Source organism: Streptomyces sp. NBC_00271, assembly GCF_036178845.1.
GTDB lineage: Bacteria > Actinomycetota > Actinomycetes > Streptomycetales > Streptomycetaceae > Streptomyces.
Genome location: NZ_CP108070.1, coordinates 3,093,351 through 3,208,693, shown reverse-complemented (window position 1 = coordinate 3,208,693; position 115,343 = coordinate 3,093,351). Strand labels below are relative to the sequence as shown.

The window sequence follows — 115,343 nt, the reverse complement described above, 5'->3', positions numbered from 1 at the left end:
CGAAGCGGACGACGACTTCCAGGGTCTCGACCCCCACCGCGCCACCCTGCGCCCCAAGCTCTACTGGTTCAACGCGCTCCTCACGGTCACGCTGCTCACCGCCATGATCATGGAGTGGCTGCCGATCCCGGTCCTCTTCCTGCTCGGCGCCGCACTCGCGCTCACCGTCAACTTCCCCCACATGCCCGACCAGAAGGCCCGCCTCGGCGCCCATGCCGAGAACGTCCTCAACGTCTCCGGCATGGTCTTCGCCGCCGCCGTCTTCACCGGCGTCCTCCAGGGCACCGGCATGGTCGACCACATGTCCAAGTGGCTGGTCTCCAACATCCCCGACGGGATGGGCCCGCACATGGCCCTCGTCACCGGTGTCCTCAGCATCCCGCTCACCTACTTCATGTCGAACGACGGCTTCTACTTCGGCGTCCTCCCGGTCCTCGCCGAAGCGGGCCAGGCACACGGAGTCTCGTCCCTGGAGATCGCCCGCGCCTCGCTCGTCGGCCAGCCGCTGCACATGTCCAGCCCGCTGGTGCCCGCCGTATACGTCCTTGTCGGCATGGCGAAGGTCGAGTTCGGAGACCACACGAGGTTCGTGGTGAAGTGGGCGGCACTGACTTCGCTGGTGGTGTTGGGGGCGGGGATTCTGTTCGGCATCATCTGACGGACGGATGACGACTGACAGTTTCCGTTATCTGTTACCTGTCATCTGAAATCCGTCATCTGTTATCTGTCGGTCGATATCGGCCAGTCGATACCCGTCATCTGGCACCTGTTCTCTGCAATCCGTCATCTGTTATCCGTCATCGGATGGAGGGGTGTCCCCGTGGGGCCCGGTCGGAACCGCGGCTGGCTGCTGCGTCTCGTCATCGCCTTCGGCTTCGCGCAGGGGGCGGTGTCGATGGCCCGGCCCGCCGTCTCCTACCGGGCCCTTGCCCTGGGCGCCGACGAACGCGCCATCGGTGTCATCGCCGGCGTGTACGCCCTGTTGCCCCTCTTCGCCGCCGTACCGCTGGGCCGCCGTACCGACCACGGGCGTTGTGCCCCGCTGCTGCCCGTCGGAGTCGTCCTCATCGCGGGCGGTTGCGCGCTCAGCGGTACGGCGGACTCGCTGGGGGCGATGGCTGCCTGGAGCGGGGTGATGGGCCTGGGTCATCTCTGCTTCGTCATCGGTGCCCAGTCGATCGTGGCCCGGCAGTCCGCGCCGCACGAACAGGACCGCAACTTCGGCCATTTCACCATCGGCGCCTCCCTGGGGCAGCTGGTCGGGCCGATCGTTGCGGGCCTTTTGATCGGGGGTCCGGACAGGGCGGGCAGCAGCGCGCAGGCCCTGCTCGTGGCGGGTGCGCTCGCCGCGGTGTCGTTCACCTCGCTCTGGCGCATCGAGCACCGTACGCCCGCCGAGTCCCGTACGGCTCAGGGCGACCGTGTGCCCGTGCACCGCATTCTGCGTGCCCGGGGCGTACCCGCAGGAATCCTCATCAGCCTTTCCGTGCTGTCCGCGACGGACATCCTGACCGCGTATCTGCCCGTCGTCGGCGAGCACCGGGGCATCGCGCCGTCCGTGATCGGTCTGCTGCTCAGTCTGCGCGCGGCGGCGACCATCGCCTGCCGACTGGTCATGACGCCGATGCTGCGAGTGCTGGGCCGCGCGGCGCTGCTCACCGCGACCTGTCTGGTGGCCGGTGTGCTGTGCGCGGGCCTCGCGTTGCCCGTGCCGGTGTGGGCGCTGGCCGCGATGCTGCTGGTCCTCGGCTTCTGTCTGGGTGTCGGCCAGCCGCTGTCCATGACGACGGTCGTACAGGCCGCCCCGGACGAGGCCCGATCCACGGCCCTGGCCCTGCGGCTGACCGGCAACCGCCTGGGGCAGGTGGCCGCCCCGGCCGCGGCGGGACTGGTCGCCGGGGTCGCCGGTGTGGCCGCGCCGTTCGTGATGCTGGGCGCGCTGCTGGTGCTGTCCTCGGGGGTCGCGCTGCGCTCGCCGAGGAAGGCGCCGGCAGGCCGCGCCGAGCCCGTACGGCCCGCAGTGCCCCTGCGCCGCAAGAGCGACATCTGACCTTCCCGACCGGCCCGAAGAGGGTGCGATGACGTGTCTGTCGGGCCGGTAGGCGATCGTCCGTTTCCGCCGCGCCCGAACAGGGACGGGAACCGCGGCGGGAACCGACACGCCGGATCCCGCCGGGTGTCTTCCCCCGGGTGGTCGCGGTCCGTTAACTTCCGTGACTCATACGTCCCTTGCGGCCCGCTCGGGGCGTCTCGACCGCGGAGCGACAGCGCCCTTTGAGCCCCCGGGGGCACCCTTCATGACACGCGCCATCTCCCTGCACCAGGTCAGCAAGTCGTATACGCGCGGTGTCCGCGTGGTGGAGCGGCTGTCGCTGGACATCCGGCCGGGCGAGTTCCTCGTCCTGCTCGGTCCCTCCGGCTGCGGCAAGTCGACCGTGCTCAGGATGATCGCCGGCCTGGAGAACGCCACCGAGGGCGAGGTACGCCTCGACGGTGAGGACGCGGGCGATCTGCCGCCGTCCGAGCGGGACATGGCGATGGTCTTCCAGAACTTCGCCCTCTACCCGAGCATGACGGGCCGCGACAACATCGGCTTCCCGTTGCGCATCGAGACCCCCGGCGAGGACCCGCGTCCGCGGGTCGACGCCACCGCCCGGATGCTCGGCATCGAGGACCTCCTCGACCGTTTCCCCCACCAACTGTCGGGCGGCGAGCGCCAGCGCGTGGCCATGGGCCGTGCGATCGCCCGCCACCCTTCCGCCTTCCTGATGGACGAGCCGCTCTCCAACCTCGACGCCAAGCTCCGCAACCACCTGCGCGCCGAGATCGCCTCGCTCACCCGGGAGTTGGGCGTCACCACCGTGTACGTCACCCACGACCAGGCCGAGGCGCTGTCGCTCGGCGACCGGGTCGCCATCCTGCGTGGCGGCGTCCTCCAGCAACTGGACACACCCCGTTCGGTCTACGCGCTGCCCGCGAACGTCTTCGTCGCCGCCTTCATCGGCACCCCGCGCATCAATCTGCTGCGCGGCCTGGTGCGGGCCCCGCTCGACGGGGCCATGTCGATCAGCCTCGGAAAGCAGTATCTGCCGTTGCGCGAGCCCTGGTCGGTGGATCAGCGGTTGCTGCGGGTGCAGCAGGGCCGCGAGGTCATCGTCGGGCTGCGTTCCGAGGCCGTCCGCCTGGCCAAGCCGTCGGAGGCCCGGCCGGGCGAGGTGGCGATCAGCGGTCTCGTGGAGCATGTGGAGTTCCAGGGGCACGAGGTGCTCGTCCACTTCAACACCGGCTCGCGGCCCGCGTTCGTCCCGGATCTGGAGGCACCGCGCCCGGTCCGCCCGGTCAGGCGCCGCCGTCGCCAGGGCTCGCTCCTCGACCGTCTCCGGGACCGCCGGGCCGGTCTGCGGGCCGGCCGGGTGGTCGACCTCGACGACCCCGCCGACGTGGGTCCCGCGCGCGACGACGAGATACCGCCGGAGGGCCGGCTCCCCGGCGACCTGGTGGTGCGCACCACCCCCGACTTCGACCTCCGTCACGGCATGCAGGTGCCCCTCCTCGTCGACCTCGCCCATCTGTTCGTCTTCGACCAGCACGGCGAACGCATCTGCCCCGCTCCGGCGCGGCTGCCGGACCTGGACGAGTGAGGTGAGCAGGGTGAGTCGCGGGAAGACGTCTGGCGCCTGAAAACTAACACCGCTAGTTTGTGGGTCGGACGACGCCGCGAGGCGGACGGCACGCCCCCGCCCGGGAGGAACACGATGAAGGCACATGACGGCATGTACATCGACGGTGCCTGGCGCCCCGCCGCCGGGACGGACACCATCGAGGTCGTGAACCCGGTGGACGAACAGGTTCTCGGCCGGGTTCCGGCGGGCACGGCCGAGGACGTCGACACCGCCGTACGGGCCGCCCGCGCCGCCTTCCCCGCCTGGGCCGCGACCCCGCCCGCCGAGCGGGCCGCGCGGCTCGGTGCCCTGCGTGACGTCCTCACCGCACGCAAGGACGAGATCGCCGAGACGGTCACGGCGGAGCTCGGCTCCCCGCTGTCCTTCTCGCAGGCGGTCCACGCGGCCGTACCGATCCTGGTCGCGGGCTCGTACGCCGAACTGGCGGCCACCTACGCCTTCGAGGAGAAGGTCGGCAACTCGACCGTCTACCAGGAGCCGATCGGTGTGGTCGGCGCGATCACGCCCTGGAACTACCCGCTGCACCAGATCGTCGCCAAAGTCGCCCCCGCGCTCGCGGCGGGCTGCACGGTCGTCCTGAAGCCCGCCGAGGACACCCCGCTCACCGCCCAGCTGTTCGCCGAGGCGGTCGCGGAGGCGGCCGTCCCGGCGGGCGTCTTCAACCTCGTCACCGGCCTCGGCCTGGTCGCGGGCCAGGCCCTCGCCGAACACCCGGACGTGGACCTGGTCTCCTTCACGGGCTCCACGGCGGTGGGGCGGCGGATCGGAGCGACGGCCGGTGCGGCCGTCAAGCGGGTCGCCCTCGAACTCGGCGGCAAGTCCGCCAACGTCATCCTGCCGAGCGCCGACCTCGCCAAGGCCGTCAACGTCGGCGTCGCCAACGTGATGTCCAACTCCGGTCAGACGTGCAGCGCCTGGACCCGCATGCTCGTGCACGCCGCGCGGTACGAGGAGGCGGTCGAACTCGCCGCGACCGCCGCGGCGAAGTACGGAGACCGCATCGGCCCGGTCGTCAACGCCAAGCAGCAGGCGAGGGTACGCGGATACATCGACAAGGGCGTCGCCGAGGGCGCCCGGCTCGTCGCGGGCGGCCCGGAATCCCCGCGTGAGCAGGGGTACTTCGTCCAGCCGACCGTCTTCGCGGACGTCACACCGGAGATGACGATCGCGCAGGAGGAGATCTTCGGCCCGGTGCTGTCGATGATCCCGTACGAGGACGAGGAGGACGCCGTCCGGATCGCCAACGGCACGGTGTACGGGCTCGCGGGCGCGGTCTGGGCGGGTGACGAGACCGAGGCGGTCGCCTTCGCGCGACGGCTCGACACCGGGCAGGTCGACATCAACGGTGGCCGGTTCAACCCCAGTGCCCCGTTCGGCGGTTACAAGCAGTCGGGGGTCGGACGGGAACTGGGCGCGCACGGCCTGTCCGAGTACCTCCAGACGAAGTCCCTCCAGTTCTGACCCGTTCCACTCCACTCCACTCCATTCCAGTCAGTCCCAGAGTTCTGGGCCGAGGAGCTTCTACGTGGTTCGCGCTGCCGTACTTCCCGCCGTGGGCGCCCCCCTGGAGATCGCCGAGATCGACCTCCCGGCGCCCGGTCCCGGCCAGGTCCGCGTCCGGCTGGCCGCCGCCGGGGTCTGCCACTCCGACCTCTCGCTGTCCGACGGCACCATGCGGGTGCCCGTCCCCGCCGTCCTCGGCCACGAGGGTGCCGGGACCGTCGTCTCCGTCGGGGAGGGCGTGACGGGTGTCGCGCCCGGCGACGGAGTCGTCCTCAACTGGGCGCCCTCCTGCGGAAGTTGCCACGCCTGCTCGCTGGGGGAGGTGTGGCTGTGCGCCAACGCGCTGACCGGCGCGGGGGACGTGTACGCGCGGCGCGCCTCCGACGGGAGCGACCTCCATCCCGGCCTGAACGTCGCCGCGTTCGCCGAGGAGACCGTCGTGGCCGCCGGCTGCGTACTCCCCGTCCCGGACGGCATCCCCCTCACCGACGCCGCCCTCCTCGGCTGCGCCGTCCTCACCGGTTACGGCGCCGTCCACCACTCGGCGCGGGTCCGTGCCGGTGAGAGCGTCGCCGTGTTCGGGGTGGGCGGGGTCGGGCTCGCGGCGCTCCAGGCGGCGCGGATCGCGGGCGCGTCGCAGGTCATCGCGGTGGACATCTCTGCGGAGAAGGAGTCACTGGCACGCGAGGCCGGTGCCACGCACTACGTCGTCGCCTCCGACACCACCGCCCGCGAGATCCGCTCCCTCACCGGCAAGCAGGGTGTCGACGTCGCCGTCGAGTGTGTGGGCCGTGCCGTGACCATTCGCGCGGCCTGGGACTCCACCCGCCGCGGCGGACGTACGACGGTCGTCGGTATCGGTGGCAAGGACCAGCACGTCACCTTCAACGCGTTGGAGATCTTCCACTGGGGCCGTACGCTGTCCGGCTGCGTGTACGGCAACTCCGACCCCGGGCGGGATCTGCCGGTGCTGGCGGAGCATGTACGGGCGGGGCGTCTGGATCTGGGGATGCTGGTGACCGAGCGAATCGGGCTGGACGGGATCGCGGGGGCGTTCGAGAACATGGTGGCGGGGAAGGGCGGACGAGCGCTGGTGGTGTTCTAGGCCCTGTCGTCACATTCCCGTCTGCCCCGCGACGCCATGCACGCCCTCTCGCCGCACCGGGCACAGACCCAAGTACATCCAGTACGAGGGCCTGTGCCCGGCACGCCGAGAGTACGCACCTGACGCCGCAGGGCCCGCCCTCCGGGCGGACGACGGGAATGTGACGACAGGACCTAGCCCCGGGTGGCTTGGTTGTCCGCGGGTGTGTGGGGGCCGGCCGTGAGGTTCCCCGCGTCGCTGAAAGCCTTGGACCGGGGGCGGGAGCGGGACACCGCGACCCCGGCCAGGCACAGTGCGCCGCCCGCGAGCGTGAGCAGCGCCGGTACCTCGTCGAGGAACAGCCAGGACATCGCGACGACGAGCGCGGGCACCGCGTAGGTCGTCGCGCCCATCCGGCTCGCGGTGGTCCGGGCCAGCGCGTACGCCCAGGTCGTGAACGCCAGCGCGGTCGGGAAGACGCCCAGGTAGAGCACGTTGAGGGTGGCGGTGGCGGGCGCGTCCGCCACGTCGTGGACGAGTTGCCCCGCGAACGGCAGGCACGCCACCGTCCCGACCAGACATCCGAACGTGGTCACCTGGAGGGCGCTCGCCCGCCCGAGCGCCGGCTTCTGCGCGACGACCCCCGCCGCGTAGCCGACGGCGGCGAGCAGACACAGGACCACCCCGAGCACCGAGGACCCGCCCTCGCCGGACATCGACAGCCCCACCGCGACCGCCCCCGCGAACGACACCGCCATGCCCGCGAGCAGCCGCGGCGGCATCGCGTCGCCGAGCAGCCGGGAGCCGAGCAGCGCGATGAGGATGGGGCCGATGTTCACGACCAGTGCCGCCGTGCCGGCGTCCACCTGCTGCTCACCCCAGTTGAGCACCACCATGTAGAAGCCGAACCAGAGCAGGCCGGATATCGCGATCCCGCGCCAGGCCGCGCGCGGCGGCCACCCCTCGCCGCGTACGAGACAGAAGGCGCCCAGCGCGACGGATCCCGCCAGCAGCCGCCCGAGTGCCAGCGCGCCCGGCGAGTACGCCGCGCCCGCGCTGCGGATCGACACGAAGGCGGAGGCCCACAGCACGACCGTGACGGTCGCGGCGCCCGCGGCGAGCAGGTCCGCGCGACGGGCGGACGCGGGGGAGGTGGCGTTCATCATGGTCCCGAGGCTAGGTGGGGTACGGGGCAGGGGGCTCGCGGATTTCGGACGCCGCGGTGGGACATGGCTGCTCAGCGGAGTGCCGTCGCCTCGATGCCCAGGAGTTCCGCGAAGGCGCGCTCGCCGTCGGGCGTGACCTTGACCGCGCGCTCCGAGCCGATCCGTACGCACCAGTGGGCGTCCAGGGCGTGGCGGCACAGGGCCGCGCCGGCGGTACCCGCGAGGTGGGGGCGGCGTTCGGTCCAGTCGAGGCAGCCGCGGGTGAGGGGGCGTCGGCCGGTGCGGTTCAGGTCGATGCCCGCCTCGTCGAACCATCGCAGGCCCGCGTCCGTGAGCGCGAACCCGGTGTCCTGGCGGAGCAGGCCGCGGTGGGTGAGGGCGTCGGTGAGGGTGATGCCGAGGCGGCCCGCGAGGTGGTCGTAGCACGTGCGGGCGCGGGCCATCGCGGAGCCCGTGCCGGCTTCCCGCAGGGTGCGGGGGCGTCGGGTGGTGTCGGGTGCGACCTGGGCGGCGAGGTCCTCGACGAGTTGGGCGACGTGGGGGTTCGCGAGCCGTAGGTAGCGGTGTCGGCCCTGTCGTTCCTCGGTGAGCAGGCCGCCTGCGACGAGCTTGCCCAGGTGTTCGCTGGCCGTCGAGGGGGCGACGTGGGCGTGCCTGGCCAGTTCACCCGCGGTCCAGGCGCGGCCGTCGAGCAGGGTGAGCAGGAAGGTGGCGCGGGTCTCGTCCGCGAACATTGCCGCCAGCGCGGCGAGTCCCGGTGCGACCGGATCCGTCGACCTCGTCATGCCTCTCATCATCCGCCCTCGACCGTTCGGCCCCGGCCGAACGGTCTCCGGGCCTCGGGGGTTCTTCGGCCGCGGGCGGGTGGGGGCTGGTCGCGCAGTTCCCCGCGCCCCTGGGTCGGGGCTCCGCCCCGGATTTCCCGCCTGTTCCGAGTCGCTCGGCCGCGGGCGGGTGGGGGCTGGTCGCGCAGTTCCCCGCGCCCCTGAAGCGGGGGCTTCGCCCCGCATCCCCCGCCCGCCCGACACTCTTCGGCCGGCGGCCAGCCCCCACTCACCCGCAGCCAACAAACCCACCCGTCCGCCTCGGCGCCGTCAGCCGTCGGCCGTCACCCTTGCGAACTGCTCCGTCAGTCCGTCCAGCAATGCCCCGAGCCCCACCTCGAAGGCTCGCTCGTCCACCTTCTCCTGCTGCTCGGCGAGCAGGTGGGCCTGCCCGAGGTGGGGATAGTCGGCGGGGTCGTACGCGCTCTCGTCGTCGACGAAGCCTCCGGCGAAGGACCCGAGGGCGGAGCCCATGATGAAGTAGCGCATCAGGGCGCCGATCGACGTGGCCTGGGCCGGTGGCCAGCCGGCGTCGACCATCGCGCCGAAGACGGCGTCCGCGAGGCGCAGTCCGGCGGGTCGGCGCCCGGGACCGCGGGCGAGGACCGGGACGATGTTCGGGTGGTCGCGCAGCGCCGCCCGGTAGGACACGGCCCAGTCGTGCAGGGCGGTACGCCACTCCCGCCCGTCCTCGAACATCGACAGGTCGACCTGCGCGCTCACGGAGTCCGCGACCGCTTCCAGGATCTGGTCCTTGGTGCGGAAGTGGTTGTAGAGGGAGGGCCCGCTCACACCCAGTTCGGCGGCGAGCCGCCGTGTGGAGACGGCGGCCAGACCCTCCGCGTCCACCAGGGCCCGTGCCGTGTCGACGATCCGGTCGGTGCTCAGGAGGGGCTTGCGCGGTCGGGCCATGGCGCACATAGTAGGGCTGCGGACTTAAACTAGCAGTGCTAATTTAGCTTTTCGAATGTACGGCTTTCAAATGGGGTGACCGTCATGAACCTGGAGCTCAGCGAGGAGCAGACCGCCGTCCGGCAACTCGCCAAGGACTTCGTGGACCGCGAGATCGCCCCTCATGTCGTCGAGTGGGACCGCGCGGAGGAGGTCGACCGCTCGCTCGTGAAGAAGCTCGGCGAGGTCGGCTTCCTCGGGCTCACCGTCGACGAGGAGTACGGCGGCAGCGGCGGCGACCACCTCGCGTACTGCCTCGTGACGGAGGAACTGGGCCGCGGTGACTCCTCCGTACGCGGCATCGTCTCCGTCTCGCTCGGTCTGGTCGCCAAGACGATCGCGTACTGGGGGAGCGAGGAGCAGAAGCGGCAGTGGCTGCCGGGGCTGACCTCCGGCGCGTACGTGGGCTGCTTCGGCCTCACCGAACCCGGCACCGGATCGGACGCGGGCAACCTGACGACGAAGGCCGTACGCGACGGCGACGACTACGTCATCAACGGCACCAAGATGTTCATCACCAACGGGACCTGGGCCGACGTCGTCCTGCTCTTCGCCCGCTCCACCGACGCGCCCGGCCACAAGGGCGTCTCCGCCTTCCTCGTGCCGACCGACACCCCCGGCCTGAGCCGCCGCACCATCCACGGCAAGCTCGGCCTGCGCGGCCAGGCCACCGCCGAACTCGTCCTGGAAGACGTACGCGTACCCGCGAGCGCCATGCTGGCGCCCGAGGGCAAGGGGTTCTCCGTGGCCATGTCCGCCCTGGCCAAGGGGCGGATGTCGGTCGCCGCCGGGTGCGTCGGCATCGCCCAGGCGGCCCTGGACGTCGCCGTGCGGTACGCGACCGAGCGGGAGCAGTTCGGGAAGACCATCGCGCACCACCAGCTCGTCCAGGAACTGATCAGCGACATCGCCGTCGACGTGGACGCGGCACGGCTGCTGACCTGGCGGGTCGCCGATCTCGTCGACCGCGGACTGCCCTTCGCCACGGAGTCGTCGAAGGCCAAGCTCTTCGCCTCCGAGGCCGCCGTGCGCGCCGCGAACAACGCACTCCAGGTCTTCGGCGGCTACGGCTACATCGACGAGTACCCGGCGGGCAAGCTGCTGCGCGACGCCCGCGTGATGACCCTCTACGAAGGCACCAGTCAGATACAGAAGCTGGTCATCGGGCGTGCGCTGACCGGGGTTTCCGCCTTCTGAGGCCGACCGGGGTCTCCGTCCTCTGTCTGAGTACGCCCGCACGCGGCGCTGAGTACGTGGGCGGATGCGGCGCCGGTCGCGTCCGCCGACCCTTGTCCCCATGAGTGAGACACCCGTCAAGCATCAGAACACGGCGGCCTTCTACGGGCAGGCCGTGGCCTCCTTCTCCGTCGCCATGGTGGCGACCGCCGTCGGTATCTACAAGCTGCACGCCGACGCCTGGGTGCGAGCCTTTCTGGCCATCGCCGTCCTCTATCTGGTGACGTCGTCCTTCACGCTGGCCAAGGTGATCCGGGACCGTCAGGACGCGGGCGCTGAGCGGGCACGCTAAGCGCCCGCTCAGCTTCGGCGGTATGGTGTACCTCCTGTCAGCGAGAGGGGCGAACCAGCGATGAGTACGGCGGAGGAGACGGCCGGCGGCGAGATGCAGCCGTGGGCCGAGGTCACCCCGGACGCGGCCCGGCGGCTGCTCGTCGCCGCCGTGGAGGCCTTCGCCGAGCGCGGGTACCACGCGACGACGACCCGGGACATCGCGGGCCGCGCGGGCATGAGCCCCGCCGCGCTGTACATCCACTACAAGACCAAGGAAGAGCTGCTCCACCGCATCAGCCGGATCGGGCACGACAAGGCGCTCGACATCGTGCGCAGCGCGGCGCAGGGCGGCGGCGGCGCCGCCGAGCGGCTCACCGACGCCGTGCGGTCCTTCGTACGGTGGCACGCCGGGCAGCACACCACCGCGCGGGTCGTGCAGTACGAGCTGGAAGCCCTCGGGCCCGAGGCGCGGGCGGAGATCGTCGCGCTGCGACGGCAGACCGACGCGGCCGTGCGCGGCATCATCGCCGACGGCGTGGCGGCGGGCGACTTCGACGTGCCGGACGTGCCGGGCACCACGCTCGCCGTGCTCTCCCTCTGCATCGACGTGGCCCGCTGGTTCAACGTCGACGGGCCCCGTACGCCCGACGAGGTCGGCGCGCTCTACGCCGACCTCGTGCTGCGTATGGTCGGGGCCAAGAAGTAGCGGCCCCGGGGCGGGTGGGGGCGCTCAGAGGTAGTAGCGCGACACCGACTCGGCCACGCACACCGGCTTGTCGCCGCCCTCGCGCTCCACGGTGAAGGCCACGGAGACCTGGACACCGCCGGTCACGTCCTCGACGCCGGTGATCTGCGCGGTGGCGCGCAGCCGTGAGCCGACCGGTACGGGGGCGGGGAAACGGACCTTGTTCGTCCCGTAGTTGACGCCCATCTTCACGCCTTCGACCTTGATCAGCTGCGGGCCGAAGAGCGGGAGCAGCGACAGGGTGAGGTAACCGTGCGCGATCGTCGTGCCGAAGGGGCCGGTCGCGGCCTTCTCGGGGTCGATGTGGATCCACTGGTGGTCGCCGGTCGCCTCCGCGAAGAGGTCGATCCGCTTCTGCTCGATCTCGACCCAGTCGCTGTACCCCAGCTGTTCGCCCACCGCGGCCCGCAGTTCGTCGACCGTCGCGAACGTCCTCGGCTCTGCCATCTTCCCGACCTCCCACGTCTCCATGTCTAAGCAACTGCTTAGCATGGTCGGGTACGGGGCGCATGTCAACGGACCGGACGTGTGACGAAGTAGGTGGGGCGGGTGACGAAGTAGGTAGGGTTGGAGGGGTGCCCCAGATCCCCGAGAAGATCCACGAGCTGACCGTCGGCCAGCTGTCGGCCCGCAGTGGCGCCGCCGTCTCCGCCCTGCACTTCTACGAGTCCAAGGGCCTGATCAGCAGCCGTCGCACCACCGGCAACCAGCGCCGCTACCACCGTGACGCGCTGCGTCGTGTCGCCTTCGTCCGGGCCGCCCAACGCGTCGGCATCCCCCTCGCCACCATCCGCGAGGCGCTCGCCGAACTCCCCGAGGAGCGCACCCCGACGCGCGAGGACTGGGCCCGGCTGTCGGAGGCCTGGCGTTCCGAACTCGACGAGCGGATCAAGCAGTTGAGCCGACTCCGGGATCACCTGACCGACTGCATCGGGTGCGGTTGTCTGTCCCTGGAGAACTGCGTGCTGTCCAACCCGGACGACGTCTTCGGCGAGCGCCAGGCGGGCTCCCGGCTCATGGTGGAGCGCGTCACCGCGCGGCCGAAGCCGCAGCGGTCACAAGGGGCGCAGGAGTCGCAGCGCGCGGCCGAGGAGTGCTGCTGAGGGCACCCCTCGGCCCGCCCCGTGGCCGGGCGGAGGGGTGCCCTTCGGTCTGCCTCCGTGGCCGGGCGGAACCGCGGCTCCCGCGCCGCGACCGCCCGGACCCGTCACTCGTACTCCGTGCCGCCCTTGCGCGTCAGATACGCCGGGCTGACCGCCTTCGCGATGGCCCGGCCGCCGGCCACCGGGCTGTAGCGCTCGACGGCAGGGCGTATCACGACGCCCTCCCGCAGATGCAGGGCGCGCCCGGACACGGTCTCCCGGCCCGAGGCGACCTCCAGGACGCGGCCGATGTCGTACGGGCCCTCGTACAGCCGTGGCACCAGCGGCAGTTCGCCGTCGAGGAGCGCGGCCGCGTCCAGCCAGTGGACCTCGCCGGCGATCTCGGCGGACACGTCGAACACGGCGTAGCCGAGGGACTCGCGGCGGCCGTCGGCGCCGTACGACAGGTCCTGCACGCCCGCCCCGTACACCTCGCCGAAGATGCCGACCCGGCGGGCGCCGAGCCGTTCGGCGAGCCGGGCCGCGGCCGCCGCGACGCCGTGCGCGTGGACGGCACGCCAGTACAGATTGCGGGAATCCTCCTTGAGGGCGAGGGACTTGGCGCCGAAACCCTTGGAGGAGACGTACGCGCGGTCCTGGTCGGCGAGGTAGGTCAGTAGGCAGGCCGAGCCGTGCAGCTTCTCCGTCAGGACGACGTTCTCGCCCGGCGCGAAGATGTCCGGGTACCGCTGGATGTTCTCGATGTCGACCCAGGGCAGCAGATCGGGCGCGGACTCGACGTCGCCGTTCATGGTGGGCGGGATCGGCGGCACCCACTTGACGATGCCGAGCGCCTCGGCGAAGTCGGTGTCGTCCGCGGCGGCCCGCGCCAGGTCGACGTCGGCCAGCGCCTTCGGGCGGCAGACGATGCCCTGCGACAGCTCACCGCGCAGGCGTACGGCCTTGACGTGGTCCGAGCCGGGGCCCGCGAGGCGTCCGGTCAGGCCCAGCTCCTCGATGAGCGTGATGGGCAGCACGGACTGCTCGGGGATGTAGACGGCACTCTCGCCGGTGCGGTAGGCGCCCTTGGCGACGACGGCTCGGTACAGCCCCACCTGGGCCAGTTCGAGCGCGTCAGCGTTCGGATGCTCGTGGACGGTCAGCACTTCGGCGGTGACGCGCAGCGTCGACATCGGGACTCCTCGGATTCCGCGGGTACCTCAACGGGGTTTCATCGAGCCCAACTGTCCCGAGGAGAAAGCGGTGGAGCGAGCGGATTTGCGGCTGCTAGCGTCGGCCCACCGGGTGTCCTCAGTTGCGCCCCCGTCGAGATCAGCGCCCCGAAGGGGCGCGGGGAACTGCGCGCCCAGCCACGGACGATCCCGCAGCCGACGACTCACCCGCAGTTCCCGTAACCCGGTCGGCCCCGAGCCCTACCCCGACCGCCGACCGTCGACCCCTGCACCCGCCCCCCGTTCAACCCGGCGGAGCGCTCACACGGAGACGAGCAACCGCCCGCGCCTGGCCTCCGCCAGCGCCTCGGGCGTGAGGACGGGCCGCGGTACGACGATTCCGCAACCCGTGCAGACGGGACCCGACGACGGTTCGTGGGCCAGGTCGTACTTCCAGGTGAGGCGCTCATCGGTGCAGACCGGGCAGACCGTGCCGGGCTCGCGCTCCAGCGCGGCGATCAGCCGGCGCAGCACCTCGGCCAGTGATTCGTGGGGGTGGATCCGCGGATCGTCGCACCACGCGACGCCGAATCCGCCCCAGGTCAGCCGATGCCAGTCGTCCACGCTGCCCGGCCGGCGCAGTCCGTCGTGCTTCTCCTTCTTGCGGCGCTCGGCGAACTCGACCTCGTAGGCGAGCCAGACGGAGCGGGCCTCCTCCAACTCGTCCAGTGCGGCCACGAGCCGCGCTGGATCGGGGGACCGGTCCTCGGGGCCGAACCCGGCCCGGGAGCAGAGATGGTCCCAGGTCGCCCGATGTCCGTAAGGGGCAAACCTCTCCAGGCACTTGCGCAGTGAATAGCGTCGCAGTGCCAGATCATTCCTCGGATCTCGCACCTGTCTCGCCAGACTCCGAAAACCCGCCATCGCCCTGCACCTCCGTCACACCTGCACCTGTACTTCGGTCACTTCGGCGTTGCCGTCCCAGGGACGTCGCCGAGTAGACGTATCGACACGCGATTCGGCTCCATCCAATTTCCGACGAGCGCCATAAGTCACCGGCCGAACTCCCTCCGGCCTACCTCCCCTCGCTGTCAGTCACCTGTTGAAAAGCCCGTGGGCCGGGATGAGCGGTGTCGCCGGATTCGCATGGCCCGTCGATCTCTAAACGGCTCGTGACCTCTGAACAGCTCAGTGATCGTTGAAAAGTTGACGCATGTTCATCTTCCAACTCGGGGATACCGGCGGTAACGTCCGGCCCACCCCCGTCGGTAGGAGCAGCCATGCCACGACGCACCCCACGCACCGCACCCGACAGACAGAGAACTCCCCGCAGATTCCCCAAGTTCCTGGGGGCGGCATCCATCTGTGCTCTCATAGCCGCCCTGCTGTCCCCGCTGACCCAGGCGACGGCCGCCGACAGCACGACCGCGCTCGCCGCCAACGACTACTGCGGCGGCCAGTGTTCCGACATCCTCCCGCCCGGTCAGAACGGCAACGCCACCCTCGCCCAGATCCTCCTCAACCAGGCCTTCGGCATCCAGCCCGACCACGCCGAGGACCAGCTCGGCCCCTACAACAACCTGGCCTCGGGTGCCGCCACGCTCACCGACGCCAAGATCAACGACTTCTTCAACGACGCGTCCTTCGGGGTCGCCTCCGACCAGGTCGCCTCCACCACCGCGCCCGGCGGCCGCACCGACGTGACGATCGTCCGCGACAAGAAGACCGGTGTGCCGCACATCACCGGCACCACCCGCTACGGCACCGAGTACGGCGCCGGGTACGCCGCCGCCCAGGACCGGCTGTGGCTGATGGACGTCTTCCGGCACGTCGGCCGCGGCCAGCTGACCTCCTTCGCAGGCGGGGCCCCCTCCAACCAGGGTCTGGAGCAGGAGTTCTGGCGCAACGCGCCCTACACCGAGGCCGATCTGCAGACCCAGATCGACAACGCCATCGCGAACAACGGCGCCCGCGGCCAGCAGGCCCTCGCCGACGCCAACGCCTACATCGACGGCATCAACGCCTACATCGACGCCTCCGACAGCGGCCGCTACTTCCCCGGTGAGTACGTCCTGACCGGCCACAAGGACTCCATCACCAACGCCGGCACCATCGACCACTTCAAGATCACCGACCTGGTCGCGCTGGCCTCCGTCATCGGCTCGCTCTTCGGCTCCGGAGGTGGCGGCGAGGTCAACAACGCCCTCTCGCTGCTGGCCGCCCAGTCCAAGTACGGCGTGACCGAGGGCACGAAGGTCTGGGAGTCCTTCCGCGAGCGGAACGACCCCGAGGCGGTGCTCACCGTCCACAACGGCGAGAGCTTCCCGTACGCCTCGAAGCCCGACACCGCGCAGGGCGAGGCCCTGCCGGACGCCGGCTCGGTGGCCCAGGAGCCGCTGGTCTACGACCGCACCGGCAGCGCGGCCACCGCCACCGCCACCAGCGCCTCGGCGACGGCGGCCGCCACCACCCTCACCTCCGCGAAGCGCGGGATGTCCAACGCCCTCGTGGTGAGCGGGAAGTACACCGCCAGCGGCCACCCCATCGCCGTCTTCGGGCCGCAGACCGGCTACTTCGCGCCACAGCTCCTCATGCTCCAGGAGATCCAGGGGCCGGGCCTCAGCGCGCGCGGCGCCTCCTTCGCGGGCCTGAGCATGTACGTCGAACTCGGCCGCGGCCAGGACTACTCCTGGAGCGCGACGACCTCCGGCCAGGACATCATCGACACCTACGCCGTCGAGCTGTGCCAGGACGACTACCACTACCTGTACCACGGCACCTGCACCGCCATGGACAAGGTCGAGCGGACCAACTCCTGGAAGCCCACCACGGCCGACGGCACCGCGGCGGGCTCGTACCGCATGCAGGTCTACCGGACCAAGTACGGTCCCGTGGAGTACCGCGCGACGGTCGGCGGCAAGAAGGTCGCCTACACGACCCTGCGCTCCTCCTACATGCACGAGGCCGACTCGATCATCGGCTTCCAGATGCTCAACGACCCGGACTACGTGAAGAGCCCGGGGACGTTCCAGAGCGCGGTGCAGCACATCAACTACACCTTCAACTGGTTCTACGCCGACTCCTCGCACACCGCGTACTACAACAGCGGTGACAACCCGGTGCGGGCGACCGGCGTCGACGCCGAGTTCCCGGTCTGGGCGCAGGCCGCGTACGAGTGGCAGAACTGGAACCCGACGACGAACACCGCCTCGTACACCCCGCCGTCCGCGCACCCCAACTCCATCGACCAGGACTACTACATCTCCTGGAACAACAAGCAGGCCAAGGACTACACCACGGCCCCCTGGGGCGACGGTTCCGTGCACCGCGGGAACCTCCTGGAGGACCGGGTGAAGAAGCTGGTCGCCGCGGGCGGGGTGACCAGGTCCTCGCTCACCAAGGCGATGGCCGACGCCGCGCTGGCCGATCTGCGGGCCGAGGACGTGCTGCCGAAGCTGCTGAAGGTCATCAACAGTTCGACGGTCACGGACACCACGGCCGCGGCGGCGGTGACCAAGCTGTCCGACTGGGTGACGGCCGGCGCCAAGCGCAAGGAGACCTCGGCCGGTTCGAAGGTCTACGCCAACGCCGACGCCATCCGCATCCTGGACGCCTGGTGGCCGCTGCTGGTGAAGGCCGAGTTCCAACCCGGTCTCGGCACCGACCTGTACACGGCCTTCTCCAACAACCTGCCCATCGACGAGTCCCCGTCGGCCGCGCACGGCCCGACCGGCGCGCACGCCGGAAGCTCCTTCCAGTACGGCTGGTGGAGCTATGTCGACAAGGACATCCGGGCGGTCCTCGGTGAGTCGGTGCAGGGCGGACTGTCGCAGAAGTACTGCGGCGGTGGCAGCCTCAGCGCCTGCCGGGACGCCCTGATCAGCACACTCAAGACGGCGGCGGGCCTGACGGCCGCCCAGGTCTACCCGGGCGACGACCAGTGCTCGGCGGGCGACCAGTGGTGTGCCGACTCGATCGTCCAGCGGACGCTCGGCGGTATCAAGCACGGCAAGATCACCTGGCAGAACCGGCCGACCTACCAGCAGGTGGTGGAGTACACGTCGCACCGGTGACCCCGGAGCGCGTCACGGACTCCCGGCGGCGGGTCATCGAACGCGGCCCGCCGCCAGCACCACCTGGGCCAGCTCCCGGTGGCAGATGTCGCTGTGGGCCCCGCTCGGGGGGCCGCCGCGGTTCACCACCGCGCACGCGTCGACGTTCACGCACCCCGACACCGGAAGCTGCGCGCGCAGCGCGTCGGCGAGCGTGAACGTCTTCGTGCCCTCCACCGCCTGCACCCCGTCGTGTCCCATCGCGCCCCAGCGGGCGCCCAGGAGGTGTCCGGGGTCGAGGTCCAGCCCCAGCACCGAACGGTCGTCGTCCGCCATCCGGGAGGCCAGCGGGTAGATCGTGCCGAGCGCCGTGTCGAAGTGGGAGTAGCAGCACACCAGGGGGCCGTCGACGCGGCTCTGCAGGCCGTGCAGCGCGCCGCTCGCCCGCGGGTCGCCGGGCAGCGACGCCGCGAACGCGTAGTGCGAGAAGGCCCCTTGGAGCAGGGTCACGGACTTCACCGTGCGCACGCCCTCGGGCAGTCCGCGCAGCGCGAAGGAGACCAGCCGTCCGCCGAAGCTGTGTCCGACCAGATGCACCCGCACCCCGGGCGCGGCGGTCGCGAGCTGCCCGAGCGCGCGCCCGAGCCCACGCTCACCCACCGTGCCCGCGCGCCGCTTCATGGCGTAGTAGGTGGCCTGGCGCAGCAGTTCACGCGCCCCGTCCCAGGGCCGCGGCAGCGCGAAGGTCTCGCCGGAGGCCGTCATCCCGGCCAGCGCCTCGGCGAACTCGCCGCACACCGTGGCCGTGTCCCCGAAGAGCATCGCGGAGTCGCCCTGCGGCACGCCCTCCGCGAGCGTGTCCGCGGCGAAGGCGGCCTGCGGTCCCTGTGGCGGTACCTCCACGAGCAGCCGCACCAGGCGTCCGAACTCCTCCAACGAGGCTCCCTCGTCCGGCTGTTGGTCCAGCAGGCGCGCGATCTGCTCGACGACCGTCGCCCGGCCGGGGAACACCTCCAAGAGCGCGTGCCGGGTGTCCTTGTCGAGCGCGGCGCGGGCGGCGGCGGGCACGTCGGCGGGGACGGCGGCGGCCACCGACCGGGGAAAGTCGGGGATCGGTTCGTCCGAGAACCGCATCGAGGGCCACACCACACCGACGTAGCCCAGACGCGCGTGCGGCGCGAGACCCGGCACGGGCGCGAAGAACTGGCTGTAGAGGCGGGTCGCGACGGAACGGTCGTTGTTCCAGCCGTGCGCGAAGACGATCAGATCACGCACTCCGCGCCGGGGCACCTCCGCGAACAGCCGGTCCCTTTCCCGGCCGTCCACGTCCCCGTCCGCGTCGAAGGTCAGCTCCCAGTAGGGAGAAACACTGACTGCCGGATCCGCCATGGCAAGCCCCCTCGTCCCCCGAAGGCGGTGCGATGTGGGCGCATCGTCCTACCGGGGGCGAAGATTGGCCATACGTCACGACTCAACCGCGGAAAAGAAGTTCTTTCCGCTCATCCGTAAAGAAGATATTCCTTCCGGATCTTTTGGAAGGCCTTCAGCTCGTCCTGCCAGGCGGCCACGACCTCGTCGGTCGTCGCCCCCGCGTCGATCATCGTGCGCACCTTGGCGGAGCCGGTCAGCTTGTCGATCCAGTGGTCCGAGCGCCAGGCGAAGCCGCTCCAGACCTTCTTGGCGGTCACCAGGAGGGCGATTCCGGTGCGGACGGGGTCGTACGCGGCCCGGTCGTGCACATGGATCTGCACGCCGCCGATCGTCTTTCCCTGGAACTTGGAGAAGGTCGGAGCGAAGTACGCCTCCCTGAAGCGCACGCCCGGGACCTTGAGCCGGTTCGCCTCCAGAGCCCATCGGCCGTCGATGCCCTCCGCGCCCAGCAGCTCGAACGGACGGGTCGTGCCGCGCCCCTCCGACAGGTTCGTCCCCTCGAAGAGACACGTTCCCGAGTACACCAGGGCGGTGTCGGCCGTCGGCATGTTCGGGCTCGGCGGCACCCAGGGCAGGCCGGAGGCGTCGTAGAAGTCCGACCGCTTCCAGCCCGACATCAGTACGGTGGTCAGGTCCACCGGCGCCGCCAGGAACTCCCCGTTGAACAGCCGCGCGAGCTCCGCCACCGTCATCCCGTGCGCCTGCGCGATGGGCTGCCGCCCGACGAACGTCGCGAACTCCTTGTGCAGCACCGGTCCCTGGGCGGCCCGTCCGGTCACCGGGTTCGGCCGGTCCAGCACCACGAAGCGCTTGCCCGCGAGCCGGGCCGCCTCCATGCAGTCGTACAGCGTCCAGATGTACGTGTAGAAGCGCGCGCCCACGTCCTGGATGTCGAAGACGACGGTGTCCACGCCGGAGGCGGTGAAGACGTCGGCGAGAGGCTTGCCGCTCTTGAGGTACGTGTCGTAGACCGGGAGTCCGGTCGCCGGGTCGTCGTAGCGGCCCTCGGAGCCGCCGGCCTGCGCGGTGCCGCGGAAACCGTGTTCCGGGCCGAAGACGGCGGTCAGCTCCACGTGGGGGTCGGCGTGCATGACGTCGACGATGTGGCGAACGTCTCTGGTGACACCGGTGGGGTTCGTGACGACGCCGACACGCCGGCCGTGGAGGGCGGCGTAACCGGACGCCTGGAGCTGCTCGAAGCCGGTACGGAGGGGGTCGGCATGGGATGTCGTCGTGGTGGGGGTGGTGCCGGTGGTGGGGGTCGCCGCGAAGGCGGCGGTGGCGGTGGCCGTGGCGGTGGCCGTGAGGAGGGCTCGGCGGGAAGGGCGCATGGGGGGACCTCCGTGATCGCGGAAGGCTGGCACCGGCACGTTAGGCGCTCCCGCGGATGGTTCGTAAGCGGCGGGCCGTAAGTGGCTGGTCGCGCCCCGCGGCGGAGCCGCATATGTCAGAGCCCCGCGCCCCTGAAGGGGCGCTCCTGCGGGTCGGAGCTGCCAAAGGGCCCTTCCCCTGCTACATACCGACTGGTTAGTCTGGGGTCGCAGCTGAGCCGTGTTGTGTCGCGTCGTGTCGAAGGAGACCGATGGTGGAAGCCGTGCAAGATGCGGGAGTGGTCGTCACCGGGGCCGGAGGCGGTATCGGGGCCGCGCTGGCCCGTCGTTTCGCCGCCGAGGGGGCCCGGGTCGTCGTCAACGATCTGGACGCCGCCAAGGCGAAGGCCGTGGCCGAGGAGATCGGGGCGATCGCGGTTCCCGGCGACGCGTCCGCGATCGTGGCCGAGGCCCGGGACGCCCTCGGGGGCACCATCGACGTCTACTGCGCCAACGCGGGCCTCCCCTCGGGCGGCAGTGAGTCGGCCGACGAGAAGGTCTGGGCGCTCGCCTGGGACGTCAACGTGATGGCGCACGTCCGGGCGGCCCAGGAGCTGCTGCCGGCCTGGCTGGAGCGCGGCAGCGGCCGGTTCGTCTCCACCGTCTCCGCCGCCGGACTGCTCACCATGATCGGCGCCGCGCCCTACAGCGTCACCAAGCACGGCGCGTACGCCTTCGCCGAGTGGCTGTCGCTGACGTACCGCCACCGCGGCGTGAAGGTGCACGCGATCTGTCCGCAGGGCGTGCGCACCGACATGCTCGACGCCACCGGCAGCGCGGGCGACCTGGTCCTGCAGCCCACCGCCATCGAGCCGGAGGCCGTCGCCGACGCGCTGTTCGCGGGGATCGAGGAGGACCGCTTCCTGATCCTGCCGCACCCCGAGGTCGCCGGGTACTACCAGGTGCGGGCCGCCGAACCGGACCGCTGGCTGACGAACATGAACCACATCCAGCAGAAGTGGGAGGCGACCCGGTGACCACCTACGCCGACCGGCCCTGGGTGGCCCTCCTCAATGACGCCCAGAGCGGCCCGGTGAGCCCGGCCGACTCTCTGGTGCACGCCCTGCGCGGCGCCGTGGCGGACGCTCCGGACCGCGCCGCGCTCGCCTACTTCGACGGGCTGCTGAGCTACCGCGAGGTGGACGAGCTGAGCGACTCGGTCGCCGGGCACCTCGCCGCCCGCGGTCTGGAGCGCGGCGACCGCGTCGCGATCCTGCTCCAGAACTCCCCGCACTTCGTGCTCGCGCTGCTCGGCGCCTGGAAGGCGGGCGCGACCGTCGTGCCGGTCAACCCGATGTACAAGTCGGGCGAGGTCCGCCACGTCCTGCACGACGCGGACGTACGTGCCCTGGTGTGCTCCGACCGCGCGTGGGAGTCGTATCTGCGCGAGACGGCCGCCGACTCGGCCGTGAGCGTCGTCCTCACGGCGTGTGAGTTGGATTTCCAGACGCGGGGCGACGCACGGGTGCTGACCTTGGAGCGGCTGCCGCAGGCCGCGGACGCCGACGATCTGGTGGCGGTCGCCCGGGCGGGCCACAAGGCCCCCGCGGGGCGTGACGCGGAGCCCTCCGACATCGCGCTGATCAGCTACACCTCGGGGACGAGCGGCACCCCCAAGGGGGCCACCAACACGCACGGCAACATCATGTACAACGCCGAGCGGCAGCGGACGGGCCTCGGGCTGCCGGAGGCGCCCGTCTACTTCGCGATGGCGCCCCTGTTCCACATCACCGGGATGGTCTGCCAGCTCGCCGCCTGTCTCGACAGCGTGGGCACGCTCGTCCTCGCCTACCGCTTCGAGGCGGGGGTCGTCCTCGACGCGTTCGCCGAGCACAGGCCGCTGTACACGGTCGGCCCGTCGACCGCGTTCATGGCACTCGCGGCGCATCCGGCGGTCACGCCGGACCACTTCGCCTCCTTCGTGAACATCTCCTCGGGCGGCGCGCCACTGCCGCCGGCCCTGGTGGAGAAGTTCCGGGCCGGATTCGGGCCCTACATCCGCAACGGCTACGGACTCACCGAGTGCACCGCGCCCTGCGCCTCCGTACCGCCGGGCCGGGAGGCTCCCGTCGACCCGGTCTCGGGCACGCTGGCCGTCGGTGTGCCGGGCCCCGACACGGTCGTACGCATCGTCGACGACCAGGGCCAGGAGGTGCCCTTCGGCGAACAGGGCGAGATCCTCGTACGAGGCCCCCAGGTCGTGCCCGGCTACTGGCGCCGCCCCGAAGCCACCGCCGAGACCTTCCCGGACGGTGAGCTGCGCACCGGCGACATCGGATTCATGGACCCCGAGGGCTGGCTCTACGTCGTCGACCGCAAGAAGGACATGATCAACGCGTCCGGCTTCAAGGTGTGGCCCCGCGAGGTCGAGGACGTGCTCTACACGCACCCCTCGGTCCGGGAGGCGGCCGTCGTCGGCATCCCCGACGGCTACCGCGGCGAGACCGTGAAGGCCTACATCAGCCTGCGGCCCGGCGCGGACGAGGACCCCGACGCGCTCGCCGCGTACTGCAAGGAGAGACTGGCCGCCTACAAATATCCGCGGCATGTGGAGATCCTGCCCGAGCTGCCGAAGACGGCGAGTGGCAAGATCCTGCGACGGGAACTGCGTTCCCGTCCCCAGGACTCCCAGTAGACGACGCGTTTCACCGGACAACGCTTGAAAGGCAGGTGGCGGCAGTGCCCAGGACGACGGACGGAGACGGTACGCCCGTCCCGCAGCGGCTCTTGGCCGCCGCCACCAGGCTCTTCGCCGAGCAGGGCTACGACCGCACATCCGTGCAGGAGATCGTGGAGGCGGCGGGCGTCACCAAGGGCGCGCTGTACCACTACTTCGGCTCCAAGGACGACCTCCTGCACGAGGTGTACGCGCGCGTGCTGCGGCTTCAGCAGGAGCGGCTGGACGCGTTCGCCGATGCCGACGCGCCGGTCGAGGAGCGCTTGCGGGGTGCCGCCGCCGACGTCGTCGTCACCACGATCGACAACCTCGACGACGCGGCGATCTTCTTCCGCTCCATGCACCACCTCAGCCCCGAGAAGGACAAGCAGGTGCGCGCCGAGCGCCGCCGCTACCACGAACGCTTCCGCGCGCTCGTGGAGGAGGGCCAGAAGAAGGGCGTCTTCTCCACCGCCACCCCGGCCGACCTGGTCGTCGACTACCACTTCGGCTCGGTGCACCACCTGTCGACCTGGTACCGCCCCGACGGCCCCCTCACCCCCCAGGAGGTCGCCGACCACCTGGCCGACCTGCTGCTGCGGGCGCTACGTCCGTAGTTCTGCCCCAGACCCCGTCCGCGCAGTTCCCCGCGTCCCTGAAGAGGGGCGCGGGGAACTGCGCGATCTTTTGCGGGGGTCTGGGGGCACAGCCCCCGGGGGCCGGGAACGGGTAGGGGCGGCGGGGGCGAAAAAGCCCCTCACCGCCCCACCGGACCGGACGGTCACACGTACTTCTTGATCTCCCGTCGCGCCAGCGACCGCTGGTGCACCTCGTCCGGGCCGTCCGCGAGCTTCAGCGTCCGCGCGCTCGCCCACAGCTCGGCCAGCGGGAAGTCCTGGCTGACACCGCCCGCGCCGTGCAGCTGAACCGCCTTGTCGAGGATGTCGACGACCGTGCGCGGAGTGGCGATCTTGATGGCCTGGATCTCGGTGTGGGCGCCCCTGTTGCCGACGGTGTCCATCATCCAGGCGGTCTTCAGGACCAGCAGACGCAGCTGTTCGACGGCGACGCGCGCGTCCGCGATCCAGTTCTGGACCACGCCCTGCTGGGCGAGCGGCTTGCCGAAGGCCGTACGGGACACGGCCCGGCGGCACATCAGCTCGATCGCCCGCTCGGCCATGCCGATCAGCCGCATGCAGTGGTGGATGCGGCCCGGGCCGAGCCGCGCCTGGGCGATGGCGAAACCGCCGCCCTCCTCGCCGACGAGGTTGCTCACCGGGACGCGGACATGGTCGAAGACGACCTCCGCGTGCCCGCCGTGGGAGTGGTCCTCGTAGCCGTACACCTGCATGGCGCGCCGGACTTCGAGCCCCGGGGTGTCGCGCGGGACCAGGACCATGGACTGCTGGCGGCGGATGTCCGGCCCGTCCGGGTCCGTCTTGCCCATCACGATGAAGATCTTGCAGTCGGGGTTCATCGCCCCGGAGATGTACCACTTGCGGCCGGTGATCACGTACTCGTCACCGTCGCGTTCGATGAGCGTGGTGATGTTGGTGGCGTCGGAGGAGGCCACCTCCGGCTCGGTCATCGCGAACGCCGAGCGGATCTCACCGGCGAGCAGCGGTTCCAGCCACTGCTTCTTCTGCTGCTCGTCGCCGAACTGCGCGAGCACCTCCATATTGCCGGTGTCCGGCGCGGCGCAGTTCAGCGCGGTGGGCGCCAGGTGCGGGCTGCGGCCGGTGATCTCGGCGAGCGGCGCGTACTGGAGGTTGGTCAGCCCGGCGCCGTACTCCGCGTCGGGCAGGAAGAGGTTCCACAGGCCCTGCCTGCGGGCCTCCGCCTTCAACTCCCCGACCACGGCGGGCGTGTCCCACGGCGAGGCCAGCCGGGCGCGCTGCTCCTCCGCCACCGCCTCCGCCGGGTAGACGTACTCGTCCATGAAGGCGAGCAGCTTCCCGCGCAGTTCCTCGGTACGCGCGTCGAATGCGAAGTCCATCTCGGATCAGCCTTCCTGAAGAGTGGTCAGACCGTGCTCGATGAAGAACGGGACCAGTTCACCGATGCGGTCGAAGCCGGCGCCGACCGTCTGGCCGAGCGTGTAGCGGTAGTGGATGCCCTCCAGGATCACGGCGAGCTTGAACCAGGCGAACGCCGTGTACCAGGCGACGTCGGACACATCGCGCCCCGAGCGCGCGGCGTACCGTTCGACGATCTCGGCCGGGTCCGGGTGCCCGGCCGCCGAGGCGGTCGTGCTGATGGGGGAGTCGGGCAGGTCCAGCGGCGCGCTGTACATCACCAGCAGGCCCAGGTCGGTGAGCGGATCGCCGAGCGTGGACATCTCCCAGTCCAGGATCGCCTTGATCCGGTCGTCCTCGCCGATCAGCACGTTGTCGAGCCGGTAGTCGCCGTGCACGACGGAGGGCGCGGGGGAGTGCGGCAGCTCACGGCCGAGGGCGGCGTGCAGTTCGTCGATCCCGGCGAGCTCACGGTTCCTGGAGGCGTCCAGCTGCTTGCCCCAGCGGCGCAGCTGCCGGTCGAGGAAGCCCTCGGGGCGCCCGAAGTCGGCGAGGCCCACGGCGGCGGGGTCGACGGCGTGCAGTTCGACGAGCGTGTCGACGAGCCCGAGCACCGCGTCCCGGGTGCGCTCCGGGCCGAGCGGGGCGAGCTGCTCGGCGGTGCGGTACGGGGTGCCGACCACGAACTCCATGACGTAGAAGGGCGCGCCCAGCACCTCGTCGTCCTCGCACAGCAGGACCGGACGCGGTACGGGGACGGCGGTCGGGTGCAGCGCGCTGATGACGCGGTGCTCGCGCTTCATGTCGTGCGCGGTGGCCAGTACGTGCCCGAGAGGGGGCCGTCGGACGACCCAGCTCGTGGTGCCGTCCGTGACCGCGTACGTGAGGTTCGACCGTCCGCCCTCGATCAGCCGGCCGGTCAGCGGGCCGTGCACCAGACCGGGCCGCTCGCCGTCGAGCAGGCCGCGCAGTCGGTCGAGATCGAGACCTGGCGGGTGGTCGGGACTCATCATTTCTCCTGCACGCCGGGAAACGGGACGTGACCATGATGCCGACCAGTCGGTATGTCGTCCAGCGCCCGGACGAAACGTGATCGGCGTCTCCCTCCGGGAGCCGGGGGAGACGCCGGGGCGTGCTTGTCTCTAGTGGTCGTCCCAGTGGCCGTCGTGCTCGGCGTGGCGGTGGCCGTCGTGCAGGTAGTCGACGTGGTCGCCGTGCGCGACCGCCGGGTGCCCGCAGCCCTCGCCGTGCCGGTGGCCGTGCTCGCCGTGCGCCGTGTGGCCGCTCGGCTCGCACTCGTCCCAGTGTCCGGAGTGCTCCCGGTGCAGATGTCCGTCGTGCGCGTAGTCGACGTGGTCCCCGTGCGGCACGGCGGTGTGCCCGCAGTCCGGGCCGTGGGTGTGCGCGTGGGTCGGATGCTCCAGGTGAAGGGTGGTCATGGTGCTCACCTTCGTGAGTGGCGTGAAATGACGGCTCAGGCTAGCGCCAGAAAGATCCGCATTCGTAGCCATTTGCATCGTTACGCCCCATTTGATCCCGCTCAGAACACCAGTGCCACCGCGCACACGGCCAGGGCGACCGTGCACAGGATCGCCGCCGTCGCGTGCCGCGGTGCGAGCGCGGGCGGACCGTCGGTGCCGGGCGTCGCGAGCACCCGGATGCGCCGGTGCGCGAGCGCCAGGAAGCCCAGCCACAGCGCGCAGCACAGGGCGCAGGCCGCCGCGTCGATCGCCGACGGGCCGCCGTGCAGCGCCGCCTTCGCCGCGAGGACCGCGGCGACGGTGCTCGACAGGGTCGTACGCCGCCACGCGAGCCGCGTGCGCTCCGGCTGCAGCCCCGGGTCCCGCTCGGGGCGGTGCCGGGGGCCGGGCGCGGTCACCCTTCCCAGCCGACGAGGACGACGACGACCATCGCGACGGCCACGATCGCGACGGCGATGCTCAGCAGTGCCGGGAAGCGCGACACGGGAAGGTCCTCCCCGCGGCGCATCGCGCGCTCGCAGCGCACCCAGTGATTGACGGCGCGCAGCGAGCAGAGCACGCCCGCCGCCAGCAGGGCCAGCGCGAGGCCGACCCGCCAGCCCCAGCGCAGGTCCGGCAGGAACTGATCCACGGCGAAGCCGCCGCCGATCAGCGCCAGCGCGGTGCGCAGCCAGGCGAGGAAGGTCCGCTCGTTCGCCAGCGAGAACCGGTAGTCGGGCGTGACGCCCTCCTGCCGGACCTCCTCGGGCGCGAACCACAGCCGGACGTTCCGCACGAATTCGATCACGCCATCGACCCTACCGGGGCCCGTCGGGGGGCTCAGTCGGTGCCCGTCGCCCGGTAGTCCTTCAGGCGCTCGTACGCCGCCAGGCCGTCTGGCACCCACGTCCAGTCCGTCAGGTGCCGCTCCACCTCCTCCTCGGTGAGGAAGTCGTGCCAGGCGACCTCCTCCGTCTGGGGGTTCACCGGGAGCTCGCAGCGGACCTCGTAGACGGCCGACCACCAGCTCTGGCCGGAGCCGTTGTCGTAGAGGAACTTGAAGAGAGGGACGGGCTCGGGGAGCCCGGAGACCCCGAGTTCCTCCTCGGCCTCGCGCAGGGCCGCGCAGTCGTAGGACTCGCCCGCGCCCACGACCCCGCCGACGAACATGTCGTACAGGGAGGGGAAGACGAGCTTGGTGGGCGTGCGGCGGTGGACGAAGAGGCGGCCCCGGGCGTCCCGGGCCTGGATGAACACGCAGCGGTGGCGAAGACCGCGCGCATACGCCTCGCCGCGCGGGGACTGCCCGATGACCACGTCGTTCTCGTCCACGATGTCGAGGATCTCGTCAGCGGCGCTCATGGCCCCATCCAAGCAGCCGCCGGCACCGGGCGCGGTGCGCGCCGTCCCTGCGGCCCGACGCGGCGCCGTCGTACGCCCTCAATGCGGCTGGAGGTCCCGTACCGACTCGGTCTTGGTGGTGCCCGACGGCATCGCGGGGTGCATGCCCAGCAGGACGATTCCCGCCACGATCGCCGCGAGCCCCGCCGCTTCCCAGGTGAGTGCCCCCACGTCCGTGTGCAGCTTGTCCCCGAGGAAGCCCACGCCGCACACGATTCCGGCCAGCGGCTGGGCGGCGGTGAGCGCGGGCAGCGACATCCGCAGCTCCGCCGTCTCGAAGGCGCTCTGCACCAGCACGAGGCCCGTCACCCCGAGCGCGAGCACCCCGTACGGCTGCCAGCCGGTCAGCAGCTCACTGAAGCCGCCGGCTCCGAACCGCTCCCCGCTGACCCGGGTGAGCGCGTCCTGCACGCCGTACAGCATCCCCGCGGCCAGCGCGAGCAGGACGGGCGCCGCGGTCATCCGGGAGCGCTTGGCGTAGGTGGTGAGCAGCAGCGCGAGCCCGATCATGATCCCGATGATCAGCCAGTGCCGCAGCGGATCCGTCACCGAGTCGCCGCCCTTGGGCTTGCCCGCCACGATGAACGCCGTGACCCCGCCCGCGAGCAGGAGGAGCCCCGCCCAGCCCTGGCGGCCCAGCGGGTGCTTGGTCTGGTGGCGGGTGAGCGCGAGCGCGAAGAGCAGATTGGTCGCGAGGAGGGGTTCCACCTGGGAGATCTCGCCCTTGCCCAGGGCGACCGCGCCGAGGACCATGCCGCACACCATGAGCCCGATGCCGCCCAGCCAGCGGGGCACCCGGATGAGGTCGAGCAGCAGGCGCCAGGAGAGGAAGTCGCTCAGCGGGGCGTGTGAGGCGGCGTTCTGCTGGAGCACGAAACCGAAGCCCAGACAGCAGGCCGCGCTCACCGAGAGGATCAGAACGAGAACCGACACGCTGGGTACCTCGATACGTTCGGGTGAGCACGGGTCACGGTCGCGTATTGCCGCCGACTGTAGTGCCATCGACCGGGCCCTGCCCACGGGAGTACCCGGAACCGGGCAGTTGACTCGGTCACTCTTCTTGCCGAAGGATCTGACCGATCAGTAACAACGGCCGGTCGAGCGGCGGCCCCGCCTGTTCGACCGGTACCGATGACTGATGTCTTCCGTACCACTGTCTCATCAACCCACGACGATGCCGCCGGCTCGTGACGAAGCCGACAGAAGCCGACCGGAAACGTCGGCAGGCCGAGAGGACGGGCCCATGGCCTACGACGCAGATGTGATCGTGATCGGAGCGGGCCTCGCGGGGCTCGCCGCGACCGCGGAGCTCGTCGACGCGGGCCGCAAGGTGATCCTCCTCGACCAGGAGCCGGAACAGTCGATCGGCGGCCAGGCCCACTGGTCCTTCGGCGGACTCTTCTTCGTGAACTCGCCCGAGCAGCGCCGGATGCGGATCAAGGACAGTCACGCGCTCGCCCTCCAGGACTGGATGGGCACGGCCGGCTTCGACCGGGCCGAGGACCACTGGCCGCGCCGCTGGGCCGAGGCGTACGTGGACTTCGCGGCCGGTGAGAAGCGGTCCTGGCTGCACCAGCAGGGGGTCCGCTTCTTCCCGGTGGTCGGCTGGGCGGAGCGCGGCGGCTACGACGCCAACGGCCACGGGAACTCCGTGCCGCGCTTCCACATCACGTGGGGGACCGGGCCCGGAGTGGTCGCGCCCTTCGAGCGGCGGGTACGCGCCGGGGTCGCCCGGGGGCTCGTCCAGCTCAAGTTCCGCCACCGGGTGACCGGGCTGTCCCGCAGCGCGGGCACCGTCGACACGGTCACCGGGGAGATCCTGGAGCCGTCCGGCATCGCGCGCGGGCAGGCCAGCAGCCGTACCGTCGCCGGGGCGTTCGAGCTCAAGGCGCAGGCGGTGATCGTCACCTCGGGCGGCATCGGCGGCAACCACGACCTGGTCCGCGCTAACTGGCCCGAGCGGCTCGGCACGCCGCCCGAGAAGATGGTCGCGGGCGTCCCCGCGCACGTCGACGGCAAGATGCTCGCGATAGCCGAGGAGACGGGCGCGCACCTCATCAACCGCGACCGCATGTGGCACTACACCGAGGGCATCCAGAACTGGAACCCCATCTGGGAGAACCACGGCATCCGCATCCTGCCGGGCCCGTCCTCCCTGTGGCTGGACGCCCGCGGGAACCGGCTCCCGGTGCCGCTCTTCCCGGGCTTCGACACCCTCGGCACGCTCGAACACATCATGAAGACCGGATACGAGTACACGTGGTTCGTGCTCGACCAGAAGATCATCGGCAAGGAGTTCGCGCTCTCCGGCTCGGAACAGAACCCGGATCTGACCGGCAAGTCGATCAGGGACGTGATCGGCCGGGCGCGCGCCGACGTACCGGGCCCCGTCAAGGCGTTCATGGACAACGGCGCGGACTTCGTCGTCGAGAAGGATCTGGGCGCCCTGGTGCGCGGCATGAACGCCCTCACCAAGGAGCCGCTGATCGACGAGGCCGCGCTGCGCCGCGAGATCGTCGCGCGCGACCGGGAGATCGCGAACCCCTTCACCAAGGACCTCCAGGTGACGTCGATCCGCGGAGCCCGCAACTATCTCGGGGACAAGCTGATCCGTACGGCCACCCCGCACCGCATCCTGGACCCCAAGGCGGGTCCGCTCATCGCCGTCCGCCTCCACATCCTCACCCGCAAGAGCCTCGGCGGCCTGGAGACCGACCTCTCCTCGCGCGTACTGACCGAGGGCGGCGACCCGCTCTCCGGCGTGTACGCGGCAGGCGAGGCGGCCGGTTTCGGCGGGGGCGGAGTCCACGGCTACCGCTCCCTGGAGGGCACCTTCCTCGGGGGCTGCCTCTTCTCCGGCCGCACAGCGGGCCGAGCGGCCGCCGAGGCGGTGAGCTGACCCTCGGAAAAGTCCCCACATTTTGCTCCGGTGGGCCCGGCTCCGCAGGGGACCGTTCCGTGGTCGGGTTTCAGCCGTGCCCCGGACTGCGGGGAGCCGGGGCCCGGGTGCGGCCCGGCCCCCGCGGGGAGTCGGGCTCGCCCCGGAGAGAGCCGTCCCACCAGCCCGTTCCCGTCCCGAAGAGCGTGCGAGGGAACATCAACTCTGCGCCATTCAAGGGAAGTTGCACCGTGCAGCGGATTGACCGGGCCTTGACGTAAACCCTCAGCCAAGGGTTTGCTTTGCGTGATCACCCCTTGACCAGCCGCGTCTGTGAGGAACCGCCCGCGGTGTCGCCACCCCCGCCACCCCCTCCTCCCCTCGGCCGCGGCCGCAAACGCGCGGTCCACGCCTTCGACGCCGCGCTCGACGACTCCGAACTCGTCGCCGCGCGCGCCTCGTTGGCCCAGGGGCGATGGACCGCGGTCCGCGCACTGCTCGCCGCCACCGGCGACGACTGGGACCGCCGCGGACACCGCGTCACCGTCCTCGCCCAGGAGCCCGCCGCCCTCGCCTGGGCCCGTGACTGGCAGCTCGCGGAACCCGAGTCCGCCGACGCCGCCGTACTCCTCGCCTGCGCCACCGTCCAGCGCGCCCTGCACGGCAAGGACCGCCCGGAGCGGGCCCGCGAGGCCTGCGACGCCGCCGCCGCGCTCGCGCCCGCCGACCCGACCCCCTGGCTCGGCCTGCTGATCCTGGAGCGTGCGCGCGGCACCGAGGGCGACGTGGTCCGGCTCTTCGACGAGGTGCGCCACCGCTACCCCGAGCACCACCACGCCCACCACCTGATGGTCGCCCGGCTCGCCGAGCGCCGCGCCGAGGCCGGTCAGGACCCCCTCCACGAGGTCTACGACTTCGCGAACTGGGCGGCCGAACAGGCGCCCGCCGACTCTCCGCTCGCGATGCTGCCCGTCGTCGCGCACGCCGAGCGCTACCGCGTGCTGGCCGCCGCCGGCAGCGAGTCCACCGACCCCGCCGCCTCCGGGCACTGGGTCGGACGCCGGGCCCGCCAGGTGATGAAGGCCGCCTTCGACTGGTGGCTGGAGTGGGAGCGCGAGGACCACCCCCGCCGCCACCTCGACCTCAACTTCCTCGCCCACGCCAAGTTCTGCGAGGGCCGGGGCGCCGAGGCCGCCGCCCTGTTCCACCGCATCGGCCCGCACGCCACCCCCGAGCCGTGGTCGTACCCGGACCGCGACCCGTACCAAGCCTTCCGTGCCGCCCGCGACAGCGCCCTCGGCACGGTGTGACCCCACCCACAAGAAGTCGAGAAACCCGAAAGGACGGCCCCGCGATGACGACGGGCAGTTCGAGCACCTCGAGCAGTTCGCACACGGGTAGACCCGCCACGGCCGGTGGCGCCATCAGCACCTTCAAGGGCCAGGACCGCGCCCTGCACGCGGGCCGGCTCGGCACGGGAGGTCTGCTGCTCTCCGTCCTCGCGGCGACCGCCCCCCTCATGGTGGTCGCGGGTGTCATGCCCACCACATTCGCGGTGATGGGCATCGTCGGACAGCCGCTGCTCTTCGTCATCCTCGGCGTGGTGCTGGTGCTCTTCAGCGTCGGGTACGCCGAGATGAGCCGCCACGTCCACAACGCGGGCGCCTTCTACGCCTACGTCGCCCGCGGTCTCGGCGGCACCGCGGGCGCCGGCGCCGCCACGGTCGCGCTCGTCGCCTACAGCGCCCTGCAGTTCGGCATCTACGGCGTCTTCGGCTTCGAGGTCTCCGGGCTGTTCGCCACCTACGCCGACGTCGAAGTCGCCTGGTGGATACCGGCGCTGATCGCCGTCCTCGCCGTCGGCGCGCTCTCCTGGCTGAAGATCGACGTCAACGCGCGTGTACTCGGCGTCCTTCTGGTCGTCGAGGTGGCGCTCGTCGTCATCTTCGACATCGCCGCCGTCGCCGACCCCGCCAAGGAGGGCCTCTCCCTGCACGCCTTCAACCCCGACACGCTCACCGGGGCGGGCGTCGGCACCGCGCTGTGCTTCTGCATCGCCGCCTTCACCGGCTTCGAACAGGCACCGGTGTACGCCGAGGAGACCAGCCGCCCGCACATCCTCGTCCCGCGCGTGATGTTCCTGGCGATCGGCTTCGTCGCCGTCTTCTTCGCGCTCAGCTCCTGGGCGCTGACCGTCGCCGCGGGCCCCTCCGGGATCGTCGGGGCGGCGCAGAAGCAGAACGCCGGACTGCTGTTCTTCCTCACCGAGTCACGTCTTGGGGGCACCTTCACCGACGTCCTGCACGTCCTCTTCGTGACCGGCATGTTCGCGGCGCTGCTCAGCTTCCACAACGTCGTCGCGCGGTACGCCTTCGCCATGGGCCGGGAAGGACTGCTGCCCTCCGCCTTCGGCCGGACCACCGGCACCAGCGGCGCGCCCGGCACCGGCTCGCTGCTGCAGACCGGCGTCTCCGCGATCGTGGTGATCGCGTTCGCCGTGACCGACGACAAGCCCACCGGCGACCCGACCGCGCCCGTACTGCACCTGTTCACGTGGGCCGGCAACGTCGGCGCGCTCGGCGTCATCCTGCTGATGGCGGCGGCCTCGCTCTCCGTGATCGTCTTCTTCGCCCGCCGCGGAGCCGCCCGCGCCCAGGCCTGGCGCCTGGCCACCTCGGCGATCGCGGCCGTCGCCCTCCTCGTGATCGCGGGCTACACGGTCAAGGACTTCGACGTCCTGGTCGTCGCCGGTCCCGACTCCGCGCTCAGCTGGCTGCTGCCCGCCCTGATCGCGGCCGCCCTGGTCGTCGGCCTGGTGCAGGGCCTGGTGCTGCGCTCCCGCAAACCCGAGGCGCACGCCCGTATCGGCCTGGGCAACGAGGCGTTCCAGCTGGACAAGGCGGCGGAGTCCACCCCCTGACCTCGATCCGGGGCCCCGATCCGGCGCCCGGATCCGGGGTTCCTGGTCTGAGAAGCGTGTGAGAAGTGGTTACGGAAGTCTGACGAGCACCCGCTGCCGCTGGCCTCAAGGGGGTCGCGGGTGCTCGTATAGGTGGGTGAACCCTGAACAGTCCCCACGGCGGGGACCGGACCGGCCCCGGGAACGCCCGCCGGAGGACCCGGAAGCCTCCGGTGCGCCCATCGGCCGCCGGCTCCTGCTCGGCACGCTCGGACTCGGTGCCTTCGGCGTGCTGGCCGCGCCCACCCTGCAGCGCGGCCTGGAGTCCCTCTTCGCCGACGACCCCACGGGGCTGACCGGCCTGCTCCCCAACGGCGGCGGTTTCCGCTACTACTCGGTGACCTCCTCCGTCCCGCACAAGGACGCGTCGAACTACCGCCTCACCATCGACGGCCTGGTCGACCACCCGCGCAGCTACACGCTGGCCGACCTCAAGGCCCTGCCGCAGACCCGGATCGTGCACGACGTCCAGTGCGTCACGGGCTGGCGGGTGCCCGGCACCCCCTTCGAAGGCGTACGGCTGTCCCATCTCCTGGACGCCGCCGGGGTCCAGACGAAGGGCCGCGCGATCCGCTTCACGTGCTTCGACGGGGCGTACACCGAGAGCCTCACGCTCCAGCAGGCCCGGCGCCCCGACATCCTGGTGGCCCACCGCATGCAGGACAAGCCCCTCGGCCACAACCACGGCGGCCCGGTCCGCCTCTACGTCGCCCCCATGTACTTCTACAAGTCCGCCAAGTGGCTCTCCGGCATCACCGTCACCGAGGACGTCCGTCCCGGGTACTGGGAGGACCGTGGCTACGACGTGGACGCGTGGGTCGGCCGTTCGAACGGACGCGACGATGCACCCACGAGTTGACGACACCCCGACCCTCGCCGCGCCCGCGCCGCGCGTACGGCGCTTCAGCCACGCCGAGCGCTGGGTGCACCGCGTGACCGCCCTGCTGATGGGGATCTGCGTGGCGACGGCGGCGTGCCTGTACCTTCCGATGTTCGCCGAGCTCGTCGGCCGCCGTGAGCTGGTGGTCAGGATCCACGAGTGGGCGGGCCTGATGCTCCCGGTACCGGTCCTGGCGGGCCTGGTCTCCCGCGCCTTCCGCGCGGACCTGGGCCGCCTCAACCGCTGGGGCCCGCACGACCGTACGTGGCTGCGCGCGGCGCTACGACGGGACCGGCGCCCTTCGTCCCGACCCGCGGCCAAGTTCAACGCGGGCCAGAAGACCTACGCCGCCTGGATCACCGGCGCGACCCTGGTCATGCTCGGCACCGGGCTGCTGATGTGGTTCACCCACCTCGCCCCCCTGATGTGGCGGACCTCGGCGACCTTCGTCCACGACTGGCTGGCGCTCACGATCGGTGTCGTCCTCGCGGGCCACATCGGCATGGCCCTCGGCGACCCGGAGGCCCGCCGCGGCCTGCGCACGGGCTCGGTGAGCCGCGAGTGGGCGGAGCGCGAGCATCCCCTCTGGCGGCCCTAGCCCATGTCGGGTGTGTCGGGGGACTGCTGCGGCCCCCGGCACACCGCCTAGCCCTACTGGACCTCGAAGTCCAGCAGTACCTTGCACGAGCGGCTGCGGTCCGCGGCCAGGGTGAACGCCGACTCCGCCGCGGCGAGCGGGACCACCGCGCTGACCAGGGAGTCGAAGCGCGGCTCGGCCGCGAGCAGGACCAGCGCGTCGTCGAACTCCTCGTCGAAGCGGAACGCGCCCCGCAGCTCGATCTCCCGGCTCACCACCAGGTTCCCCGCGAACGGGCTCTGTCCCGGCGGCAGCATGCCGAGCTGGACGACGACCCCGCCGCGCCGCACCAGGCGCAGGCAGGTGTCGAGGCCCGCTGCCACCCCGGACGCCTCGACGGCCACGTCGACCTCCGTCGGCCACCCGGGATCGGCGGGATCGTCGGCCCGTACCACCGCGTCCGCACCCGCCGCGACGGCGTACGACAACGCCTGCGGCAGCAGGTCCGTCACGGTCACCCGGGCCGCGCCCGCGGCCTTCGCGGCGGCCACCACGAGACAGCCGATGGGCCCGGCCCCCGTCACCAGGACATGCCGGTCCTGCACCGCACCGGCCCGTCGGACGGCGTGCAGCGCCACCGAGAGCGGCTCGGCGAGCGCCGCCCGCCGCAGCGGGAGCCCCGCGGGCAGCTCCCTCAACTGCCGGGCGGGCACCACCACTTGGGCGGCGAACCCGCCCTGCACATGCGGGGTGCGCGCCGCGCTGCCCAGGTAGCGGGTGTCCCGGCAGACGTTCGCCCGCCCGTCGGCGCACTCCGGGCACACCCCGCACGGGGTCGCCGGGTGCACCGCCACGGCCGTACCCGGCGCGGGACCGGTGGCCCCGTCGCCGTACGACAGCACCGTCCCCACGACCTCGTGGCCCAGCACCATCGGCTCGCGCAGCCGGAAGTCCCCGACGCCGCCGTGCCGCCAGTAGTGGAGGTCCGACCCGCACACCCCGCCGTACCGGACGGCGACGAGTGCCTCGCCGGGCCCGGCGGAGGGGACCGGCAGTTCGTCGACCCGCAGGTCACCCTGCCCGTGAATCACACAGCCGAGCATCGTCAGGCCCCTTTCACCGCGTTCACCGGGCGGTCCGCTTCACAGCACACTCGTCATACCGCCGTCGACGTACAGCACCTGCCCGCTCACGAAGTCCGCCGCGGGCGAGGCGAGGAAGAGCACCCCGCCGACGAGGTCCTCCGTACGGCCCCACCGGCCGGCCGGGGTGCGCCGCCGCACCCAGGCGCTGAACTCCTCGTCCTCGACGAGGGGCTGGGTCAGCTCCGTCTCGATGTAACCGGGGCCGAGCCCGTTCACCTGCACCCCGTACTGCCCCCAGTCCGCGCACATGCCCTTGGTGAGCATCTTCAGCGCGCCCTTGGTGGCCGCGTACGGGGCGATGCCCGGACGGACGACCTCGCTCTGCAACGAGCAGATGTTGACGATCTTGCCGTGGCCGCGTTCCGTCATCCGTCGCGCCACCTCGCGGCCGACCAGGAACGCGCTGGTCAGGTTGGTGTTCAGGATCCGGTGCCAGTCGGTGTCCGTGAACTCCAGGAGCGGGGCCCGCAGTTGCATGCCCGCGTTGTTGACGAGGATGTCGAGCGGGCCCACCCGGTCCTCGACGTCGGCTATTCCGGCGGCCACCGAGGGGCCGTCCGTGACGTCGAAGACCGCGGTGTGGACGTCGCCGGGCAGCTCCGACGCGGCCTGGGTGAGCCGGTCGGCGTCCCGCCCGTTGAGGACGACCGTGCAGCCCGCCTCCAGGAGCCCGCGGGCGAGCGCGAACCCGATGCCCCGGCTGGAGCCGGTGACCAGGGCCCTGCGACCACTGATGTCGAACAGAGGGTGGCTCATCCCCGTACTCCCGTCTCTCATCCTCGTACCCCTAGATGACCAGCGACAGCAGCAGGACCAGCCCGCCCGCCACCACCGAGATGATCGTCTCCATGACGGACCAGGTCTTGACGGTCTGGCCGACGCTGAGGCCGAAGTACTCCTTGACCAGCCAGAAGCCGGCGTCGTTGACGTGGCTGAAGAACAGCGAGCCGGCGCCGATCGCGAGGACCAGGAGCGAGGTGTGGGCGGTGGACATGTCGGCCGCGAGGGGCGCGACCAGGCCGGCGGCCGAGATGGTGGCGACGGTCGCGGAGCCGGTCGCGAGGCGGATGGCCACCGCGATCAGCCAGGCGAGCAGCAGCGCGGGGATCGACCAGTCGTTGGAGATGTCCAGGATCATCTGGCCCACGCCGGAGTCGATCAGGGTCTGCTTGAAGCCGCCGCCCGCGCCCACGATCAGCAGGATGCCCGCGATGGGGGCGAGGGACTTCTCGACGGTGGTGGAGATGCGGTCCTTGGTGAAACCGGCCGCGCGGCCCAACGTGAACATGCCCACGATCACGGCCGCGAGCAGGGCGATCAGCGGGGAGCCGACGACGTCGAACACGCGCTGCACCACGTGGGTGGGGTCGTCCACGATGATGTCGACCAGCGCCTTGGAGAGCATGAGGACGACCGGCAGCAGCATGGTGGCGAGGGTGGCGCCGAAGCCGGGACGCTTGTCCAGTTCCTCGGAGGCGCGGGTGGGGATCATGCGGTCGGGGGCCGGGACGTCGACCCAGCGGGCCGCGACCTTCGAGAAGAGCGGGCCCGCGATGATCACCGTCGGGATGGCGACCAGGACGCCCAGGGCGAGCGTGATGCCGAGGTTGGCCTTGACCGCGTCGATCGCGACCAGCGGGCCGGGGTGCGGCGGGATCAGGCCGTGCATCACGGACAGACCGGCCAGCGCCGGGATGCCGATGCGCATCAGGGAGTAGTTGCCGCGCTTGGCGACCATCAGTACGACCGGGATCAGCAGCACGATGCCGACCTCGAAGAACAGCGGCAGACCGATCACCGAGGCGATCAGCACCATCGCCCAAGGCATGGCGCGGCCGCCGGCCTTGGCGAGGATGGTGTCGACGATCTGGTCGGCGCCGCCGGAGTCGGCGAGGAGTTTGCCGAGGATCGCGCCGAGCGCGATCAGGACGCCGACGCCGGCGACGGTGGCGCCGAGGCCGGTGGTGAAGCTGGTGATGGTCTTGTCGAGCGGGGCCCCGGCGAAGGCGCCGAGGGCGAGCGAGCCGATGGTCAGGGCCAGGAATGCGTGCAGCTTGAACTGGGTGATGAGCAGGACGATGACGGCGATGCCCGCCAGCACGGCGATGCCCAGCTGAGCATGGCCCGCCGAGGTGATCGGCTCGACGGTGTCCGCTGCCAGCATCTCGACGCTGAGTCTGGTCACGGTGGTCCCTTGCTTGAGAAACGTACGTGGGGAAGGTGTTACAGAGAGGGCTGGGCAAGCCCCTGGAGTGCGGTCACGGCCCGTTCGGTGATCTCCCCGGGGTCGCCGGAGACGTCCACGGAGACACCCGCCTCGTCCGCTTCCAGCGGCTGGAGGGTGGCGAACTGCGAGTCCAGCAGCGCCGTCGGCATGAAGTGCCCCTGACGGTGCGACATCCGGTCCTCGATGAGCGCGCGGTCACCGGTCAGATGGACGAAGACGACCCCGGGCGCCTCGGCCCGCAGTCGGTCGCGGTAACTGCGCTTGAGCGCCGAACTGCTGACCACCCCGCCGAGCCCGTGCCGGTCGTGCGCCCAACGGCCGATGGCGTCCAGCCACGGCCAGCGGTCGTCGTCCGTCAGCGGGGTCCCGGCCGACATCTTGGCGATGTTGGCCTGCGGGTGGAAGTCGTCGCCCTCGGCGTACGGAACGCCGAGCCGGGCCGCAAGCAGGGGACCGATGGTGGTCTTGCCGGTGCCTGCGACGCCCATGACCACGACGACATGGGGGGTGCGCACTTGCTGCATCGTGCTCTCACTGTCTTCGTCGACATCTGATGTCGACGACACTGAAACTCATTAGGTACGACGAATTCAAGAGTGTGTGACATATAAGTCTGACTTTTTGTTCCAGAGCCCCGCCTCGTACGCTGACCCCATGACCACACGGGGCCGGGGGCTGCACGGACAGGTACTGGAATCCCTCGGGCCGGCGATCACGGCGGGCGAGTACCCGCCGGGGAGCGTGCTGCGCACCGACGAACTCGCGCAGCGCTTCGAGGTGTCACGCTCCGTGATGCGCGAGGCGGTCAGGGTGCTGGAGTCCATGTACCTGGTCGAGTCCCGCCGCCGCGTCGGCGTCACGGTCCGCCCCAAGGCGGAATGGAACGTGTTCGACCCTCAGGTCATCCGCTGGCGGCTGGCCGGCGCCGACCGCCCCCACCAGCTGCGTTCGCTCACCGTGCTGCGCTCCGCCGTCGAACCGATCGCCGCGGGCCTGTCCGCCCGGCACGCCACCGCCGCGCAGTGCGCGGAGCTCACCGAGTGCGCCCTCGGCATGGTGGCCAACTCACGCGGCCACAAGCTGGAGGAGTACCTCGTCCACGACATGGCCTTCCACCGGGTGATCCTCAACGCCTCCGGCAACGAGATGTTCGCCCGTCTCGGTGACGTGGTCGCCGAGGTCCTCGCGGGCCGCACCCACCACGAGGTGATGTTCGAGGACCCCGACCCGGCCGCCGTCACCCTGCACGTCCAGGTCGCGGAGGCGGTCCGCGCGGGCGACGCGTCCCGCGCCGAGGAACTCACCCGCAAGATCACGGTCGGCGCGCTCCAGGAACTGGACATCCTCGCGCCGTAGGCGTCCTACCCCAGGAAGTCGCCGTCGACGTACACCCAGGCCCCGTCGACCCGCTCGAACCGGCTCCGCTCGTGCAGCGAACCGCCCCGGTAGGAGGCCCGGAAGGTCACGGTCCCCACGGAGTGGAAGGCCGACCCCTGCCCCGTGTCGAGGATCTCCAGACCCGTCCACCGCATCCCCGGGTCGAAGTCGACCCGCGCCGGCCGTGTCCGCGGATGCCAGGTCCGCAGCAGATACCCCTCGTCCTCCTTGACGAAGGCGCAGTACCGCGACCGCATCAGACGCTCCGCGGTCGGCGCGGGCGCCTCACCGCGGTGGAAGCGCCCACAGCACCGCGCGTACGGCTCGGGCAGCCCGCACGGGCAGCTACGACTGGTCATGACCGCCATTCTCTCCCAGCCCGGAGGGGCCTCTCTCCCGGCCCGGAGGGCCCTACGCCGAGTCGGCGTTGGTCGGCGGGTACGTCGGGCGGGCCGGCATCGGCGCGACCGGTACGGCCAGGGTGGGCAGCGGCGGCAGCTTCGCCGTACGCAGCCAGGCCCCGAACAGGTCGTCCAGCGGCTCGGCCGAGTACCGGGCGGCATGCGCGGTGAACACCGCCGTGGTGACCGCGCCGCCCCGGTGCAGGGCGGCCCAGCCGCGCAGCATACGGAAGAAGGCGTCGTCGCCCATCGCGCAGCGCAGCGCGTGCAGGGTGAGCCCGCCACGCTCGTAGAGCCGGTCGTCGAACATCAGCTTGCGGCCCGGGTCGGACAGCACCAGGTCCTTCGGCTGCCCGGACAGCTTGCGGTGCGCGAGAGCGGCCAACTGCTGGGCCGTACGGCCTCCCGACCGCTCCGACCACAGCCACTCGGCGTACTTCGCGAAGCCCTCGTTCAGCCAGATGTGCCGCCAGTCCGCGATGGAAACGCTGTTGCCGAACCACTGGTGCGCCAGCTCGTGCGCGACCAGCCGCTCCGAACCCCGCGCCCCGTCCACGTGGTTGGCGCCGAACAGCGACAACCCCTGTGCCTCGACGGGGACATCGAGCTCCTCCTCGGTCACCACGACGGCGTACTCGCCGAACGGATACGGCCCGAAGATCTGCTCGAACAGCTCCATCATCGCGGGCTGCCGCGCGAAGTCCCGGGAGAACGCGGCGAGCAGGTGCGCGGGCAGATGCCCCGTCTGCGGTACGCCGCCGAGCCCGGGGTCGCCGAGCAGCACCGTCTGGTACTTCCCGATCGACAGCCCGACCAGATAGCTGGAGGTCGGCGCCGCCTGCTCGTACACCCAGGTCGTCGTCGACGCCTTCGTCGTGCGGGTGAGCAGCCGACCGCCCGCCACCACCGAGTACGACGACGGCGTCGTGATCGAGATCTGGTACGAGGCCTTGTCGGCGGGGCGGTCGTTGCACGGGTACCAGGAGGGCGCGCCGATCGGCTGGCTCGCCACCAACGCCCCGTCCTCCAGCTCCTCCCAGCCGAGCTCGCCCCAGGGACTGGGGACCGGCTTGGGGTTGCCCGACCAGTGCACCTCCACGGTGAACGCGGCCCCGGCCCGTATCGGCTTCGGCGGGCGGATGCGCAACCGGCCGCCCCGGTGCGTGTAGTGCGGTGCCTTGCCGTCCACCCGGACCCGCCCGATCCGGAAGTCGGCCAGGTTCAGCTGGAACTCGGCCAGTGGAGCCCGGCCCGCTATGGCGTTGAGCCGCGCGGTGCCGGACAGCCGGTTGGGGCCGGGGCGGTAGTCCAGCGCGAGCTCATACCGGTGCACCCGGTAACGGGGATCACCGTTGGCCGGGAAGTACGGGTCCGAACCCACTGTCTGCTGAACGCTCACGCTTGCGTCTGCTCCCTGCGCTGTGCTCGTACGACGTGCCGGTGCACCGTCCCCGGACGCCGTACGGGCCGCGCCTAGGAACGCCATGCCTCGATCGGGTTGCCCAGCCAGCGGGTGTCGTCGGGGACGGATTCCGCCGCCATGACGAGCGAGGCGGGTCCCAGCGTGCTGCGCGCCCCGACTGTGCTGCCGGGAAGGACGATTCCGCCCGGGCCCAAGGTGGCGCCCTCACGGAGGACAACAGTATCCGTCCGCAAGATCCGGTCGTGGAAGAGGTGGGTCTGCAGGACACAGCCCCGGTTGACCGTGGTCGCGTCCTCCAGGGTCACCAGGTCCGTCTCGGGTAGCCAGTAACTCTCGATCCATGCGCCCTTGCCGATATGGGCGCCGAGGCCGCGCAGCCACGCCGTCATCAGCGGCGTACCGGGCACGGATCCCGCCAGCCACGGCACCGCGACGACCTCGACGAAGGTGTCCGCAAGCTCGTTGCGCCACACGAAACCGCTCCACAGCGGGTGCTCGCCCGCCCGGTGCCGGCCCACCAGCAGCCACTTCGCCACGATGGACGTCAGGCAGGCCAGCACACCGACGCCCAGGAATACGATTCCGGCCAGCAGCGGCGCCCAGACGCCCAGCGCGCTCAGCGCGGCGATGGTCAGCACCGCCAGCGCCGCCGAGCAGAACACCGGCACGATCCGGCACAGCTCCACGAGGGCCCGCGCCCACAGCAGCCGCGCGGGCGGGTCGTAGGTACGGCTCTGATCGCCGTCCTGCGTCGAGCGCGGCAGCTTCACCGGCGGCAGACCCAGGTACGAGCTGCCCTTCTTCGCCTTCTTCGGGGTCGCCGACAACACCCCGACCAGCCCGCCGTCCGGCACGCTGCGGCCCGGCGCGGTCATCCCGGAGTTGCCCAGGAAGGCCCGGCGGCCGATCTCGGCACGCCCGATCCGCATCCAGCCGCCGCCCAGTTCGTACGGCGCGGTCAGGGTGTCGTCGGCGAGGAAGGCGCCCTCGCCCACAGTGGTGAGACTCGGCAGCGCGAGGACGGTGGAGACCTCGGCACCCCGGCCGATCTTCATGCCGAGCAGCCGCAGCCACACCGGCGTGATCAGTCCCGCGTACAGCGGGAACAGCGTGTCGCGTGAGCGGTCCATCAGCTGCGTGACGGTCCAGGCCTGCCAGCCGATCCGGCTGTGCGTCGGGTACGTGCCTTCGCGCAGGCCCAGGCTGAGCAGACGCACACCGACCAGGAGCAGCAGCGCGTACGCGAGCCCGAAGGCGAGCGTGGCCGGGACCAGCGCGAGCGCCGCGCCGCGCAGGGCCGCACCGAGCCCGGCGTCCGCGCTCACGAACAGATGAGCCACCAGGAGCGCGGCCACGGCGGAAAGAACGGGCAGCGCGGTCAGCGCGAAACCGGTCGCGCCGTACATCGCCCGCCAGTACGTACCCCGGCGCGGACGCTCCTTGGGCCAGGCACGCTTCGCCTTGCCGAGCTTGCCGGCGGGCGCTCCGGCCCAGCGCTGCCCGGTGGGAATCTGCCCGGCGACCGCCGAGCCCGGCGCCACCTCGGCCCGCTTGCCGACGCGCGCGCCCGGGAAGAGGATGCTGCGCGTCCCGACCACCGCACCGGCGCCGACCTTGACCTGACCGATCTCCAGCCGGTCACCGTCCAGCCAGTGCCCCGACAGGTCCACCTCGGACTCGACGGCGGCACCCCGGCCCAGCTTGAGCATGCCGGTCACCGGCGGCAGCGAGTGCAGATCGACGTCCTTGCCGACCTTGGCGCCCAGGGCACGCGCGTACCGCTCCAGCCAGGACCCGGTCAGCGAGGCCGCGCCACTGAACTCGGCCAGCCGCTCGGCGGTCCACAGCCGCAGATGCACGCTTCCGCCGCGCGGGTAGCGCCCGGCCTTCACCCGGCGCAGCAGCAGCCGCGCCCCGCCCGCCGCGATCGCGAGCCGCCCCGGCGGGCTGTAGAGCACGACCGCGCCGGCGCCGACGAGCCACCACGGGGCGCTCGGCGCCCAGGGGTAGGGACCGAACCAATGCAGTACGTTCCCGAGCGCGGCCAGCGCCACGGTCCAGCGCAGCCCCATCAGCGTGAACAGGGGGATCAGCAGGAACAGCTGGGCCACCTTGGCGCGCAGCGGTACCGGGGCGATCACCCGATCGCCGCCGTCGTCCTGCGCGGACTTCTCCAGGTGCCGGGCCAGCTTGCGCAGGACGGGCTGCTGGTAGATGTCGAGCACGGCGGCGCTGGGGTAGCGGGCGCGCAGCCGGGTGGTGAGCTGGGCGGCGGCGAGGCTGCCACCGCCGATCGCGAAGAAGTCGTCGGACCCGCCGCCGACAGGGATGCCGAGGACCTCGCTCCACTGCTCGGCGAGCCAGGCCTCGGTGCCGTAGAGCTGTTCCTTCGCACCGCCGGTCTCCAGGCCCTCCAGGGGCCAGGGAAGCGCGTTGCGGTCGACCTTGCCCGAAGTACGGGTCGGCAGATCCGCGACCGGGGCGAGCAGCGGGACGAGGGCCGCGGGCAGTTCGGCGCGCAGCTTCTCGACGGCGGCTGCCTGGTCCCAGCCCTCCTGGGTGACGACATAGCCGACGAGCAGCTGGTTTCCGCTGCGGGCGGTCCGGACGGCGGCGGCGGCGCCCGCCACACCGGGGAGCGCCTGGAGCGCCGTGTCGACCTCGCCGAGCTCGATGCGGCGCCCGCCGAGCTTGATCTGCTCGTCGGCCCGCCCGAGGAAGATCAGCCCCTCCGGCTCGGCCTTGACGAGGTCACCACTGCGGTACGCCCGCTCCCAGCCGAGCGCCTGAAGCGGCGCGTACTTCTCCGCGTCCTTCTCGGCGTCGAGATACCGGGCGAGACCGACCCCGCCGATCACCAGCTGGCCGCTGTCGCCCATGGCCACGGGCTCGCCGGCCTCGTCGACCACGGCCAGCTCCCAGCCGTTCAGTGGCAGCCCGATCCGGATCGGCTCCTCGCCGGTCATGAGGGAGGCACAGGCGACGACGGTCGCCTCGGTGGGCCCGTAGGTGTTCCACACCTCACGGCCCTCGGTCACCAGCCGCTGGACCAGCTCGGGCGAGCAGGCCTCACCGCCGAAGATCAGCAGCCGTACGTCGGCCAGGGCCTCCGGCTCCCAGAGCGCGGCGAGCGTCGGCACGGTCGAGACGACACTGATCTCCTGCTCGACCAGCCAGGGCCCCAGGTCGGCGCCGCTGCGCACCTGGGAGCGCGGCACGGGCACCAGGCAGGCGCCGTACCGCCAGGCCAGCCACATCTCCTCGCAGGAGGCGTCGAAGGCGACGGACAGGCCCGCCATGACCCGGTCACCGGGCCCGATCGGGTCCTCGGTGAGGAACAGCTCCGCCTCGGCGTCGACGAACGCGGCGGCGCTGCGGTGACTGACGGCCACGCCCTTGGGCTTGCCCGTGGACCCGGAGGTGAAGATGATCCAGGCGTCGTGCTCGACATCGGGGCGTGCGGCGGGCACCTCGGAGGTCCCGTTGACGGTCAGCCGGTGCCCGGCCCCGATGACCGCCCGCACCTCCGCCTCGCCGAAGACCAGCTCGGCCCGCTCGTCGGGGTCCTCGGCGTCCACCGGCACATAGGCGGCGCCCGCGGCCAGTACGGCGAGGATGGCGACGTACAGCTCGTTGGTGCCGGAGGGGACGCGGACGCCGACCCGGTCGCCGAGGCCCACCCCGGCGCCGCTCAGCCGCCGCCGCAGGGCCTCGACCTCGACGGCCAGGGCGCGGTAGGTGAGGACCCGGTGGCCGTCGTCGAGGGCGGGCTCGTCGGGGTGGGCCCGGACGGTGGCGTCGAGGATGTCGACCAGCGTGCGCGGCGAGGCGGCGACGGAGGCGGAGAAGCGCGCCGGGTCGCCGAACTCCGCGCGCACCTCCTCGTCGAACAGCGCGAGTGCGGGGCCTTGCTCGAGGGCTGCCATCGGGTCCTCACGTGTCGTTCCCGGAGCGTCCGGGGAGCTGGTGGGCCCGCAGGTATGCCTGTGGATATTCCGGTCCAGCTCCAAACAAGCCTTGAATTTTAGTACGACGCTAGTCGCGTACCTGGTCATCAGCCATGTGAGGACGCCGTACGAGGGCACCGGAACCACTGATTCCGGTGTGGCGACGGGGCTCTGACATGGGGGTATGTCATCCTGACGAGATCTGCCCCACATCTGTCCGTAACGCGGCGAACACGACGAGTTGAGGCTTGCGATGCGTGCAACGAGTGAGGGCCGCGACCTGGTGGTCGCGGCCCTCACTCCTCTGTGTGTCCGAGGGGGGACTTGAACCCCCACGCCCGATAAAGGGCACTAGCACCTCAAGCTAGCGCGTCTGCCATTCCGCCACCCGGACAAGGTGTTTGTCGCGCGGGGTTTCCCTCGCGGCGACAGAGGAAACATTACCAGGCTTTCGAGGGCCCCCGGTCACACCCCGTCGCCGCGTGAACGGCGTGTGACGGGCCGGGTCCGGCCTTGGGGTGAGGAGGGGGTGGGGGAGAGGATGAGGGGGGACCACCAGCAGTGACAGTGGGAGGAAGCAGCGTGAGCGAGTCGAACACGGCCAGGAGCGTCTCTGGCGAGGACGAGGTCGTGGACCTCTGTCGCGAGCTGATCCAGATCGACACCAGCAACTACGGGGACCACTCCGGGCCGGGTGAGCGCAAGGCCGCGGAGTACGTGGCCGAGAAGCTCGCCGAGGTCGGGCTCGAGCCGCAGATCTTCGAGTCGCACAAGGGACGCGCGTCGACCGTGGCCCGTATCGAGGGCGAGGACCGCTCGCGCCCCGCGCTGCTCATCCACGGCCACACCGACGTCGTACCGGCCAACGCGGCGGACTGGACCCATCACCCCTTCTCCGGCGAGATCGCGGACGGGATGGTGTGGGGCCGCGGCGCGGTCGACATGAAGGACATGGACGCCATGACGCTGGCGGTCGTCCGGGACCGGCTGCGCAGCGGGCGCAGGCCGCCGCGTGACATCGTCCTCGCGTTCCTCGCCGACGAGGAGGCCGGCGGTACGTGGGGCGCGCGGCACCTCGTCGACAAGCACCCCGACCTCTTCGAGGGCGTGACCGAGGCGATCGGCGAGGTCGGCGGGTTCTCCTTCACGGTCAACGAGAAGCTGCGGCTGTACCTCGTCGAGACCGCCCAGAAGGGCATGCACTGGATGAAGCTCACCGTGGACGGCACCGCCGGGCACGGTTCGATGATCCACAAGGACAACGCGATCACCGAGCTGTCCGAGGCCGTCGGACGGCTCGGGCGGCACAAGTTCCCGGTCCGGGTGACGAAGACGCTGCGGCACTTCCTCGACGAGCTCGGCGACGCGCTCGGCACCGAGCTCGACCCGGAGAACATGGACGAGACGCTCGCCAAGCTCGGCGGCATCGCCAAGCTCATCGGCGCCTCCCTGCAGAACACCGCCAACCCGACCCAGCTCGGTGCCGGATACAAGGTCAACGTGATTCCGGGGCAGGCGACCGCGCATGTCGACGGGCGCTACCTGCCGGGGTACGAGGAGGAGTTCCTCGCCGACCTGGACCGGATTCTCGGACCGAGGGTCAAGCGTGAGGACGTGCACGCGGACAAGGCGCTGGAGACCACCTTCGACGGGGCGCTGGTCGACGCCATGCAGACCGCGCTGTCCGCCGAGGACCCGATCGCGCGCGCCGTGCCCTACATGCTCTCGGCCGGCACCGACGCCAAGTCCTTCGCCGACCTCGGCATCCGCTGCTTCGGCTTCGCCCCGCTCAAGCTGCCGCCGGAGCTGGACTTCGCGGGCATGTTCCACGGGGTCGACGAGCGGGTGCCGGTGGATGCGCTGAAGTTCGGCGTCCGCGTACTCGACCGCTTCATCGAGGCGTCATGACGCGATTTCATCGAGGCGTCATGACACGTTGACGCCCGCAATCGCCCGTACGTGCGGAGATCGCCCGGGACGGGTGAATGGGACCATAAGCTCGTAGCTCAAATACTTCTTCCTCGTTACAGGTGATGTGATCCGCTACTTGGGGATCGCATTTGCCTACAAGGAGGAATAATGATCAAGAAGGTCGTCGCTGCTGCGGCTGCCACTGGTGGTCTGGTTCTCGCGGGTGCGGGCCTGGCTGTCGCCGACTCGGGTGCCCAGGGTGCCGCTGTGCACTCCCCGGGCGTCATCTCCGGCAACGTCATCCAGGTGCCGGTTCACGTCCCGGTGAACGTCTGCGGCAACACGGTCTCCGTGATCGGGCTGCTGAACCCCGCCTTCGGCAACACCTGCATCAACAAGTGACGTTGTGCCTCACCCCATGAGGGTCTGAGCCCGTCGGCCCCGGAGCGTGCGCCATGCGCTCCGGGGCCGACCGGCTTTCGGCGCACGCACGGGACGGATGCGTGCGCTTTCCGGAGGGTCCAAGCCAAGGACTAAGGCAGGGAATTCAGCTATGCGACAGGTCACCCGCAAGGGCCTGATGACCGTGGCGGCCGCGACCGGCGTACTCGCCGCGACCGGAGGCTACGCACACGCCGACTCGGGTGCGAGCGGCGCCAGTTCCAACTCGCCCGGCGTGCTGTCGGGCAACACGGTGCAGGCACCGGTGCACGTGCCGATCAACGTCTGCGGCAACACCGTGAACGTCGTCGGGCTGCTCAACCCGGCGATGGGCAACAAGTGCGTCAACGACGGCGGTGGGTCGTCCGCCGGGGGGCACGGGGGCGGCGGTTCGCACTCGGGCGGCGGCTCCCACGCCGGCGGGCACGCGAGTGGCTCGCCGGGCGTCGGCTCCGGCAACCACGTCCAGGTGCCGATCGACGTGCCGGTCAACGTGTGCGGCAACAGCGTGAACGTCGTCGGAGTCGGCAACCCGGCGATGGGCAATGACTGCGCGAACGGACACGGCGGCCACACCCACTATCCGCCCGGCGGCGGCCACCCCGGTCAGCCTGGTCACCCGGGACACCCGGGACACCCTGGTCACCCGGGACACCCTGGTCACCCGGGACACCCTGGTCACCCGGGACAGCCGGGTCAGCCCGGGAACCCGGGACAGCCGGGGCACCCCGGTCAGCCCGGACACCCCGGGAACCCGGGTCAGCCCGGGAATCCCGGACACCCGGGTACGCCCGGGCACCCCGGAACCCCGGGTACGCCGCCCGCCTCGCACCCCAACCACCCGGGGACGCAGAACGTCTCCCAGCCGCAGAGCGCCGCGGCGCAGCTCGCCCACACCGGCAGTGACCTGCCGATCGGCGCGGTGATCCCGGCGGGCGCGGGCGCGCTGCTGGCGGGCGCCGTGCTCTACCGCCGGGCGCGCTCAGGCGCGTAGTCGGCAGGACAGGTCGGCAGGACAGAGAGAAGTGTCCGGGCCTGGAACGGGGGCCGGGGCAGGCGTGATCGCTTCGCCACAGACATCCCCTGTGGCGAAGCGATCGGAGCGGGTCCGCACGTCGGGCGGGGCCCGCTCCGTTTCAGCCGCTTTCGCTCACCACGTGGCACGCACCTGGCGGATGATCCGCCGGCGCAGCCGCACCTTGCGGCTGCCGTCGCGGTGCAAGCTGAGGCGGTCCAACTCCCAGTGTCCGTACTCCGCATGGTCCGTCAGCAGGCGTGTCGTCTCCTTGCGGGACACCCCGCGCGGCACGTACACGTCGACAAATTCGTATTCCGGCATCGCATCTATTGTGCGGGCAGAGGCCCTGTACGGATAGCGTCTGCACTATGTCTGATGCTGTGCAGCCCACCACTGCCGAGGTACGCGCCGCCGCCGAGGCTGTCAAGACCGCACTCGACCGCCACCTGGCCGCGGTCGAGCGCAGGTCGGGCGATGACGACCCGGCCGTATACGAGGCGTTCAACGAGCTGGCCGCCGCGGCCGAAGAGTACGACGAGCTGCTCTACGACCGCTATGACGAGGTCACTCCCTTCGAGATCCCCGGCAGCGACGACACGCTGCCGCCGTACACGGGCCCCGAGGAGCCGAACGCGCTGAGCGTGCTGATCCGCCGGGACTACGCGGTGGTGGAGCCGCAGCGACTGCTGGCACAGGCCCAGCGGGTGGAGGCCGTGGAGGAGAACGGGGCCACCGCGGCCGCGGGCTTCGACGCGGCGTCCGGCACGGTGCACGGGGCGCTGGGGGTCCTGTTCGGCGAGTTCGAGCCGGACGAGATCGCCTCCCGGCACAAGGAGTTCGGCCTGGAGGAGGGCGACTCCACACTCTGGGTCACGGCCGCCGACGAACCGGCCGACCCCGGCGAGTGGCTGGAGACCCCCTTCGAGGCGATCGACCCGCAGCGCGTGGTCTGCCGCTTCGACGTCAGCGCGGTCTTCGACGACGAGTCGGAGGACGACGAGCTGGAGGACGACCTCGCCCCGGACTCCGAACTGGACGAGGACGGGGATCTGGAGCCGCTGGACGCCGATCGCTGAGCACCGCGTCGAAGGAGATCCTGAGCAGGCCGTCGCGGGAGCGCTGAGCACCGCGTCACCGGAAGGTGGCGGTCACCGGAAGCCCGGTGGCCGCCACCTTCCCGCGTACGGGAGCCGTGTCCCTGGCCGGCGGCTCAGCCCGCCGCCGGGACCTGTGCCTTGAGCAGGGCGGGCAGGCGCGTGGTGCGGGGCTTCTGCGGGACCTCGGCCACCGCCCGCTGCAGGGCCTGCTCCACCCCGTGGACCACGGACAGATGGCGCTCGGCCCGGCCGAAGGCCGTGTAGACCCAAGGCCTGGTCAGGGCCGCCGCGGCGTCACCGGGGAGCACCACGACCGCGGCGGGCCAGCGCAGACCGACCGCCTGGTGCGCCGTGAGCGCCCAGCCGTGCCGTACGGACTGCTCCACCCGCTCCTTCGGTACGACGACGGGCAGACCCGAGCACTCCAGGTGCAGCCCGTCGGCATCGGCCTTCACCACGTGCCCCACCGTCGTACGACCCGGAGCGGGGGAGTGGGCGACGCGGTCCCCGGGGTCGAAGCCCCCGAAGCGGCCGGGGCCCGGGTTCAGCCGCTCCTTGAGCGCGCTGTTGAGTGCGCGGGTGCCGACGGCGCCGCCGTGCCCCGGGGTGATCACCTGCGTCTGCTCGGCCGGGATGCCGATGGCGCGCGGCACCGAGTCCGCGACCAGCTGCACGGTCCGGTGCACCGCCTCGCCGGCGTCCCGCACGGGGACGATCACGACTTCCTTGCCGGGCGCCTCGACCTGGTTCAGCTCGCCGATGCCGACCCCGGAGACCAGCTCCCCGACGGGGCCGGGGTCCGGCGTCCGCGAGGCCACCTGCGGGCACACCCGGGCGGCGAGCAGATCGGCGAAGACCCGCCCCGGACCCGCCGACCACAGCACTCCCGGGTCCCCGCTCAGCACCAGCCGCGTGCCGTCCGGCAGCGATTCGGCGAGCATCGCCGCCGTCTCGACGTCCAGCTGCGGTGCGTCCAGGACGACCAGGAGGTCCAGGTCGAAGGCGCCTTCCGCGTCCCGGCCCGGGCCCTCGGTGCCCGAGAGGAGTCCCGCGACGGTGGCGACCCCGGTGACCGGCCCGTCCCCGGCGTCGCCCGAGGAGCCGTCCGCCAGGTCGTACCGCGCCATCCGGGCCGTGCAGTCGTCGCGGCCGCTCGGCGTGTGGGTAGCCGCCCAGCCGCGCAGGCCGAGACCGCGCGCGGCGTGCAGCAGTGCCGCCGCCTCGGCCTGCGACGCGTGCCCGCCGGTGTGCAGGACCAGGCCGTGGCCCGCGACCGCCCGGATCAGCTCCGCGGCGGAGCGGGTGGCCGACGCGGCGGCCTGCTCCCATCCGTCGGCGGAGCCGTCGGTCTTCGGTACGGAGTTCATGACCCGGGCCAGTCCGTCGGCGAGGCTCTCCTCGGCCAGCGCGTACCGCTCCAGGCCGATGAGGACGCGGACCGGGCGCTCCTCGGACTCCTCGGCGCCCTCCTCCTGGGCCGGGGGCGCGGTGTCGAGGGCGTCCTGGAAGACCAGCGCGTCCCCCTCCGCGAGGGCGCTCTGCACGGCCGCGTCCGGATCCGGCACCGCGCGCTGGGCGAGCGCGGCGGTGAGCGCCGGGGCGTCGAGAGCGGTGTGCCCGGCGAGGGCCGCCTGCTCGAGGAGCCACACGGTGACCGCCCGCCCGCGCCGCTCGTCGTCCGGGCGGCACTCCGCGCCGAGCAGCGCGCGGGCGAACCCGTCGGCCTGCTCGGGCCGCACCCCGGCGACGCGCAGCAACTGCCAGGGGTCCTCGCGCAGCCGGCCGTCCGCGCCCTCGCCGAGTGCCGCGAGGGCACTCGGTGCGAGGGTGTCGGGTGCGCCGCCTTCGACCAGTACGGCGCGTACGGCGGCGGCGGCTTCCGGTGCGGGGGCCGCCGAGGTCTCGGCCGGGGCGGCCACCGGCTGCGGGCGCGGCACGGGCTCAGGGGCGACCGCCCTGCGCGGCGTCGGCTCGGGCTCACGGAAGGCGGTGGCCACGGGCTTCTCGCCGCTTTCCACGGCCCGCACCGCCGCGAGCAGATCGGCGGCCGTCCCGCTGAGCTTGGTCCCGGCCGCGATCGGCCCCTGCTTCTCGGCCTTCCGCCGCTCGATCCGCTCCCGCTCCAGCCGCTGCGCCGCCAACTCGGCCTCTGCCTCGGACAGCTTCGCGGCGTCCGCCGCGCCTTCGGTTTCCGCGCCGCCCTCGACCGCGTCCGTGACCGCGGCCGCGTCTGTATCCGTGTCCGCGTCCGTATCCGTATCCGTGTCCACGTCCTGCGGGTCGGCGGTCGCTCCCGCGCCCGGCGTCCCCGGCTCCACTTCCTCCGTGGTCTCGGGCTCCGTGCTCACAGCGTGCTCCAGTCGTGATCGGGATAGTGGTGCACCGGTGCCGACACGTCGTCGAGCGCCCGGCAGATCTCGTCAGGAAGACTAAGGGTCTCCACTGACAACGCGGCCGTGAGCTGCTGCGCGTTGCGCGCGCCGACGATCGGGGCGGCGACACCTGGCCGGTCGCGGACCCAGGCGAGGGCGACCTGCAACGGCGTGACCGCGAGGCCGTCCGCCGCCGTCGTCACCGCGTCCACGATGCCGCTCGCCGTGTCGTCCAGGTACGGCGCGACGAACGGCGCGAGGTGCTCCGAGCCGCCCCGGGAGTCCGACGGTGTGCCGCCCCGGTACTTCCCGGTGAGCACACCCCGCCCGAGCGGGGAGGACGGCAGCAGTCCCACGCCGAGGTCGAGCGCCGCGGGCAGCACTTCCCGCTCCACGCCACGCTGGAGCAGGGAGTACTCCATCTGCGTACTCGCGATCCGCGTCCGTGTCCCGGGCGCCGCCAGCTGCCAGGTCGCCGCCTTGGCGAGCTGCCAGCCGCAGAAGTTGGACACCCCCGCGTACCGCGCGCGACCGCTGCTGACCGCGAGGTCGAGCGCCTGGAGGGTCTCGTCCAGCGGGGTGTCCGGGTCGAAGGCGTGGACGTGCCACAGATCCACGTAGTCCGTGCCGAGGCGCTGGAGCGAGGCGTCGAGTGCCGACAGGAGATGCCCGCGCGAGCCGTCGAATCGCCGGTCCGGGTCGGGCACACTGCCCGCCTTCGTGGAAATGACCAGGTCGCGACGCGGCACGAGCCCCTCTATGAGTTGTCCGAGCAGGTACTCCGACTCCCCGTCCCCGTACACATCCGCGGTGTCGACGAGGTTCCCGCCCGCTTCCCAGAACACCTTCAACAGCTCCGCGGCGTCGTGCTCGTCGGTGTCCCGCCCCCACGTGAGGGTGCCGAGTCCGATCCGGGACACACGCAGGCCGGTACGGCCGAGATGCCTCTGCTCCATGGACGCCGAGATTACTGGCCAAAACTCGCGTCGTGGGGGCCCTGTGGACAACCTGGATGATCAGACCTGAAGCCGTTCCTGTCACCGCGCCCACCAGCGCGCTAGGGTCTGCGGCACAAGGGACGTTACTGATCGGTAAGGGGATCGGCCATGCAGCTCGGGATCAACCTCGGCTACTGGGGCGGCGGAATGGACGCGGACAATCTCGCCGTCGCCCAGGAGGCCGACCGACTGGGATACGCGGTGTGCTGGGCCGCCGAGGCGTACGGCTCGGACGCGGCCACCGTGCTCACCTGGGTCGCCGCCAAGACCGAGCGCATCGACGTCGGCTCGGCGATCTTCCAGATCCCGGCCCGTCAGCCCGCGATGACCGCGATGACCGCCGCGACGCTCGACTCGCTCTCCGGCGGGCGCTTCCGCCTCGGCCTCGGCGTCTCCGGGCCGCAGGTCTCCGAGGGCTGGTACGGCGTCAAGTTCGACAAGCCGCTGGCACGCACCCGCGAGTACGTCGAGATCGTACGCAAGGCGATGACCCGCGAGCGGCTGTCGTACGAGGGTGAGCACTGGACGCTGCCGCTGCCGGACGGCCCGGGCAAGCCGATCAAGCTGACCGTGCACCCGCAGCGCGAGCACATCCCGCTGTACATCGCCGCGATCGGCCCGAAGAACCTGGAGCAGACCGGCGAGATCGCCGACGGCGCCCTGCTGATCTTCCCCTCGGCCGAGCACCTCGAGGACACCGCGCTCCGCCATCTGCGCGCGGGTCGAGAGAAGGCCGGCAAGACCATGGAGGGTTTCGACGTCTGTCCGACGCTGCCGCTCGCCGTCGGCGCCGACAAGGACGTGACGGCGCTCGCCGACATGTTCCGCCCCTACACCGCGCTGTACGTCGGCGGCATGGGCAGCCGTAAGCAGAACTTCTACAACCAGCTCGCCCAGCGCATGGGGTACGAGAAGGAGGCCGCCGAGATCCAGGACAAGTACCTGTCCGGCGACAAGGAGGGCGCGGCCGCCGCCGTTCCGCACGCGCTGATCGACCAGACCACCCTGCTCGGCTCCGTGGACCGCATCGCCGAGCGGATGAAGGCCTACGCGGAGGCGGGTGTCACCACGCTCACGCTGTCGCCGGCCGGCTTCACGCTGGAGGACCGGATCGCCTCGCTCCGCGCCGGCTCGGACGCGCTGGAGCGGGCCGGTCTGGCGTAACGCGTCGCAACTCTTCCCCCGGAGGGACGGAAGAAGTTCCGCGGCCGTGGTGGGGGCTCGGGGGGTCTTCCCCGCCACGGCCGTCACGGGGAACAACGCGCAGGCGTGCCCTGGGTTACGCGCTCGGGCCCGCCCCGTCATCCTTCGTTCGGCGCATTTGTCCGACACATCGGTTGCCGCGCCCTCGGCATCCCATTTGACTCGTTTTCTGCGGACCCTGCGGAAAGGGTGTCATCGATGCTGTCGGCCAAGAGTCTGTTCCAGGAGATCCTCGACAACGACGATTCGTTCCGGCTCTTCTGCTCCATCGCCGCCAGCGGGGAGTCGCAGGGTGGCTGGGAGAACGCGCGCATCGCCGCCCTCGTTCCGCCGAGCGCACACGAACTCGCCCCGAAGATCACCCGGCACGGCGCCGACGAGGACAAGCACGGGCGGATCTTCAACGCCCTGATGCACAAGCGCGGCCTCACGCCGGTCGAGGTCCCGGCCGACACCGACTACACGATGCTCCTGGAACGGCACGGGATCGGCCTCGCCCACGACAAGCTGAAGAGCCGGCAGCGACTCACCGTACGGGACATCGTCACCTACCTCGCCCACAGCAGGGTCACCGAGCAGCGTGCCTCCGAGCAGATGGAGCTGCTGCTCAGGCACTTCGCCGACCATCCCGACATCGGTCGCGCGGTCCGGATGATCTCCGAGGATGAGGACCGGCACCTCGCCTACTGCCACGAGGAGCTGCTCCGCTTCGCGTCCGCCGGACACGGCCCAGCCATCCGGCGGACGCTGCGCGCGTGCGCGCTCGCCGAGATCCGCGTCTACCGGGACGTCAGTCTTGCCGTGATGGCCCACATGGGAGGCATTCTCGGCTGGTCGAGGGCCAGGGCGGCGACGCTCGCCGCGGCCATCCACACCGTCTACGCCTACGAGCGCGCCGCGGGCTGGCGCCGCATGGTCTCCCTGAAGATGCCGGAACACCGCGACGCCCTGGGCGGCCCCGCGCCCCCCGCACCGGAGGCGGTGTGACCCGCGGTCGCGGGCCCTCCGTACGTCGCCCAACCGGTCGCGCGCCGGTCACAGCCAGCCTCGCCGCTTGAAGAGGTGGTACAGCAGGAATTCCAGCGCCACCATCGCCAGGATCACCACCGGGTACGACCAGAGCCAGTGCAACTCGGGCATGTGGTCGAAGTTCATGCCGTAGATGCCGGCGATCATCGTGGGGACCGCGGCCATGGCCGCCCACGCCGAGATCTTCCGCATGTCGTCGTTCTGGCGCACGCTCATCTGCGCGAGATGCGCCGCGAGGATGTCCGAGACCAGTCGGTCCAGGCCCTCCACCGACTCGTTCACACGGGCCAGATGGTCGTTGACGTCGCGGAAGAAGGGCTGCGCCTTCTCGTTCACGAACGGCACCGGGGTGCCGGCGGCGCCCGAGCCCGAGAGCCGGGTCAGCGGAACGGTCAGGGGGACCGTGGCCCGCCGGAACTCCAGGATCTGCCGCTTGAACGTGTAGATCCTGGACGCGGTGTGCCGTGAACCGCCGCCGCTCGGCGAGAAGACCTCCGCCTCCAGCTCCTCCAGGTCCGTCTGGAGCTCGGTCGCCACTTCCAGGTAGTGGTCGACCGTGGCGTCGGCGATCGAGTAGAGCACCGCCGTCGGCCCGTGCCGCAGCATCTCCGGGTCCTCCTCCAGTCGGCGGCGCACCTGCGCGAGAGGCGAGCACTCGCCGTGCCGGACGGTCACCACGAAGGCGTCCCCGATGAACACCATCACCTCACCGGTGGTGACGACATCGCTCTCCGCCTCGTACGCGACCGGCTTCAGGACCACGAACAGCGAATCGTCGTACATCTCCAGCTTGGGCCGCTGATGCGCCTTGAGGGCGTCCTCGACCGCCAGCGGGTGCAGCCCGAACTCCTCGGTGACGAGGTCGAACTCCTGCTCCGTCGGCTCGTACAGCCCGATCCAGATGAACGCGTCGCCCTCGGCGCGTGCCAGATCCAGGGCGTCGGAGAGGTCCTCGGGGGCCTCCGTCCGGCGCCCGTGATGGTAAATGGCGCAGTCGACGATCACGGAGCGTATTCTCCCGCCGCCCGGCCGCCACCGCACTCCGGCCGCCGTTGTCCACAGGCCCCTCCGGGTCCCCGAGCCACCCGTTTACGCTGGGCCGCATGCCCACCCTGATTCTCGTACGGCACGGACGCTCGACCGCCAACACCGCTGGGCTGCTCGCCGGCTGGACGCCCGGCGTCGCCCTCGACGAGCGCGGCGCCCAGCAGGCCGCGGCGCTGCCCGGGCGGCTCGCGGCGCTGCCGATCTCCGAGGTCGTCACCAGCCCCCTGCAGCGCTGCCAGGAGACCGTGCAGCCGCTGCTCGACGCCCGCCCCGAGCTGCGTGTGCACACCGACGAGCGGATCGGGGAGGCGCACTACGGCGACTGGTCCGGCCGCAAGCTCGCCGAGCTGAAGGACGAGCCGCTGATGGAGGTCGTACAGGCGCATCCGTCCGCGGCCGCGTTCCCCGGCGGAGAGTCGATGCGGGCCATGCAGACGCGGGCGGCCGAAGCGGTGCGCGAGTGGAACGCGCGCGTGGAGCGCGACCACGGCGGCGACGCCGTCTACGTCATGTGCTCGCACGGCGACATCATCAAATCCCTTGTCGCGGACGCACTCGGACTTCATCTCGACCTCTTCCAGCGGATCTCTGTAGAACCGTGTTCCATCACCGCGATCCGTTACACACGACTGCGTCCCTTCCTCGTGCGCCTCGGGGACACTGGCGACCTCGCCTCCCTGGCGCCGCGCGAGGAGCCCCCCAGCGGGGACGCCCCGGTCGGTGGCGGTGCGGGCGCACCGTGATCGTCGGCCGCAGTAGGGTGAAGCGGTTGAAGCAGCGCAGTAGTTGTCAGCAAGTTGTCAGCAGCCGATGAGGGCCGAGGCAGTCAGCCGGTCCACATGCCGATTCCAATGGAGACAGGACGTGTCCCGTCAGGTGTTCCTCTACGACCCCCCGGACCGTTTCGTGGCCGGTACGGTCGGGTTGCCCGGGCGCCGTACCTTCTTCCTGCAGGCCTCCTCAGGCCCCAGGGTGACCAGCGTCGCCCTGGAGAAGACCCAGGTCGCCGCGCTCGCCGAACGTATGGACGAGCTCCTCGACGAGGTCGTACGGCGCACCGGCGGCAGTGCACCCGTCCCGGCCATGGTCCCCGCCGAGGTGTCCGACACCGCCCCTCTCGACACCCCGGTGGAGGAGGAGTTCCGGGTCGGCACGATGGCGCTGGCCTGGGACGGTGACGAACAGCGCATGATCGTCGAGGCGCAGGCCCTCGTGGAGCTCGACGCCGACACCGACGAGGATCTCGCCGAGGCCGAGGAAAGGTTGCTCCAGGACGAGGAGAACGGCCCGCCGATGCTCCGCGTCCGGCTCACCGGCGCGCAGGCCAGGGCCTTCGCCAAGCGCGCCCTCGACGTCGTCAACGCGGGCCGGCCGCCCTGCCCGCTGTGCAGCCTCCCGCTCGACCCGGAAGGACACGTATGTCCGCGCCAGAACGGATACCGCCGCGGAGCGTGACCACGGCCGAGCTGCTCGCCCTGGGCGAGCTGAAGGTGCGCGGACGGATCCGTGAGGCCTCGAACGCGGTGCTGTACTGCTCCGTTTCGTACGAGGGCAGGGACGCGTTCTGCGTCTACAAACCGATCGCCGGGGAGCGGCCCCTGTGGGACTTCCCCGACGGGACCCTCGCCCAGCGTGAGGTGGCGGCGTACGAGGTCTCCGAGGCCACGGGCTGGGGGCTGGTCCCCACCACCGTGCTGCGCGACGGGCCCTACGGCGAGGGCATGTGCCAGCTGTGGATCGAGGCCCTGCCGGAGGTCGACGGGGACGGGCTGCTGGCCCTGGTGGAGGCCGAGGAGCCCGCGGCGGGCTGGAAGGCGATCGGCTTCGCCGAGGTCGGCGAGGGAGAGACGGCGCTGCTCGTGCACGCCGACGACGTGCGGCTGCGGCGGCTCGCCGTGCTCGACGCCGTGATCAACAACGCCGACCGCAAGGGAGGGCATCTGCTGCCCGCCGGTGAGGGGCGGTTGTACGGCATCGACCACGGGGTCACCTTCAACGCCGAGAACAAGCTGCGCACGCTGCTGTGGGGCTGGGCGGGGGAGTCGCTGACGCCGGAGGCGGTCGAGGTCCTCACCTCCCTGCGGGACGGCCTGGCGCCGGGCGCGCCGCTCGCCACCCGGTTGGCCGAACTCATCACGACCACCGAAATCGACGCCACACGCGCCCGTGTCGAGGCGATGCTCGCCTCGGGGAAACACCCGGAGCCGAGCGGGGAGTGGCCGGCGATCCCCTGGCCCCCTGTGTAAACCCCCTCGACCGTCCGGGGACCGGGCGCGCCCACCGCGCACCGAGTACGCCAACCGGGTCCCACGGAATACGACTCCCCCGGGTGAGTTCCGCCGCCCAGCAGCAGACGGCCCCATTCCGGGACGACCCGCGCCCGGACGGGCCCGCTCAGGGCGGGGTCACTTCCCGGCGGGGCCACTCCTGGGCAGGCCCGCTTCCTGGCGGGGGTACTCCCGGGCGGGGCCACTCCCGGGCAGGGCCACATCCGGCGGGCCCGCTCCCGTGCGGGGTCACTTCCGTGCGGAGTCACATCCGGACGGGGTCCACGCCCGGGCGCGCAGCCGCCCGCGGCGGTGCCCAGCCTGGCGGTGCCTTGTCCGGCTGACGGGTGGCGTCCGGTCCGCGGGCCGTGACATGCGACACTCACCGCCTCGCGCTCGCGCTCACGGCGCATGTGAGGGCGCGGACCGCCGTCCTGGGCTGTGCGCGCGGTGGGTTGTGCCGTCGTACGGCGGCCGCGCCCCCGTAGGACCGGATGACGCACACCGTCGGGCGTCGCGCAAGAGGGCCTTACGAGCCATCAGGGCTGGTCCGGTTCGTATACGGAAGTTCCGTCCGGTTAGGCTCATGACATGCATGCCTGGCCCGCTTCTGAGGTCCCCGCCCTGCCTGGTGAGGGCCGCGACCTCCGGATCCACGACACCGCGACCGGCGGCCTCGTCACACTCGACCCCGGTCCCGTCGCCCGTATCTACGTCTGCGGCATCACGCCGTACGACGCGACCCACATGGGTCACGCGGCGACCTACAACGCGTTCGACCTCGTTCAGCGCGTGTGGCTCGACACCAAGCGGCAGGTTCACTACGTCCAGAACGTGACCGACGTCGACGACCCGCTCCTGGAGCGGGCGGAGCGCGACGGCGTCGACTGGGTAGGACTCGCCGAGAAGGAGACCGCCCTCTTCCGTGAGGACATGACCGCCCTGCGGATGCTGCCGCCGCGGCACTACATAGGAGCCGTCGAGGCGATACCCGGCATCGTGCCGCTCGTCGAGCGGCTGCGGGACGCGGGCGCGGCGTACGAACTCGAAGGGGACGTCTACTTCTCCGTCGAGTCCGACCCCAACTTCGGCAAGGTGTCCAACCTGGACGCCGCCGCCATGCGTCTGCTCTCCGCCGAGCGGGGCGGCGACCCGGACCGTCCGGGCAAGAAGAACCCGCTCGACCCGATGCTCTGGATGGCGGCGCGGGAGGGGGAGCCCAGCTGGGACGGCGGCTCGCTCGGCCGCGGCCGGCCCGGCTGGCACATCGAGTGCGTCGCCATCGCCCTCGACCACCTCGGGATGGGCTTCGACGTCCAGGGCGGCGGCTCCGACCTCGCCTTCCCGCACCACGAGATGGGCGCCTCGCACGCCCAGGTGCTCACCGGCGAGTTCCCGATGGCCAAGGCGTACGTGCATGCCGGCATGGTCGCCCTCGACGGCGAGAAGATGTCGAAGTCCAAGGGCAACCTCGTCTTCGTGTCGAAGCTCCGGCGCGACGGCGTCGACCCGGCCGCCATCCGCCTCGCCCTCCTCGCGCACCACTACCGCGCCGACTGGGAGTGGACGGACACCGTCCTCGCGGACGCGGTCGCCCGTCTGGAGAACTGGCGGGCGGCGGTGTCGCGTCCCGACGGGCCGTCCGCCGAGGCGCTGGTCGAGGAGATCCGCGAGGCTCTCGCCAACGACCTGGACGCACCGGCCGCGCTCGCCGCGGTCGACCGCTGGGCGGCGCTCCAGCGCGAGACGGGCGGCACGGACGAGGGCGCCCCCGGCGTCGTCTCGCGTGCCGTGGACGCCCTCCTGGGCGTGGCCCTGTAGTTCTCTCTCGTACGTGTGGGGCGCCGGGCGGTCGTACCGCCCGGCGCCCCTTCTCTTTCTCTCTCAGACTTTCTCTCTCAGAGCGTCACTTGTTCACGATGACGGCCTGTACGGCGTTGCTGTTGGCGTCGTAGACGCCGATGACCTGCTGCCCGTAGGCGAAGGCCTGCTGGACCTCGTCGTGGGTGACCTGGTTGGGGTTCACCAGGGGGCGCCAGGCGTTGTCGATGAACAGGTAGAGGATCGACGGCTGGCCCGGGAGCGGGGTGACCACGTCCCAGAAGTGCTGGGCGATCCCGCTCGTCAGGACCTGCGCCTGCTGTTGCTGCTGCCCGCCGAGCTGCTGGAGCAGCTGCTGGAACGGCTGCTGCTGCCCCATCTGCTGGAGCTGCTGCTGGAGGTGCTGCGGAATCTGCTGCTGCGGGATCTGCGGTTGCGGGTTCTGGTGCTGCGGGTTCTGGTGCTGAGGGATTGGGAGTTGCGGGTTCTGCAGCTGGCCGAACGGCTGCTGCGTCTGCTGTCCGAACGCCATGGGCTGCTGCTGTCCGAACTGCTGGGGCGGCGCCGTGCTCGGTCCCTGCTGCCCCAGCTGGATTCCTTGCTGGATGCCCTGCTGGTGTCCTTGCTGCTGACTCATCTGCGGGGTGGTGCTCATACGGGTGCCACCTTCCGTGAATCATCGAATCGTTGACTTGCGGCTACGCCCTCCGACACGTCAGCCCGTGACCACCAGGCCGACGATCTCGTCGTCCGAGAACCAGACACGTATGTCGGGCCGTCCGCCCGCGAAGGCGGAGTGCACCGCCTGACGGATCTCGGGGGAGGGGTTGTCGAGGTTGCGCCAGTCACCGGCCACGAACAGCCGGAGCCTGGGCGGGAGTTCGCGCGGGTACGGCAGCAGCTCGTCCCAGTACCGTTCGGCCTGGCCCGAGCCGACCGCCTCCGGCAGCAGACGGGTGACCGCCGCCTTGATGTCCGGCCGGTTGCCGATCCGCTGGGAGGCGGGCCGGCCCGGCGCGTCCTGCTGCGGGGAGCCGGTGGCCCGCAGCACCGCGCGGGCACGCTCCGGGGACATCGGTTCCTGGGCCGCCGCCTTGAGCATGCCCTGCAGCGCGGCCAGGGCGCCGACCACCACCGGGGAGGCGGAGGAGGTCCCGGAGAACGTGTCCGTGTACCAGCCGATCTCCTCGGCGCCGCCCTGCAGGTCGCCGGGCCGGTCCCAGAAGCCGCCGGTGGTCGTGACCTCGCGCCCCCAGCCCTGCGCGTCCACCCGCGCCCCGTAGTTGGAGAAGGCGAGGCGAGAGCGGTCCGGGCCGTGGTCGCGGCCGTGCGTGCCGGGCGGCGGTGCGCCCGCGCCGACCAGTACCGCGCCCGAGGACGGGTTGGCGGGGTTGAAGGGGTTGCGCCACCACGCGGGGAACTCGGCGGGGCGCCGCTCGTACACCGCGTCGTCGAGCGACTCGGCGCCGTTGCCCGCGGCCGCCACGACGAGCACCCCCTTGGCGGTCGCGTACCGGATGGCCGCGAAGTTGTCCGGCCACCACTCGATCGCGATGTAACCCTGCTGGTCGTCGCGCTCCTCGAAGTCGAACCGCGGCCCTGGAGCGTGCAGTTCGACCAGGATGATGTCACCGGGGCCCAGCCGGTCGGCCGCCGCGTGGATCGCGGCCGCCGTACCCATGCCCTGGAAGGACGCGGCCGCGGTCACCGCGTCCGGCGCGATACCGGTGATCCCGCGCTCGTCGCGGTCGCCGCCGATCACCCCGATGACGGCGGTGCCGTGGTTGCGCCAGGCGAGGTCCGTCAGCGGGGTGCCGACGACCACGCCCGCGAGCTTCGCGGTCAGGTCCTCGTGGCCCAGCTGCCACGCCCCCTCCACATCGATCACCGTCACGCCCCGGCCCGTACCGCCCGGCCGCTGCCAGGCCCAGTGGGCGTCGATGCCCTCGGGCGCCGGCCGCAGATAGCCCTGGCGGCTGGTGAAGTCCGGGGTGACGGGCGCGCCTTCCTTCGTCCGGCGGCCGTCGTCCGCGCTCGCCGAACCGTTCGTGCTCCGCCCGACCGACCCCACCGAGGCGGGGACGGCGCCGGGCTTCACGTACGCCGTGTCGATCTCCGGCAGCGCGGCGATCCGTGAACGCAGCTCCTGGGCGCGGCTCTCGACGCCGCGCACCCGGTAGAAGAGCGCGAGGTCGCTTCCGCCCCCGCCCACGCCGTCCGCCGCCTCGGACTGCCGCAGTCGTTCCTCGTTGCCGAACAGCGGCTCCAGGGCGAGCTGTTCGTCACTGAGGAACATGTTGAGGGCCGACACGTCCGAGCCCGCCGTCGAACGGACGCCCTCGGCCCCGGCGCGCAGCCGGGCCTCGGGGCGTGCGACGACGATCAGCTCCTGCTCGGCTCCCCGGTAGGTGAACCCCGCTCCGTCGGGTCCCGGCCCGGCCGTTCCCGGGCCCTGCGTCGGCTGTACCTGGTCGGTCATCGCGTACCGCTCCTCTCGGTTCGGTTCTGCGGGTGCTGCCATGTCCCGTCCCCGGGCCGCGCCTTCGGGGCACAACCTGGCACGCCCACGGCGACTCGTCCACCCCGGCGTCGCCAACTCGGTTTGAAAACAAGTTGAATGGGGAAACCTGTGCAATCCGTCCTGAAACAGATGTCACGTAGCAATCCGGCCAAAGGCTGCGGAGTCGGGGGTCATGTGGTGGGGTGGCAGGGACAGTTGATCGCTGGACCGGTCAACTCCCGGTCCCGCCCGGAAGGACGCACCGTGACATCCACGCACCGTTCGTTCCCAGACCGTCTCAGCCGCCGAAGACTGCTCACCGCCGGTGCCGCGGCCGCCGGCGCCGCGCTCGCCGGGTCCTTGGCCGGCCCGGCCTGGGCAGCGGGGAAGCCGTTACCCACCGTCATCCATCTGCCGAACGGCATCCGCCCGGAGGGCATCACCATCGGGGGCGGCCCGTACGCCTACCTCGGATCCATCGCCGACGGTTCGGTCTACCGCGCCGATCTGCGCACCGGACAGGGCCGGACCATCGCCCCGGGTCCGGGTACGGCGGCGGCCGGGCTCAAACTCGACGGCAGGGGACGGCTGTTCATCGCCACGGTCGGTACGGGCGCCCGCGTGGTGGACGTCCGTACCGGCGCCGAACTCGCGTCGTACGTTCTCGCCACGGAGCCCGAGACCTTCGTCAACGACGTGGTCCTGACCCCCCGCGCGGTCTGGTTCACGGACTCCTACCAGCCCACGCTGTACGCGCTGCCGCTCGGCCCGGGTGGCGCGCTGCCGGCCGCGGCCGACGTCGTACGGCTCCCCCTGAGCGGCGACTGGAGCCAGGTACCCGGCGCCACGATCAACGCCAACGGGATCACACGGACCCCGGACGGTGCCGCCCTGCTCGTCGTGCAGACCGGGGCCGGCGGCCTGCACCGGGTCGATCCGAGGACCGGAGTCACCCGGCTCGTCGACCTCGGCGACGCGGCGCCCCTGGTCAACGGCGACGGGCTGCTGCTCACCGGCCGGACGCTGTACGTGGTGCAGAACATGCAGAACGCGATCGACGTCTTCCGGCTCTCGCCCGACGGGCGCAGCGGCGTCTTCCAGCGCCGCCTCACCGCCCCGGACCTCGACGTGCCGACCACCGTGGCCGCGTACGGGGACCGCCTGTACCTGCCCAACGCCCGGTTCACGACCACGCCGACGCCGGACACCCCGTACGACGTGATCGCCGTCGCACGCTGACGCGAGGAGAACCGCGGGGTGCTGAACGCGGAGGGGCGGTGCGCCAGGTGCGCACCGCCCCTTCCGCCAGCCCGGCTTCCGCCCGGCCCGATCCGTCCGCTCAGTCCTCCGGGGAGTCCTCGTCCTCGGTGCCGGTCTCCGGCCGTGGGGACTTCGGAGGCTTCGGACGACCGCCGGGGTTGTCCCGCAGATACGAGGGGCTGTCGCTGCCGTCGGCCGTGGCGTGTCCGCCGGGGGCCGGGCCCGCCGGACCGCCGCCGTCCCGCCGCCGCAGATAGCGCTCGAACTCGCGTGCGATCGCCTCGCCCGACGCCTCCGGCAGTTCCGCGGTGTCCCGGGCCTCCTCCAGCGTCTGCACGTACTCGGCGACCTCGCTGTCCTCGGCGGCCAGCTGGTCCACGCCCAGCTGCCAGGCCCGCGCGTCCTCGGGCAGCTCGCCCAGCGGGATCCGCAGGTCGATCAGGTCCTCCAGGCGGTTGAGGAGGGCCAGCGTCGCCTTCGGGTTCGGCGGCTGCGACACATAGTGCGGTACGGCCGCCCACAGCGACACCGCCGGTACGCCCGCGTGCGTGCACGCCTCCTGGAGGATGCCGACGATGCCCGTGGGGCCCTCGTACTTGGTCTCCTCCAGGTCCATCGTGCGGGCCAGGTCCGGGTCCGAGGTGACCCCGCTCACCGGCACCGGACGTGTGTGCGGGGTGTCACCGAGCAATGCGCCCAGGATCACCACCAGCTCCACACCCAGCTCGTGCGCGAAGCCGAGCAGCTCGTTGCAGAACGAGCGCCACCGCATCGACGGCTCGATCCCCCGGACCAGCACGAGGTCGCGCGGCTTCTCGCCGCCGACCCGGACCACCGACAGGCGCGTGGTCGGCCAGGTGATCTTGCGGACCCCGCCGTCCAGCCACACCGTGGGCCGGTTCACCTGGAAGTCGTAGTAGTCCTCGGCGTCCAGCGCCGCGAACACCTCGCCCTTCCACTCTCTGTCGAGATGCGCGACCGCGGTGGAGGCGGCGTCGCCGGCGTCGTTCCAGCCCTCGAACGCGGCCACCATGACCGGGTCGATCAGCTCGGGAACCCCCTCGAGCTCGATCACCCAGCGCCTCCTTCCGACGTGCCCCTTACGTACGCCCCAACCTTACGGCGTGCCAAGGGGGCCTCCGCAGCCCCCTTGCACGGGGGAGTGAACGGATCACTGCCCCACCGAGGGGCCGGAAACACGCGTGATCGCCACCATGAACCACCGGCGTGAACCACCCCCGAGTCATCCGAGCTGTCCCTACAGGGTGCTGCGCAGCCACTGCTCCACGCTCGCGATGTGCACCGTCGCCCACGAGCGGGCCGCCTCCGCGTCGCGGTCCCGCAGGGCGGACAGGATCGCGCGGTGCTCGTGCAGGGTGCGGCTGACCGCGTCCTCCTGGGTGAGGCCGCGCCAGATCCGGGCCCGGGTGGTGGGCCCCGAGAGGCCGTCCAGCAGCGAGCACAGGACCGAGTTCCCGGAGCTCTGCACGATGCCCCGGTGGAACTCCAGGTCGCAGGCGACGAGTTCCTCCACCGAGGGGGCGGCGCCCAGCGCGTCCAACTGGGAGGTCAGGGCGTGCAGTTGCTGCTCGCTGATCCGTGATGCGGCCATCGCCGTCGCGGCGGGCTCCAGGATCCGGCGCACGGCGAGGAACTCCAGCACCGTGTCGTCCCGGTGGAAGTCGACGACGAAGCTCAGCGCCTCCAGGAGGAGCTGGGGATCCAGGCTGGTGACGTACGTGCCGTCGCCCTGCCGTACGTCCAGGATGCGGATCAGCGAGAGCGCGCGCACCGCCTCCCGCAGGGAGTTCCGGGACAGCCCGAGGTCGGCGGCGAGCTCGCTCTCCTTGGGAAGCCGGTCGCCGGGGCGCAGCGTGCCGGAGACGATCATGCCCTTGATCTTCTCGATCGCCTCATCGGTGACTGCCATGGCCGACCTCCCTGTCACTCCGGATGTCGCTGAGTCATCCGATGTCTTGGGCCATTATGTGGGGTCACCAGGCCGAACGGACACACAATCCACGGTCGGATCAGGCGAGGGCCTCCAGATCGGCGAGGGTGGTGGCCTCGTCGACCGTCGTGAGCACGCGGTCCCGCATCAGGATCCTGCCGTCGACGACGGTGTCCCTCACGTCCGCCGAGTGCGCGGCGTAGGCGAGCGTGGACCACGGGTTGTGCGCCGGCCGCACCTGGGGCGCGTTCAGGTCGAGCACGATCAGGTCGGCGCGCTTGCCCGGCTCCAGGGAGCCGAGGTGGTCGCCGAGGCCCAGCGCGCGGGCACCCTCGAGGGTCGCCATCCGGACCGCCTGCTCGGCGCCCACCGCCGTGGGATCGCCGGCCGCCTTGTGGACCAGGGCCGCCTGCCGCACCGCCCCCAGCACGTCCAGCGTGTTCGAGCTGACCGCTCCGTCCGTGCCGAGCCCGACCGTCACACCCGCGCTCAGCAGGCGCGGCACCGGAGCGATGCCGCAGCCCAGTTTCAGGTTGGAGACCGGACAGTGCGCCACGGAGGTGCCGGTGCGGGCCAGGGCCGCGATCTCGGGACCCGTCAGATCCACGGCGTGCGCGATCAGCAGATCGGGTCCGAGCAGCCCGAGCGAGTCGAGCAGTTCCACGGGCCGCCTGCCGTGGCGGACCTCGACGGTGGCGACCTCGGTCGCGTTCTCCGCCGCGTGGAGGTGTAGCAGCGCGCCGAACTCCCGTGCCAGCGCGGCGATGTCGGTGAGCTGATCGGGCGAGAGCGTGTAGGTCGAGTGCGCGAAGAGGACGGGACGGGTGCCGGGCCGAGCCGTCGCGCGAGCGGCCAGGTCGCGGCGGGCCCACGCCATCCGGTCCTCGTACGCGATGCCGTCCGCGGGGTCGGGTACGTCCATGAAGGTCGGCCCGGTGTGCAGCCGCCAGCCGGCCTCCCGGGCGACCCGCTCGGCCGCCTCGTGGAACCAGTACATGTCGAGTGCCGAAGTGACCCCCGCCCGTACGCTCTCGGCGATCGCGGCCCGCACCCCCGCGGCGACGCTCTTCGGCGACAACAACTCGGCTTCCCAGCGCAGCACCCGCTCCAGGAAGCCCTGGAGCGTGACGTCGTCGGCGCGGCCGCGCAGCAGCGTCATCGCCAGGTGCGTGTGGGTGTTGACGAGGCCGGGCAGGACGAGACAGCCCGTCGCGTCGAGGGTCTCGGCGGCCTCGTACCGCGTGCGCAGTTCCTCGGCGGGGCCGACTTCACGGATCTCGCCGTCGCGGACCGCGACCGCGCCGGAGCGTACGAAGGTGCCCGCCTCGTCGACGGTGAGGACGTCCCCGCCGTGGACCAGCAGGTCGGCGTGCTCGCTCATGCGGCGCACGCCCTCTCTTCCGCCAGCAGACGCAGTGCTTCCAGCGCGACCACCGCACCGCGCTCCACGCCCGCCGCGACGACGTCGCGGTGCGGGTCGTAGCCGCCGGTGTTCTCCTCGTCGACCAGTTCGTCCGCGTTCGCGCCGTCGATCACGAGCACACCGCCCGCGACGAGACCGCGCAGCGACGCGGTGACCAGCAGCGCGGACAGCTCCATCTCGATCGCCGCGAGGCCCGCGTTGTCGTAGGCGGTCAGCGGAATCAGGCCCGGCTGGAAGGCAGCCCGGGTCCACACCAGACCCCGGTGGTGAGGTGCGTCCGCGGCGCGGGCCGCGCGCTGGAGCGCGAACACCGCCTCGGGGGACGAGACCGCCGGGTACTCCGGCGGCAGCAGCTGCTGGGTCACCCCGTCGTCCCGTACGGCCCCCTCCGCGATGACGAGATCGCCGTCCCCGATGCCCGGGCGCATCGCCCCGGCCGTACCGAACCGCAGGAAGGTCGTGACGCCCGCGTCGGCCAGCTCCTGGAAGAGCAGGATCGCGCCCGGCGCGCCGACTCCGTGCGAGGCGACGGTGACCGGCAGCCCCTTCCAACTCCCGCTGAACACGCGGTACTCACGGTGGTAGGAGACCTCTTCGGCACCGTCGAGCAGGGCGGCGACGGCCGCGGCGCGCGCCGGGTCGCCGACGACCACGGCGGACGGCGGCAGACCGGTGCGGGGTATCCGGGTGATGGGCAGCAGGTCCTGAGTCATGAGACGGCTCCAGCGGGGGTGGTGCGGCGACGGCGGCGGGCCGTCGTGAGGAAGAGGGCGCCGAGCGTGACGACGTACGGCGCGGCGTCGGTCGCCTGCTGAGGCAGGCCGAGGCCCTGCAGACGGAAGCCGGCGGCCTCGGCGAGGCCGAAGAGCAGCGCGGCGAGCAGGACGCCCAGGGGCAGGGCGCGCCCGAGCATGACCGCGACGACGGCGATCCAGCCGCGCCCCGCCGTCATGTTCTCGGAGAACAACGTGACGTTGCCGAGGGCGAGTTGAGCCCCCGCGAGCCCGCACAGGACGCCCGAGAGGAGTACGGCCGCGTATTGGTACTTGGCTGGACTGACACCGAGGGTCGCCGCGGCCCGAGGTGCCTCGCCGACCCCGCGCAGGCGCAGTCCCCACACGTGCCGCGAGAGCATCAGCGTGGCCACCGCGACCGCGGCCCACGCCAGATAGGCGAGCGGCGAGAAGCCACCGACCAACGGCAGCCCGGCCAGTGACGGATCGTCAAAGGTGCCCTGCACACCGAAGACCGTACGCAGCAGGAAGCTGGTCAGGCCGACGGAGAGGAGGTTCATGGCGATGCCCAGCACCACCGCGTCCCCGCGCAGGGTCACCGCGCCGACGGCGAGGATGAGGGAGTACGCGGCGGCGGCGAGCGCGGCCGCGAGGACGCCGAGCCAGGGGCTGCCGGTGAACCAGCTCGTGGTCACGGCCGTGAAGCAGCCCATCAGCATCATGCCTTCGAGGCCGATGTTGAAGACGCCCGCCCGTTCGCAGAGCGCGCCGCCGAGCGCGGCCAGCAGGATGGGGGTGAGCGCGCGCAATGCCGACATGAGGAGATCGGAGTCGAAGAACATCAGACAGCAGCCTTCTTCCGGAGCCGGCCGCGCGGGAAGCGCAGCCGGGCCGCCAGGAACACGATGACGATGGCCTGCAGCACCTGCGTCAGTTCGCGCGGCACCTCGGTCGTGCGCTCCATCGAGAGCCCGCCGACCTGGAGCACGGCGAAGAAGAACGACGCCAGTACCGTGCCCAGCGGGGCCGCGCCCGCCAGCAGCGCGGCGGTCAGGCCCGTCCAGGTGTAGCCGGGGGCGGTGAGAGCCCCGTCGAGGAAGCGGTACGGGAAGCTCAGGACGCCGATCGCACCGACCAGCCCGGCCAGCGCGCCCGAGGTGGCCATCAGCCGCAGCGTCAGCCCCCTGCGCTCGACGCCTGCGTACGCGGCGAAACGGGAGTTGAGCCCGGTCATCCGGATCTCGTAGCCGATCGCCGTGCGCCGGTCGGTGAACCAGTACGTGGCCGCCGCCAGCACGACCAGCAGCAGCCCGACCGTCACGGTCGACGAGCCGAAGGCCGGCAGGGCGACCCCGTCCGGCAGTTGCCGTGTCTGCGGGAGGCTGGAGCCGGGTTCCTTGAGCGGGTAGCGGGCCAGGTAGGAGGCGAGCGACGACGCCGGGTAGCTGAGCAGCAGGCTGCTCACCAGGAGCGGAACCCCGAAGTGGTTCTCGCACAGGGCGGCCAGGGCGGCATACCCGGCGCCCGCCGCCATGCCCGCGAGGAGCGCGAGGAGGACGGTGAGTGGTGCGGGCAGTGGCGTGTACAGCCCGGTGACGGCCGCGGCCATCCCGCCCAGCACCAGTTGGCCGTCCCCGCCGAGGTTGATGAGCCCGGCGCGCAGCGGGATCGCCAGCGCCAGGGCCAGGCCGAGGACGCTGGTGACGGTGGTCAAGGTCGATCCGATGCCGTCGGCGCCGAGAGAGCCGCTCAGGACGGCGCCGTACGCGGTGAAGGGATCGGCGCCGGTGCCCACGAGGAAGAGCGCGCCGATGACCACGCCTGCGAGGACGGAGAAGGTGACGGGGGAGCGGAGGGCTCCCGCTATTCGGTTCATGTCAGTCTCCGACCTCCACCGGAGCCGCGCCGCCGGCCATGGCCAGCCCCAGCGTCCGTTCGTCCGCCTCGTCCTTCGGGTACGTCGCCGTCACGCGGCCCTCGTACATCACCAGCACCCGGTCCGCGAGCCCGCGGATCTCGCTGAGCTCGGCCGAGACCAGCAGGACGGCGTGGCCCGCGTCGCGGTAGGCGATCAGCTCGTCGTGGATGTTCTGGATGGCGCCGATGTCGACCCCGCGCGTCGGCTGCTCCACCAGCAACAGCGGTGCCTCGTGGGCGAGTTCGCGGCCGATCAGCAGCTTCTGGAGGTTGCCGCCGGACAGCGCGGAAGCGGGCACCTCGGGCGTGGCCGCCTTGATGCCGAAGCGCTCGACGAGCCGCCGCGCGTGGGCGCGTACGGCCGCGGGCGGCAACAGCCCGCGGGACGAGAGGGACGTACGGTGGTGGCCCATCGCGAGGTTGTCCGCGACGGACGCGGCGGCCGCCGTGCCCACCGCGTGCCGGTCCTCGGGCACGTAGGCGAGGCCTCGCGCCCGCCGTTCGGTCGCGGAGGCGTGCGTGATGTCCCGGCCCCGCAGGGTGACCCGCCCGGCCGTGACCCGCCGCAGTCCGGCCAGCGCCTCGATCAGCTCGCTCTGGCCGTTGCCCGCGACGCCGGCGATGCCGACGATCTCGCCCGCGCGGACGGTGAGCCCGACCTCGCGCACCGCGTCCGTGGTGAGATCCTCCACGTCCAGCACCACGTCGCCCGGGGTGCCCGGGGCGTGCACGCGGTCCAGCTCGACCGCGCGGCCCGTCATCGCGGCGGCGATCTCGTCGGCGGTCGTCTCGGCGGTGCGCAGCCGGGCGACGACGCGTCCGTCGCGCAGCACCGTGACGTTGTCGCTGCCTTCGAGGACCTCACGCAGCTTGTGCGTGACAAGGATCACCGTGCGGCCCTGCGCGGCCAGCGACTTGAGCACCGCGAACAGGGCGTCGGACTCCGCGGGGGTGAGCACCGCGGTCGGCTCGTCGAGGATGAGCGTACGCGCGCCGCGGTGCAACAGCTTCAGGATCTCCACGCGCTGGCGCAGCCCGACCGGCAGGTCGCCGACCCGGGCGTCCGGATCGACGGCGAGGCCGTGCTCCGTGGCGAGTTCGCGCACCCGGCGCCTGGCCGCCGCCCGGTCGACCAGACCGAAGCGGCGTGGCTCGGCCGCGAAGACGACGTTCTCGGCGACCGTCAGCGAGTCGAACAGCTTGAAGCTCTGGTGGACCATCCCGAGCCCGGCGGCCATGGCGGCACCGGGATCCGCGAAGGTCACCGTGCGGCCGTCGATCCGTATCTCACCGGCATCCGGCCGCTCCATGCCGTACAGGACCGACATGAGCGTGGACTTGCCCGCGCCGTTCTCGCCCATCAGCGCGTGGATCTCACCGCGCCGGACGGTCAGGTCGACGGCGTCGTTGGCGAGCGTGCCGGGGAACCGCTTGGTGATTCCCCGGAGTTCGACGGCGACCTCGGCGTCAGCTCGCTGCGGGGTCATCGACCTTCAGCTCCCCGGCGACGATCTGGTCGCGCAGCGCCTCGACCTTCGTCAGGACGTCCTTGTGCTGGGCGATGACGCACTTGGAGGAGTCGACGCCGGCCTCGAGACCGGTCAGGCTGATGCCACCCTCCTTCAGGCCGTACGACACGGTCGTGCCCGCCTTGCCGCCGAGGACCTGGTCGATGCCCTTCTCCACGGCGACGTCCGTGCGCTTGATCACATTGTCGACGACCGTGCCGGGCGAGGAGACGCACTGGTTGACGTCGACGCCGTACGCGAACGCGCCCTTGGCCTTCGCGGCCTCGAAGACGCCGTAGTTGCCGGCCGCGGCCGCCGCCATGATCTGGTCGGTGCCCTTGGACAGGAGAGAGTTCGCCTGCTCCTTCGCGCGCGCCGAGTCGTCGAACGGCGACTGGCCGCCGACGAAGCGCGTCGAGGTGGACGTCTTGGCGGCCACCTTCTTGGCACCGGCCGCGAACGGGTCGCTGTAGCGCCGGAACTGGGGCGTGTCGAGGACGTCCACCGCGCCGACCTTGCCGCTCTTGCTGAGCAGCCCGGCCTCGGCGCCCGCGAGGTACACGCCCTCGTGCTCGCGGAAGACCGCGCACCCGACGTTCTTGAACGTCTTCGTCGTGCACGCGTCGATCATCAGGAACTGCTGGTCGGCGTGGGCCTTGGCCTGCTGCGCGACCAGGTCGGCGAACTCGAAACCGACCAGCACGATGACGTCGGGCTTGGCCTCCACCGCGGCCTGCACGTTCTGCTGCTGCGAGGCGGTGTCGGAGGACTCGTAGACCTTCTGCGTCCCGTCGTGCGCCTTGGCCGCGGCCTTCACCCCGTCGACCGCGAGCTTCAGGAACTCGTTCTGCCCGACGGCGTCGGGAGTGACCAGAGTGAAGGACTTGCCGCCGCTCTTGGCGCCGTCGGAGGAACTGGAACTGTCCTTGGCGGCGGCGTTGCAGGCGGTCGCGAGCAGTGCGGTGCCCGCCGCGAGGGCGGCGAACTGGAGGGGGCGGCGACTTCTGCGGGACACGGGGGACATGGGACGACCTTCCAGTGGGTGCGGCGGGGCACGCTGGGGCGGCAGCGCGAAGAGGGTGGAGCGGTGCGGGGGGTGGAGCTCGGGGTGAACGGCGGGAGCTGAACTGCGGTCAGCTACGACAGCCGTCGGCGGCGCACCGGCCGAAGTCGAGGAAGCGGCGCATCGTGAGCAGCACACGTCCTCCTTCACGTCGGCCTGGGGGCTGCGGGTGCTGGAGAGTAACACCGGTTTCAGGCCACGCGTCCGGCTGTCTCGAACTGTGGTTCGCCGAGGTCATGTACGGTGTCGCGCATCTTCGGAACATCAGGAGTGCCCCCCATGCCCCAGGAACTGCGCGCCGTCGACTGGACCGGAAGCAGCCTCGCGCTCATCGACCAGACGGCCCTGCCGCACCGCACCGAGACCCGCGAGATCCGTGACGTGGACGGGCTGGTGGACGCCATCCAACGGCTCGTCGTGCGCGGCGCGCCGGCGATCGGGGCGGCGGGGGCGTACGGGGTGGCGCTCGCGCTGTTGCAGGGCGAGCGCGAGGGCTGGTCGGCCGAGGAGACGCGGGCGGCCGTGGCCCGCGTCCGTGCGGCGCGCCCGACCGCGGTGAACCTCATGGTGTGCGTCGACCGGGTGATGGCCCGCTTCGACGAGGGACTGGACGCGGTGCTCGCGGAGGCCGCGGCCGTCCAGCGCGAGGACGTCGAGGCGAACCGCGCCATGGGGGCGTACGGCGCGGACTGGCTGGTCAAGAAGGTCGGGGTGGACCGGCCGCTGCGGGTGCTCACGCACTGCAACACCGGTGCGCTCGCCACCGCCGGCTGGGGCACGGCGCTCGGCGTCATCCGTGAACTGCACGCGCGCGGCCTGGTCGAGGTCGTGTACGCCGACGAGACGCGTCCTCTCCTCCAGGGCTCCCGCCTCACCGCCTGGGAGCTCGTCCAGGAGGGCATCGCGCACTACGTGCAGGCGGACGGTGCCGCCGCGGGAACGATCCTGAGGGGCGAGGTCGACGCGGCGATCGTCGGCGCGGACCGCATCGCCGCCAACGGCGACACGGCCAACAAGGTGGGCACGGTCGGGGTCGCCCTCGCCTGCGCGGACGCCGGAATCCCGTTCCTGGTGGCCGCTCCCACCACGACGGTCGACCTGGCCACGGCCACGGGTGCCGACATCCACATCGAACTCCGCGGCGAGGACGAGATACTGGAGTGGTCGGGCGTACGAACGGCGCCGGCGGAGTCCCGAGGCCACAACCCGGCCTTCGACGTCACCCCGGGGCGCCTGGTGACGGGCCTGGTGACCGAACGCGGGGTACTGGAGATATCGGCGGGCGAACTCCCGGCCCACCACCTGCGCTAGCCGCTAGGGGGGCGGACTCACACGGTGCTTTCATCCCGGGTGAGTCCACCCGCCGCGATGACTCAGCGGCTCGTCAGCTCCAACTCCAGCAGCCACTCCACCACTTCGGTGTGATGGCGGGCCCGGCGTGGGTCCGTGCCCCAGACGTACAGCCCGTGGCCTGCCACGACGACCGCCGGCATGCGGGGGTCGCGGGCCGCTTCCAGGCGGTCGCCCAGGACCTTCATGTCCTGGCTGTTGGCGATGACGGGGAGGGTGACCTCGACGTCGTGGGCGGGCAGGCCGACGCCCTTGAGCATCTCCAGGTCCCGGAACACGATGCCCCCGGGCTCCCGGCGCCCCATGGCCACGGACGCGACCGTGTGGACGTGGACGACGGCCCCCGCACCCGTGAGCGCGGCCACGCGCGCGTGCAGCTCGGCCTCCGCCGACGGCTTCCCGCCCGCGACCGCCGCACCCGAACCGTCCACCAGCACCACGTCGTCGGGCGTGAGTTCGCCCTTGTCGTGCCCGCTCGCGGTGACGGCGAGCCGCAGTGGGTCCCGGCTCAGGACGACGGACAGGTTGCCGGACGTGCCGCGCATCCAGCCGAAGGAGGCGAAGCGGGCCGACTCGGCAGCCAGGACCGCGCCCGCCTCCTTGAGGTCGAGGGCCGGTGTCTCGGCGGTCATGTGGTGCTCCTCGCGATGGTGATCTCGTCGAACGTCCCCGCCTGCGGGTGATCGCCGACGCCCTGCTCGTAGTACGGCTCCCCGGGGCGGCGTACCCCCACGGTCCGCCATCCGGCCGCCCGCGCCGCGTCCAGCTCGCCCGGCCGGTCGGAGAGGAAGAGCAGCCGGTCGGGCGCGGTGCCCAGCGCCGCCGCGATCGTCTCGTACGACGCCGGTTCCTGCTTGGGCCCCGCGTTCTCCGTGTCGTACAACCCCTCGACGAGCGGCAGCAGATCGCCCTCGGGGCTGGACCGGAACCACGCCCGCTGCGCCGCCACGGACCCCGACGAGTACACGTGCAGCCGTACGCCCGCCGCGTGCCAGGCGCGCAGCGCCGGGACGACGTCCTCGTAGAAGTGCGAGACGAGGTCGCCGCGCGCGAAGCCCTCGGACCAGATGATGCCCTGGAGCGTCTTGAGCGGGGTGGCCTTGCGATCCTCGTCGAGCCAGCCGTTCAGGGCCTTCTCGACGCGGGCGGCGTCCGCGTCGGGCTCCGCGATCAGCTCCCGCACCTGCGCGGTCGCCCGCGCCACCGCCGGATCACCGCTCCGCTCCGAGAGCAGTGCTCCGAATCGAGAGCGGGAGTACGGGTACAGCACGTCCACGACGAACCCCGTGGCGCTCGTGGTGCCCTCGATGTCGAGCACCACGGCGTCCACGTCGAACCGGAGCGTCACGCCGTGGCCCGGTCCCGCTGGTACCCCGCGTCGATCGTGTCGAAGTCCGGGAAGCGGTCCGCGATCCGGTCACCGGTGAAGTTCCCGACCCAGCCGTCCTCCTCGTGGAAGAACCGGATCGCGGTGAACGACGGCGACGTACCCATGTCGAACCAGTGCGTCGTACCGCGCGGCACGCCCAGCAGGTCGCCCTTCTCGCACAGCACGGCGTGCACCTCGCCGCCGACGTGGAGGTAGAAGATCCCGGACCCGGAGACGAAGAAACGCACCTCGTCATCGTCGTCGTGCGTGTGCTCCTGGAGGAACTTCGCGCGCGCGGCCTTCGCCTTGACCGGGTACTCGGGGTCGTCGCTCGGGTGCAGCCCGAGGACGTCGACCGTCGTGAAGCCCTCCTCCGCGTTCAGCTTCTCGATCTCGGCACCGTACGCGGCGAACACCGTGTCGCTGTCCGCGTCCGCGGGCACGTCCTCGCGGACCGGCCACTGCTCGTAGCGCACACCGATCGGCGCGAGCGCGGCGGCGATCTCGGCCGGGTCGGAGGTACGGCGCACCAGCGTCTCGGGTCCGGACTCGGGCCACGTCGTCAGCAGGGTCATGGGAGAAACTCCAAGGGGTGGATGGGATGTCCGGATACCGAGACTGGCATCGGTGCCCGGCTCAGAAAGGGTGCCCGGCTCAGAGATGAGGAGGGCGGCGTGCAGGAGGCGGGAGAGCCGGTGGTCAGCCGCGACATGTCGCGCCGGTGCAGCGGTGTGTCGCTGTCGCGCAGGGTGTCGTCATCGGAAGCCTCACTGTCCAACGTCGTCCGGCGATGGTAACTCCCGCCCGGTGATCGGCCGAGTGTGATCAAGTGGTTGTTCCACATGCTGAGAAACGACGTCCAATACTTTGACGGCTGGCTGGAAACGTTCACATGATCTGCCTATGAAGACGCTGCTGCTCGTGCGGCGGCTGTACGTGGACTTGCTCCGGTCGACCACAGCCCGCTGTCGCTGACCTCCCCCCGGAGCGCTCAACCACGCCCCGCCCTCGGTGCGTTCCCCGTGAACCCGAGGCGCCCGCCGTGTACGAGACGTATGCCGCCCCGGCATGTGTCCTCCCCGGCGCTCCGGACCGGCACTCCCTCTTCGCCCCGCTCATTTCTGCTTTCCCAGCCCTGGAGCCGTCATGTCCCGTACCGCCCGCACCCGCGTCCCCCTCGCCGCACTGTCGCTCGCCTCCGTCTCCGCGCTCTTCCTCGCGGGCTGCTCCCAGTCCTCCAACGCCTCGCAGAGCACAGGCGACCGGGCCGCCTCGGCCGCCGCCGCGACGGGCAAGAAGCCCGCGCCGTTCAGCAAGGGCGACGTGAAGGTGGCCCTGGTCCGGCAGAGCGGCGCCGGCGACTACTTCGAGCAGTGGGGCAACGGCGCCAAGGCGCAGGCCAAGGCCCTCGGCATCGACCTGACCGTGTACGACGCCCAGGCCGACAACGCCAAGCAGGCCACCGACCTGTCCTCGGCCATCAACTCCGGCGCGCAGGCCATCGTCGTCGACCACGGCTTCCCGGCCACGATCCAGCCCGAGATCGACCAGGCGGTGAAGAAGGGCATCAAGGTCGTCGTCTACGACGTCGAGACCACCAACAAGAGCGTCGTCAGCACCAAGCAGGACGACGCGAGCATGGCGCAGGCCGTGCTCGACGTCATGGCGAAGGACCTCGGCAAGAACGCCAAGGTCGGTTACGTCAACGTCGCCGGGTACGCCGCCCTCGACAAGCGCGACAGTGTCTGGAAGAAGACCGCCGACGCCAATGGCTGGAAGCAGGCGTTCAAGGTCGGCAAGGTCACCGACTCCACGGCCACTGACAACGTTCCCCTGGTGTCCGCCGCGCTCACCCAGAACTCCGACGTGACCGGCGTCTTCGCCCCCTACGACGAGCTCGCCAAGGGCACCGTCCTCGCTGTCCAGAACAAGAAGCTCCAGGGCAAGGTGAAGGTCTTCGGCGCGGACGTCTCCAACGCCGACATCCAGAACATGACCGCCAAGGACAGCCCGTGGGTCGCCACGGCGGGCACCGACCCGTCCGCGGTCGGCGCCGCGGTGGTCCGTACGGCCGCCCTGGAACTGGCCGGTCAGCTGAACACCACCTCGGTCGAGTTCCCGGCCGTCGCCATCACCCAGGACTTCCTGAAGCAGAACAAGATCGCGAACATGGACCAGCTGCGCACGGCGCTGCCCGCGCTGAACCTCTCCAAGGTCAGCACCGCGGACTGGATTCCCAATGTCGCCCACTGACGCTCCGGTGGAGAGCGCGGCGGTCGCCCTCCGCGACGTCAGCATGGCCTTCGGAGGCAAGACGGTGCTCGCCTCCGTCTCCCTCGACATCGCGCCGGGCAGCGTTGTCGCGCTGCTCGGCGCGAACGGCGCCGGCAAGTCCACGCTCATCAAGATCCTCTCCGGCGTGCACACGGACCACGGCGGCCAGGTGAGCGTGAACGGCGTGCCCGCCGCGCTCCACTCCCCGCTCGCCGCCCGCCAGTTGGGCATCCAGACGGTGCACCAGCGCATCGGCGAGGGCATCGTTCCCGGCCTCTCGGTCGCCGAGAACCTGGTCTTCGAGGAGCTGGCCCAGACGCGCGGCAACCCGTTCCTCAACGGACGCCGGCTGCTGGCCCGGGCCCGTGAGATCCAGTCGGCCCTCGACCTCGGCTGGAGCGACGCCGTGCTGCGGCGGGACGTCACCGAACTCGGCATCTCCGACCGCCAGTTGCTGATCCTGGCGCGCGCCCTCGCGACCCGCCCGCGCCTCCTCGTCCTCGACGAGCCGACCTCCGCACTCTCCGCCGCCGAGGCGGAGCGCCTGTTCGCGCTCGTCGAGCGGATGCGGTCGGAGGGCATCGCGGTGCTCTACGTCTCTCACCGCCTCGGCGAGATCGACGCGCTCGCCGACCGCCTGGTCGTCCTGCGGGACGGCCGTCTCACCGAGGACCAGGTCAAGCCCTTCGACTGGGACAGCGCCCTGCGCGCCATGCTCGCCCAGGCCCAGGAGACGACCACCGCCCGGCCGCGGCACACAGGCGAACACGGCGAGGTCGTCCTCTCCCTGCGCGGCGTCCCGTTCCTGGCGGGCCACCCGCCGCAGGACCTCGACCTGCGCACCGGCGAAGTCACCGGCGTCGTCGGGCTGCTGGGCGCGGGCAAGACCGAACTGGCCCGCGGCCTCTTCGGCGCCGAACCCTTCACCGGGGGAGCCGTCGAGCTGGACGGGAAACCCTACGAGCCGCGCCGCCCGGCCGACGCCATCCGCGGCGGCATCCACCTGGTCCCGGAGGACCGGCACACGGACGCGCTGGTCCCCGGCTGGTCGGTGGCCCAGAACATCTCCCTGCCGTTCCTCAGGTCGCTCTCCACCGTGGGACTCGTGAGCCGCTCCAAGGAGGACGCGCTCGGCCGCGCCACCATCGAGCAGCTCGGTGTCGTCGCCCGGGACGAACACAGCACCGTCGAGGAGCTGTCGGGCGGCAACCAGCAGAAGGTCGTCGTCGGCCGCTGGCTCGCCGAGAACCCCCGCGTCCTCATCCTGGACGAGCCGTTCCGCGGAGTGGACATCGGCGCCCGCCGCGACATCGGCCGCCGCGCCCGCGCCCTGGCCGCCGAAGGGGCAGCCGTCCTCGTCCTGTCGGCCGACGTCGACGAGATCCTCGAGATCGCCGACCGGGTCGTCGTGCTGGCCGCGGGCGAGATCCGCCTCGACGCGTACGGGGAAGACGCGGAGCGCGACCGCGTGATCCAGACCATCTCGGCGTCCGTCTGATGCCCGGCACACCAGGAAGTACGCCATGACCAGCACCCAGAGCACCTCCGTGCCGACGGCGGCCCCGTCCGCACCCGCCGTCGGCCACCGGATCCAGAACGCCGTCATCAAGTACGGCTTTATCTTCGTCACCGTCACGCTCTTCGCGTACTTCGCGATCAGCGAGCCGTCCTTCCGCGACTCGGCGACGCTCCTCGACACCCTCCGGTACGTCTCCGTCGCCGCCATCCTCGGCCTCGGCGTCACGCTCACCATGGCCGTCGGCGGAATGGACATGTCCGTCGGCGCCGTCGCCGGCCTCGGCGTCACGGTCGCCGCGAAGACGATGGTCACCTACAACCAGGTCGGCACGGTCGCGATCCTCGCGGTCGTCGCGGCGGGCGCACTGGCCGGGTTGCTGAACGCCCTGCTGATCGTCGTCCTCAAGATCCCCGACATGCTCGCCACGCTCGGCACCATGTTCGTGATCCAGGGCACCAAACTCATCCTGGTCGACGGCCAGTCCATCACCCCCGGTATGACCCGGTCCGACGGCACCACCGCGCCCGGCAGGTTCACCGAGGGCTTCCTGCGCATCGACCGCGGCACCTTCCTCGGCATACCCGTCTCGGTCCTGATCTTCGGCGCGCTGACCGTCCTCGCCTGGGTGTTCCTGGCCCGCACCCGCTGGGGGCGCGTGCTCTACGCGATCGGCGCCAACCCCGAGGCCTCACGACTGGCCGGCATCCGCGTCGGCGCCTACCGGGCGCTCGCCTACGTCCTCTCCGGCGTCCTCGCCTCCATCGGCGGCCTGATCCTGGCCTCCCGCATCGGCCAGGGCGATGTCTCCGCCGGTACCTCCCAGCTGCTCGAAGCCGTCGCCGTCGCCCTCGTCGGCACCTCCGTCCTCGGCCGGGGCCGCCCCAACGTCTGGGGCACGGCCCTGGGCGCCGTCCTGATCGGGATCATCACCACGGGTCTGACCATCGAGGGACTGCCGTACTACACGCAGGACGTCGTCGAGGGCGCGGTCCTCATACTCGCCCTGGTCTTCAGCTTCACCCTGTCCAAGCGCCGCACCGCATAAGGGAGTTACGAGTCGATGGGCTACCGCATCCTGGAGACCGAGGACGTCGCCGGCTATCTGCGCGAGCGCGGCCACTGGGGCACCGACGAGCCGGAGGTCCGCGAGGTCTCCGACGGCAACATGAACCGCGTCTTCCTCGTCACCGCCATCGACGGCACCCGGGGCCTCGCCGTCAAGCAGGCCCTGCCCTGGGTGCGGGTCGCGGGTCCCTCCTGGCCGATGAGCCCCGAGCGCGCCGACGCCGAGGCCCGCGCCTACGAGCAGGTCGCCAAGGTCGCCCCGGACAAGATCCCGGCGATCCACGGCTACGACTCCGACAACTACGCCCTCGTCATGGAGGACATGTCCGACCTGGAGGTGCTGCGCACGATCCTCAACGAGGGCGGCACCTACGGCCCGGACACATCCCGCCGTATCGGCGAGTTCGTCGCCCAGCTCTCCTTCGCCACCAGCGACTTCGGTATGCCCTCCGCCGAACGCAAGGCGCTGATCGCGGCCTCCGTCAGCCCCGAGCTGTGCAAGATCACCGAGGACGTCGTGCTCAGCGAGCCCTACCTCGAGCACGAGCACAACCACTGGCACCCCGGCCTCGACGACCTCGCCGCCGCCTTCCGCTCCGACCCGCGGCTGCGCACCGAGGTGGCCGAACTGCGCCACCTCTTCATGACCGGCGCACAGGCCCTGCTCCACGGCGACCTGCACACCGGCAGCATCATGGTCGGCACCCGCGAGGGCGCCCCGGTGGTCCGGGTCTTCGACCCCGAGTTCTCCTTCGTCGGCCCGATCGGCTTCGACCTCGGCCTGTACTGGGCGAACACGCTCGTCTCCGCGGCCCGCGCGGACGCGCTCGGCGTCGGGGGCGACCACGGCGACCAACTCCGGCTCTCCTGGGACGCGTTCAGGACGGAGTTCCGCCGCCTGTGGCCGACCCGCGTCGACACCTTCTTCGACGACGCCTTCCTCGACCGCTTCCTGGACCGCGTCTGGACGGAGTCCCTGGGCTTCGCCGGCGCGGAGATCGTCCGCCGGATCATCGGCTTCGCCCACCTCACCGACCTCACCACCCTGCAGGACCCGGTGCCCGCCTCCCGGCGCGCGCTTCTCCTCGGGCGTGAACTGATCGTGCGCCGCGCGGAGTTGACGTCACCCGAGGACGTCGAGGCACTCCTGCGCTGACGGGCCGTCGGCCGACGCGGTGACGTCGACCGGGATCCACAGCCGGGCCCCGGAGGTGCCACTCCGGTGGAGCGTCCGCGGCCCGGCGGCGCACGCAGAAGGGCGGCTCCCCCCGTGGGAGCCGCCCCTCAAGCCGATCGGATCCTCCGCTCAGGATCTGATCACTTCTTGGTCACTTCTTGTCGAGCAGGTCCTGCACCTTGCCGCGGACCTCGTCCGTGGCGAGCCCGCGGATCGTCAGCGTCGTACGGCGGCGCAGCACGTCGTCCGTCGTCTCGGCCCACTCGTGGTCGCGGGCCCACACGACCTGCGCCCAGATCTCCGGGGCGTCCGGGTGGACGCGCTCGCCGAGCTCCGGGTTCTCGTTGGCCAGGCGCGCGATGTCGAAGGCCAGCGAACCGTAGTGCGTCGCCAGGTGCTTGGCGGTGTCGGCGCCCATACGGGGGCCGGGCGCCGGGCCGTCGACGAGCAGCCGGTGGGCGACCGCGCGCGGGTTGGCGACACCCGGCAGCGGCATCTTCTTCGGCAGCTCGGAGATCGGCTCGAAGTCCTCGCCCAGCGGGCGCCCCGGCAGCGACTCCAGCTTCTTCATGACCGTACGGCCGATGTGCCGGAAGGTGGTCCACTTGCCGCCCGCGACGGACAGCATCCCGCCACGGCCCTCCGTGACGACCGTCTCGCGCTTGGCCTTCGAGGTGTCGCCGGGGCCACCGGGCAGCACCCGCAGACCGGCGAAGGAGTACGTGATCAGATCACGGGAGAGCTGCTGGTCGCGGATGGAGAACGCGGCCTCGTCCAGGATCTGGGCTATGTCCTTCTCGTTGACCGCGACGTCCGCCGGGTCGCCGTCGTACTCCTCGTCGGTCGTACCGAGCAGCAGCATGTCCTCCCAGGGGAGGGCGAAGGTGATGCGGTACTTGTCGATCGGGGTGGCGAGCGCGGCCTTCCAGGGGGAGGTGCGCTTGAGGACCAGGTGCGCGCCCTTGGACAGGCGGATGGACGGCGCCGCGTTCGGGTCCTCCATCTTGCGCAGGTGGTCGACCCAGGGACCGGTGGCGTTGAGGACGAGGTGCGCGTTGACGCCGAACTCCGCGCCGTTCGTACCGTCCTTGAGGTCCGCGCCCGTGACCCGGCCCTTGGTGAAGCGCAGGCCGGTCACCTCCGCGTGGTTGAGCACGACCGCGCCCGCCTCGACGGCCGCGCGGACCGTCATCAGCGCCATGCGCGCGTCGTTCATCTGGTCGTCGCCGTACACGGCCACGGCCTTGAGGTTCTCGGTGCGCAGCTCCGGCACGTCCTGCTGCGCCTTGGCCGGCGAGAGCAGGTGGCCGACGCCGTCACCGAACGCCGACAGCGCGGAGTAGGCGAAGACGCCCGCCCCGAGCTTCGCCGCGCCGTGCGGCCCGCCCTTGTACACGGGGAGGTAGAACGTGAGCGGGTTCGCCAGGTGGGGGGCCACCTGACGGGAGACCGCACGGCGCTCGAAGTGGTTCTCCGCCACCAGCTTCACCGCGCCGGTCTGCAGGTAGCGCAGACCGCCGTGGAGCAGCTTGGAGGAGGCGGAGGAGGTGGCGCCGGCGAAGTCGCCGGCGTCGACCAGAGCCACCCGCAGACCGGACTGCGCGGCGTGCCAGGCGGTGGAGATGCCCAGGATGCCACCGCCGATCACGAGAAGGTCGTACGTCGCCTTGGAGAGCTGCTCCCGGGTCTCGGCGCGGCTCGGGTTGGAGCCGGAAGCCGGGCGCGTACCGAGGGCAGGCACGGACTGCAGGGTGGACTGACTGGTCATTGCGGGGTGTTACTCCTTGTCAGTTCTCGTCTTCGATCCAGCCCATGGTCCGCTCCACGGCCTTGAGCCAGCTCTTGTACTCACGGTCGCGGATCTCCGCGTCCATGTTGGGGGTCCATTCCGCGGCCCGGCGCCAGTTGGCGCGCAGGTCCTCGGTGTTGGTCCAGAAGCCGACGGCGAGACCGGCGGCGTAGGCAGCGCCGAGGCAGGTGGTCTCGGCGACCATCGGGCGCACCACGGGGGCGTCCAGGACGTCGGCCAGGGTCTGCATCAGCAGGTTGTTGGAGGTCATGCCGCCGTCGACCTTGAGGGCCGTGAGCTCGACGCCGGAGTCCTTCGTCATGGCGTCGGTGATCTCACGGGTCTGCCAGGCGGTGGCCTCCAGGACGGCGCGCGCGATGTGCGCCTTGGTGACGTACCGGGTCAGACCGGCGATCACGCCGCGGGCGTCGGAGCGCCAGTACGGGGCGAACAGACCGGAGAAGGCCGGCACGAAGTAGGCACCGCCGTTGTCCTCGACCGAGGACGCGAGGGTCTCGATCTCGGCGGCGGACTTGATCAGGCCCATCTGGTCGCGCATCCACTGCACCAGCGAACCGGTGACGGCGATCGAGCCCTCGAGGGCGTAGACCGGAGCCTGGTCGCCGATGCGGTAGCCGACCGTGGTGAGCAGGCCCGAGTACGAGTTGATGATCTTGTCACCGGTGTTCATCAGCATGAACGTGCCGGTGCCGTACGTGGACTTGGCCTCGCCCTCGGAGAAGCAGGTCTGGCCGAACAGGGCCGCCTGCTGGTCGCCGAGCGCGGAGGCGACCGGGATGCCGCCGAGCAGCTCGCCGAGCCGGCCGCCGGTCACCTCGCCGTACACCTCGGCGGAGGAGCGGATCTCCGGGAGCATGGCCAGCGGCACGCCGATGGACTCGGCGATCTTGTCGTCCCAGGCCAGGGTGTGCAGGTTCATCAGCATGGTGCGGGAGGCGTTGGTGACGTCGGTGACGTGGTGACCGCCGTTCGCACCGCCCGTCAGGTTCCAGATGACCCAGGTGTCCATGGTGCCGAAGAGGATGTCCCCGGCCTCGGCGCGCTCGCGCAGGCCCTCGACGTTGTCGAGCAGCCAGCGGGCCTTGGGACCGGCGAAGTAGGACGCGAGCGGCAGACCGGTCTCGCGGCGGAAGCGGTCCTGGCCGACATTGCGGCCGAGCTCCTTGCAGAGCGCGTCGGTGCGGGTGTCCTGCCAGACGATGGCGTTGTGGACGGGCTCACCGGTGTTCTTGTCCCACAGCACGGTGGTCTCGCGCTGGTTGGTGATGCCGATGGCCTTGATGTCGTCGCGGGTGATGCCCGCCTTCTCGATGGCCCCGGCCACGACCTCCTGGACGTTGGTCCAGATCTCGGCGGCGTTGTGCTCGACCCAGCCCGGCTTCGGGAAGATCTGCTCGTGCTCCTTCTGGTCGACGGAGACGATGCGTCCGTCGCGGTCGAAGACGATGCAGCGGCTGGACGTGGTGCCCTGGTCGATCGCGGCGATGAAGGGGCCGGCGGTGTGTGCGTCGGTCACGGTGTGCTCCTGAAGGTTCCGTATGAAAAGGGCTGGCTCACGGTGTACTGCTCACGGCCTGACGGCGTATTGCTTACGGCTCGGAAAACCTTGCGGTTCAAGGAGGGCCCGAGGCCCGAAGGCCTCGGGTCTTTAAGCAAAGGCGACGTTGTAAAGGCCTGCAGCGATCGCGCCGCCGATCAGCGGACCGACGACCGGAACCCAGGCGTAGCTCCAGTCGGAGCCGCCCTTGTTCGGCAGGGGGAGCAGCGCGTGCACGATGCGCGGGCCGAGGTCACGGGCCGGGTTGATCGCGTAGCCGGTGGGTCCACCGAGGGAGAGGCCGATGGAGACGACCACCAGCGCGGTGATCAGGGCGCCCAGGGGGCCGAGGCCGTTGCCCTTGTCGTTGAGACCCTGCGTGAGGACCGCGAGCACCAGCACGACGGTCGCGATGATCTCCGTGGCGAGGTTCTGCACCGCGTTGCGGATCTCCGGGCCGGTGGAGAAGATACCGAGTACGGGACCCGCGCCCTTCTCCTCGGCTTCGACGGCCTTGGAACCAGCGGCCTGCGCGTCCGAAGCCCCCACGATGCCGGGGTCGGTCAGGTGCGCGTGGAACTGTCCGTAGTACACGACCCAGACCAGCGTGGCGCCGATCATCGCGCCGAGCAGCTGGCCGCCCCAGTACACCGGCAGGTTGTTCCAGCCGCCGTCCTTGATGGTCAGCGCCAGCGTCACGGCCGGGTTCAGGTGTGCGCCGGACAGCGGCGCGGAGGTGTAGACCGCCGTGAGGACCGCGAAGCCCCACCCGAAGGCGATGGCGAGCCAGCCGGCGTTTCTGGCCTTGGAGGCCTTCAGCGTGACGGCGGCACAGACGCCACCGCCGAGCAGGATGAGTATGGCGGTACCTATGGTCTCGCCGATGAAGATGTCGGAGCTGGACACCCGCGACTCCTTTGTCCTTCGTCCAGGGGAAGGCGAACCCCGGGTCCCTCCGGTGGTTCGCGCCCTCGGGGGTGAGGGCGATGCCGGCCCATGGCACTGTCACACTCTAACGCGTATTGCCGGTAGGTGTTCGACAATGCCGACCGATGGACGGGAGTCTTGCCCTGGGGTTACCAGCTCGTCAAGAGTTCCGTTATCGAAAACACGATCGTTATTGATCGCCGTGAGTTATCGATCTTGAGAGGCCCGGATAGTCGACGCGGGCATGCCAAACAGGCCGGTACGTAGGACACGTACCGGCCTGTTGTCGTACGGGGTTCAGCTCGTCGTTCGGGGCGTCAGAACCGCCCGGCTCCCAGGTCCCGGGAGACCGCGCGGGCGCAGTCCCGCACCGCCGCGATCAGCTCGGGGCGCACCTCGCCGTCCCGGCAGATCCGCTCCACGGCTCCCGCGATGCCCACCGCGCCCACCGGCATGCGCCGCCGGTTGTGGATGGGTGCCGCGACCGAGGCGACGCCCGTCCATGTCTCCTCGACGTCGTCGGCGTACCCCCGCGCGCGGGTCAGGTCGAGGACCCCCTCGAACTGCTCCGGTTCGACCGTCGTGCGAGGTGTGAACGTCTTCCGCTCGGCCTCCAGGACCTCGCTGTGCGCCACCGGGTCGTAGGCCGACAGGACCTTGCCCAGGGCCGTGGAGTGCAGCGGCTGCATGGCACCGACCTCCAGCACCTGACGGCTGTCGTCGGGCCGGAACACATGGTGCACGATCAGTACGCCATGTTGGTGCAGCACGCCCAGGTAGACGCTCTCGCCGCTGGAGCGGGCCAGGTCGTCGGTCCACACCAGCGCCCGCGCGCGCAGCTCGTGCACGTCGAGATAGGTGGTGCCGAGCCGCAGCAGCTCGGCGCCCAGCTGGTAGCGCCCCGAGACGCTGTCCTGTTCGACGAAGCCCTCCTGCTGGAGGGTGCGCAGTATGCCGTGGGCCGTGCCCTTGGCCAGGCCCAGCGAGGAGGCGATGTCGGACAGGCCGAGCTGCCGCTCGCCGCCCGCGAGGAGCCGCAGCATCGCCGCCGCCCGTTCGAGCGACTGGATGTTCCGTGCCATCGCCGTGCTGCCTCCGTCCCCTTCGACCGACAGCGGCGCCTCCGCTACCGCCGTTCGGCAATGTCGAACACTACCGTTCGTTGCCGAGCTCCCGCTAATGGGTCGTCGCAACATGTTCGGTCTGTCTTAACACCCCGGACGCACCCGCCACGCCCGTCCGCCCCGTGGACGGCCCCTGACCCTGTGACGGTGCTCGGGCTACCCTGACGGCGTGCGCCTTCCATGGGAAGCGCAAAGCCGACAGCCGTCGCACTTCAGGGAGCACCTTCATGGCTTCGTTGCCGAACCCGTCCCTTTCGTCCGAGCTTGCCGAGAACCGGACTCGCATCGCAGCCCTCCGCGAGGCGCTCGCCGAGCGCGTCGTGGTCGCCGACGGCGCTATGGGCACGATGCTGCAGGCGCAGGATCCGACGCTGGAGGACTTCGAGAACCTCGAGGGCTGCAACGAGATTCTGAACATCACGCGCCCCGACATCGTCCGTTCCGTCCACGAGGCCTACTTCGAGGTGGGCGTGGACTGCGTGGAGACGAACACCTTCGGCGCCAACCACTCGGCCATGGCCGAGTACGAGATCTCCGACCGCGTGCACGAGCTGTCCGAGGCGGGCGCCCGCATCGCCCGCGAGGTGGCCGACGAGTTCGCCGGCCGCGACGGCCGCCAGCGGTGGGTGCTGGGCTCCATCGGCCCCGGTACGAAGCTGCCGACCCTCGGCCACATCGGCTTCCACGCGCTGCGCGACGGCTTCCAGGCGAACGCCGAGGGCCTGATCGCCGGCGGCGCGGACGCCCTGATCGTCGAGACCACCCAGGACCTCCTCCAGACCAAGTCGTCCATCCTCGGCGCCCGCCGGGCCCTGGACGCGCTCGGGGCCGACCTGCCGCTGCTGGTCTCCCTCGCCTTCGAGACGACCGGCACGATGCTGCTGGGCTCGGAGATCGGCGCCGCGCTGACCGCGCTGGAGCCGCTGGGCATCGACATGATCGGCCTGAACTGCTCCACCGGCCCCGCCGAGATGAGCGAGCACCTGCGCTACCTCGCCCGCCACTCCCGCATCCCGCTGCTGTGCATGCCGAACGCCGGGCTGCCCATCCTCACCAAGGACGGGGCCTACTTCCCGCTGACCCCGCCCGAGATGGCGGACGCGCAGGAGACCTTCGTCCAGCAGTACGGCCTGTCCCTGGTCGGCGGCTGCTGCGGCAGCACCCCCGAGCACCTGCGCCAGGTCGTCGAGCGCGTGCGCGGGATGGCACCGGCGCAGCGGCGCCCCCAGCCGGAGCCGGGCGCCGCCTCCCTCTACCAGACCGTCCCGTTCCGCCAGGACACCGCGTACATGGCGATCGGCGAGCGCACCAACGCCAACGGCTCGAAGAAGTTCCGCGAGGCCATGCTGGAGGCCCGCTGGGACGACTGCGTGGAGATGGCCCGCGACCAGATCCGCGAGGGCGCCCACATGCTCGACCTGTGCGTCGACTACGTCGGCCGGGACGGCGTCGCGGACATGCGGGAGCTCGCCGGACGCTTCGCCACCGCCTCCACGCTGCCCATCGTCCTGGACTCCACCGAGGTCGACGTCCTGCGCGCCGGCCTGGAGAAGCTCGGCGGCCGGGCCGTCATCAACTCCGTCAACTACGAGGACGGCGACGGCCCCGAGTCCCGCTTCACCAAGGTCACCCGGCTGGCGCAGGAGCACGGCGCCGCGCTGATCGCGCTGACCATCGACGAGGAGGGCCAGGCCCGTACCGTCGAGACCAAGATCGCCATCGCCGAACGGCTCATCGAGGACCTGACGACGAACTGGGGCATCCACGAGTCGGACATCCTCATCGACGCCCTGACCTTCACCATCTGCACCGGCCAGGAGGAGTCCCGCAAGGACGGCATCGCCACCATCGAGGCGATCCGCGAGCTCAAGCGCCGCCGCCCCGACGTGCAGACCACGCTGGGCCTGTCGAACATCTCCTTCGGTCTCAACCCGGCCGCCCGTATCCTGCTCAACTCGGTCTTCCTCGACGAGTGCGTCAAGGCGGGCCTGGACTCGGCGATCGTGCACGCGTCGAAGATCCTGCCGATCGCCCGCTTCACCGAGGAAGAGGTCCAGACAGCCCTGGACCTGATCCACGACCGCCGCGCCGAGGGCTACGACCCCCTCCAGAAGCTGATGGCGCTGTTCGAGGGCGCCACCACCAAGTCGCTGAAGGCGGGCAAGGCCGAGGAACTGGCCGCGCTGCCCCTGGACGAGCGACTCAAGCGGCGCATCATCGACGGCGAGAAGAACGGCCTCGAGGCCGACCTCGCCGAGGCCCTCCAGACCCGCCCCGCCCTCGACATCGTCAACGAGACGCTGCTCGACGGCATGAAGGTGGTCGGCGAGCTGTTCGGCTCCGGCCAGATGCAGTTGCCGTTCGTGCTCCAGTCCGCCGAGGTCATGAAGTCCGCGGTCGCCTACCTCGAACCGCACATGGAGAAGTCGGACGCCGAGGGCAAGGGCACCATCGTGCTGGCGACCGTGCGCGGCGACGTGCACGACATCGGCAAGAACCTCGTCGACATCATCCTGTCCAACAACGGCTACAACGTCGTCAACCTCGGCATCAAGCAACCGGTCTCCGCGATCCTGGACGCGGCCGAGGAACACCGGGCCGACGTCATCGGCATGTCGGGCCTGCTGGTCAAGTCCACGGTGATCATGAAGGAGAACCTGGAGGAGCTCAACCAGCGCGGTCTGTCCGCCGAGTACCCGGTCATCCTCGGCGGCGCCGCCCTGACGCGGGCGTACGTCGAGCAGGACCTGTACGAGATCTACGAGGGCGAAGTCCGCTACGCCCGGGACGCGTTCGAGGGTCTGCGCCTGATGGACGCGCTCATCGGGGTCAAGCGGGGCGTGCCGGGCGCCGTGCTGCCGGAGCTCAAGCAGCGCCGGGTGCGGGCCACCGCCCCGACGGTCGTCGAGGAGCGCCCGGAGGAGGGCCACGTCCGCTCGGACGTCGCCGTCGACAACCCGGTGCCCACCCCGCCCTTCTGGGGCACCCGTGTCATCAAGGGCATCCAGCTCAAGGAGTACGCCTCCTGGCTGGACGAGGGCGCGCTCTTCAAGGGCCAGTGGGGCCTGAAGCAGGCCCGTGCGGGCGACGGACCGACGTACGAGGAACTCGTCGAGACCGAGGGCCGGCCCCGGCTGCGCGGACTGCTGGACAAGCTCCAGACCGACAACCTGCTCGAAGCGGCCGTCGTCTACGGCTACTTCCCCTGTGTGTCCAAGGACGACGACCTGATCATCCTGGACGAACAGGGCAACGAGCGCACCCGCTTCACCTTCCCGCGCCAGCGCCGCGGACGGCGGCTGTGCCTGGCCGACTTTTTCCGGCCCGAGGAGTCCGGTGAGCGGGACGTCGTCGGCCTCCAGGTCGTCACGGTCGGCTCCCGCATCGGCGAGGAGACGGCCAAGCTCTTCGAGGCGAACTCCTACCGCGACTACCTCGAACTGCACGGCCTGTCCGTGCAGCTGGCCGAGGCCCTCGCCGAGTACTGGCACGCCCGCGTCCGCTCCGAGCTCGGCTTCGCCGGTGAGGACCCCTCGGCCATCGAGGACATGTTCGACCTCAAGTACCGCGGTGCCCGTTTCTCCCTCGGCTACGGCGCCTGCCCCGACCTGGAGGACCGCGCCAAGATCGCCCGACTCCTGGAGCCCGAGCGCATCGGCGTCCACCTCTCGGAGGAGTTCCAGCTGCACCCCGAGCAGTCCACGGACGCGATCGTGATCCACCACCCGGAGGCGAAGTACTTCAACGCGAGGTGACCCGGCGCGAGGCGCGTCGGAGGGCCCTCATAACCAACAGGCGTTTCACCTGACGCCGTCGTACACTGGACGGTCCACAGCAGGCCGGTTCCCCCTGAGGGAACCGGCCTTCTCGTCCCTCAAGGAGGTGCGCCAGGATGACCACTACGGTTCCCGCGCTCGGTACCCGTACGGCCGAAGGCTCAGCGCTGCAGGCCGTGCTCCTGGACATGGACGGCACCCTGGTGGACACCGAGGGGTTCTGGTGGGATGTCGAGGTCGAGATCTTCCGGACGCTCGGGCACACCCTCGACGACTCCTGGCGCCATGTGGTGGTCGGCGGACCCATGACCCGCAGCGCGGGCTTCCTGATCGAGGCCACCGGGGCCGACATCACGCTCGCCGAGCTCACGGTGCTGCTCAACGACGGTTTCGAGGACCGTATCGACCGGGCGCTGCCGCTGATGCCGGGGGCGGCCAGACTCCTCGCGGAGCTCGCCGCGCACGAGATCCCCACCGCCCTGGTCTCCGCCTCGCACCGGCGCATCATCGACCGTGTTCTGGCCTCCCTGGGCCCCCAGTACTTCGCGCTGACCGTCGCGGGCGACGAGGTGGAGCGGACCAAGCCCTTTCCCGACCCGTATCTGCTGGCGGCGTCCGGACTCGGCGCCGAACCGGCCCGGTGCGCCGTCATCGAGGACACCGCCACGGGTGTCGCCGCCGCAGAGGCCGCGGGCTGCCACGTGGTCGCCGTCCCCTCCGTCGCACCGATCGCCCCCGCCGTCCGGCGCACGGTCGTGACCTCCCTGGAAGACGTCGACCTGCCCTTTCTCCGTGGTCTGATGACGGAAATGCGCTAGGCGTTCACCCAGCGTGCATAACCGAATGTGCCGATAACCCCTGCGTATCCGCAGGTAAGGGCCCCGGACCTGGCGCGGGAAATTGATTCCGGGGCCGGATGGCCGAATTCCGGTACTCTCCCACCGAGTTGACAGTGTGAGGTTCGTCACCTGACGGGGGGTCGACATTCGGCCTGTCATGTGCAGTAACCCCCCTTTCGGGGGTGGTCGGCGTGCCCTTGTGTCCCGATTGGTGGAACGCTGCACTAATCCTTCCGCTGTCGGGTTATCGGTGCGTCCACGCCCGGTTTCGCAGCGTGATGGGAACTCAACTCCGGTCTCTGCGGGCCGTCCTGGTGGTGCGGACTAATGTCGTCGCGAGAACCTCGCCATAACCCCGGTGACTCGCCCGCACCACCCCTGCATGGCGGGTACACGGACACGACAGCTCTGGAGAAACTCGAGCATGAACCGCAAGACTTTGGTGCTGCCGGCCGTTGTCGGCTTGCTCGCCCCGGTGCTCGCCGCGTGTGGCGGTTCCGACAGCGGGGGAAGCGGCGGCGACGCGATCGTCGTGGGCACCACGGACCGGTTCACCGCATCGAAGGATGCCCCGGCTCCTCTCGACCCGGCGTACGCGTACGACGTCGGCACCTGGAACATCCTGCGCCAGACCGTGCAGACGCTGATGGTCCAGCCGCGCGGTGACGGCGACCCCCAGCCCGAGGCCGCCGAGAGCTGCGGATTCACCGACTCCGGCAACGAGCGCTACGCCTGCACGCTGCGCGACGGACTGAAGTTCGCGAGCGGTGACCCGATCACCGCCAAGGACGTGAAGTTCTCGATCGACCGCGCGATGTCGCTCAAGGCCGACAGCGGTGTGTTCGCGCTGCTGTCCACCGTCGACACCGTGGAGACGCAGGGCGACCGCCAGGTGATCTTCCACCTGAAGACCGCGGACGCCACCTTCCCGTTCAAGCTGTCGACCCCGGTCGCCGGCATCGTGAACCCGAAGGACTACGAGAAGGGCAAGCTGCGCGACGGCTTCACCGTCGACGGCTCCGGCCCGTACACCCTCCAGGCCGACGTCAAGAACGACGAGGCCGTCAAGATCACCTTCAGCAAGAACCCGAACTACAAGGGTCTGTTGAAGCCGAAGAACGACAAGGTCGAGATGCGCTCCTTCGAGAGCGCCGACGCCATGGGCGACGCGCTCAACAAGGGCGACATCGACCTCATGACCCGCGCGATGACGCCGGAGCAGATCACCAAGCTCGGCGCCGCCGGTGCGACCGGCAAGATCGACCTGGTCGAGATGCCCGGCCTCGAGATCCGCTACCTCGGCTTCAACACCAACGACCCGTCGGTGAAGAGCAAGGCCGTCCGCCAGGCCATGGCCGAGGTCATCAACCGCGGCGAGCTCGTCTCCAAGGTGTACGGATCCCAGGCCGAGCCGCTGTTCTCGATGGTCCCGGCCACCATCACGGGTCACTCCAACTCGTTCTTCAACAAGTACGGCGACCCGAGCGTCTCCAAGGCCACCTCGACGCTGAACAAGGCCAGCATCACCACCCCGGTGAAGCTCACCCTGCACTACACGACCGACCACTACGGCTCGGCCACCGCGAAGGAGTTCGAGGTGCTGAAGCAGCAGCTCAACTCCAGCGGCCTGTTCAGTGTCGAGATCAAGGGCGAGCCCTGGACGACGTTCCGCCCGGCCGAGAAGAAGAACGAGTACCAGGTCTACGGCATGGGATGGTTCCCCGACTTCCCGGACGCCGACAACTACCTGGCGCCGTTCCTCGACAAGGACAACACCCTCGGCTCCCCGTACGTGAACTCGACGATCCGCGGCACGCTGATCCCGGAGTCCCGCCGCGAGGCCGACCGTCTCACCGCGTCGAAGAGCCTCACCGAGATCCAGGACAAGGTGGCCGACGACGTGCCGCTCCTGCCGCTGTGGCAGGGCAAGCAGTACATCGCCGCGCGGGACGACATCACGGGCACCGAGTGGGCGCTCAACTCCTCCTCCACGCTCCAGCTGTGGGAGCTCGGCCGCGGCGTGGGCGGCTGACCGGTCCTTCTCAGGGCGCCGGGTCCCGTGGGCCCGGCGCCCGACCGCACGACCCGGCGCCCGCTCCATGCGGCGTACCAGAGAAACAATGACAAGGCACCTCCTCGTGAACATGCGCAACCAGTGGCCAGTCCTGTCCGTCGCGACGGGGCTGGCCGCCGGTCTGCTCGCCGGCTGCGGCTCGCAGACGGGCGACACCGGCAGCACCGGCTCCTCCCTGGTGATGGGGATGTCCGACGACGTCCTGGCCATCGACCCGGCTTCCGGCTACGACCCGGGATCCTGGCTGTTGTTCAACAACGTCTTCCAGTCGTTGCTGAGCTTCCCCAACGGCGGTACGGAGCCGGTTCCCGAGGCGGCCAAGGAGTGCGCGTTCTCCGACGCCACGACCAAGGTCTACAAGTGCACGCTCCAGGACGGCCTGAAGTTCAGCAACGGTGACGCCCTCACCTCCGAGGACGTCAAGTTCTCCTTCGACCGCATTCTGAAGATCGACGACGCCTCCGGTCCGGCCGTCATGTTCCCCATGCTCGACACGGTCCAGACCCCGGACGCGAAGACCGTCGTCTTCCGGCTGAAGTACGCCGACGCCACCTTCCCCAGCAAGATCGCCTCCGGCGCCGGCTCGATCGTGGACCACCAGCAGTACGCGGACAACGGGCTGCGCAGGGACAACCAGGCGGTCGGCTCGGGCCCGTACAAGCTGGACTCCTTCGGCAAGGACCAGGCCGTCTTCTCGGTCAACGACAGCTACCAGGGCACCGCCAAGGCGAAGAACTCCGGCATCACGCTGAAGTTCTTCCACGGCGACCAGACCGCCCTGAAGAAGGCGCTGCTGAACCACCAGGTCGACATCGCCTACCGAGGTCTCGCCGCCGACGACATCGCGGACATCAGCAACGACACCTCCACCGGCAGGGGCGTCAACGTCGTCGAGGGCACCAGCGCCGAGGTCCAGCACATGGTCTTCAACATGGACGACCCGGTTGCCGGCAAACTCGGCGTGCGCAAGGCCATCGCCTATCTGCTCGACCGCGAGGCCCTGGTCAACAAGGTCTACGAGGACACCGCGACGCCGCTGTACTCGATCGTCCCGGCCGGTGTCACCGGCCACAACACGGCCTTCTTCGACCGCTACGGAGCCCGCCCCTCGAGGACGAAGGCCGCCGCCGCGCTCCGGGCCGAGGGCATCACCGGCAAGGTCAGGCTCACGCTCTGGTCGACCCCCTCGCGCTACGGCCCCGCCACCGACCAGGAGTTCAGGGCGATCGCCCAGCAGCTCAACGCCAGCGGACTGTTCGACGCGACCGTGAAGTCCGTCGCGTACGACCAGTACGAGAAGGACATCGCCAAGGGCAAGTACGGCGTGTACGTGAAGGGCTGGGTGCCCGACTACCCGGACCCCGACAACTTCACGGCCCCCTTCTTCGGCAAGGGCAACGTGCTGAGCAACCACTACACGAACAGCACGATCACCGGGCGGCTCATCCCGAAGACGGCCGCCCAGAGCGACCGCTCCTCGACCGACATCGAGTACGGCAAGATCCAGGACATCGTGGCCGAGGACCTCCCGGTCCTCCCGATCTGGCAGGCCAAGCAGTACGCGATCGTGCGGGACAACGTCTACGGCCTCGAGAACTGCCTCGACGCCTCGACGGTGTTCCGCTTCTGGGAGATCAGCAAGGACTGACTCCACCACCGCCGGTACCGACGCCGAGGGCGCCCTCTTCGTGGAAGGGGGCGCCCTCGGTCGTGCTCCTGGGACCCCCGGTCGTGCTCCTGGGGGAGTGGACGGCGTTCGGGGGTTACTGCTGTGCGCCCGGGCGCACCAACCCGCTCTCGTACGCGTACACCGCGGCCTGCACCCGGTCGCGCAGCCCCAACTTGGTGAGCACGTGGCCCACATGCGTCTTGACGGTGGTCTCGCTGACGAACAGGTCGGCGGCGATCTCCGCGTTCGACAGGCCGCGCGCCACCAGCTTCAGGACCTCGACCTCCCGCTCGGTCAGGGTGTGCAGCGTGTCGGGCACCGGCTCGTCGCCGGACGGCAGATGACCCGCGTACTTGTCGAGAAGCCGACGGGTGATGCTCGGCGCGAGCATCGCCTCGCCCGCGGCGACCACCCGGATCGCCTGCACCAGCTCATTGGCCGGCGCGTCCTTGAGGAGGAAGCCGCTGGCCCCGGCGCGCAGCGCCTCCACCACGTACTCGTCGAGGTCGAAGGTCGTCAGGACCAGCACCTTGGCCGGTCCGTCCCGACCCGGCCCGGTGATCTGCCGGGTCGCCTCCACCCCGTCCATCCTCGGCATACGGATGTCCATCAGAACCACATCGGGCTGCAGCGCACGTACCTGATCCAGTGCCTGCAGACCGTCCCCGGCCTCGCCGACGACCGCGAGGTCCTGCTCCGCCTCCAGAATCATCCGGAAGCCGGTACGCAGCAGCGGCTGGTCGTCGACCAGTAGGACGCGGATGGCCACGCAAGTCTCCTTGGGTCTGTCCGGCGGACCAGGCCGGAGCTGAAAAACGTGCCGGACAGGCCCTAGTCCCGCCCCATTCTGCCCTGCTCGGTGACGGCGGAATCCGGCGCCCTGACCGGCAGCGGGTAGGGCGGGGGAGTACCACCGAATTCCGGACATACCGCTTGGTGGTCGCACCAGCCGCAGAGCTTGGTGGGCCTCGGTCGCCAGTCGCCCGTCTCGGTAGCCTGCCGGATCGCCTCCCACAAGGCGAGCAGTTTGCGCTCGACCCGCTCCAGGTCCTCGATCATCGGGTCGTACGTCACCACGTCGCCGCTGCCGAGGTAGACGAGCTGGAGCCGGCGCGGGACCACCTGCTTCAGCCGCCACACCACCAGGGCGTAGAACTTCATCTGGAACAGCGCACCCTCGGCGTACTCCGGCCGCGGCGCCTTGCCCGTCTTGTAGTCGACGATCCGGACCTCGCCCGTCGGGGCCACGTCGACGCGGTCGATGATGCCGCGCAGCTTCAGCCCGGAGTCGAGTCGGGCCTCGACGGACAGCTCACGCTCGGCGGGCTCCAGCCGCGTCGGGTCCTCAAGACTGAACCAGCGCTCCACCAGCTGCTCGGCCTCGCCGAGCCAGCGCGTCAACCGCTCGCCCTCGGGATCGTCGGCGAACAGCTCCACGACCTCCGGCCGCGTCTCGCGCAGCCGGTCCCACTGCCCCGGAATGAGTGACTTGGCGCGCGGAGCCGTGCGCTCCGCCGCCGGGGCGTCGAAAAGGCGCTCCAGCACCGCGTGGACCAGCGTGCCGCGGGTGGCCGCCTCGCTCGGCTTCTCGGGGAGTCTGTCGATCACCCGGAACCGGTAGAGCAACGGGCACTGCATGAAGTCGCTCGCCCGTGAGGGCGACAGCGAGCTCGGCGGCAGGGCCGGGCGGGCCGCGGGAACCGCCGGCGCGTCCGTCGCTTCGGCCACGGCGGCCTCGGCCACGGCGGCTTCGGCCGTGACGGCTTCGGTCGGCTCGGGCGGCACGGCGCCCCCGGTGCTGGTTTCCATGTCCACAGACCTTACGGCCCGCCACTGACAGTGAGTGCACGGTCGGGGCTTGTGCGCGCTTGTGCGACGGAGCGGAAAACAGAGGGGGTGCCGGGGCGGAACGCGTCGCGACGGACGCATACCATCGACCCAGACCCTCCTGCTTCGCATGATCGGGAGCGGGAGACGCTTCGAACGAGGGGACATCGTGGACGAGAGCGGCGGGAGCGGGCAGCCGCAGTCCGGCACCGACGAAGCGACCGAGCGCCACGGGGAGCAGCGGGCCCCCTCGGCCCCGGCCGCGGATGCCACGCGCCCCGGACCGGAGCGCCCCGAGCACCCCACCGGGCCGACACCACCCACGGCCCCGGGCACCTCCGAGGCCGCCCCGTCCCCCGACCGACCCCACGACCCCACCGACTCCGCACGCGGGACCGCGACGCACAGCGACCCTTCGAGCGGGGCCGAGGACGAGGCCGACGCACTCCACGGTTCTTCGGACGAGACCGGCAGCAAGCCCACGGGCGAGCCCGGAACCGAGCCGTCCGCCCAGGACGCGCACCGCGACCCCTCCGCCGGAGCCCACCCGCACCCCGACCCCGAATACCCCCGAACCCTCGCCCACTCCGGAACCGGCACCGGTACCGGCAAGACGCAGCCCCCGCGACGCGGCCGGGAGCCCGGTGGCGGGCTGCTGATGGGGCGGCCGTTCGGCGTGCCCGTGTACGTGGCGCCCAGCTGGTTCCTCGTGGCCGCGCTGATCACCTGGGTGTTCGGCGGCCAGCTCGACCGCGTGCTGCCCGAACTCGGCGCCCTGCGCTACCTCGTGTCCCTCTTCTTCGCGGTCGCCTTCTACGCCTCCGTGCTCGTCCACGAGCTGGCCCACACGGTCGCCGCCCTGCGCTTCAAACTGCCGGTGCGCCGGATCCAGCTGCAGTTCTTCGGCGGCGTCTCGGAGATCGAGAAGGAAGCCGAGACCCCGGGCCGTGAGTTCGTGCTGTCCTTCGTCGGACCACTGCTCTCCCTCGTCCTCTCGGGCCTCTTCTACCTCGCCATGCTGGCCGTCGAGCCCGGCACGGTCCCCGGCGTGCTGCTGGCCGGCCTGATGATCTCCAACCTGATCGTGGCCGCCTTCAACCTGCTCCCCGGCCTGCCCCTGGACGGCGGCCGCATGCTCCGCGCCGTCGTCTGGAAGATCACCGGCAGGCCGATGAGCGGCACGATCGCCGCCGCCTGGGTCGGCCGCGCCCTCGCCGTCTCCGTACTGATCGGGCTGCCCCTGCTCACCCAGTCCGGAGCGCTCGGCGCCAGCCAGGACAACATCGGCGGCATGGACACCGTCACCGACGCCCTGCTCGCCGCGATCCTCGCCGCGATCATCTGGACCGGCGCCGGCAACAGCCTGCGCATGGCCCGTCTGCGCGAACACCTGCCCGAGCTGCGTGCCCGCTCGCTCACCCGGCGCGCGGTCCCGGTCGAGACCAGCACCCCGCTCTCGGAGGCGCTGCGCCGTGCCAACGAAGCCGGCGCCCGCGCCCTGGTCGTCGTCGACGCCGACGGCGAACCGCTCTCCCTCGTCCGCGAGGCCGCCATCGTCGGCGTACCGGAGCACCGCCGCCCCTGGGTCGCCGTCAGCGGCCTCGCCCAGGACCTCACCGACGGCATGCGCGTCTCCGCGGAGCTCGCCGGCGAGGCCCTCCTGGACACCCTCCGTGCCACCCCGGCGACCGAGTACCTGGTGGTGGAGGATTCGGGCGAGATCTACGGAGTCCTCTCGGCGGCAGACGTCGAGCGAGCCTTCGTCAAGGCGATGGCCCGCCCGTCCTGAGCGCGGCCCGAACGTGGTCGGCGCCCCGCGCAGGGACCGGTAGGCTGGTCACATGTCCGAACCGACCGGTGCCGCCCGCAGACGCGGGCCCTTCAAGGTCGGGGACCAGGTTCAGCTGACCGACCCCAAGGGCCGCCACTACACGTTCACGCTCGAGGCCGGGAAGAACTTCCACACCCACAAGGGTTCCTTCCCCCACGACGAGCTGATCGGCGCTCCCGAGGGCAGCGTTGTCCGCACCACGGGGAACGTCGCCTATCTCGCGCTGCGCCCCCTGCTCCCCGACTACGTCCTGTCCATGCCCCGCGGCGCCGCCGTGGTCTACCCCAAGGACGCGGGGCAGATCCTGGCCTTCGCCGACATCTTCCCCGGCGCGCGCGTCGTGGAAGCGGGCGTGGGCTCCGGCTCGCTCAGCAGCTTCCTGCTGCGCGCCATCGGCGACCAGGGCATGCTCCACTCCTATGAGCGCCGCGAGGACTTCGCGGAGATCGCCCAGCAGAACGTGGAGCGCTACTTCGGCGGTCCGCACCCCGCCTGGCAGCTCACCGTCGGCGACCTCCAGGACAACCTGTCCGACACCGATGTCGACCGCGTCATCCTCGACATGCTCGCGCCCTGGGAGTGCCTGGAGGCCGTCTCCAAGGCGCTGGTCCCCGGCGGCATCCTGTGCTGCTACGTCGCCACCACCACCCAGCTCGCGCGGACCGTCGAGTCCATCCGTGAGATCGGTTCCTTCAACGAGCCGACCGCGTGGGAGTCGATGATCCGCAACTGGCACGTCGAGGGCCTGGCGGTCCGTCCGGACCACCGGATGATCGGCCACACCGGCTTCCTGCTCACCGCCCGCCGCCTCGCGGACGGCGTCGAGCCGCCCATGCGCCGCCGCCGCCCGGCCAAGGGCGCGTACGGCGACGACTACACCGGCCCGAACGCCGACGGCGGCTCAGGCCGCTGACCCGAGCGGCGCCCACGCCGTCGACGTACTCAACGCACCACACCTGTGGCCGAGTTCCCGGAAGCACTCCGGAGCTCGGCCGCGGTGCGTTCCCGCACGGGGGCCCCGGAACAGGTGGGCAACTCCGCCGCAAGCCCTTTCCGTTGACGTCCCGCGTTGACGCGCCGCCAGAAGTCCGGACCCCGCCGTTCCACCCCACTGTGACGTGTGGCACCATGCTGGCCACCCCACCCCCACCGTCACGGCCCTCCCAGGAGACGCTCCTAGTGCAGCAATCCGTCGTCCCTGAACTGGCGCACACCCACACCCGCCCCATCCACTGGCTCGCCACGGCCACCGCCCTGGCGGGAGTCGTCGCCCTCTCCTCGGTCCTCCAGCCCGGCTCCGCGACGGCGGCCCAGCCCGGTCCCGGGGCCAAGTCCGCCCCGGCCGTGACGGCGCCCCCGGATCCCGCGGGCGTCACGTTCCCGATCGAGTGCGGGCCCGTCAAGGTCCTCGTGCAGAAGAAGGCGTCCGGAGACCTCGACGGCGACGGCAGCCCGGAGACGGTGGCCGTCGTCCGCTGCGACGCGGGCATCGGCACCCCGCCCAACGGCGTCTACGTCCTCACCCAGGGCGGGTCGGGGGCCAAGAAGCCCCGCGTCGTGGCCACCCTGATCGACCCGAAGGACCGCCTCAACGTCACCGACTTCGCGGTGCGTGACGGCGCCGTCACGGCGACCCTGCTCGGCTACTCCTCTGCCGACGTGCCGAGTTGCTGCCCGGACGTGAAGGAGCAGGCCAAGTGGCAGTGGAAGAACGGCACGTTCATCCGCTCGACACCCTCCGGGGCCCAGAACGCATGAGAAGCGTGTGAGAAAAGAGACATGTCGTGACGTGGAGTGCCCTTCGGGTCACTCCGCGTCGGGACCGTAGACCTCGACCCTGTCCGAAACTCGACGTACGTGGATGCAGTCGCCGGGGCACTCCTTCGCGGAGTCGGCGACATCCCGCAGAAGCGTCAGCGGTACGGGCGTTGTGGCGCCCGGGGCCTGCAGGAGCTCGTCCTCGGCGCTCTTCACATAGGCCAGACCGTCGATGTCCAGCTCGAAGACCTCCGGCGCGTACTGGGCGCAGATACCGTCTCCGGTACAGAGATCCTGGTCGATCCAGACTTCGAGAGCCTCGCTGTCGCCTGGGGCCTCCTGCTGCACGGTCATTTCTCCTGCCGTTTCCTGCGTCGAGCGATCCGAAGACTGGGGAATCGGGCCAGCTCTGACGGGTGTTGAACACGTCGACCCTACCTCCGCCCGCTTCCCGACCGTGTTCGGTGGGTATTCCCCTGGCGTGAGGGAGAGCGCAAGGGTGAAGATCGGACACACCTCGACAGTCTTTGTGATCTAGGGGTTTCAATCGACACCCACCCAGGTAGGGTCTGGAAGCGTCCAGCTCCCCTTGGAGGAGGTGAGGACCGTGGCAGCCCACGACGACGACATGAACCGCGGCATCCGCCCGGGACGAGGGTCCGATGACCCTGCCGGGCAGGTTGCCTACCTTGAGCAGGAGATCGCCGTCCTGCGACGCAAGCTCGCCGACTCTCCGCGGCACACGAGGATTCTCGAAGAGCGGATCGTCGAGCTGCAGACCAACCTGGCCGGCGTGTCCGCACAGAACGAGCGGCTCGCCAACACGCTCCGTGAGGCCCGCGACCAGATCGTGGCCCTCAAGGAAGAGGTCGACCGGCTGGCGCAGCCACCGGCAGGCTTCGGTGTCTTCCTCGTGGCGAACGAGGACGGCACGGCGGACATCTTCACCGGGGGCCGCAAGCTCCGGGTGAACGTCAGCCCCAGCGTGGAGCTCGAGGAGCTCAGGCGCGGCCAGGAAGTGATGCTCAACGAAGCCCTCAACGTGGTCGAGGCCATGGAGTACGAGAGCGTCGGCGACATCGTCACCCTCAAGGAGATCCTCGAGGACGGCGAACGCGCCCTGGTGCAGGGACACACCGACGAGGAACGGGTGGTACGGCTCGCCGAGCCGCTCCTGGACGTCGTCATCCGTCCCGGCGATGCCCTGCTTCTCGAACCCCGCTCCGGCTATGTCTACGAAGTTGTCCCCAAGAGCGAGGTCGAGGAGCTCGTCCTCGAAGAGGTGCCGGACATCGGCTACGAGCAGATCGGCGGCCTGGGAAACCAGATCGAACTGATCCGCGACGCGGTCGAGCTCCCCTACCTCTACCCCGACCTCTTCAAGGAGCACGAACTGCGGCCGCCCAAGGGTGTGCTGCTCTACGGGCCTCCCGGATGCGGTAAGACGCTCATCGCCAAGGCGGTCGCCAACTCGCTGGCCAAGAAGGTCGCCGAGGTCACCGGCCAGGCCACCGGAAAGAGCTTCTTCCTCAACATCAAGGGCCCCGAGCTCCTGAACAAGTACGTCGGCGAGACCGAGCGGCAGATCCGCCTCGTCTTCCAGCGTGCTCGTGAGAAGGCCAGCGAGGGCACCCCCGTCATCGTCTTCTTCGACGAGATGGAGTCCCTCTTCCGCACCCGTGGATCGGGCGTCAGCTCGGACGTGGAGAACACCATCGTCCCCCAGCTGCTCGCCGAGATCGACGGCGTGGAAGGCCTGGAGAACGTGGTCGTGATCGGCGCCTCGAACCGCGAGGACATGATCGACCCCGCGATCCTGCGCCCCGGACGACTCGATGTGAAGATCAAGATCGAGCGCCCGGACGCCGAGGCCGCCAAGGACATCTTCGCCAAGTACCTCACACAACGCCTCCCGCTGCACTCCGACGACCTCGGAGAGCACGGCGGGGACCGGGCGGCCACCGTCCACGGCATGATCCAGACCGCTGTGGAACAGATGTACGCCGAGTCCGAGGAAAACCGCTTCCTCGAGGTCACCTACGCCAACGGCGACAAGGAAGTCCTGTACTTCAAGGACTTCAACTCGGGCGCCATGATCGAGAACATCGTCGGCCGCGCCAAGAAGGCAGCGATCAAGGCCTTCCTCGAGCAGAACCAGAAGGGCCTTCGGGTCTCCCACCTCCTCCAGGCGTGCGTGGACGAGTTCAAGGAGAACGAGGACCTGCCGAACACCACCAACCCGGACGACTGGGCCCGAATCTCCGGAAAGAAGGGCGAACGGATCGTTTACATCCGTACGCTCGTCACCGGAAAGCAGGGTGCGGACACCGGACGCTCCATCGACACGGTGGCGAACACCGGGCAGTACCTGTAAAAGACAGGGCGGCTGCGGGTGCCCTCCACGGGTACCCGCAGCCGACTGCTTTCCGGGGCACGGCTGGAGCAGAGCAATGACGCAAATGATCTCCCCACCAGCGCAGAGGCGTTCTAGGCTCTTTCGTACCGCCGAGTCGCGCGTTGCGGGGACGGGCACCGCACACGCACCGGAGCACCAGCGGTACTTGAGCAGCGCCCCCGACCGAGGGCGCCGCCGGGCAAGGAGGGCCGCATGACCGTACGGCGAGTAATGGGCATCGAGACGGAGTACGGGATCTCCGTCCCCGGCCACCCCAACGCCAATGCCATGCTCACCTCGTCCCAGATCGTCAACGCGTACGCGGCGGCGATGCACCGGGCGCGCCGCGCCCGCTGGGATTTCGAGGAGGAGAACCCGCTGCGGGACGCGCGAGGCTTCGACCTCGCCCGCGAGGCCGCCGACTCCAGCCAGCTCACCGACGAGGACATCGGCCTGGCCAATGTCATCCTCACCAATGGCGCACGGCTGTACGTGGACCACGCGCACCCGGAGTACAGCGCTCCCGAGGTCACCAACCCGTGGGACGCCGTCCTGTGGGACAAGGCCGGCGAGCGCATCATGGCGGAGGCCGCGGAGCGCGCGGCCCAGCTCCCCGGCGCCCAGCCGATCCACCTCTACAAGAACAACACCGACAACAAGGGCGCCTCGTACGGGACGCACGAGAACTACCTGATGAAGCGGGAGACCCCCTTCTCGGACATCGTGCGCCACCTCACGCCGTTCTTCGTCTCACGCCAGGTCGTCACCGGAGCGGGCCGCGTCGGTATCGGCCAGGACGGGCACGAGCACGGCTTCCAGCTCAGTCAGCGCGCGGACTACTTCGAGGTCGAGGTGGGCCTCGAGACCACGCTCAAGCGCCCCATCATCAACACCCGCGACGAGCCGCACGCGGACGCCGAGAAGTACCGCAGGCTGCACGTGATCATCGGTGACGCGAACCTGTCGGAGATCTCGACCTATCTCAAGCTGGGCACGACCGCCCTGGTCCTGTCCATGATCGAGGACGGCTTCATCGCCGTCGACCTGGCCGTCGACCAGCCCGTGCGCACGCTGCACCAGGTCTCGCACGACCCCACGCTGAAGCGGCTCGTCACGCTGCGCAGCGGTCGCACGCTGACCGCGGTGCAGCTCCAGATGGAGTACTTCGAGCTGTCGCGCAAATACGTGGAGGAACGCTTCGGGGCGGACGCCGACGACCAGACCAAGGACGTCCTGGTCCGCTGGGAGGACACTCTCAACCGCCTGGAGAACGACCCGATGAGCCTCTCAGGGGAGCTCGACTGGGTCGCCAAGCGGGAGCTCATGGAGGGCTACCGGCGCCGTGACGGCCTCGACTGGGACGCGGCACGGCTGCACCTGGTCGACCTCCAGTACGCCGACGTACGGGCCGAGAAGGGCCTGTACAACCGTCTGGCGGCGCGCGGCAAGATGAAGCGGCTCCTGGACGAGCGGGACGTCGAGCGGGCCCGTACGAAGCCGCCCGAGGACACCCGTGCGTACTTCCGCGGGCGCTGTCTGGAGCAGTACGCGGACGATGTGGCGGCGGCCTCCTGGGACTCGGTGATCTTCGATCTGCCGGGCCGGGACTCGCTTCAGCGCGTCCCAACCCTGGAGCCGCTTCGCGGAACGCGTAATCACGTCAAGGAGCTCCTCGACCGCTGCCGTACGGCGGAAGACCTGGTCAGGGTCCTGTCAGGCGGCTGACCGGGCCGCCAGGGGCGTAGGAGCCCGGGCGGCACAACGGGGTGGAAAGACGCGACGTCCGGGAATCATCGAGGTGGCTCCCGGACGTTGTAGCAACTGCGGGGCCGATGTCGGACCCTGCTTGTAGGGTCTGATCAAGAACGTCGAACCGAGCGGGGTGAGGGTTATGGCGACCAAGGACACCGGCGGCGGACAGCAGAAGGCGACGCGTTCCACCGAGGAGGTCGAGGAGCAGGCGCAGGACGCGCAGGTATCGGACGACCTCAAGGAACGCCAGGAGAAGCTGAGCGACGACGTCGACTCGGTTCTGGACGAGATCGACGACGTACTCGAGGAAAATGCCGAGGACTTCGTGCGAAGCTTCGTTCAGAAGGGTGGCCAGTAGGCCACTTTCCCCTTCGATTCGAAGGCCTTACTCGGGGGCGACTGAGCGCCGGAAGGGCTGGGCGTGAAGTGCTGCTCGCGGTGACGGGAGACCGGGCCGCGGGCAGTCTTCGTCGGCGATGCCCGGCGTTCGAAAGGGTGTCGCCTCCTCCATGGGGCTGTGCGTGATCAAAGGGCTCTGTGAGATCGAAGGGCCCCGTGAGATCAAGGCGGCTCCTCGTCATCAATGGGGCTCTGCGGGATCGGTTTGAAAGGTCCCGCAGTTCATGTGGATCAACGCCACGAGACGGGTAGGGTCCGTGGCGTACCGTGCTTCAACTGCAATTCGGCCATCGGCAAGTTGGGAGATGATCCCGACGCTGTTCGTCGGGCTGCCGCCTACTTGGAAGGATCCCCGTGGAAGCCAACACTCGTAGCACCGGGCGTCTACCGGCTGCCTTCCTGACGCCCGGGTCGTCGTCCTTCATGGACTTCCTGTCCGAGCACCAGCCGGAGATGCTGCCGGGCAAGCGGCAGCTGCCGCCCGTCCAGGGCGTGATCGAGGCCCCGCACGGCACGACCATCGTCGCCGTCACGTTCCCCGGCGGGGTCGTCCTCGCCGGCGACCGCCGGGCCACCATGGGCAACATGATCGCTCAGCGCGACATCGAGAAGGTCTTCCCGGCCGACGAGTACTCGGCGGTGGGCATCGCCGGTACGGCCGGTCTGGCCGTCGAGATGGTCAAGCTGTTCCAGCTGGAGCTGGAGCACTTCGAGAAGGTGGAGGGCACCACGCTCTCCCTGGAGGGCAAGGCGAACCGGCTCTCCACCATGATCCGTTCCAACCTCGGCATGGCCATGCAGGGCCTCGCCGTGGTTCCTCTCTTCGCGGGTTTCGACGTGGACCGCGACAAGGGCCGCATCTTCTCCTACGACGTCACCGGCGGCCGCTCCGAGGAGCAGGGCTACGCCTCCACCGGCTCCGGCTCGATCTTCGCGCGCGGTGCCATGAAGAAGCTCTACCGCGACGACCTGACCGAAGAGCAGGCCACGACCCTCGTCATCCAGGCGCTGTACGACGCGGCCGACGACGACTCGGCGACCGGTGGTCCCGACGTCGCCCGCCGGATCTACCCGATCGTCACCGTGATCACCGAGGACGGCTTCCGCAGGCTCACCGACGACGAGTCCTCCGACATCGCCCGCGCGATTCTGGAGCGGCGTCTGGAGCAGCCGGACGGTCCGCGGGCCGCGCTGCTCTGAGCTCGGCTCCTTTTGCCAAGGTGACCCAGTGACTTCGACAGAAAGGGACGGATAACCGGTGTCGACGCCGTTCTATGTCTCACCCCAGCAGGCCATGGCCGACCGGGCGGAATACGCCCGTAAGGGCATCGCCCGCGGTCGCAGCCTCGTTGTGCTGCAGTACGCCGACGGCATTGTGTTCGTCGGCGAGAACCCGTCCCGTGCGCTGCACAAGTTCAGCGAGATCTACGACCGGATCGGCTTCGCGGCCGCCGGCAAGTACAACGAATACGAGAATCTGCGGATCGGTGGCGTGCGCTATGCCGATCTGCGGGGTTACACCTATGACCGTGATGATGTGACCGCCCGCGGTCTGGCGAATGTGTACGCACAGACGCTGGGCACGATCTTCTCCTCGGCTGCCGAGAAGCCGTACGAGGTGGAGCTCGTTGTCGCCGAGGTGGGGGAGACCCCCGAAGGCGACCAGATCTATCGGCTGCCGCACGACGGGTCCATCGTGGACGAGCACGGATCCGTCGCGGTGGGTGGCAATGCCGAGCAGATCAGCAGTTACCTGGACCAGCGTCACCAGGACGGGATGTCGCTGGCGGAGGCGCTGAAGCTGGCCGTGCAGTCGCTGTCGCGGGAGCCGAACGGGGGCGAGCGGGAGATCCCCGCGGAGCGCCTGGAGGTCGCGGTCCTGGACCGTACGCGTCCGCAGCAGCGCAAGTTCAGGCGGATCGTCGGGCGTCAGCTGGACCGGCTGCTGGAGGAGGGCGGCGCGGAGACCGCCACGGAGGCCGAGGACGCCGAAGACGAGGAGTGACCGTTGGTCTTCGCCCTGCCCGCCGGGTGCCGGTGGGTGGGGCGGGGCCGTGTAGGTACATCAGCCCGTCGCCGCCGGATCAGAGGTCGCCCCGTGGGGAGCCGTTTCCAGATCCGGACGTGAGCGACGGGCTTTGATGTTCCGGCACGGCCCCTTTCGTGTGTCGGCGGGTGCGGGTGCGGGTGCGGGTGCGGGTGCGTGGGGCGTGCGGTCTACTGCGTGGGGCGTGCGGTCTGCGGGGAGCCTGGTGGGGCCGTGGAGCCTCGTACGACCAGTTGCACCGGGATGTCGCCCACGGGGGGTGTTCGGCCGTCCAGGACGGCCAGGAGGGCTTCCATGCCGCGTTCGCCGAAGCGTTCCGCGTCCAGGCGGACGGTGGTGAGCTCCGGGTCGATGGCCTGGGCCAGGGCCAGGTCGTCCAGGCCCGTGACGGAGAGGTCCTCGGGGATGCGCAGGCCCAGGCGGCGAGCCGCCTTGTAGGCGCCTGCCGCCAGTTTGTCGTCGTCGCAGACCAGGGCGGTGGGGCGGGGGCCGGGGGCGGCCAGGGCCGATCCCGCGGCGGCCACCGCGTCCTCGATGGAGATCGGGGCCCGGGTCGTGCGGAGGTCCGTGCCGGGGACCTCGGACAGGCGTTTGGCCAGTTCCCGGGCGCGTACCTCGAAGGTCCAGGACGGGATGTCCGCCGCCAGATGGAGGAAGCGGCGGTGGCCCAGGGACAGGAGGTGCTCGGCCACCTGTCGTACGCCGTCCTTGATGTCGAGGTTGACGGTCGCCGCGCCCAGGCTGCCCTCAGGGTCGCTGTCGAGCATCACCAGGGGGAGCTGGTCGCCCCGGATGGCGGTGAGGGCGTCCGCGGCCATGGAGGAGGCGATGACGCCGTCCAGGGCGGCCGCCGCGGAGCCGAACGGGTCACGGGCGGGGCCGATGCCCTCGGGGGAGGGGTACAGGACCACGCCGAAGCCGTGTTCCGCCGCGACGCGGGCCGCGCCGGTGTAGACCCCGGCGAAGAACTCGGTGGTCAGCGCCGGGACCACCAGGAGGACCGTACGGGTGCGGCCCAGGCGGAGGTTGCGGGCGGCCAGGTTCGGGCGGTACCCGAGCTCCTGGGCGGCCTCGCGGACGCGTTCCGCGGTCGTCTCGGCGACCCGGCCGCGCCACTTGTCGCCCAGCACCAGGGAGACCGCGGCCTGGGACACCCCGGCGGCCTGGGCGACGTCACGGCTCGTCGGGCGGGTGTTACCTCGTGCCACCGGCGACCTGCTCCTTCGTCTGGACTCGCGGACTGGGCACATGGTACGTATGACACAGGGCGTTATACGTAAAACCTCGTGTGCATGACCATCGGGCGTCACGCGTTACCGGAAGGGCATGACATGGCCGCGGGATACCTGGAGATCCTCAGGGCGAAGCACGCCGCACGGCTGCTCGCCGGCACGCTCACCGGGCGGCTGCCCAACGCCACCGCCGCCATCGCCGTCGTGCTCTTCGTCCGGGCGGAGGGCGGGACGTACAGCCTGGCCGGTGCGCTCGCGGCCGTGTACGGGGTGGGCAATGCCGTGGGACAGCCGCTGCTCGGGCGGCTCGTGGATCTGTACGGGCAGCCGCGCGTCCAGTTGCCGGCCGCGCTCGTCTCGGCCCTCGGGATGGCCGTCTTCGCCTTCTCGGGCACCGACCCGCTGCCGGTGGCGTATCTGGCGATGGTCGTCGCCGGGCTCTTCACGCCGCCCCTGGAGGGCGGTCTGCGGGCGTTGTGGCCCTCCGTGCTGCGCCGGGAGGAGCAGGTGCACACCGCGTACGCGATGGACGCCGTGGCGCAGGAAGTCATGTTCACCGTCGGACCGTTGCTGCTGACCCTGTGTGCCTCGCTCTGGTCCGCCCGGGCTGCGCTGCTGATCCTGAACGTCGTCGGGGTGCTGGGCGCCCTCTCCGTGGTCCTCTCGCCACCCTCGCGCGCGTGGCGTTCGGCACCGCGCGAGGCGCACTGGCTCGGCGCGTTGCGCTCACCCGGGCTGCTGGCCCTGCTCGGCGCGTTCCTGTTCGTGGGGATCGCGCTCGGCTCGATCACGGTCGCCGCGGTGTCGTACGCCGACGACCACGGCGGCGACGCGGTGTACGGCTGGCTGATGGCGGCCGTGGGGCTCGGGGCCCTCGCCGGTGGGACGGCGTACGGGGCGCGGCAGTGGAGCAGCGCGCCCGAGCGGCGACTGCGGGTGCTGGTCGCCCTTCTGGCGGTGTGTTATCTGCCACTCGTGCTGATGCCGGGCGCGGTCGCCATGACGGCCCTCGCGGCCCTCGCCGGGGTCTTCCTGGCGCCCTGCATCGCCTGCGCCTTCATCATCGTCGACCGGCACGCGCCGAGGGGCACCGTCACCGAGGCGTTCTCCTGGCTTGTGACGACGTTCACCGTGGGCGCGTCGGTCGGAACGGGCCTCGCGGGCCCGGTCGTCGAGTGGGGCGGGGCCGTGTGGGGCTTCGCCCTGCCGGGTGCCGCGGGTGCCGCCGCGCTGGTGGTTCTGCTCGCCACGGGGCGGGTCCTCGCAGCTACCGGGGACGGTGCGGTCGTTGCGGTCTCATCGGAAAATGATCCAAACCGTGCCGTCGAACCCCGTTTCAGCTCGGGGGATCGGGCGTAATGTTCAGTCATGGACCGCCGCATTTTCGGGCTGGAGAACGAGTACGGCGTCACGTGTACGTTCAGGGGACAGCGCCGCCTGTCTCCCGACGAGGTGGCGCGGTACCTCTTCCGCCGTGTCGTGTCATGGGGCCGCAGCAGCAATGTCTTTCTGCGGAACGGTGCCCGCCTCTATCTCGACGTGGGATCACATCCGGAATACGCGACACCCGAATGTGACAACGTGACGGAACTCGTCACCCACGACAAGGCCGGCGAGCGCATTCTCGAAGGACTCCTGGTCGACGCCGAACGACGCCTGCACGAGGAAGGAATCGCGGGCGACGTCTATCTGTTCAAGAACAACACCGACTCGGCGGGCAACTCCTACGGGTGCCACGAGAACTATCTGGTGGCCCGGCACGGGGAGTTCTCCCGGCTCGCGGACATTCTCATTCCCTTCCTGGTCACCCGGCAGCTGCTGTGCGGTGCCGGCAAGGTGCTGCAGACTCCGCGCGGCGCCGTGTACTGCGTGAGCCAGCGCGCCGAGCACATCTGGGAGGGCGTCAGCTCGGCGACGACCCGCTCCCGGCCGATCATCAACACCCGCGACGAACCGCACGCAGACGCCGAGCGCTACCGGCGGCTGCACGTCATCGTCGGTGACTCGAACATGTCCGAGACGACGATGCTCCTCAAGGTCGGCGCCACCGACCTGGTACTGCGCATGATCGAGGCCGGTACGGTCATGCGCGACCTCACCCTGGAGAACCCCATTCGGGCGATCCGCGAGGTCAGTCACGACATCACGGGCCGGCGCAAGGTGCGTCTGGCCAGCGGCCGGGAGGCCTCCGCGCTGGAAGTGCAGCGGGAGTACTTCGAGAAGGCCGTGGACTTCTGCGAGCGCCGCGGCATCCGCACCGGCACGGTCGAGCAGGTGCTCGAACTGTGGGGCCGCACGCTCGACGCGATCGAGGCCGAGGACCTCGACCGGATCGGTACCGAAATCGACTGGGTGATGAAGTACAAGCTCATCGAGCGGTACCGGGCCAAGCACAACATGACGATGTCGCATCCCCGGGTCGCGCAGATAGACCTCGCATATCACGACATCCACCGGCGTCGTGGTCTGTACTACCTGCTGGAGAGGAAGGGACAAGCCACCCGGATCTGCAACGATTTGAAGATCTTCGAAGGCAAGTCCGTGCCGCCGCAGACCACTCGGGCCCGGCTGCGCGGCGACTTCATCCGCCGGGCTCAGGAGCAGCGCCGCGATTTCACCGTCGACTGGGTCCACCTCAAGCTCAACGACCAGGCACAACGCACGGTGTTGTGCAAGGACCCGTTCCGTTCGGTCGACGACCGGGTGGAGAAGCTGATCGCGGGAATGTGAGCGCTGAGTCCGGGTGTGAGGGCGGAACGCAACGCGGGGCGCCGTACGTTTTCCGTACGGCGCCCTTCTCACGTCGTAGAGTTGCGCGCACGCCATCAACCAAGATCGATCGATACGAGGCCCTCACCGTGCGCCGACGCTCCCTCATGATTGCCGTACCCGCCGGACTGGTCACGCTCGCCGGATGCGGTGACGACAAGTCGGACAAGGCCAAGTCCAGCACCAGTAGCCCGTCCCCGTCGGCCGCCGCGTCCGCCTCCGCGGCGCCGCCGCCGAAGATCGTCGACGGTCCGCTGCCGGCGATCACGGCCGGGACGAAGTTCGGTGAGAAGCCGACCGTGGCCAAGGGCAGCGGCGCCCCGTCGAAGGATCTGGCGGTCAGGACGGCCATCGCGGGCGGCGGCAAGACGGTCGCGGAGAACGACTACATCCAGGCCAACTACCTCGGCCAGGTCTGGGACACCGCCAAAGTCTTCGACAACTCCTACGACCGTAAGACGCCGCTGGTCATCCAGCTCGCGCAGGGCGGCATCATCGACGGCTGGCGCTATGGCCTGGTGGGCAAGAAGGTCGGCAGCCGCGTCGAGATGTCCGTGCCGCCCACCTGGGGCTACGGCACGCAGGGCAACGCGCAGGCGGGCATCAAGGGCACCGACACGCTGGTGTTCGTCGTCGACATCGAGAACACCTTCAACGCGCAGAGCTCCGCCCAGGGCAAGGAGGTCGCGCAGAGTGACGCCGCCCTCCCGAAGGTCGGCACCAACACCGACGGCAAGGCCCCCTCCATCGACGTGCCGAAGGCCACGGCCCCGACGAAGCTCGTGGCGAACTACGTCCTCGAGGGCGACGGCGACGAGGTCAAGGCGGACAGCAGTGTCCTGGTGCAGTACAAGGGCGTGCTCTGGGACACCGGCAAGGAGTTCGACTCGACGTACAGCAGCGGCCGGCTGGCGCAGTTCTCGCTGCAGCAGGTCGTCAAGGGCTGGGCGCAGGGCCTGACCGGCAAGAAGGTGGGCAGCCGCGTCCTCATCGTCATTCCGCCGGCGCTGGGCTACGGCAACAACCCGCCGAGCGGCAGTGGCATCAAGAAGGACTCCACCCTGGTGTTCTCGGTGGACATCCTGGCCAAGATGTAACGCGTTGCGGGATGTGAGACTGTCGGTGTTGCTTTAAGGCCTTTACGCGAACAAGCAGGAGCTAGAGACGTGAGCATCGAGAAGCCCGAGATCGACTTCCCGGGCGGCGAGCCCCCGGCGGACCTCGAGATCAAGGACATCTGGGAGGGCGAAGGCGAGGTCGCCAAGGCCGGCGACTTCGTCAAGGTCCACTACGTGGGCGTTGCCTTCTCCACCGGCGAGGAGTTCGACGCCTCCTGGAACCGCGGCGCCCCGCTGGAGTTCCAGCTCGGTGTCGGTCAGGTCATCAGCGGCTGGGACCAGGGTGTGCAGGGCATGAAGGTCGGCGGCCGTCGCCAGCTGGTCATCCCGGCGCACCTCGCGTACGGCGACCGTGGCGCCGGCGGCCGCATCGGCCCCGGCGAGACGCTGATCTTCGTCTGCGACCTGGTCGCGGTCTGATCCACAGCGGGATCGGGTCTTGATCCGATCACCATGAAGGCCGGGTTCCCGCCCGATCTTCGTACGCTCTGTGATCGGGATTCGTCCGAAGCCGATCACCAGGGGCCCATGCCTGTCCGGGCATGGGCCCTCGGCTTTTGCCGGGGCACTCCGGAGCGGTACGGTCGTCGGTCGGAAGCACCATAGGAAGGGCGTCGATGGCCATTGCCAAGGCCGAGCGGCTGATGAACCTCGCGCTGTGTCTGCTCGGGACGCGGCGGCCGCTCAGCAAGCGCGAACTCCGCGAGTCCATCGAGGCCTATCTGGAAGCCGGGTCGGACGACTCCTTCAACCGGATGTTCGAGCGCGACAAGGACGATCTGCGCGAGCTGGGCCTGGTCATCGAGACGGTGGAGAACCTCGACGGCGAGGTCGGCTATCTCGCCCGCCGCGACAGCAACCGCCTGCCGCCCATCACCCTCGACGCCGAGGAGGCCGCCGCCCTCGGCCTCGCCGCCAAGGTCTGGCAGCAGGCCCGGCTGGCCGGCGCGGCGAGCGGTGCGTTGCAGAAGCTGCGCGCCGCCGGGCTGGCCGAGGACTTCGACCCCTACGAGGCGCATGGCGCCCTCGAACCGCACATCCCCGTGCACGAGGCGGCCTTCGAGCCGCTGATGCTGGCCTGCCGCGACCGCCGTCCGGTCGTCTTCGACTACCGCAAGGCCACCGCCGCCCACCCCGAGACCCGGCAGGTCGAGCCGTGGGCGCTGGAGTGCTGGCGCGGCCACTGGTACCTGGCGGGCTGGGACCGCGACCGCGGCGCCGAGCGCGTCTTCAGGCTCTCGCGGATCACCGGCAGGGTCCGCTCCCGCGCCGGGCGCTACACCGCCGAGGTGCCCGACGTCGTCACCGTGCGGGAGACCGTGGCGAGCTGGGCGGGTGAGATCGCCGACCGCTCCGCGCTGATCCGGCTGCGCACCGGCTCCGGCTACCCGCTGCGGGCCAAAGCGGTCTCCGTACGGGAACTCGGCGACGGCTGGGACGAGTTGGAGATTCCGTACGGGCACGGCCTGGACGCCTGGCTCGTCGAGTTCGGGCCCGACGTGGTGGTTCTGGAGCCCGCCGAGCTGCGGGCCGATGTAGTGGACCGGCTGCGCGCCGTGGCCAAGGGCTGAGGGGGAACGTAGAGAACGTGGCAGGAAAACCGGCCAGGCCCACGAACGCGATCGACCAGACCCGGCGGATGCTGTCCCTGGTGACCTATCTGCGTGAGCGCCCTGGCGCGCACGTCAGTGATGTCGCCCGGGCCTTCGGGATCACCGAGGACGAGCTGATCTCCGACCTCGACGTGCTGCCGCTGTGCGGGACCAGCTTCCGCGGCGGTGACCTCCTCGACATCGACACCGACGGCGACCGCATCTGGTGGCACAACCCCGACCTCGTCGCCGAACCCCTCCGTATCGCCGCGGACGAGGCGACCGCGCTGCTGGTGGCCGCCCGCGCGGTGTCCACGCTGCCCGGGCTGCGCGAGGGTGACCGGCAGGCGCTGCTGCGCGCCACCGCCAAGGTGGAGGCCGCCTCGGGCGAGGCGGCGGGCGCCAGCTCCCGCCTCTCGGTGACCTTCGAGTCCGAGGGCGGGGTCTTCGCGGACGTCGACCGGGCGATCTCCGAGCGGCGCCGGCTGTGGATCCGCTACTACTCGCCCTCGCGTGACGAGCTCACCGAGCGCGAGATCGACCCGATCCGCCTGGTCAGCGTCGGGCACACGTACGTGGAGGCCTGGTGCCGCCGCTCCGAGGCGCGCCGCACCTTCAGGCTCGACCGGGTCGCC

100 protein-coding genes, 1 tRNA gene and 1 pseudogene (2 of these 102 cut by a window edge) are annotated in these 115,343 nt (G+C 70.7%); 54 read left to right on the top strand and 48 right to left on the bottom strand.

What is annotated here, in order from left to right; translation table 11 throughout:
- The 5 genes from OG798_RS15065 to OG798_RS15045 form a co-directional block, all read left to right on the top strand.
- Positions 1-658: the 3' end of a CitMHS family transporter gene (locus OG798_RS15065; protein WP_267061377.1), read on the top strand. 779 nt of this gene lie to the left of the window's left edge; 658 of the gene's 1,437 nt are visible here — the last part of the coding sequence; its start codon lies beyond the left edge, outside the window; the stop codon is at positions 656-658.
- Positions 659-820: 162 nt separating this feature from the next.
- Entirely contained in the window at positions 821-2,050 is a 1,230-nt protein-coding gene (locus OG798_RS15060) for an MFS transporter (RefSeq protein WP_121416614.1), read from the top strand.
- A 247-nt stretch (positions 2,051-2,297) separates the two neighbouring features.
- Positions 2,298-3,641: an ABC transporter ATP-binding protein gene (locus tag OG798_RS15055; RefSeq protein WP_121416615.1), complete on the top strand. Its 1,344-nt coding sequence runs from the start codon at positions 2,298-2,300 to the stop codon at positions 3,639-3,641.
- Positions 3,642-3,755: 114 nt separating this feature from the next.
- Entirely contained in the window at positions 3,756-5,144 is a 1,389-nt protein-coding gene (locus OG798_RS15050) for an aldehyde dehydrogenase family protein (RefSeq protein WP_328757195.1), read from the top strand.
- A 64-nt stretch (positions 5,145-5,208) separates the two neighbouring features.
- On the top strand, positions 5,209-6,291 hold the full coding sequence (locus tag OG798_RS15045; RefSeq protein ID WP_267061374.1) for a Zn-dependent alcohol dehydrogenase: 1,083 nt from the start codon (positions 5,209-5,211) through the stop codon (positions 6,289-6,291).
- Between the two features lie 173 nt (positions 6,292-6,464).
- Here OG798_RS15045 and OG798_RS15040 read toward each other — a convergent pair whose 3' ends face one another.
- From OG798_RS15040 to OG798_RS15030, 3 genes are all read right to left on the bottom strand, one after another.
- Entirely contained in the window at positions 6,465-7,433 is a 969-nt protein-coding gene (locus OG798_RS15040) for a DMT family transporter (RefSeq protein WP_121416617.1), read from the bottom strand.
- A 74-nt stretch (positions 7,434-7,507) separates the two neighbouring features.
- Positions 7,508-8,221 (bottom strand): ArsR/SmtB family transcription factor, encoded by a 714-nt coding sequence (locus OG798_RS15035; protein ID WP_413253530.1) that lies wholly within the window; start codon positions 8,219-8,221, stop codon positions 7,508-7,510.
- A gap of 309 nt (positions 8,222-8,530) precedes the next feature.
- Positions 8,531-9,172 (bottom strand): TetR/AcrR family transcriptional regulator, encoded by a 642-nt coding sequence (locus OG798_RS15030; RefSeq protein WP_328757194.1) that lies wholly within the window; start codon positions 9,170-9,172, stop codon positions 8,531-8,533.
- Positions 9,173-9,256: 84 nt separating this feature from the next.
- Here OG798_RS15030 and OG798_RS15025 point away from each other — a divergent pair, with 84 nt between their 5' ends.
- The 3 genes from OG798_RS15025 (at position 9,257) to OG798_RS15015 (ending at position 11,426) form a co-directional block, all read left to right on the top strand.
- A complete protein-coding gene (locus tag OG798_RS15025) occupies positions 9,257-10,408 on the top strand; it encodes an acyl-CoA dehydrogenase family protein (protein WP_267061371.1) in 1,152 nt (383 codons plus the stop codon).
- 100 nt (positions 10,409-10,508) lie between these two features.
- Positions 10,509-10,739, top strand: a complete 231-nt coding sequence (locus tag OG798_RS15020; RefSeq protein WP_067365118.1) for a YiaA/YiaB family inner membrane protein — start codon at positions 10,509-10,511, stop codon at positions 10,737-10,739.
- 60 nt (positions 10,740-10,799) lie between these two features.
- Positions 10,800-11,426 carry a TetR/AcrR family transcriptional regulator gene (locus tag OG798_RS15015; protein ID WP_095855519.1) on the top strand — a complete coding sequence of 209 codons (627 nt, stop codon included), beginning with the start codon at positions 10,800-10,802 and terminating at the stop codon, positions 11,424-11,426.
- 24 nt (positions 11,427-11,450) lie between these two features.
- Here OG798_RS15015 and OG798_RS15010 read toward each other — a convergent pair whose 3' ends face one another.
- On the bottom strand, positions 11,451-11,912 hold the full coding sequence (locus OG798_RS15010; RefSeq protein WP_095858187.1) for a MaoC family dehydratase: 462 nt from the start codon (positions 11,910-11,912) through the stop codon (positions 11,451-11,453).
- Positions 11,913-12,040: 128 nt separating this feature from the next.
- On the opposite strand from OG798_RS15010, the gene soxR reads away from it, so the two are divergent.
- Entirely contained in the window at positions 12,041-12,568 is a 528-nt protein-coding gene (gene soxR / locus OG798_RS15005; protein ID WP_095855520.1) for a redox-sensitive transcriptional activator SoxR, read from the top strand.
- Positions 12,569-12,672: 104 nt separating this feature from the next.
- On the opposite strand, the gene OG798_RS15000 is transcribed toward soxR, so the two are convergent.
- Complete coding sequence (locus tag OG798_RS15000; protein ID WP_328757193.1) at positions 12,673-13,740, bottom strand: RNA ligase (ATP); 1,068 nt, start codon at positions 13,738-13,740, stop codon at positions 12,673-12,675.
- Positions 13,741-14,040: 300 nt separating this feature from the next.
- Entirely contained in the window at positions 14,041-14,643 is a 603-nt protein-coding gene (locus tag OG798_RS14995) for a hypothetical protein (RefSeq protein ID WP_095855522.1), read from the bottom strand.
- A 356-nt stretch (positions 14,644-14,999) separates the two neighbouring features.
- Here OG798_RS14995 and OG798_RS14990 point away from each other — a divergent pair, with 356 nt between their 5' ends.
- Positions 15,000-17,792: a penicillin acylase family protein gene (locus tag OG798_RS14990; RefSeq protein WP_121416620.1), complete on the top strand. Its 2,793-nt coding sequence runs from the start codon at positions 15,000-15,002 to the stop codon at positions 17,790-17,792.
- A gap of 33 nt (positions 17,793-17,825) precedes the next feature.
- Here OG798_RS14990 and OG798_RS14985 read toward each other — a convergent pair whose 3' ends face one another.
- The gene (locus OG798_RS14985) at positions 17,826-19,160 is read right to left on the bottom strand and encodes a serine-threonine protein kinase (RefSeq protein ID WP_121416621.1); all 1,335 of its coding nucleotides are present in this window, start codon (positions 19,158-19,160) and stop codon (positions 17,826-17,828) included.
- 110 nt (positions 19,161-19,270) lie between these two features.
- Positions 19,271-20,533, bottom strand: coding sequence for an exo-beta-N-acetylmuramidase NamZ family protein (locus tag OG798_RS14980; protein WP_328757192.1), 1,263 nt, complete (start codon positions 20,531-20,533; stop codon positions 19,271-19,273).
- Positions 20,534-20,784: 251 nt separating this feature from the next.
- Between OG798_RS14980 and OG798_RS14975 the strand changes: the two genes are divergently transcribed.
- The 3 genes from OG798_RS14975 to OG798_RS14965 are packed head-to-tail and all read left to right on the top strand — an operon-like array spanning position 20,785 to position 23,845.
- Complete coding sequence (locus tag OG798_RS14975) at positions 20,785-21,549, top strand: SDR family oxidoreductase (RefSeq protein ID WP_067365143.1); 765 nt, start codon at positions 20,785-20,787, stop codon at positions 21,547-21,549.
- Positions 21,546-23,207, top strand: a complete 1,662-nt coding sequence (locus tag OG798_RS14970) for a class I adenylate-forming enzyme family protein (protein ID WP_328757191.1) — start codon at positions 21,546-21,548, stop codon at positions 23,205-23,207. Before OG798_RS14975 ends, OG798_RS14970 begins: the two co-directional genes overlap by 4 nt.
- Before the next feature lie 44 nt (positions 23,208-23,251).
- Complete coding sequence (locus OG798_RS14965; RefSeq protein WP_054231210.1) at positions 23,252-23,845, top strand: TetR/AcrR family transcriptional regulator; 594 nt, start codon at positions 23,252-23,254, stop codon at positions 23,843-23,845.
- A gap of 164 nt (positions 23,846-24,009) precedes the next feature.
- On the opposite strand, the gene OG798_RS14960 is transcribed toward OG798_RS14965, so the two are convergent.
- The 7 genes from OG798_RS14960 to OG798_RS14930 form a co-directional block, all read right to left on the bottom strand.
- Positions 24,010-25,224, bottom strand: coding sequence for an acyl-CoA dehydrogenase family protein (locus OG798_RS14960; protein ID WP_054231104.1), 1,215 nt, complete (start codon positions 25,222-25,224; stop codon positions 24,010-24,012).
- 6 nt (positions 25,225-25,230) lie between these two features.
- Complete coding sequence (locus OG798_RS14955; RefSeq protein WP_095855526.1) at positions 25,231-26,253, bottom strand: phosphotransferase family protein; 1,023 nt, start codon at positions 26,251-26,253, stop codon at positions 25,231-25,233.
- Between the two features lie 132 nt (positions 26,254-26,385).
- The gene (locus OG798_RS14950; RefSeq protein WP_095855527.1) at positions 26,386-26,682 is read right to left on the bottom strand and encodes a hypothetical protein; all 297 of its coding nucleotides are present in this window, start codon (positions 26,680-26,682) and stop codon (positions 26,386-26,388) included.
- 101 nt (positions 26,683-26,783) lie between these two features.
- Entirely contained in the window at positions 26,784-27,122 is a 339-nt protein-coding gene (locus OG798_RS14945; RefSeq protein WP_121416624.1) for a DUF202 domain-containing protein, read from the bottom strand.
- Positions 27,119-27,511, bottom strand: coding sequence for a YidH family protein (locus tag OG798_RS14940; protein ID WP_054231108.1), 393 nt, complete (start codon positions 27,509-27,511; stop codon positions 27,119-27,121). Before OG798_RS14940 ends, OG798_RS14945 begins: the two co-directional genes overlap by 4 nt.
- Before the next feature lie 32 nt (positions 27,512-27,543).
- Positions 27,544-28,065: an NUDIX hydrolase gene (locus OG798_RS14935; protein ID WP_095855529.1), complete on the bottom strand. Its 522-nt coding sequence runs from the start codon at positions 28,063-28,065 to the stop codon at positions 27,544-27,546.
- A 78-nt stretch (positions 28,066-28,143) separates the two neighbouring features.
- A complete protein-coding gene (locus OG798_RS14930) occupies positions 28,144-29,037 on the bottom strand; it encodes a DMT family transporter (RefSeq protein ID WP_095855530.1) in 894 nt (297 codons plus the stop codon).
- A 310-nt stretch (positions 29,038-29,347) separates the two neighbouring features.
- Here OG798_RS14930 and OG798_RS14925 point away from each other — a divergent pair, with 310 nt between their 5' ends.
- The 5 genes from OG798_RS14925 (at position 29,348) to OG798_RS14905 (ending at position 35,419) form a co-directional block, all read left to right on the top strand.
- Complete coding sequence (locus OG798_RS14925) at positions 29,348-31,003, top strand: FAD-binding dehydrogenase (RefSeq protein ID WP_095855531.1); 1,656 nt, start codon at positions 29,348-29,350, stop codon at positions 31,001-31,003.
- A 329-nt stretch (positions 31,004-31,332) separates the two neighbouring features.
- A complete protein-coding gene (locus OG798_RS14920; protein ID WP_257016888.1) occupies positions 31,333-32,292 on the top strand; it encodes a hypothetical protein in 960 nt (319 codons plus the stop codon).
- 44 nt (positions 32,293-32,336) lie between these two features.
- Positions 32,337-33,902, top strand: coding sequence for an APC family permease (locus tag OG798_RS14915; protein WP_097226355.1), 1,566 nt, complete (start codon positions 32,337-32,339; stop codon positions 33,900-33,902).
- A 136-nt stretch (positions 33,903-34,038) separates the two neighbouring features.
- A complete protein-coding gene (locus OG798_RS14910; protein ID WP_095855534.1) occupies positions 34,039-34,800 on the top strand; it encodes a molybdopterin-dependent oxidoreductase in 762 nt (253 codons plus the stop codon).
- Positions 34,784-35,419, top strand: coding sequence for a cytochrome b/b6 domain-containing protein (locus OG798_RS14905; protein WP_267061367.1), 636 nt, complete (start codon positions 34,784-34,786; stop codon positions 35,417-35,419). Before OG798_RS14910 ends, OG798_RS14905 begins: the two co-directional genes overlap by 17 nt.
- A gap of 53 nt (positions 35,420-35,472) precedes the next feature.
- On the opposite strand, the gene OG798_RS14900 is transcribed toward OG798_RS14905, so the two are convergent.
- The 4 genes from OG798_RS14900 to OG798_RS14885 are packed head-to-tail and all read right to left on the bottom strand — an operon-like array spanning position 35,473 to position 39,294.
- Entirely contained in the window at positions 35,473-36,501 is a 1,029-nt protein-coding gene (locus tag OG798_RS14900; protein WP_267061366.1) for an L-idonate 5-dehydrogenase, read from the bottom strand.
- A 39-nt stretch (positions 36,502-36,540) separates the two neighbouring features.
- Positions 36,541-37,299, bottom strand: coding sequence for an SDR family oxidoreductase (locus tag OG798_RS14895; RefSeq protein ID WP_267061365.1), 759 nt, complete (start codon positions 37,297-37,299; stop codon positions 36,541-36,543).
- A 31-nt stretch (positions 37,300-37,330) separates the two neighbouring features.
- On the bottom strand, positions 37,331-38,728 hold the full coding sequence (locus OG798_RS14890) for a GntT/GntP/DsdX family permease (protein WP_328757190.1): 1,398 nt from the start codon (positions 38,726-38,728) through the stop codon (positions 37,331-37,333).
- 38 nt (positions 38,729-38,766) lie between these two features.
- Entirely contained in the window at positions 38,767-39,294 is a 528-nt protein-coding gene (locus OG798_RS14885) for a gluconokinase (protein ID WP_095855539.1), read from the bottom strand.
- Between the two features lie 130 nt (positions 39,295-39,424).
- On the opposite strand from OG798_RS14885, the gene OG798_RS14880 reads away from it, so the two are divergent.
- Positions 39,425-40,126 (top strand): FadR/GntR family transcriptional regulator, encoded by a 702-nt coding sequence (locus OG798_RS14880; protein ID WP_095855540.1) that lies wholly within the window; start codon positions 39,425-39,427, stop codon positions 40,124-40,126.
- Positions 40,127-40,131: 5 nt separating this feature from the next.
- Here the strand turns inward: OG798_RS14880 and OG798_RS14875 are convergent, their stop codons facing one another.
- From OG798_RS14875 to OG798_RS14860, 4 genes are all read right to left on the bottom strand, one after another.
- Positions 40,132-40,506, bottom strand: coding sequence for a YchJ family protein (locus OG798_RS14875; RefSeq protein ID WP_159055199.1), 375 nt, complete (start codon positions 40,504-40,506; stop codon positions 40,132-40,134).
- A 52-nt stretch (positions 40,507-40,558) separates the two neighbouring features.
- Positions 40,559-41,947, bottom strand: a complete 1,389-nt coding sequence (locus OG798_RS14870; RefSeq protein WP_267061364.1) for a M1 family metallopeptidase — start codon at positions 41,945-41,947, stop codon at positions 40,559-40,561.
- 74 nt (positions 41,948-42,021) lie between these two features.
- Complete coding sequence (locus OG798_RS14865; RefSeq protein WP_328757189.1) at positions 42,022-45,897, bottom strand: Pls/PosA family non-ribosomal peptide synthetase; 3,876 nt, start codon at positions 45,895-45,897, stop codon at positions 42,022-42,024.
- 330 nt (positions 45,898-46,227) lie between these two features.
- Positions 46,228-46,312: transfer RNA gene (locus OG798_RS14860), tRNA-Leu, on the bottom strand.
- Between the two features lie 188 nt (positions 46,313-46,500).
- Between OG798_RS14860 and OG798_RS14855 the strand changes: the two genes are divergently transcribed.
- The 3 genes from OG798_RS14855 to OG798_RS14845 all read left to right on the top strand — a co-directional run bounded on the left by OG798_RS14855 (position 46,501) and on the right by OG798_RS14845 (position 49,264).
- Positions 46,501-47,826: a M20/M25/M40 family metallo-hydrolase gene (locus OG798_RS14855; protein ID WP_121416630.1), complete on the top strand. Its 1,326-nt coding sequence runs from the start codon at positions 46,501-46,503 to the stop codon at positions 47,824-47,826.
- A 171-nt stretch (positions 47,827-47,997) separates the two neighbouring features.
- Positions 47,998-48,231 (top strand): chaplin ChpH, encoded by a 234-nt coding sequence (gene chpH, locus OG798_RS14850; protein ID WP_054231124.1) that lies wholly within the window; start codon positions 47,998-48,000, stop codon positions 48,229-48,231.
- A 151-nt stretch (positions 48,232-48,382) separates the two neighbouring features.
- Positions 48,383-49,264 (top strand): chaplin family protein, encoded by an 882-nt coding sequence (locus OG798_RS14845; protein WP_328757188.1) that lies wholly within the window; start codon positions 48,383-48,385, stop codon positions 49,262-49,264.
- A gap of 156 nt (positions 49,265-49,420) precedes the next feature.
- Here the strand turns inward: OG798_RS14845 and OG798_RS14840 are convergent, their stop codons facing one another.
- On the bottom strand, positions 49,421-49,609 hold the full coding sequence (locus OG798_RS14840; RefSeq protein ID WP_095855545.1) for a DUF5703 family protein: 189 nt from the start codon (positions 49,607-49,609) through the stop codon (positions 49,421-49,423).
- A 47-nt stretch (positions 49,610-49,656) separates the two neighbouring features.
- On the opposite strand from OG798_RS14840, the gene OG798_RS14835 reads away from it, so the two are divergent.
- A complete protein-coding gene (locus OG798_RS14835; protein ID WP_267061361.1) occupies positions 49,657-50,364 on the top strand; it encodes a hypothetical protein in 708 nt (235 codons plus the stop codon).
- Positions 50,365-50,498: 134 nt separating this feature from the next.
- Here the strand turns inward: OG798_RS14835 and OG798_RS14830 are convergent, their stop codons facing one another.
- Together OG798_RS14830 and OG798_RS14825 are read right to left on the bottom strand one after the other, a co-directional pair.
- Entirely contained in the window at positions 50,499-52,733 is a 2,235-nt protein-coding gene (locus OG798_RS14830) for a helix-hairpin-helix domain-containing protein (RefSeq protein ID WP_328757186.1), read from the bottom strand.
- Entirely contained in the window at positions 52,730-53,713 is a 984-nt protein-coding gene (locus tag OG798_RS14825) for an aldo/keto reductase (protein ID WP_095855547.1), read from the bottom strand. The genes OG798_RS14830 and OG798_RS14825 overlap by 4 nt, the downstream gene beginning before the upstream one ends.
- A 150-nt stretch (positions 53,714-53,863) precedes the next feature.
- Between OG798_RS14825 and OG798_RS14820 the strand changes: the two genes are divergently transcribed.
- Together OG798_RS14820 and OG798_RS14815 are read left to right on the top strand one after the other, a co-directional pair.
- Positions 53,864-54,919, top strand: a complete 1,056-nt coding sequence (locus OG798_RS14820) for an LLM class F420-dependent oxidoreductase (RefSeq protein ID WP_095855548.1) — start codon at positions 53,864-53,866, stop codon at positions 54,917-54,919.
- Between the two features lie 237 nt (positions 54,920-55,156).
- Positions 55,157-55,945, top strand: coding sequence for a ferritin-like domain-containing protein (locus OG798_RS14815; RefSeq protein ID WP_328757184.1), 789 nt, complete (start codon positions 55,157-55,159; stop codon positions 55,943-55,945).
- 48 nt (positions 55,946-55,993) lie between these two features.
- On the opposite strand, the gene corA is transcribed toward OG798_RS14815, so the two are convergent.
- Positions 55,994-56,992 carry a magnesium/cobalt transporter CorA gene (corA, locus tag OG798_RS14810; RefSeq protein ID WP_121416633.1) on the bottom strand — a complete coding sequence of 333 codons (999 nt, stop codon included), beginning with the start codon at positions 56,990-56,992 and terminating at the stop codon, positions 55,994-55,996.
- Positions 56,993-57,090: 98 nt separating this feature from the next.
- Here corA and OG798_RS14805 point away from each other — a divergent pair, with 98 nt between their 5' ends.
- From OG798_RS14805 to mshC, 4 genes are all read left to right on the top strand, one after another.
- Positions 57,091-57,777: a histidine phosphatase family protein gene (locus OG798_RS14805; protein WP_067365234.1), complete on the top strand. Its 687-nt coding sequence runs from the start codon at positions 57,091-57,093 to the stop codon at positions 57,775-57,777.
- Between the two features lie 121 nt (positions 57,778-57,898).
- Positions 57,899-58,489, top strand: coding sequence for a DUF3090 domain-containing protein (locus OG798_RS14800; RefSeq protein WP_067365237.1), 591 nt, complete (start codon positions 57,899-57,901; stop codon positions 58,487-58,489).
- Positions 58,453-59,280: an SCO1664 family protein gene (locus OG798_RS14795; RefSeq protein ID WP_095855551.1), complete on the top strand. Its 828-nt coding sequence runs from the start codon at positions 58,453-58,455 to the stop codon at positions 59,278-59,280. Before OG798_RS14800 ends, OG798_RS14795 begins: the two co-directional genes overlap by 37 nt.
- Positions 59,281-59,892: 612 nt before the next feature.
- Positions 59,893-61,122, top strand: coding sequence for a cysteine--1-D-myo-inosityl 2-amino-2-deoxy-alpha-D-glucopyranoside ligase (mshC, locus tag OG798_RS14790; RefSeq protein WP_095855552.1), 1,230 nt, complete (start codon positions 59,893-59,895; stop codon positions 61,120-61,122).
- Positions 61,123-61,207: 85 nt separating this feature from the next.
- Here mshC and OG798_RS14785 read toward each other — a convergent pair whose 3' ends face one another.
- Together OG798_RS14785 and OG798_RS14780 are read right to left on the bottom strand one after the other, a co-directional pair.
- Positions 61,208-61,777 (bottom strand): hypothetical protein, encoded by a 570-nt coding sequence (locus OG798_RS14785; protein WP_257016890.1) that lies wholly within the window; start codon positions 61,775-61,777, stop codon positions 61,208-61,210.
- A 60-nt stretch (positions 61,778-61,837) separates the two neighbouring features.
- A complete protein-coding gene (locus tag OG798_RS14780; RefSeq protein WP_267061359.1) occupies positions 61,838-63,601 on the bottom strand; it encodes a S8 family peptidase in 1,764 nt (587 codons plus the stop codon).
- A 285-nt stretch (positions 63,602-63,886) separates the two neighbouring features.
- Here OG798_RS14780 and OG798_RS14775 point away from each other — a divergent pair, with 285 nt between their 5' ends.
- Positions 63,887-64,861, top strand: coding sequence for an SMP-30/gluconolactonase/LRE family protein (locus OG798_RS14775; protein ID WP_095855554.1), 975 nt, complete (start codon positions 63,887-63,889; stop codon positions 64,859-64,861).
- Between the two features lie 100 nt (positions 64,862-64,961).
- Here OG798_RS14775 and OG798_RS14770 read toward each other — a convergent pair whose 3' ends face one another.
- The 8 genes from OG798_RS14770 to OG798_RS14735 all read right to left on the bottom strand — a co-directional run bounded on the left by OG798_RS14770 (position 64,962) and on the right by OG798_RS14735 (position 73,430).
- Positions 64,962-65,957, bottom strand: a complete 996-nt coding sequence (locus tag OG798_RS14770; protein ID WP_121416635.1) for a PAC2 family protein — start codon at positions 65,955-65,957, stop codon at positions 64,962-64,964.
- 183 nt (positions 65,958-66,140) lie between these two features.
- Positions 66,141-66,812 carry a FadR/GntR family transcriptional regulator gene (locus OG798_RS14765; RefSeq protein ID WP_054231141.1) on the bottom strand — a complete coding sequence of 224 codons (672 nt, stop codon included), beginning with the start codon at positions 66,810-66,812 and terminating at the stop codon, positions 66,141-66,143.
- A gap of 100 nt (positions 66,813-66,912) precedes the next feature.
- Entirely contained in the window at positions 66,913-68,214 is a 1,302-nt protein-coding gene (locus tag OG798_RS14760; protein ID WP_328757182.1) for an amidohydrolase, read from the bottom strand.
- A complete protein-coding gene (locus tag OG798_RS14755; RefSeq protein ID WP_121416636.1) occupies positions 68,211-68,969 on the bottom strand; it encodes a nucleoside phosphorylase in 759 nt (252 codons plus the stop codon). Before OG798_RS14755 ends, OG798_RS14760 begins: the two co-directional genes overlap by 4 nt.
- Positions 68,966-69,832, bottom strand: a complete 867-nt coding sequence (locus tag OG798_RS14750; RefSeq protein WP_095855557.1) for an ABC transporter permease — start codon at positions 69,830-69,832, stop codon at positions 68,966-68,968. Before OG798_RS14750 ends, OG798_RS14755 begins: the two co-directional genes overlap by 4 nt.
- Positions 69,832-70,866, bottom strand: a complete 1,035-nt coding sequence (locus tag OG798_RS14745; protein ID WP_328757181.1) for an ABC transporter permease — start codon at positions 70,864-70,866, stop codon at positions 69,832-69,834. The genes OG798_RS14750 and OG798_RS14745 overlap by 1 nt, the downstream gene beginning before the upstream one ends.
- Before the next feature lies 1 nt (position 70,867).
- Entirely contained in the window at positions 70,868-72,394 is a 1,527-nt protein-coding gene (locus OG798_RS14740) for an ABC transporter ATP-binding protein (RefSeq protein WP_267061357.1), read from the bottom strand.
- Positions 72,375-73,430, bottom strand: coding sequence for a BMP family ABC transporter substrate-binding protein (locus OG798_RS14735; RefSeq protein ID WP_097227667.1), 1,056 nt, complete (start codon positions 73,428-73,430; stop codon positions 72,375-72,377). The genes OG798_RS14740 and OG798_RS14735 overlap by 20 nt, the downstream gene beginning before the upstream one ends.
- 327 nt (positions 73,431-73,757) lie before the next feature.
- Here OG798_RS14735 and mtnA point away from each other — a divergent pair, with 327 nt between their 5' ends.
- Positions 73,758-74,789, top strand: a complete 1,032-nt coding sequence (mtnA, locus tag OG798_RS14730) for an S-methyl-5-thioribose-1-phosphate isomerase (protein ID WP_267061356.1) — start codon at positions 73,758-73,760, stop codon at positions 74,787-74,789.
- Between the two features lie 62 nt (positions 74,790-74,851).
- Here the strand turns inward: mtnA and mtnB are convergent, their stop codons facing one another.
- From mtnB to OG798_RS14715, 3 genes are read right to left on the bottom strand one after another with little or no spacing between them, the layout of a single operon-like run.
- Positions 74,852-75,460 (bottom strand): methylthioribulose 1-phosphate dehydratase, encoded by a 609-nt coding sequence (gene mtnB / locus OG798_RS14725; RefSeq protein ID WP_097226366.1) that lies wholly within the window; start codon positions 75,458-75,460, stop codon positions 74,852-74,854.
- Positions 75,457-76,176 carry an acireductone synthase gene (mtnC, locus tag OG798_RS14720; RefSeq protein WP_097226367.1) on the bottom strand — a complete coding sequence of 240 codons (720 nt, stop codon included), beginning with the start codon at positions 76,174-76,176 and terminating at the stop codon, positions 75,457-75,459. The genes mtnB and mtnC overlap by 4 nt, the downstream gene beginning before the upstream one ends.
- Positions 76,173-76,772: a 1,2-dihydroxy-3-keto-5-methylthiopentene dioxygenase gene (locus tag OG798_RS14715; protein ID WP_054231145.1), complete on the bottom strand. Its 600-nt coding sequence runs from the start codon at positions 76,770-76,772 to the stop codon at positions 76,173-76,175. The genes mtnC and OG798_RS14715 overlap by 4 nt, the downstream gene beginning before the upstream one ends.
- Before the next feature lie 571 nt (positions 76,773-77,343).
- On the opposite strand from OG798_RS14715, the gene OG798_RS14710 reads away from it, so the two are divergent.
- The 4 genes from OG798_RS14710 to mtnK are packed head-to-tail and all read left to right on the top strand — an operon-like array spanning position 77,344 to position 82,211.
- Positions 77,344-78,450: a substrate-binding domain-containing protein gene (locus OG798_RS14710; RefSeq protein WP_097226369.1), complete on the top strand. Its 1,107-nt coding sequence runs from the start codon at positions 77,344-77,346 to the stop codon at positions 78,448-78,450.
- The gene (locus tag OG798_RS14705; protein WP_095855565.1) at positions 78,437-79,969 is read left to right on the top strand and encodes a sugar ABC transporter ATP-binding protein; all 1,533 of its coding nucleotides are present in this window, start codon (positions 78,437-78,439) and stop codon (positions 79,967-79,969) included. Before OG798_RS14710 ends, OG798_RS14705 begins: the two co-directional genes overlap by 14 nt.
- A gap of 25 nt (positions 79,970-79,994) precedes the next feature.
- Positions 79,995-81,035, top strand: coding sequence for an ABC transporter permease (locus OG798_RS14700; RefSeq protein ID WP_095855566.1), 1,041 nt, complete (start codon positions 79,995-79,997; stop codon positions 81,033-81,035).
- Between the two features lie 15 nt (positions 81,036-81,050).
- The gene (gene mtnK / locus OG798_RS14695) at positions 81,051-82,211 is read left to right on the top strand and encodes an S-methyl-5-thioribose kinase (RefSeq protein WP_121416643.1); all 1,161 of its coding nucleotides are present in this window, start codon (positions 81,051-81,053) and stop codon (positions 82,209-82,211) included.
- A gap of 172 nt (positions 82,212-82,383) precedes the next feature.
- Here the strand turns inward: mtnK and OG798_RS14690 are convergent, their stop codons facing one another.
- From OG798_RS14690 to OG798_RS14675, 4 genes are all read right to left on the bottom strand, one after another.
- Positions 82,384-84,000: a glycerol-3-phosphate dehydrogenase/oxidase gene (locus OG798_RS14690; RefSeq protein WP_267061352.1), complete on the bottom strand. Its 1,617-nt coding sequence runs from the start codon at positions 83,998-84,000 to the stop codon at positions 82,384-82,386.
- A gap of 19 nt (positions 84,001-84,019) precedes the next feature.
- The gene (gene glpK, locus OG798_RS14685) at positions 84,020-85,558 is read right to left on the bottom strand and encodes a glycerol kinase GlpK (RefSeq protein WP_095855569.1); all 1,539 of its coding nucleotides are present in this window, start codon (positions 85,556-85,558) and stop codon (positions 84,020-84,022) included.
- Positions 85,559-85,690: 132 nt separating this feature from the next.
- On the bottom strand, positions 85,691-86,485 hold the full coding sequence (locus OG798_RS14680; protein WP_328757180.1) for an MIP/aquaporin family protein: 795 nt from the start codon (positions 86,483-86,485) through the stop codon (positions 85,691-85,693).
- 338 nt (positions 86,486-86,823) lie between these two features.
- Complete coding sequence (locus OG798_RS14675) at positions 86,824-87,588, bottom strand: IclR family transcriptional regulator (RefSeq protein ID WP_095855571.1); 765 nt, start codon at positions 87,586-87,588, stop codon at positions 86,824-86,826.
- A gap of 269 nt (positions 87,589-87,857) precedes the next feature.
- Between OG798_RS14675 and metH the strand changes: the two genes are divergently transcribed.
- The 4 genes from metH (at position 87,858) to OG798_RS14655 (ending at position 95,967) form a co-directional block, all read left to right on the top strand.
- Positions 87,858-91,385, top strand: coding sequence for a methionine synthase (gene metH / locus OG798_RS14670; RefSeq protein ID WP_328757179.1), 3,528 nt, complete (start codon positions 87,858-87,860; stop codon positions 91,383-91,385).
- A 137-nt stretch (positions 91,386-91,522) separates the two neighbouring features.
- Positions 91,523-92,224, top strand: a complete 702-nt coding sequence (locus tag OG798_RS14665; RefSeq protein WP_267061351.1) for an HAD family hydrolase — start codon at positions 91,523-91,525, stop codon at positions 92,222-92,224.
- 445 nt (positions 92,225-92,669) lie between these two features.
- A complete protein-coding gene (locus OG798_RS14660) occupies positions 92,670-94,277 on the top strand; it encodes an ABC transporter substrate-binding protein (protein WP_095855573.1) in 1,608 nt (535 codons plus the stop codon).
- A 106-nt stretch (positions 94,278-94,383) separates the two neighbouring features.
- Positions 94,384-95,967 (top strand): ABC transporter substrate-binding protein, encoded by a 1,584-nt coding sequence (locus OG798_RS14655; RefSeq protein ID WP_121416645.1) that lies wholly within the window; start codon positions 94,384-94,386, stop codon positions 95,965-95,967.
- A 115-nt stretch (positions 95,968-96,082) separates the two neighbouring features.
- On the opposite strand, the gene OG798_RS14650 is transcribed toward OG798_RS14655, so the two are convergent.
- The gene (locus tag OG798_RS14650; protein ID WP_121416646.1) at positions 96,083-96,757 is read right to left on the bottom strand and encodes a response regulator; all 675 of its coding nucleotides are present in this window, start codon (positions 96,755-96,757) and stop codon (positions 96,083-96,085) included.
- A 62-nt stretch (positions 96,758-96,819) separates the two neighbouring features.
- A complete protein-coding gene (locus OG798_RS14645) occupies positions 96,820-97,797 on the bottom strand; it encodes a RecB family exonuclease (protein WP_095855575.1) in 978 nt (325 codons plus the stop codon).
- Between the two features lie 187 nt (positions 97,798-97,984).
- On the opposite strand from OG798_RS14645, the gene OG798_RS14640 reads away from it, so the two are divergent.
- From OG798_RS14640 to OG798_RS14630, 3 genes are all read left to right on the top strand, one after another.
- Positions 97,985-99,604, top strand: a complete 1,620-nt coding sequence (locus tag OG798_RS14640) for a site-2 protease family protein (protein WP_267061348.1) — start codon at positions 97,985-97,987, stop codon at positions 99,602-99,604.
- 52 nt (positions 99,605-99,656) lie between these two features.
- Complete coding sequence (locus OG798_RS14635) at positions 99,657-100,559, top strand: tRNA (adenine-N1)-methyltransferase (protein WP_095855576.1); 903 nt, start codon at positions 99,657-99,659, stop codon at positions 100,557-100,559.
- A gap of 266 nt (positions 100,560-100,825) precedes the next feature.
- On the top strand, positions 100,826-101,404 hold the full coding sequence (locus OG798_RS14630) for a hypothetical protein (RefSeq protein WP_328757178.1): 579 nt from the start codon (positions 100,826-100,828) through the stop codon (positions 101,402-101,404).
- Positions 101,405-101,452: 48 nt separating this feature from the next.
- Here OG798_RS14630 and OG798_RS14625 read toward each other — a convergent pair whose 3' ends face one another.
- Positions 101,453-101,758, bottom strand: coding sequence for a ferredoxin (locus tag OG798_RS14625; RefSeq protein WP_054231162.1), 306 nt, complete (start codon positions 101,756-101,758; stop codon positions 101,453-101,455).
- 253 nt (positions 101,759-102,011) lie between these two features.
- On the opposite strand from OG798_RS14625, the gene arc reads away from it, so the two are divergent.
- From arc to prcA, 6 genes and pseudogenes are all read left to right on the top strand, one after another.
- The gene (arc, locus tag OG798_RS14620; protein WP_067366395.1) at positions 102,012-103,778 is read left to right on the top strand and encodes a proteasome ATPase; all 1,767 of its coding nucleotides are present in this window, start codon (positions 102,012-102,014) and stop codon (positions 103,776-103,778) included.
- Positions 103,779-104,012: 234 nt separating this feature from the next.
- Entirely contained in the window at positions 104,013-105,524 is a 1,512-nt protein-coding gene (gene dop / locus OG798_RS14615) for a depupylase/deamidase Dop (protein WP_351527438.1), read from the top strand.
- A gap of 166 nt (positions 105,525-105,690) precedes the next feature.
- Positions 105,691-105,909 (top strand): ubiquitin-like protein Pup, encoded by a 219-nt coding sequence (locus OG798_RS14610; protein ID WP_060902297.1) that lies wholly within the window; start codon positions 105,691-105,693, stop codon positions 105,907-105,909.
- A 216-nt stretch (positions 105,910-106,125) separates the two neighbouring features.
- Positions 106,126-106,353 (top strand): annotated as a pseudogene (locus OG798_RS14605) (endonuclease domain-containing protein); the annotation flags it as partial.
- Positions 106,305-107,150 (top strand): proteasome subunit beta, encoded by an 846-nt coding sequence (gene prcB, locus OG798_RS14600; RefSeq protein WP_121416649.1) that lies wholly within the window; start codon positions 106,305-106,307, stop codon positions 107,148-107,150. The pseudogene OG798_RS14605 and the gene prcB, both read left to right, overlap by 49 nt.
- A 58-nt stretch (positions 107,151-107,208) precedes the next feature.
- Positions 107,209-107,955 carry a proteasome subunit alpha gene (gene prcA, locus OG798_RS14595; RefSeq protein WP_067365348.1) on the top strand — a complete coding sequence of 249 codons (747 nt, stop codon included), beginning with the start codon at positions 107,209-107,211 and terminating at the stop codon, positions 107,953-107,955.
- A 212-nt stretch (positions 107,956-108,167) separates the two neighbouring features.
- On the opposite strand, the gene OG798_RS14590 is transcribed toward prcA, so the two are convergent.
- Complete coding sequence (locus tag OG798_RS14590) at positions 108,168-109,205, bottom strand: LacI family DNA-binding transcriptional regulator (RefSeq protein WP_179436628.1); 1,038 nt, start codon at positions 109,203-109,205, stop codon at positions 108,168-108,170.
- 123 nt (positions 109,206-109,328) lie between these two features.
- Here OG798_RS14590 and OG798_RS14585 point away from each other — a divergent pair, with 123 nt between their 5' ends.
- The 6 genes from OG798_RS14585 to OG798_RS14560 all read left to right on the top strand — a co-directional run.
- Positions 109,329-110,588, top strand: coding sequence for an MFS transporter (locus OG798_RS14585; RefSeq protein WP_121416650.1), 1,260 nt, complete (start codon positions 109,329-109,331; stop codon positions 110,586-110,588).
- A gap of 9 nt (positions 110,589-110,597) precedes the next feature.
- On the top strand, positions 110,598-111,959 hold the full coding sequence (pafA, locus tag OG798_RS14580; protein WP_054231169.1) for a Pup--protein ligase: 1,362 nt from the start codon (positions 110,598-110,600) through the stop codon (positions 111,957-111,959).
- A gap of 128 nt (positions 111,960-112,087) precedes the next feature.
- The gene (locus tag OG798_RS14575) at positions 112,088-113,095 is read left to right on the top strand and encodes an FKBP-type peptidyl-prolyl cis-trans isomerase (protein ID WP_095855582.1); all 1,008 of its coding nucleotides are present in this window, start codon (positions 112,088-112,090) and stop codon (positions 113,093-113,095) included.
- Positions 113,096-113,164: 69 nt separating this feature from the next.
- Positions 113,165-113,536 carry an FKBP-type peptidyl-prolyl cis-trans isomerase gene (locus tag OG798_RS14570; RefSeq protein ID WP_095855583.1) on the top strand — a complete coding sequence of 124 codons (372 nt, stop codon included), beginning with the start codon at positions 113,165-113,167 and terminating at the stop codon, positions 113,534-113,536.
- Positions 113,537-113,733: 197 nt separating this feature from the next.
- On the top strand, positions 113,734-114,687 hold the full coding sequence (locus OG798_RS14565; protein ID WP_095855584.1) for a helix-turn-helix transcriptional regulator: 954 nt from the start codon (positions 113,734-113,736) through the stop codon (positions 114,685-114,687).
- Positions 114,688-114,704: 17 nt separating this feature from the next.
- Positions 114,705-115,343 carry the 5' portion of a helix-turn-helix transcriptional regulator gene (locus tag OG798_RS14560; RefSeq protein WP_328757172.1) on the top strand. The gene runs 378 nt beyond the window's last position, so 639 of the gene's 1,017 nt are visible here — the first part of the coding sequence; the start codon lies at positions 114,705-114,707; the stop codon falls past the right edge of the window.

Coding starts and splice junctions, on each gene's coding strand:
- OG798_RS15055 (WP_121416615.1), top strand. CDS start 2,298: ATGACACGCGCCATCTCCCTGCACCAGGTCAGCAAGTCGTATACGCGC.
- OG798_RS15050 (WP_328757195.1), top strand. CDS start 3,756: ATGAAGGCACATGACGGCATGTACATCGACGGTGCCTGGCGCCCCGCC.
- OG798_RS15040 (WP_121416617.1), bottom strand. CDS start 7,433: ATGAACGCCACCTCCCCCGCGTCCGCCCGTCGCGCGGACCTGCTCGCC.
- OG798_RS15035 (WP_413253530.1), bottom strand. CDS start 8,221: ATGACGAGGTCGACGGATCCGGTCGCACCGGGACTCGCCGCGCTGGCG.
- OG798_RS15030 (WP_328757194.1), bottom strand. CDS start 9,172: ATGGCCCGACCGCGCAAGCCCCTCCTGAGCACCGACCGGATCGTCGAC.
- OG798_RS15025 (WP_267061371.1), top strand. CDS start 9,257: ATGAACCTGGAGCTCAGCGAGGAGCAGACCGCCGTCCGGCAACTCGCC.
- OG798_RS15020 (WP_067365118.1), top strand. CDS start 10,509: ATGAGTGAGACACCCGTCAAGCATCAGAACACGGCGGCCTTCTACGGG.
- OG798_RS15015 (WP_095855519.1), top strand. CDS start 10,800: ATGAGTACGGCGGAGGAGACGGCCGGCGGCGAGATGCAGCCGTGGGCC.
- OG798_RS15010 (WP_095858187.1), bottom strand. CDS start 11,912: ATGGCAGAGCCGAGGACGTTCGCGACGGTCGACGAACTGCGGGCCGCG.
- OG798_RS15000 (WP_328757193.1), bottom strand. CDS start 13,740: ATGTCGACGCTGCGCGTCACCGCCGAAGTGCTGACCGTCCACGAGCAT.
- OG798_RS14995 (WP_095855522.1), bottom strand. CDS start 14,643: ATGGCGGGTTTTCGGAGTCTGGCGAGACAGGTGCGAGATCCGAGGAAT.
- OG798_RS14990 (WP_121416620.1), top strand. CDS start 15,000: ATGCCACGACGCACCCCACGCACCGCACCCGACAGACAGAGAACTCCC.
- OG798_RS14985 (WP_121416621.1), bottom strand. CDS start 19,160: ATGGCGGATCCGGCAGTCAGTGTTTCTCCCTACTGGGAGCTGACCTTC.
- OG798_RS14980 (WP_328757192.1), bottom strand. CDS start 20,533: ATGCGCCCTTCCCGCCGAGCCCTCCTCACGGCCACCGCCACGGCCACC.
- OG798_RS14975 (WP_067365143.1), top strand. CDS start 20,785: ATGGTGGAAGCCGTGCAAGATGCGGGAGTGGTCGTCACCGGGGCCGGA.
- OG798_RS14960 (WP_054231104.1), bottom strand. CDS start 25,224: ATGGACTTCGCATTCGACGCGCGTACCGAGGAACTGCGCGGGAAGCTG.
- OG798_RS14955 (WP_095855526.1), bottom strand. CDS start 26,253: ATGAGTCCCGACCACCCGCCAGGTCTCGATCTCGACCGACTGCGCGGC.
- OG798_RS14950 (WP_095855527.1), bottom strand. CDS start 26,682: ATGACCACCCTTCACCTGGAGCATCCGACCCACGCGCACACCCACGGC.
- OG798_RS14935 (WP_095855529.1), bottom strand. CDS start 28,065: ATGAGCGCCGCTGACGAGATCCTCGACATCGTGGACGAGAACGACGTG.
- OG798_RS14925 (WP_095855531.1), top strand. CDS start 29,348: ATGGCCTACGACGCAGATGTGATCGTGATCGGAGCGGGCCTCGCGGGG.
- OG798_RS14915 (WP_097226355.1), top strand. CDS start 32,337: ATGACGACGGGCAGTTCGAGCACCTCGAGCAGTTCGCACACGGGTAGA.
- OG798_RS14905 (WP_267061367.1), top strand. CDS start 34,784: ATGCACCCACGAGTTGACGACACCCCGACCCTCGCCGCGCCCGCGCCG.
- OG798_RS14900 (WP_267061366.1), bottom strand. CDS start 36,501: ATGCTCGGCTGTGTGATTCACGGGCAGGGTGACCTGCGGGTCGACGAA.
- OG798_RS14895 (WP_267061365.1), bottom strand. CDS start 37,299: ATGAGCCACCCTCTGTTCGACATCAGTGGTCGCAGGGCCCTGGTCACC.
- OG798_RS14885 (WP_095855539.1), bottom strand. CDS start 39,294: ATGCAGCAAGTGCGCACCCCCCATGTCGTCGTGGTCATGGGCGTCGCA.
- OG798_RS14880 (WP_095855540.1), top strand. CDS start 39,425: ATGACCACACGGGGCCGGGGGCTGCACGGACAGGTACTGGAATCCCTC.
- OG798_RS14875 (WP_159055199.1), bottom strand. CDS start 40,506: ATGACCAGTCGTAGCTGCCCGTGCGGGCTGCCCGAGCCGTACGCGCGG.
- OG798_RS14865 (WP_328757189.1), bottom strand. CDS start 45,897: ATGGCAGCCCTCGAGCAAGGCCCCGCACTCGCGCTGTTCGACGAGGAG.
- chpH (WP_054231124.1), top strand. CDS start 47,998: ATGATCAAGAAGGTCGTCGCTGCTGCGGCTGCCACTGGTGGTCTGGTT.
- OG798_RS14845 (WP_328757188.1), top strand. CDS start 48,383: ATGCGACAGGTCACCCGCAAGGGCCTGATGACCGTGGCGGCCGCGACC.
- OG798_RS14840 (WP_095855545.1), bottom strand. CDS start 49,609: ATGCCGGAATACGAATTTGTCGACGTGTACGTGCCGCGCGGGGTGTCC.
- OG798_RS14835 (WP_267061361.1), top strand. CDS start 49,657: ATGTCTGATGCTGTGCAGCCCACCACTGCCGAGGTACGCGCCGCCGCC.
- OG798_RS14825 (WP_095855547.1), bottom strand. CDS start 53,713: ATGGAGCAGAGGCATCTCGGCCGTACCGGCCTGCGTGTGTCCCGGATC.
- OG798_RS14820 (WP_095855548.1), top strand. CDS start 53,864: ATGCAGCTCGGGATCAACCTCGGCTACTGGGGCGGCGGAATGGACGCG.
- OG798_RS14815 (WP_328757184.1), top strand. CDS start 55,157: ATGCTGTCGGCCAAGAGTCTGTTCCAGGAGATCCTCGACAACGACGAT.
- OG798_RS14805 (WP_067365234.1), top strand. CDS start 57,091: ATGCCCACCCTGATTCTCGTACGGCACGGACGCTCGACCGCCAACACC.
- OG798_RS14795 (WP_095855551.1), top strand. CDS start 58,453: ATGTCCGCGCCAGAACGGATACCGCCGCGGAGCGTGACCACGGCCGAG.
- mshC (WP_095855552.1), top strand. CDS start 59,893: ATGCATGCCTGGCCCGCTTCTGAGGTCCCCGCCCTGCCTGGTGAGGGC.
- OG798_RS14785 (WP_257016890.1), bottom strand. CDS start 61,777: ATGAGCACCACCCCGCAGATGAGTCAGCAGCAAGGACACCAGCAGGGC.
- OG798_RS14780 (WP_267061359.1), bottom strand. CDS start 63,601: ATGACCGACCAGGTACAGCCGACGCAGGGCCCGGGAACGGCCGGGCCG.
- OG798_RS14765 (WP_054231141.1), bottom strand. CDS start 66,812: ATGGCAGTCACCGATGAGGCGATCGAGAAGATCAAGGGCATGATCGTC.
- OG798_RS14760 (WP_328757182.1), bottom strand. CDS start 68,214: ATGAGCGAGCACGCCGACCTGCTGGTCCACGGCGGGGACGTCCTCACC.
- OG798_RS14755 (WP_121416636.1), bottom strand. CDS start 68,969: ATGACTCAGGACCTGCTGCCCATCACCCGGATACCCCGCACCGGTCTG.
- OG798_RS14750 (WP_095855557.1), bottom strand. CDS start 69,832: ATGTTCTTCGACTCCGATCTCCTCATGTCGGCATTGCGCGCGCTCACC.
- OG798_RS14745 (WP_328757181.1), bottom strand. CDS start 70,866: ATGAACCGAATAGCGGGAGCCCTCCGCTCCCCCGTCACCTTCTCCGTC.
- OG798_RS14740 (WP_267061357.1), bottom strand. CDS start 72,394: ATGACCCCGCAGCGAGCTGACGCCGAGGTCGCCGTCGAACTCCGGGGA.
- mtnA (WP_267061356.1), top strand. CDS start 73,758: ATGCCCCAGGAACTGCGCGCCGTCGACTGGACCGGAAGCAGCCTCGCG.
- mtnB (WP_097226366.1), bottom strand. CDS start 75,460: ATGACCGCCGAGACACCGGCCCTCGACCTCAAGGAGGCGGGCGCGGTC.
- OG798_RS14715 (WP_054231145.1), bottom strand. CDS start 76,772: ATGACCCTGCTGACGACGTGGCCCGAGTCCGGACCCGAGACGCTGGTG.
- OG798_RS14710 (WP_097226369.1), top strand. CDS start 77,344: ATGTCCCGTACCGCCCGCACCCGCGTCCCCCTCGCCGCACTGTCGCTC.
- OG798_RS14705 (WP_095855565.1), top strand. CDS start 78,437: ATGTCGCCCACTGACGCTCCGGTGGAGAGCGCGGCGGTCGCCCTCCGC.
- OG798_RS14700 (WP_095855566.1), top strand. CDS start 79,995: ATGACCAGCACCCAGAGCACCTCCGTGCCGACGGCGGCCCCGTCCGCA.
- mtnK (WP_121416643.1), top strand. CDS start 81,051: ATGGGCTACCGCATCCTGGAGACCGAGGACGTCGCCGGCTATCTGCGC.
- OG798_RS14690 (WP_267061352.1), bottom strand. CDS start 84,000: ATGACCAGTCAGTCCACCCTGCAGTCCGTGCCTGCCCTCGGTACGCGC.
- OG798_RS14675 (WP_095855571.1), bottom strand. CDS start 87,588: ATGGCACGGAACATCCAGTCGCTCGAACGGGCGGCGGCGATGCTGCGG.
- metH (WP_328757179.1), top strand. CDS start 87,858: ATGGCTTCGTTGCCGAACCCGTCCCTTTCGTCCGAGCTTGCCGAGAAC.
- OG798_RS14665 (WP_267061351.1), top strand. CDS start 91,523: ATGACCACTACGGTTCCCGCGCTCGGTACCCGTACGGCCGAAGGCTCA.
- OG798_RS14660 (WP_095855573.1), top strand. CDS start 92,670: ATGAACCGCAAGACTTTGGTGCTGCCGGCCGTTGTCGGCTTGCTCGCC.
- OG798_RS14645 (WP_095855575.1), bottom strand. CDS start 97,797: ATGGAAACCAGCACCGGGGGCGCCGTGCCGCCCGAGCCGACCGAAGCC.
- OG798_RS14635 (WP_095855576.1), top strand. CDS start 99,657: ATGTCCGAACCGACCGGTGCCGCCCGCAGACGCGGGCCCTTCAAGGTC.
- OG798_RS14625 (WP_054231162.1), bottom strand. CDS start 101,758: ATGACCGTGCAGCAGGAGGCCCCAGGCGACAGCGAGGCTCTCGAAGTC.
- dop (WP_351527438.1), top strand. CDS start 104,013: ATGACCGTACGGCGAGTAATGGGCATCGAGACGGAGTACGGGATCTCC.
- OG798_RS14610 (WP_060902297.1), top strand. CDS start 105,691: ATGGCGACCAAGGACACCGGCGGCGGACAGCAGAAGGCGACGCGTTCC.
- OG798_RS14585 (WP_121416650.1), top strand. CDS start 109,329: ATGGCCGCGGGATACCTGGAGATCCTCAGGGCGAAGCACGCCGCACGG.
- pafA (WP_054231169.1), top strand. CDS start 110,598: ATGGACCGCCGCATTTTCGGGCTGGAGAACGAGTACGGCGTCACGTGT.
- OG798_RS14565 (WP_095855584.1), top strand. CDS start 113,734: ATGGCCATTGCCAAGGCCGAGCGGCTGATGAACCTCGCGCTGTGTCTG.